This is a genomic window from Aliarcobacter vitoriensis (assembly GCF_003316695.1).
Taxonomy (GTDB): Bacteria; Campylobacterota; Campylobacteria; order Campylobacterales; family Arcobacteraceae; genus Aliarcobacter; species Aliarcobacter vitoriensis.
Map to the genome: position 1 here is coordinate 57,672 of NZ_PDKB01000001.1, position 115,343 is coordinate 173,014.

Here is a 115,343-nt window from a genome sequence, read left to right on the forward strand (position 1 = left end):
AAGATAATAAAACTTTACTTAGCTCAAAAATTGTAGCAGAAAATACACTTCAAACTTTGATAAAAGATTTTAGTGGTTTAGTTATTGATGTAAAGCAAGGAATTTAATAATGACGAGTATTTTAGAAAAAAAGTTTTTAGATATTTTAAATAATGATGAAATAAAAATTGTATCATTTGATATATTCGATACTCTTTTTTTTAGAAAGTGTTTATTACCTGAAAATATATTTGAGATTGTTGGTGAAAATACTTATGTAAAAAAGTATTTTGATACTCCTAGTGGTTTTAAAAAATATAGAATGTATGCAGAGAAAAATGCAAGACTTACAAATAAACACCTTCAAGATGTAACATTAAACTTGATATATAAAGAACTATCTATTCCTAAAAAAGCTAAAGAGAAAATAAAACAAATCGAGTTAGATATCGAAAAAGATTTTTTAGTTGTTAATTATGATTTAGAAAAATATATAGATTATTCAATAGAAAAAGGTAAAAAAGTTATATTAATATCAGATATGTACCTAAACCAAAATGAACTTAAATATGTTTGTTTAAATAAGCTAAAAAATATAGACAAAGTATCAAAAATATATGTTTCAAGTGAATATAAACTAACAAAAGCAAAAGGTAACTTATTTTTAAAAGTTTTAGAAGAGGAAAATATAAAACCAAATGAGTTATTTCATATTGGAGATAATAAAATATCTGATAATTTAATACCAAAAGATTTAAATATAAATACTTTATATTATGGATTTTCAAATATCCAAGAAATGGCATTTGAGTATGAAAAAGCTTATATAAATAAGGATATAAAACAAGGGAATAATGTTAGAAAATTAGCAATTTTAAGAAATCCTTATGAAGATGAGTTTGAAAATTTTTATTTTAATTTTGGTGCTTCTATTTTTGGACCTATTTTATTTGAATTTTCACATTGGTTAAATGATTTATCTAAAAAATATAAGATTGAACAATATAATTTTATTCTAAGAGAGGGTTTTTTATTTGATAAATATTTTAAAAAATTATTTCCAAATACAAAAACGAATTTAGTTTATGCTTCAAGAAATTCAACATTTCCAATAGTGATAGATTTAGATAATATGAGTTCGATTTTATTGGGAACACAAAGAGCTTTTACAATAAATGATTTATATAAGAGTTTAGAAATAAAAATAAAAAATAAAAAAATCCTACCATATAAAAATGAACTATTATCAAAAGCAAGTTTGATTAATATAGATAATATTACTTTATATGAAAAGATAAGAGAAGATTTAGTTTTTAGGAAAAGTGATATTTCAGAAAAAAACATAGAACAAAAAGCACTTATAAAAGAATATTTTACAAGTTTAGAGATTAGTAAAAAAAGTATTTTTATAGATTTTGGTTCAGGTGGAACTATTTTAAATCGAATTAAAGATATTTTACCAAAAAAACAAATTCCTAAAATAAATGCTTTATTTTGTATAAATGAGAGAGGTTATGAAATTCAGTCAAAAAATCAAACTTTATCATTTTTACCATATAATCAAGAGACTTTAAAATATATAGAAACAATTTCAAGAAGCCCAGAAGTATTTGAGATATTATTAAATTTAGATTTAAGTACAACATTAAACTACTCAAAAATAGACAATAATATTATTCCAAATGCTTTACTTTCTAATTGTAATAAAAATACTATATATAAGATGAAAGAGGCTTTTTTAAATGGAATTGATACCTTTTTTGAGACAGTAAAAATATATAAAATTAAGAAAAATCATTACAGTAGAGATTTTTTAGTAAAACTTTTAGCTAGAGTTATAAATCTTCCTACAAAATACGAAGTAAATTTCTTTGGAAATTTTGAATATGATGAAGGAAATGGAACAAATAATATATATAAAATAGTTGATAAAAATAAAATTGATTATGTAAACAACTTTATGATTGAAAAAATTTATTTTGAATATATAAGAAATAGAGCAAAATATAGACATGCTTTTCCTTGGATTGAAGCAGTTATTGCTACAATAAAGCCAGATTTTTTAATAAATATTTATAAAGAACCAAATAAAAATTCTTCAAATCTGCAAGTTATTTTGCAACTTTTAGAAAAAATAGATAGAAGTAATGAAAAAGAGTTTATGGTTTATGGAGCTGGTGATTTGTTTAAAGAGTTATTACCTTTTTTACAAGATAGAAATATCAAGATTATATCTTTAATAGATTCCAAAGCACAATTACAAGAGTTTGAAGTATTAAACTATAAAGTAATCACTTTAGAAAAGGCTTTTGAAAATATAAATCAATCAAATTTAATTATTGCTAGTGGAGTTTTTACTAAGAATATAAAAGAAAATATAGAGTATTTTGCAAAAGAGAATAATAAAAGAATTGAAATATTTTCCATTTAATTGATTATAAAACGGTATAAAAACTTTGATTTATTATACTTATTTTGTCTTTTGGAATACCATTTTTTATTAGTTCTTCAATAATACCTTTTTCTCTATTAATCAAGCTTATTAAGATAGTATCAAATTCATACTTATTAATTTTATCTAATGTAATTATTGGTAAAGGACTATATTTATCTACAAAAGATTTATCTATAATACAAGTTATTTTATTAGAATAGTGAGAATATAAAAGTTTTCCTAATGAACCATAACCATATAAAGCTACTTTATTGTATTTATTCATAGTTTTTTCTATATTTAAAAGCACTGAACTTAGAATCGTTGGAAATACGTTTAGACTTTTATTATTATATTCTTCAAAAGATTTAATAATAGATGAATTTTTGATTAAAAATTGAGTATCTGGATATTCCATAATTAATGAATTTAAAGCTTCCGAAGTATATTTAATCATATTAAAAGTATGAATTCCTCCTACTAAAAATTTTGCAATTTTTACATTTGGTAAATATTCAAACTTATATTTTTTAATATATAATTTAAAGAATAGGTCAAAATCTGAAGCTAACTTATAATCTCTACGAAATGGAAAATTTGATATTACATCTAGTTTAGTAAATGAACTTTGGTGTGTAAATGGCATTTTTGAAATAAAAAAATTTTCTAAATTTTCTGCTTTATATTCAGAAATTATGTCAAGATTTTTATTTATTATATAGGTATCTGAATATAAGACACTTGAGTTATAATTTTTATAAAAGATATCCTTTAAAATCATATTTGTAGAGAATAAATCTCCTGCATTCATAAAATTTATCCACTCTCCAGTTGCTATATCAATTCCTTTGTTCATAGCATCATAAATTCCACTATCAGCTTCACTTATCCAATAAGTTATATATTTCTCATATTGTTTAATTATATCAACTGTTTTATCGCTACTTGCGCCATCGATAACTATATACTCTATATTCGGATAATCTTGCGCTATCACACTTTTAATAGTTTGTTCTAAATATTGTTCTGCATTGTATGTTACTGTTACAACTGTTATTTTTGGAAGATTATTTTTCATTATTGTACCACTCATAAATTATTTTGATTCCATCTTGTAATTTAATTTTGTATTTCCATCCTAAAGTATTTAATTTACTTACATCGGTTCGTTTTAATATTGTTCCATCAGGTTTTTGAGTATTAAAATACAATTTACCTTTAAAACCTATAATATCCTTTATAAGATATGCCAACTCTTTGATTGATATATCTTTACCTGTTCCTATATTTATATGTGTATTTCTTATCTCTTTTGAGTCTTTTTTATAAGTATTTTGAAAATCTCTATTTTCTAGTAAGAATACACAAGCATCAGCCATATCTTCACTATAAAGAAACTCTCGTTTTGGATTTCCACTTCCCCATATTTCAACTTTTTCTTTTGAAATACCAAATTTAGACAAGTACATATTTGCCTCTTCAAAAGAATTGACATTTAAATCTTTGATTATTTCATCTATTTTATTTTCATCTAAAAATTTTGCCAAATGTATTTTTCGAACTAAAGCAGGTAATACATGAGAAGTTTCTAAATCAAAATTGTCATTTGGTCCATAAAGGTTTGTTGGCATTACAGATATAAAATTTGTACCATATTGTAAATTATACGATTCACACATTTTAATTCCTGCTATTTTAGCAATAGCATATGGTTCATTCGTATATTCAAGTTCACTTGTAAGTAAATAATCTTCACTCATAGGTTGTGGTGCATTTTTAGGGTATATACAAGTTGAACCAAGAAACAAAAGTTTTTCTACTTTATGTATATAACTTTGGTGAATGATATTATTTTGAATTTGTAAGTTTTCATAAATAAAATCTGCTCTATAAGTGTTATTTGCAACAATTCCACCAACTTTCGCAGCAGCAAGTATTACATATTCAGGTTTCTCTTTTTCAAAAAACTTTTCTACATCTTTTTGATCTATTAAATCTAACTCTTGATGGGTTCTTGTGATTAAATTTTTATAACCTTTTGATTGAAGATTTTTTACTATTGCACTTCCAACAAGTCCTATATGTCCTGCTACATATATTTTGCTATTTTTATTCATCTATTTTTTACTCAAAATAACTCATAATTTTATATCCACCATCTTTTAAGTAAACATCTTTTGTCATAAGTTTTAAATCATTTTTCATCATATCATTTACTAAGTCTTGTAAATTAAATTCTCTATTCCATCCTAGTTTTTTTTCTGCTTTACTTGGATCTCCTAAAAGTAAATCAACTTCTGTTGGTCTAAAGTATTTTGGATCTACACAAACAAGAGTTTGATTTAAGTTTAAATGAGAAATATCAATATTCGACTCTTTTGCTTTTTCTAAATCTAAAGAATCTATAATTCCAACTTCATCTACACCTACACCATCAAATCTAAGATTTATTCCAGCATATGCAAATGAGAACTTTACAAAATCTCTAACTGTTGTTGTTTGCCCAGTTGCTATTACCCAATCTTCTGGTTCATCTGCTTGAAGAATCATCCACATCATTCTTACATAATCTTTTGCATGACCCCAATCTCTTTTTGCATCAAGATTTCCAAGATATAATTTATCTTGAAGCCCAAGTGCTATCTTACTTGCAGCTCTTGTTATTTTTCTAGTTACAAATGTTTCACCTCGAACTGGTGATTCATGATTAAAAAGTATTCCATTACAAGCAAACATCCCATAAGCTTCTCTATAATTTACCGTTATCCAATAAGCATACATTTTAGCAACAGCATAAGGGCTTCTTGGATAAAAAGGTGTTGTTTCTTTTTGAGGAGTTTCTTGTACTTTTCCATAAAGTTCAGAAGTTGAAGCTTGATAAATTTTTGTTTTGTTAGTCAATCCTAAAAGCTTTATGGCTTCAAGTATTCTTAAAGTTCCAGTTCCATCAGCATTTGCTACATATTCAGGTGTTTCAAAAGATACATGAACATGGCTCATAGCCGCAAGATTATATATCTCATCAGGTTGAGTCTCTTGAATAATTCTAGTTAAATTCATACTATCTGTCATATCACCATAATGAAGATGCAACTTTACATCTTTTTCATGAATATCTTGATATAAATGGTCTATTCTATCTGTATTAAACAAAGAGCTTCTTCTTTTTATCCCATGAACTAAATATCCTTTTTTTAAAAGAAATTCTGCAAGATAACTTCCATCTTGACCCGTTATTCCTGTTATTAGTGCTACTTTTTTATTTTTCATCTATTCTCTTTTAAAATCATCTTCATATCGTATAATATCATCTTCACCAGTATAACTTCCTACTTGAATTTCTATTATAACTAAAGGTTTATTAGTGTTATTAGAGAGTCTGTGAATTTGTCCGGCTTTTATATAGGTACTTTCATTTTCATTTAATAAAAACTTTTTATTATCCACTTCAACTGTTGCAACTCCACTTATAACAACCCAATGTTCATTTCTAAATTTGTGTTTTTGTAAAGATAATCGTTTTTTTGGTTTTACTTCAATTCTTTTTATTTTATATCCATTTGATTCTTCTAAAACTGTGTATGTTCCCCAAGGACGATTACCTGTTAAATGAATATTATGAAGTTGTGAATTTGTTTCTTTGAGTTTTTCAACCACCTTTTTTACTTTTTGTGAACTTCCTTTTTTAGAAATCAATAAAGCATCACCACTATCGACAACTATTAAATTTTCTATATCAATAGTTGCTATTTTTCTATCTTTACCATAAATTAGATTATTTTTTGAATCTATTGAAATATGATTAAAATTTACAGTATTAAAATTTTCATCTTTTTCTAGTTCTTCAAAAAGTGAATCAAAACTTCCAACATCGCTCCAAGCAATATTTGAAGGGATTACTTTTACTATATTTGATTTTTCCATAACAGCATAATCTATACTATTCTCTGGAATACTTGCCATATCTTCATATTTTATTCTAATAATCTCACTTTTAGAAGCATTATTAAAAGCTTCAATTGATTGATTATAAATCTCAGGTGAATATTTTTTTAATTCACTCAAAAATACTCCTGCTTTAAAGCAAAACATTCCACTATTCCAATAATAGTTTTCAGCTTTTAAATATGAAGTGGCTGTTTGTAAGTTTGGTTTTTCATGAAAGGCTTTTACATCAAAATTATTTACAGATTCTATGTATCCAAATCCTGTTTCGGCAAAGGTTGGAGTTATCCCAAAAGTTACAAGTTTATCTTCATATGCAAATTCTTTTGCCTTTTCAATAACTTTTTTATATTCATCTTCATTTTTTATTAAATGATCACTTGGTGTTACTAAAACTATTTCATTTTCATCAAGTGATAAACATGCAAGTGCTATTGCTGGAGCAGTATTTTTAGCTATTGACTCAAGAAGATATTTATTGTTTTTTTTATTTAATTCTTCAAGTTGATCTAAAGCTAAGAAATATTGTTCAGCATTTGAAACTACAAGCTGAGAGTTACAAAGTTTAGAGTTTCTTTCAACTGTTAATTGGAAAAGTGATTTCTTTGAAAAAAGTTTTACAAACTGTTTCGGCATAAGTGTACGACTTATTGGCCATAATCTTGTTCCATTTCCTCCACACAATATGATATTTGTCATTTATTATATATCCAAAGTAATGATTTTATCTTTTTTAATACCTAAATCTTCAGTCAAATATTTTATAATAGCTTCTTCTCTACCTAAAACGCTAATTATAATTTTATCGTATTGCATATTTACAAGATTTTTAGGATGATTCTTTTGATCAGACATATCTACAAAACCTACTATTTTATCTGGTATTAAAACTTGTATAGTTTTACCAATAGTTCCATTACCATATATAATATATTTATTATTTGAGTTAAGAAATTCAACAATATTATTTATTAGTGAGATAAAATCTTTTGGAATATCATTAAAAGTTTTAGATTTTGGGATTTCAATACTATCCCAACATTGTCTTATAATTTTAAAATCATCAAAAATCTTTTCTAATCTATTTTTAAAATCATTAGATGTCCATTTTTGTAGTATCTTTTGTCCAGCTTTAATTTTATTTTCAACTTTATTTGGATTATTTAAAATATTTAGTAAAGATTTTACTAATGAATTTGGATTTTTCAAATCCAATAAAAAAGCTGCATTTTTAACTTGCTTTCTAAGTCCTTTTAAATCAGAATAACAAACAGGAATTCTATAATTAAAAGCTTCAAGAGGAGGTATATTTGTAGGACCAAAATATGTAGGCATTACTAAGGCTAAGGATTGTTTATATAGATTTGGTATTTCATTATCTTCTACAAATCCTAAATATTTTATTTGCTTATCAATATTCATATTTTTAGCTTGTTCTAAAATATATGATAAATTTCCATAATCTGCACCACTAAATAATGCAAAAATTTCTATATTAAATTTTTCTTTTAATATAGTTAAAGCTTTTAAAATATAAATATGGTTTTTATGAGACCAAAATTGTGCAGGATAATATATATATGGTTTATCAAGATTATACTTTTTATTTATATCTATATATACATATTTTGTATCTACTCTTGGTAAAAATTTTAAAACATGTACTCTATTTTTATCTACACTATATCTTTTAGTGATATTCTTTTTACCATATTTTGAATCTGAAATAATAGCAATGGCTTTTTTTACTCCTACCCCACTATAAAAAAGTTCTCTCTTATCAAATTCATAGTTATTTCTTACTTCTGGAAATTCATTAAAATCTCTATGACACAAATCCCAAATAGTTAGAATATAGTGTAAATTTATAAAAGAAAAATGAGCTGGATATAAAAAATATGCTAAGTCTATTTTATAATTATGAATCAAAACATATTCTAAACTTTTTTCAGATAACAATTTTACATTTACGTTATTTTTATTAAAATCATCTATAACACTATTATTTAATGTAAAAAAAATAAAATTATATTTATTTTTCATTTCTTGTAGTAATTGGCAAATTCTTAATTCATACTGAAAACCACCACCAACTCTTTGTGCAGAATTCACAAAAATTCCTATATTTAATTTTTTATTATCCATACTACATTCCAACTACTAAAATCAGGTTTTTTATAACTTAGCCATTCATATTTATTTAAAATCTTAAATCCAATACTTTCACAAATAAACTCTAACTCTGTATCAAAAAAATATCTCATTTTATGTAACTCTTTTTTTTCAATAACTTCTTTTGTTTCTTTATTTTCTATAAAAATATCATAATTTACATCTACTATGTTTTTTTGAGCATTCAAAATTGGTTCAGCCAGTCGTGTAACTTTTATATTACCATTTTCTAATCTTTTTATCTTATTTGTTGGTAAATCTGTAAGGACAGCTGGTCCATACCAAAAATCAAATATAAAAATTCCACCATCTTTTAAATGTTTTTTAGCTACTTCAAAAGCTTTAAATAATTCATTATTTGAGTTTTGGTAACTCATTACATGAAACAGTGAAACAACAGCATCAAATTTTTTATCAAGATTCAATATTTGAATATTTGAATGAGAAAAACTCAATTTATTCTCTTTTCCAATTCTTCTATTTTCTGCAATTTTAAGCATATCTTCACTTAAATCTATTCCATGAACAATATAACCTTTATTACAAAATAATTCAGCATGTTTTCCAGTACCACAACCCATATCAAGCAATGTGTTTACATTTTTATCATTAGCCTGTATCAAACTATTTATATAATCAACTTCTGCACTATAATCTTTATCGCTATAAAATAAATCATAATATTGTGAGTATAAATTTCCAAATTGGTTCATTGTAAAACCTCTCTTAAAGTTTTAGCTACTTCTTCTATTTGTTCTTTTGTAAGAGCTAAGCCACTAGGAATATAAAAACCTATTTCATATAATTTTTCACTATTTGGTAAATGTTCATTTACAAACAATCCCATATTATTAAAAACTGGTTGTTTATGCATAGGATAAAAAAATGGTCTAGTTCCAATTCCCTTTTTACTCAATTCTTGCATAATTTCTTTTACTGATTTTTTTACACTATCTTTTAGGGTAATTGCATATACCCAATATATATTTTCACAATATTGTGTTTGTGATATAGGAAGATTTATACTATCTATATCTTTGAGTAGTTTATTATACAAGTTTCCAATATATCTTTTTTTCTCTATTATTTCATCTATTTTTTCAAGTTGGGCTACACCTAAAGCTGCTTGTAAGTTTGTCATACGATAGTTCCAGCCTATTGATTCATGAATGAACCTTTTATTTGGATCTAGTGAAAAACATAAATTTCTTAAAGATTTTGATTTTTCATATATGATTTTATCATCCATAAGTACCATTCCACCCTCTCCAGTAGTAATTTGCTTATTAGGATAAAAACTAAAAATACTTACATCTCCAAAACTACCACATTTTTTACCTTTATACTCTTGTCCATGCATTTGAGCTGAATCTTCTATGATTTTTAAGTTATATTTCTTTGCAATCTCAATTACTATATCCATATCAACCGTTAGCCCATATAGATGTACAACCATAATTGCTTTCGTTTTTGGTGTAATTTTGGCTTCTATATCACTTGGATTTATGTTAAAAGTTGAAAAATCGCAATCAAGTAAAATAGGTGTCAAATCATTTGTAACCAAAGATTGAACACTTGATATAATAGTAAAAGAGGGAGCTATAACTTCATCACCTTTTTGTAAATTCAAGGCTCTTATGGCAATATCTAAAGCTGCACTTCCATTTGTACAAGCAACTCCATATTTTCGCCCAACATAATTTGCCATTTCTTCTTCAAATTTTTTTATAAAAGGTCCTTCGCTACTTATCCAACCAGTATCTATACACTCATTAAGATATTTTTTTTCATTTCCATCAAGCAATGGTTCATTTACTGGTATAAAGCTCATTATTTAATCTCCAATTTTTCTTTATTTATTGGTTCAAATCGGACTTTATCCATTTCTCCAGCATAAGGTCCTTGTTTTACTTCTATCATTTCACTCTCTTCTATCATTTCAAATCCATGTCCACCATAAGCAAGTAATATTACATCACCTTTTTCTAAAAGTGTACTTTGAAGATAGTTTCTATCATCATCATAAAAATCTACTCGTACTTTACCACTTTTTATATATAGGACTTCTTGAGTAAAATGAACTTCTCTTTGTACTGCATTATGTATATGAGGTGGAATAATATAATTTTTTGGTCGTTTCATATATGCTAGTTGTTGTGAAAAATCATCTGGAGTAAAAAACTCTATACCATCTTTTTCATAGTTTGCTCTTATGATTACTGATAATAGCTTTTCATTGTGGGTTATATTTTGTATCATCTTAAAGCTTTTCTATTTTCTTTGTATCTGTATTATAAACAGTAAATCCTTTTATCTCTTCATAGGCTTGTGATTTATTCAAGAAATTTAAATTACCATTCATATCTCTTGATTCTCTAAATTTTGATAAAATATATCCATCTTTTAATGATACTTCTTTAATTTTTGAATTCATTTTATCTTTTCTTATAAAATATGCATTATTCCCAGCTTTATTACAACCTATAAAAATAAATCCTTTTTTATATGCTAAAGAGTGCAAAGATTTAAGAGAAGCCCCAAAATATAAATTACTGTAATGAGCTTTTGTTCTATTAAAATCTTCTCTATAAGGTACTGAAATCTCTTTATCAATACCAAATAAGCTATTGTATTCTAAAATAAGTATATTTGGATTTAGACAATTAATTTCATCAAAAATATAGTAGTCATTTCCATCTAAATCGATATGAAGCAATCCAATATTGGGGTTTATATTTTGTTCTAATAATAAAGAATTTATATTGTCTTTTGTTATAAACACATCTTTTGCGTTTAGATTATATTTCCAAAAATAATCTTGTTTTTTAAGATTTTTTATATTATCACTTGAACCATCCATAACAAAACCACTCCAGTTATTATTAAACATAAGAAATTTTGTATTTGCTTCTTTATAATTTTCCACTCCAAATTCAACAAAAAATTCATTATCTATTTCTATATTATTTATAAGCCATTGTATTATCCCATCATCTCCAAATTGTGAAAATATTTTAAATTCAACATCTTTTAATGAAGATAACCCTTTACTTAATATTTGATTTACCAAAATTTTACCAAATAATACTTTTTCATCATTTGTCATAATTTTTCTCCTTAAAAGCTTGTATTATAACATTTTTAAAATATTTTCCGCTTCTTTAAATAGTGAAAATGAAGTGGCTCTTTTTGCTAATAAATTTATGTGTTTTTCATAAAGATTATATTTTTGTAAATCATTTTTAAATTTATTTATAATATATAAATACCCTTCAATATCTCTTTTATGATTTTTTGATATAGTTTCTCCTTGATGAAGTACATAAGTAAATAAAGGTTTTTCTATATGTATAAATTTACACTTCTTAGCAAGACTTATAGAAGTATCCCACTCTTGATAAGATGGAACATTTTCATCTAATAATCCAATTTCTAGTAAAGCTTCTTTTGATATAAGAAGTGTTGGAAATAGAGGAGCAGGTCTTTCTAAAAGTAATCTATAGCAGCTATCATTTGTTATAGGTACTTTCCACTCCCAAGTTTTATTATTAATTAAATCTAAACATATACAATTTGAATGTACAACAGTATTTTTATCAAAATTAATTCTTTCTAGCTCTTTAATTTGTATTTCTAGTTTATCTTTTTCCCAAATATCATCAGAATCATTAAAAGCTATCCAATTTCCTTTCGCTTCAATAATTCCTCTATTTCGTGCTATTTGTGCACCACTATTTTTTTCTAGTTTTATGAGTTTTATTCGATTATCTTGATAGGAAGATACTAAATCTACAGAATTATCAGTTGAAAAATCATCTACAACTATAATTTCAATATTTTTAAAAGTTTGTGTACAAACTGAATCTAAACAATATATAATAGTTTTTGATCTATTATACATTGGGATAACGATACTAATAAATAAATCATTCAAATTCTGCTCCTTAGTCATCTAAAATATTTAATGATATTAATCTTTAATACTCTATTCCAATAGAAATTAATTCATCAAAAATGGTTTCATTTAAAACTGAAATAATAATTCTTAAATTACTATTAAAAAGATTTTTTAAAATTCCTGCATAAGTAAGTAAATCTAAATTTACAAGACTATAGTTTTCATATTATTTTTACTAAACATTGTCTTCTTTCACTAAATCATAAAGATACTGTCCCGCTCTCCTGCTAATATTATGCCTTTCATTTATAACTACTTCTCAGATTCTTTATATTCCCATTTAATTGCTACCATAAAGAACTAGCTTTCATTTGAAAACAACATCGTAAATCTTTCATTATTTTTTGTCTTATTGTGTGGTATCTGAAAAATCCCAATAATAAATATTACCCCAATCTTTTGTTTCAATAATTTTATTTGGCTTAACTCCCTCATTCCATTCGATTAGTTGACTTAATTTTATACCAATTGGCTTCGTAAAAGATATTTTATCATTTGATTCAATAGGAATACAAAGAATTATATGTTTAGCAATTCTTTTTGCTTCCAAGAATGCTTCTTTTTGTTTTGGTTGAAGATGTTGAAAAACTCTAAGTGCGATAAAAACATCATATCTTTTATCTTCAATTGGCCATGGAATTATCTTGGCATTATGATTATAAGTAGGATTTTTGCCTGTAAAGTTCCACCCTTCACTAAAATCAATTGTGTGACTATTTTTAACCAATTGCATACCGACAGTTCCCATTTCAAGTATATCTTCTGGATGGTAAATATCTAAAGATTTTAATACCTCTATTGCTTGATGATGATAATACCATCTACCATTAAGATGTTGCCAGTGCTTTCCACCTATTTCTTTAGCAGTTTGAAAAAACTGTTCTTTTGTTAAAAACTGAATTTTATTATTTTGTTGTATCATTTTTTTCCTTTAAATTTTTACATATTTCATAAATTCTTTTAAAAACGATTTCTCTTTCTTCAGAATATGGATTTTTAATCACAATGGTAGGTAAATATTTATTTAAGATATGAAATTTGCTTCTTACATGCCATCTTTGCCGTTCTATATCTAAAGGTAATTCATCGTCTGAAATTAATTGATCTTTACTTGTCATATATCCTGAGTTTCTCCTCTCTCTTCTGTATCTTAAATTATCTTCTTGAGATACATCAAAATAAATTAATAATTTAAACTTTAGGTTTTTAAAATAATCATTAAGATTTTGACTAAAAACCATATTGTGCGGTAAATTTTCAGGGTGTCCATTGTGAATTATCCCCTCATCCCATATTACAATATAGTCATCTATATTTTTTGTAATAACAGCATGTTCCAGTGTAAGTCTATCATACCAAGATATATTTCCAATGGCTCTTTTTGTTTCAAGTGTATTGTTTTGTAAGAAATCACCCCAATAAGCTATTTTCTCTCTAATTAGTGGATAATAATATTCAAGATTTGTCATGGAGGAGTTTCTTTCTTTTGCTAATTCCCATGCATCATTTTGTGTCAAAAATAAATGTGGAAATTTTTGAGCTAAATCTTTTGCAAATGTTGTTTTTCCTGCTGCTTCTGGTCCGATTAATTCAATATGCATTCAAGCTCCAAAAAATTTATAAATAACATCGACTATATGTTTTATATCTTTATTTTCTAATCCATAATACATAGGCAATCTAATCAATCTTTCACTCTCCTTAGTTGTATAAATATCTTTTCCACTAAATCTACTAAATTTTAATCCAGCTTCAGCACTATGAAGTGGTACATAATGAAATACTGCATAAATATCATTTCCTTTCAAATATTCTAATAAAACTGACCTCTCTTCCAAATCTTTTACTTTTATGTAAAACATATGGGCATTTTGTACACATCCATCTGGGATTTTTGGAAGTTCTATAAAACCTCTATTTTCAAGCTCTTTTAGCCCATCATAATACTTTTGCCAACTATTTAATCTATTTTGATTTATCTCATTGGCTTTTTCTAAATTTCCCCAAAGATATGCTGCACTTACATCATTCATAAGATAGCTACTACCCAAATCTACCCAAGAGTATTTATCGACCATTCCCCTAAAAAATTGGCTTCTATTTGTCCCTTTTTCTCTTATGATTTCAGCTCTTTGTATAAAATTTTTGTCATTTATTATTAAAAGTCCACCCTCTCCTGCACTTGTATAATTTTTTGTTTCATGAAAACTAAAAGCCCCAAGATGTCCAATAGTACCTAAAGCTTTTCCTTTATAGCTACTCATCATACCTTGAGCTGCATCTTCAACTACAAAAAGATTATATTTTTTTGCTATATCCATAATAGTATCCATCGCACAAGCAACTCCTGCATAATGAACTGGAACTATAACTTTTGTTTTAGAAGTAATTGCTTCTTCTATTTTTGCCTCATCTATATTCATAGTATCAGGTCTTATATCTACAAAAACTATTTTTGCACCTCTTAGTACAAAAGCATTTGCAGTAGATACAAAAGTATATGAAGGTATAATTACTTCATCACCTTCTTTTATATCTAGTAAGATTGCAGCCATCTCAAGTGCATGTGTACAAGATGGAGTAAGAAAAGCTTTTTTACATTGTAGTTTTTCTTCAAACCATTTGTGACATTTTAAAGTAAATTCTCCCTCTCCTGAGATTTTACTACTTTTTATAGACTCTAAAATATATTTTTCTTCGTTACCTGTAAATGGTGGTTTATTAAATGATATTAACAAAGTTATTCCTTTAAATATTTTTTTAAACAAACTGTTTCAAAAGTAGAATATTTTTTTCTGTCTATACATTCAAACCAAATGTCTTCTTGTTCTTCAATATATTTAATTTTTTCTAAAAATTCTTTATTATGAAACTCTTTTGGTATTACTACAACTCCTGTATCATCACAAACAGCAATGGCATTATCATAAAAGTTTTTTCTTAATTGTATTTGCTTTAGTTGGTACTTGTTTTTTTGTATATTTTCATTTGAATAACCCACGGGACAGAAACCTTTACACCATATTTTCCAGTTTTCTTTGATGAGTCGAGGAGCATCTCTTAATAAGCCATTTGTTACTATTGCACCAGCTTGCTTATATAATAATAAATATTTTGAAACTAAATCTCCAAAAACTGCTTTATCTTCATTATCAATTATATCTATAAAGACAATATCATTATCTTGTATATTTTGTATTTGTTCATGAACATCCCAATTTGTACCATTACAAGCATGCACATAGAAAAGATTACCTACTGCAAAATGTCCTTTATTAACTGAATTTGTATTTAATATAGCACCAGATTTTTCTAAACAATCTGAAATTTCAGTAGTAGAAACTCTATTTCTTTTAATGAAATCTATAATATTTCTTTTCATTCTTAAACCTTGTAAAAATAGTATCTTCTTTTTCAAAACTTTGGTCTTTGAAAATAAAAACAGAAAACTCAAATGGCATATAATTATTTTTTAGTATAACATTTTTACTTAACTTATATGCCATATCCAAAATTCTTAATGGGTCACTATGAAATGTGTGTTCATATTGAAAATCTACTTTATTTGATAAAAAATCAAAAGCAATTCCATCTTTTGAAAGTTCAAAGGCTTTCTTCATAAAAGCTTCAATAAATTGGTAGTTGTTATAATCTAAAAGTTTAAAATTAAAAACACCAGATGCAACGATAATATCAAATGGTTTATTCAGTGATACTTTTAAAAAATCATCTAAAATGAAATTTATATTATTTTCATTTTTGTAAATTTTTTTAGCCTCATTTATTAAATCTTCTACAATATCTATTCCTAAATATTTATAATCCTTTGTTTTTTGGCTAATTAATTTATTTGCATCTCCAAAACCACATCCAATATCCAAAATTGATTTATTCTCTAAATTAAACTCTTCAAATAGAATATGGTATCTTAAGTCTTGTTTCCCTTTATCCCAACCTAAAGCTTTTGGTGAATATCCAAATTCTTTATATCTTTTAGAATATCTATCTACTACAATTTTTTTGTCAGTTTCTGGCATATTTAACATTTATTTAATCTCCAAAAACTTTTTATAATTTAATTTTTGAATTAATTCAGAATCATTTTTATTTAATGCTTTTTTTATAACTTCATCATAGCAAGATTTCATATATTTAATTCTAAATTCTGGGTAATCAGAACCAAACAAAATTCTATTTTCATTAAATTTAAAAAATTTAATGAAATCAACCCAAATAGAGGAGTCTTTTAAATATGCTAAAGAAAAAGAAAAATCATAATAAATATTCTTTAAATCTCTTGTATAAAGCATATATTCTAATACTTTATGTCCTCCACCATGAGCTAATAATACTTTTATATTACTAAACTTTTTTGCAATATATATTGATAACTCTAAATTAATATGATTTACTAAATTTGAACCATAATAAAAACAATCAATTATAATAAATGAAAATTTTAAACTTTGCATCTTATTGTATATATTTTTAAAATTATTAACTGTAATATTTGACAATCTTGGATGAAGCTTAATACCTAATTTTATATTTTTTGAAACCAGTAAATCAGTAATTTCAGAATCAAATAATTTATAATTTAAAGCAATGGCAGACAATGGATAATTTTCACTAAAATCATTCAAAAAAAATTTTAAAAATAACTGTTTTTCTTTATTTGTATTTAAAATAAGTATAAATCCCTCTAACTTACTAACTACTTCTTTAAAATCATTTATAATATCACTTACTTTCATATTAAAATGGATATGTGAATCAAAAATTTTACTCATATTCTAAATATACCTTTTCATCAACTTCTTTTATTAATTTTTGTAAATCTTTTTCTTTTTTATGATAGGCTATAAAGTACCCAATACGGCTTCTATCATCATTTGGAGAGTTTATTATATCTCCAACTTGAAATTCAAAATCAAAATCTATAATATTAGGATTATCTTTTAAAAAATCTATTCCATTAATTTTTTTTACTTTACCAATTTCAAAATCAAAAAACCTAAGAACAGCACAATTTTTATTTTTATTTAAATCAACACTTAAATTAGTCTCACCTAAAGCTGATTTAATAAGTAATTCATTAACATCAACGCCTGAAACAGTTGGGATGATATGTGAAGATATTTTAGTTCCACCACCTCTAATTGCAGCCTCTATCAGATAAAACTTATTATTCCAATATTTATATTCAACATGTGTAATTCCAAAAGCTAACTTTTCAAATAATTTATTATTAATTTTTTCAATTTCTTTTTGATTAAATTCTTCAAACTTAGTTTGATAAATTAATGACTTTGCAACATTAGGAAGATTTTTATAATGTTCTTTTTTTGAAATAGCTAATGTATAATGTTTTTTATTTGTTTTAAAACCTTCAACGGTAAGTTCAAATCCACCGATAAATTCTTCCACTAGTATAGTATTATCTACAGAATATTCCATTGTATAATTAAATCTTTCTTTTAATTCATTGATAGAAGTTATTTTATAAACACCTCGACTCGACTGATTTGATAATGGCTTAATAATAGCATCTGAGTCTAATGTTACAAAAAAACTTATAGCTTCATCAATTGTTTTACATTTTTTATATTTTGGATGAAAAAGATTTGCAATAATTAATTCTTTTCTCATTCTAGATTTATTTGTATAAAGATTAGCTACATCCATTCCTACACCATTTAAATCAAGTTTTTCTGATATATAAGCCACTGTATTAACAGCTATATCACTTTGATCAGTAATTACAGCATCAATTTTTTCATCTATTGCTATTTGCAAATTTTTTTCTCTATCTAATACATTTTCAACATATGATTTATCAGCATATTCAAAACCAATAGAATCTTTATAAAGATTTGAACAAATCGAATAATGTCCTAAATATTTTGTTTTTTGAATTACAGGGACTTGCCATTTACCTCCACCTATAATTAAGATCTTTTTCATTAATTTACCTAATATAAACATTTGTCATATCATACTGCCCACTTTTAAATTTTCTTATATTCCCAGGCTCTCTAAATTCTAAATAATTTTGACAAATTCTTACATCCCAACCTAATCGTTGCTTAACTAATTCTGAAGCCATATTTAACATGTCTCCTGAACTATTTATAAAATCTATTTGTTGCTTAAATGGTGCTAATGTGTACTTTATAACAATCATGGGTCTTGAAATATTAGTTTTATTTATACCAGCTCTATGCCATAATGATGCATCCACAACAAATGCTTCACCAGCTTTTCCATAAGTTGATACATAATGAGCTTGCATAAACTCTTCAGATGGCATTTTCTCAAATAAATGTGTAGAAGGCACATATTCTGTAGATCCATTTATATTTGAATAATCAACTAATGGTATCATTACTATTACACTTGTTCTTGTATCTTTAAAAAATGGTTGATCTCTATGAAACTGATATCCTATCATATCAGAATGAATTTCATGATTTATAATAGCATTATATGAATGAACTACTGCCTTATCATTCAATATAGAATTTATATAAGTGTTTAAAACTTTATTTTCTAATAATTCATAATATTTACCACCAAATCTTCCCAAATCTCTAATAACTTCATAATCAAATTTTAATAAATGTTCTTTGCCAAATTTTTCTATATCTTCCTGTTTTTTTCTCTCTAAATCACTTTTGTATTTAGATATTTCATCATCTGTTAAAAATTTGCCAAGTAATGTAACACCATAAATATTCATTTCTTCTATGGCTTTTTTGATATTCATATTTATTCCTCAACTTTATTCGTCATTACTGCTAAACCTATTCCACTTTTTCCGAAACCATTGCCGTTATACATCATATATCGTTTATTATCATAATCAAATACGTACCCATATTCTATCATTTCACTATCCCAGCCTTTACTAGATACATTAATTCCTACTTTTTTATCCATTCTAGACCATTCTAGACCATCATATGATTCTGCATAACCAATTTTATAATATTTTCCTCTATATGAATACCACATTTTATAAATACCATTTTCATAAATGACCATTGGCTTTGCAATAGTATATTCTTTTTCATCATTAAAATCGATAGCAATAATCCCTTCTCTCTTCCAATTTATTCCATCTAGGGATGTAGCATACTTAATATGGTAATAGTGTAAAGGTTTGTCATTTTCTTCCCATCTATCAAAAGAGGTATACCACATTTTCCAAAGTTTACCTTCTTTTATTACACAACAAGATCCACTACAAATTGGTTCAGTGTTTATTCTATCGATTATAGGTACATTTAATAATCTTTCAAATTTTTTTATTTCAATATTATATTTAGCTAATCCAATATGAGTCCAGAAACCACCTATACCACCTTGAGTCCATCCGACATAGTATAGTAATAGCTCATTTCCATTTCTTACAATCCAAGGATATGAAACTCCGTTTTCATCAAAATATCCTATTTTTCCAATATCAAATACTGGATCCTTTGAAATATGTAACACTTTTCTTAAATCTGATTTATCTAAAATGGCATATCCTATTCTAGAAATACCATTTTTATCTCTACCAACAAAATATAATTTAATTTCATCATTATAAATATCAACAAAAGTAGGTCCTCCATAGTGAGATAACCACCAAATACTTTCATCTGGTTTAATAATTAATCCTAGCTTTTCCCAATTCATGTAAGTTTCCTTTTTTCTTTGGATTTTATATTAAAATAATTTTTAAATTTTAAAAATTATTTCAAGTTGTGCTTTTAAATTAGATTCTGAATAATATTCCTTAATTTTTTGTATATTATTGTATATTACTTGTTCATCTAAAATTTCAAGGTTAATACTTGCTATATCAAAAACTTGTACATTAATATTTTTGAAATGTTCCCAAGATGTAATATCATTTTTTATATAAACTTTCTTACCTAAACCTAAAAGAGTAATTATATTTCCTATTGCTTGTTGCCTATTGTGGGCAAATATAGCTATATCTATGCTGTTTAAAAACTTATGATATTCTTCAATTAACATAAATTCTGTAAGAGGAATAAATTTATCTTTAAAAAGATTTTGACCTTTCATTATTATTTGATTAGCATATTTTTTATCCCCATAGGATAGTGGAGCAAATATCTTTATGTTTTCATTTTTAAATGGTAGAAGTTTCTTTAATACTTCATAATGATTATTTGTAGGATCTGCTGAATTCCCTAATTGTATATTTATAGTATTATGTTTTTTTATTTCTATATTGTAATTTTTATATAAATTACTCGGATAAGCATAACAATGTATATTATAACCTTTAGCTTTGTAATATTTTTTTATATAAAGGCTATCTCCCACAACACCAGTAATATAATTTCCTATATTTTTTATAATTTGATGCTGTATTTTACTTTTTGTTTCAGGAAAGTAAAAATCCCCTCCCCATGTAATCCAGTAACATTTTTTTAATAATTCTTGATTAAAATATAAAAGTACATTAACTTTATCTCTCCAAAGACCATGAAGAATTATCTTTTTTGCCATTTTCATATATTCTAACAAAGTTATAAATATATCATCATCTGTATGTAAAAATTCGACTTTATGCTCAGGAGTTAATCTGTAATCATATTTTTCACTTGTAATAAACACATAGTGGTGATTCTCTCTTCCAAAATGCTCATCTACAAAATCTATAAATGGAGCTAAAAATTTATCAAGAATCATCACATGTAGTATTTTGTGTTCACTCATTTTTGTACTTCTATAGATTTTTTTACTCTATTTATAACTTCTTTAAAATAATTATGATTTTTATGACCTAATTTTAAATGATAATAAATATAAGCTATTCTAGTAGATTCATCTAAATTAAAATCTATATCTATACTATATTTTTGACTAGCTGATTTAAAACTTATTGCATTAAAACTATTTCCATATTTATTTATATCATCTTTATTGAAACCAAGATATTCAAGATTATCTATTAGTTTTTGAAAGTATGTTTTGTTTTGGTTTTCAAATTCTCGCAAAGTAAGATTTTCATCTCTACTAAGCCCTAAAGTTAATATTAAAATATCATTTGATTTATATCTTAAAAGATTCATAATAGGCATTTCAAATATATCTTTAAATGTTTTTTCATAATTACTTAAATACACTTCTAAATTCTCAAAAATATCTTTTATATCTTTTAACTCAAGTAATTCTAAATTACTATTTTTAAACTTCTCTTTTATCTCTTTAATTGAATTTTTATCAAAATATAAAGCTTTAAAATCATACTCAGGAAAATCATTCATAATTTGATTTATGTATTCTACAAACTCCTCATCTTCCAAATTCTCCTTTGTTGCTAAAAATCCTATACTATTTGGCTTGTACATACTTTTTAGCTCTTCACTTATTGTCTCATTTAAACTATGCATAAATTTTGCTTCATTAAATTTTTCATGATTTTTATCTATCAAAGTATAAGGAGAGTTTAAAAGTTCATCTTGTGTATCATGATTTTTAAAAGATATTGTAGATTTTTGACCTATATATTTTGATGGTAAATTGTAATTAAAAGCTTGATTTTCTACATCATACATATCATCTATTTTTTCTATAGACTCATTTGCTATAATTGTATCTATTGGTTTATCATCTAAATAAACATCTATTTTTTGTGTTTCACTATTTCCTATTTTTTTTGCAAAACCAAAAAATGAAAAATAATCTTTATTATGAACTACACCATAAGTTTTACCAATTTGTATAGGGCTAGCCATTATTTTCCTTCTATAAACTTAGTATCCATTTTATCGAAAATCCAATTAAAAGCATTCAAAACTTCATAAATCTGTTTTTGTAAAATTTTATTTGCAATGTCTTGATTTTTTAAAATATTTTCATATGGTAAAATAAGTTTAAAAAATCTATCTAAAATATTACAAATCATAGAATTTGGATATTTCTCAAAAACTATTTTAAACTCTTGATGAAAGTTTCCTATTTTTATACTATTTAGTCTTTTTAGTATATTCTTTTCTTTTATTATCTCTTTTGTATCAATCTCTTCTAAAATTTTTTTACTTGATTTTTCAATATCTTGTAAAAATTTTCTTTTAAAATTTTCTTTATCTATCTTTTCTAAGTTAACTTTTAGTTCTTCTACTTTTAAAGGAATGCAGCCTTTAAAATATGCTCCAGAACCTAGATTATAAACCTTTAAATACTCTTTATGTCTAAATATAATATCTTCAGCACTCTCTATCATCTCTAAATATTCTCTAAAAGTAGGTACTATTTCTTCAAGATTTCCTTTTACATAAACTATATCGTCTCTAAAATCTCCACTATCTTTTTCATTTAGATTTAGTTTTTTACTTGATTTATGAGTTCCAATATGAGTTTTTCCATTTTTACTATCAACAGCTGCATCAATTCCCAAAAGATAAATCTCTTTTACTCCAAGTCTAGCTAATATATCAATTCCGATATCTCCAACTGTCACACCACTTAAAAATCCATAGTTTGAAAATAGCTCTAAAGCATTTTGCATAAAAAATATTTTTGTATCTTTTAATTTTTCAAAAAGTTTATAATCTAACTTTATTGAAGCTAAAACTATAGAGTTTTTATACATTTCCTCATCTACATTAAATTGCTCAATCATTGGCTCTTTTTGACCATCAACAGCTAGAATAATATCTGGAATAATCTCTAAAATTCTAAGGTGTTTTAAAACAGCACTTGAAGCTACTATTACAAATTTCTCTTGATTTAGATAGACCCACTCTAGATTTTTTGCCAAAGATACTCCAGCCCCTAAAAAAAGAACTCTTTTATTTTCAAATAAATTTTGATTTTGTGATAGATTTATAATACTTTTTTTCTTTTCAAAAAAGTAGTTATATCCTCTTTTTAGGCTAATTATGAAATCACTAAAAGGATAACGCATTTGAGAACTATGAATAAAAATATTTTGTAACTCTTTTACTAAGAAAGAGTAATTTTCACCTGATAATTCAAAATGAATTAGATGATTTAATTCATATTTATCTTCTAAGAACTTTTTTGTGATATTTTCTAAACTGAAACTATCTTCGCTTATAGCAAAAAAAAGTTTTGAATTTTTACTTAAAGATTCATAATCACACAAAAATAACGATAATCTAAAAATTTCAATATTTGGCTCGATTATTAAATAACTTTTTGCATTTAAACTATTATGAAAATCATTTAGATGGACTCCAAGTAAAGTTCCTATAAATATAAATTTATTGATTTTTATCTCTATATTTTCAAACTTTTTTATATATTCATTTAAATATATATAACTATTTATCTCACCTTCATAATGATTTTTCTTTTTTAATTCTTCCATTTTTATAAGAGTAAAAGCATTTGAAAGTGAAAAGTTATTTACTCTATCTAAAGAGTCGCTAAAAGGCTCTTTTTTATATAAATTTTGTTTTGTTTTTAAAACTAATAGTTTAAACTCATCATTTATAAACTCTAAAGAGTAATTTTGGATATTTTGTTTCTCAAAAAAAACTATTTTTTCATAAATATTTATATGATACTTCTTTAAAAAATCTATATTTTTAAGATATATTTGACTTAAAGTCTGTTTTAACCCTTCTAGCTGTTTTTGTTTATCCATTTTTTTCTTTCAAGTTTTTGTGTAAGATTTTAGCAATATTTGTATATATTATAAATAAAGTATGTGTTACAATACAATATAAAAAATGATTAATCTATTGTAGGAGAGTATATTTGCAAATACTTAATATATTGAAACTAATCGGCAGAACAAAAGAACTTTTCTATGAAGATATAAACAATCATGAAAAAGAACTCTCAAAAATAGTATCAAATTCAACTTTTTTAGTTATTGGAGGAGCTGGTTCAATAGGACAAGCCGTAACTAAAGAGATATTTAAAAGAAACCCTAAAAAACTTCATGTAGTAGATATTAGTGAAAATAATATGGTAGAGCTAGTTAGAGATATTAGAAGTAGTTTTGGATATATAGATGGGGATTTTCAAACTTTTGCACTTGATATAGGAAGTAGCGAATATGATGCTTTTATAAAAGCTGATGGAAAGTATGATTATGTTTTAAATCTATCTGCACTTAAACATGTAAGGAGTGAAAAGGATCCATTTACTCTTATGAGAATGATTGAAACAAATATTTTTAATACTGATAAAACTCTTCAACAATCAATAGAAAATGGGGTTAAAAAATATTTTTGTGTAAGTACAGATAAAGCTGCAAACCCAGTGAATATGATGGGGGCAAGTAAAAGAATCATGGAAATGTTTGTGAACAGACATTCAAAACAAATAGATGTTTCTATGGCAAGATTTGCAAATGTTGCTTTTTCTGATGGTTCACTTCTTCATGGATTTGATCAAAGAATAAAAAAATCTCAACCAATAGTTGCTCCAAATGATATAAAAAGATATTTTGTAACTCCACAAGAAAGTGGTGAACTTTGTCTTATGTCTTGTATATTTGGTGAAAATAGAGATATTTTTTTCCCAAAACTAAGTGAAAATTTACATCTTATAACATTTTGCGAAATAGCTGTAAGATATTTAAAAAATCTTGGATATGAGCCATATTTATGTAAAGATGAAGATGAAGCTAGAGAATTAGCAAAAACTTTACCACAAGAAGGAAAATATCCTTGCTTATTTACATCAAGTGATACAACAGGCGAAAAAGATTTTGAAGAATTTTTTACCCATAAAGAAGTTTTAGATATGGAAAAATTTGAAAATCTAGGTATTATTAAAAATGAAGCCATTTATGATGAAAAGCTTTTAAATGAGTTTGAAAATATAATCAAAACTTATAAACAAAATTTACAATGGAGCAAAGATGATATTGTAAAAGAGTTTTTTAAACTAATACCAGATTTTGGACATAAAGAGACTGGAAAATATTTAGATTCAAAGATGTAATATGAAAAATATAATAGATTTTATAAAACAAACTTTTAAAACTGAAGAGTTTATACCTCTTCATGAACCACGATTTATTGGAAATGAGAAAAAATATTTAAATGAGTGCATAGATAGTACATTTGTATCAAGTGTAGGAAAATATGTAGATAGATTTGAAAAAGATTTTGCATCATATGTTGGAGCTAAATATGCAATAGCAACTGTAAATGGTACAGCAGCACTTCATATATCTTTGATATTGTCAAATGTTCAAAGAGATGATGAAGTTATCACTCAACCTCTTACTTTTATCGCAACTTGCAATGCTATAAGCTATATTGGTGCAAAACCTGTATTTGTTGATGTGGATTTAGATACTTTAGGACTTAGTCCAAAATCACTAAAAAACTTTTTAGAAACAAATTGTGAGATAATAGAGAATATTTGTATAAATAAAATTACAAAAAGACAAATAAAAGCTTGTGTTCCTATGCATACTTTTGGACATCCGTGCAAAATAGATGAGATAAAAAATATTTGTGATAGGTGGAAAATTACTTTAGTTGAAGATGCAGCTGAAAGTTTAGGCTCGTTTTATAAAGATAAACATACTGGAACTTTTGGAAAAATTGGGGCATTTAGTTTTAATGGAAATAAGATAATCACAAGTGGTGGTGGTGGAGTTATCGTAACTGATGATGAAGGTTTGGCTAAAAGAGCAAAGCATATCACAACAACAGCAAAAATTCCTCATCCATATGAGTATGTACACGACGAAACAGCATATAACTATCGGCTTCCAAACTTAAATGCTGCACTTTTGGTAGCTCAAATGGAAAATTTAGATAAATTTTTAGCAAATAAAAGAGAGTTAGCAACTATTTATAAAGATTTTTTTGAAACTAAAAATGTAAAATTTGTAGAAGAACCTCAAAATTCAAACTCAAACTATTGGTTACAAGCTATAATTTTTGATGATGTTAAGCAAAGAGATGAATTTTTAGAGTTTTCAAATAAAAATAAAGTTATGACAAGACCTATTTGGAAACTTATGAATGAACTTGAAATGTACAAAAATTGCCAAAAAGATGATTTGAAAAATGCGAAATATCTTGAAGAAAGAGTTGTAAATATTCCTAGTTCGGTGATTTTGTAATGAAAGAAAAAATTGTTCTTGTTGGTGGTGGTGGGCATTGTCATAGTGTTATTGATGTTATTGAACAAGAGAACAAATACGAAATTATAGGAATAGTTGATATAAAAGAGAATATTGGAAAAAAAGTATTAGATTATGAAATAATTGCTTGTGATGATGATTTGGAAAAGCTTTTTAAAAATTGTGAAAATGCTATTATTACAATAGGACATATAAAATCGAATAGTTTAAGAGTAAAACTTTTTGAAAAGCTTAAAAATATAGGTTTTAATTTACCAACCATTATTTCTCCACTTGCTTATGTCTCAAAATATTCTAAAATAGATGAAGGAACAGTTATTATGCATAATGTACTTGTAAATGCAAATTCAAAAATAGGTAAAAACTGTATAATAAACACAAAAGCTTTAATAGAACATGATTGTATAGTAGAAGATAATTGTCATATTTCAACTGCAAGTGTAATAAATGGTGGAGTTATTGTAAAAGAGAATACATTTTTTGGAAGTAATGCTACATCAAAACAAGAAGCTATAATATATAGCTTTATAAAAGCAGGGAGTTTAGTAAAATGAAAAAAGTATTTATAATAGCAGAAGCTGGAGTAAATCATAATGGTTCAATTGAACTTGCTAAAAAATTAATAGATGTTGCAGTTGATAGTGGTGTAGATGCAGTAAAGTTTCAAACTTTTAAGTCTGAAAATCTTGTATCTAAAAATGCACAAAAAGCTGACTATCAAAAACAAACAACGGATAAAGAAGAATCACAATTTGAGATGATAAAGAAGCTTGAACTTGATGTAAATACTCATAAAGAACTTATATCTTACTGCAAAAATAAAAATATTATGTTTTTGTCAACTCCATTTGATCATGATAGCATAGACCTTTTGAGTGATTTAGGACTTGAAATATTTAAGATACCAAGTGGTGAGATAACAAATCTACCATATTTAAGACATCTTGGAAAGCTAAATAAAAAAGTTATACTTTCAACTGGTATGGCAGATATTGGAGAAATAGAAGATGCTATGGATATTTTGATAAATTCAGGAACAAAAAAAGAAAACATCATAGTTTTACATGCAAATACAGAATATCCGACACCTATGGAAGATGTAAATCTAAAAGCTATGTTTACTATTGGAAATACTTTTGATGTTCCTTTTGGATATAGTGACCATACTTTAGGAATAGAAGTTCCAACAGCAGCTGTTGCTTTGGGAGCAACTGTTATTGAAAAACATTTTACTTTAGATAAAACTATGGAAGGACCAGACCATAAAGCTTCTTTAGAACCAGATGAACTAAAAGCCATGGTAAAAGCTATACGAAATATAGAAAAGGCTTTAGGAAATAGTGTAAAAAAACCAAGTGCAAGTGAAACAAAAAACAAACCAATAGCTAGAAAATCAATAGTTGCAAAAACAGATATAAAAAAAGGTGAAATTTTAAGTGAAAATAATCTTGCAATAAAAAGACCAGGGAATGGCATAAATCCTATGCGATGGGATGAAATATTAGGAACGGTTGCAACTAAAGATTATAAAGAAGATGAATTGATATGAAAATTTGTGTAGTAACAGGAACAAGAGCTGAATATGGATTACTTTATTGGCTAGTGAAAGAAATTGAAGCCGATAAAGATTTAGAACTTCAACTTATAGTTACAGGTATGCATTTAAGCCCAGAGTTTGGATTAACTTATAAAGAAATAGAAAAAGAATTCAAAATAGATAAAAAAATAGAGATGCTTTTATCTTCTGATACTTCAGTTGGTGTTTCAAAATCTATGGGTTTAGCTCAAATATCTTTTGCAGAGGCTTATGATGAACTAAAGCCAGATATTGTAGTGGTTTTAGGCGATAGATATGAGATATTTAGTGCAACAAGTGCTGCTATGATTTCAAGAATACCAATAGCTCATTTACATGGTGGAGAGACAACAGAAGGTGCTTTTGATGAGTCTATAAGACATAGTATAACAAAGATGAGCCACTTGCACTTTGTAGCAACACAAGAGTATAAAAATAGAGTTATTCAACTTGGAGAAAATCCTTCTAGAGTTTTTAATGTAGGTGGAATGGGGATAGAAAATATAAAAAGATTAGAACTCTTGTGTAAAGATGAATTTGAGAAATCTATTGATTTTCAATTAAATAAAAAAAATATCTTAGTTACCTTTCATCCTGTAACTTTAGAAAATAGTACAGCAAAAGAACAATTTTCTGAATTATTAAATGCAATTGATGAATTAGAAGATACAAATATAATTTTTACAAAAGCAAATAGTGATACAGATGGAAGAATAATAAACCAAATGATTGATAAATATGTATCTAACAACTCTCATAAATCAGTTTGTTTTACTTCTTTGGGACAATTAAGATATTTAAGTGCTTTACAATATGTAGATGCTGTGCTTGGAAATAGTTCTAGTGGATTAGCAGAAGCACCAAGTTTTAAAATAGGTACAATAAATATTGGAGATAGACAAAAAGGAAGGATAAAAGCTTCTAGCATTGTTGATTGTGAACCAAATAAAAACTCTATTTTAGAAGCAGTTAAAAAACTTTATTCAAAAGAGTTTCAGGAAGGACTAAAAGATACAATAAATCCATATGGTGATGGATGTTCAAGTAAAAAGATAATAGAAGTGATTAAAAATGTAAATTTGAATCATATACTAAAAAAATCTTTTTATGATTTAAGAGATTAATATGAAAAATATAGAAAACATAAAATTAAGAGAAAATTCAACAATAAAAGAAGCTTTAGAAATAATTGATAAAGGTTCTATGCAAATAGCTTTGGTTGTAGATAAAGATGATAAATTAATAGGAACTTTAACTGATGGAGATATAAGAAGAGGTCTTTTAAAAGGTTTTGATTTAAATAGTTCTATTGAAGATATTATTTTTAAAAAACCTACTATTGCAACAATAAGTGATACAAAAGAAGATATTTTAAAACTTGCTTTGAGTAAAAAACTTCATCAAATTCCAATCATAGATGAAAATAATAGATTGGTAGGCATTAAAGAAATAGATGAACTTATAAAACCAAAAAATAAGACTAATAAAGTAGTTTTAATGGTAGGAGGACTTGGAACAAGACTTCGACCTCTTACAGAAACCACTCCAAAACCTATGTTAAAAGTAGGAAATAAACCAATACTTCAAACTATTGTAGAAAAATTTGCAGAGTATGGATATACAAATATTATAATGTGTGTAAACTATAAATCTCATATTATTCAAGATTATTTTGGAGATGGAAGTGATTTTGGAGTAAAAATAGAGTATGTTTTAGAAGATCAAAGAATGGGAACTGCAGGAGCTTTGAGTTTACTAACGCAGAAACCAATAGAGCCTTTTTTTGTTATGAATGGAGATCTACTTACAAATGTAAATTTTGAACATTTACATAACTATCATATTGCAACAAATTCTATTGGAACAATGTGTGTTCGAGAATATGATTTTCAAGTACCTTATGGAGTTGTAAATATAAAAGATAGCAAAATAGTATCTATTGAAGAAAAACCTATTCATAAGTTTTTTGTGAGTGCAGGTATATATATACTTTCACCTAAAGTTTTGGATTATATACCACAAAATCAGTTTTATGATATGCCAACATTGTTTGAGACAATTATACGTTTGAATGAAAATACGTTATCATTTCCACTCAGGGAATACTGGCTTGATATTGGAAGAATTGAAGAATATGAAAAAGCTAATAAAGAATATAGTGAAATCTTTGAACTTTAATTAATATATAACAAGGAGAATTAAATATGAGATATTGTACTAGATGTGTTATGCCTGATACAAGACCAGGTATTACTTTTGATGAAAATGGTATTTGTGCCGCTTGTCAATCATATGAAAATAGAAAAAATGTAGATTATGAAAAAAGGTGGCAGGAATTAGAAATACTTTGTAATAAATATAGAGGTATGAATGGACCAAATGGTTATGATTGTATGATAGCTGTATCAGGAGGTAAAGATAGTCATTTCCAAGTATATATTATGAAAGAAAAAATGGGTATGAATCCACTTCTTGTTTCAGTTGAAGATAATTTTTCTATGACAAATGCAGGAGTACATAATTTAAAAAATATATCTGAAGCTTTTGGTTGTGATCTAATATCTATGAAACCAAATATTCAAGCTCAAAAAAAGATTGGAAAATATACATTTGAGAAATATGGTAAACCTACATATTTTGTAGATAGATATATTTATACTTATCCTTTACATATGGCTATTAAATTTAATACACCACTTTTAGTTTATGGTGAAAATGTAGCTTATGAGTATGGTGGAGTGGGTGCTATTGAAACATATTCCTCAAAAGATCAAATAAATAATGGTGTAGGAAGTGGAATACCTACAAAAGAACTTTTAGATATTGGTATTGAAGAAAAAAATTTAAACTTCTTTGAGCCACCACATCAAAATGATATAGATAAACTAGATCCAATTTATCTTAGTTATTTCTTAGAATGGAGTAGTTTTGATAACTATGAAATCGCAAAAAAATATGGATTCCATGATTTAACTCATGAATGGACTAGAACACACCATGTAGAACAATTTGACCAAGTAGATACTCCTGCATATTTAGTTCACTCTTGGATGAAATACCCAAAATTTGGACATGCTTCAGCAACAGATTATAGTGCAAGAATGGTAAGATATGGAATGCTAACTAGAGATGAAGCTATAAAACTTGTAAAAAAACATGACCATGATTTAGATCCAAGAAGTGTAAGAGAATTTTGTCAATTCTTTGGATATAGTGAAAAAGAATTTTGGAAAATTATAGATAATCAATATAATCCAGAACTTTTTACTAAAAAAAGTAATGGTACTTGGGTTTTAAGAAATAGTTAATTTTAAAGTGAGTCTAAATAATTGAAAGTTTTACTTATAGGTTTTGGTTCTATTGGAAAAAGGCATTATGAAGTTTTATCTAAATTTTCTCAAATTCAGCAAATAGATTTAGTTACTAAACAAAATATTGAATACATTTGCTATGAGAATTTAGAAATTATAAAAAATATAAATCAATATGACTATTTTGTGATAGCATCCGAAACGAATAAACATTTTGAACAGTTAGAATTTTTAGAAAAAAATGTAAAAGACAAATTGATTTTTTGTGAAAAGCCTTTATTTGAATCAAAACAAGGTTTGGAAATAAAAAATAATAAAGTATTTATTGGATATGTTCTTAGATTTCATCCCTTAATAGAAAAATTAATAGAATCTATAAAAAATGAAAATATTATTTTAGTAAATGCTAAATGTGGACAATATCTACCATCGTGGAGACCAAATTCAGACTATAGAGATTGTTATAGTGCAAAAAAAGAGCAAGGCGGTGGAGTATTATTAGATTTAAGTCATGAGATTGATTATGTACAGTGGATTTGTGGAAATATAAATGAAATAAAAAGTTATCAAGTGAAAATTTCAGATTTAGAGATAGATTCTGATGATTTAACTATGCTAATAGGAAAAACTGATAAAAATATTTTTGTTAATATCTCAATAGACTATATAAGTAAAATTACTCATAGAAAATTATTAGTTGAGACTTTTGAGAATAGTTATGAATTAGATTTTATATCAAATAAACTAATTAAAAAAAATAAGGCTGGAATTGAAGAAATATATAGTTATTCAAATTTAGAAAGAAATTATATGTTTGAAAAGATGCATTTAGATATTTTTAATCAACAAAAAAGCGTATGTACTTTTAAAGAAGCATTAGAAGTTATGTATACTATATCAACTATACAGGAGCAAAACAGATGAGTAATGTCTTATGTACAATTTGTGCAAGAGGTGGTTCCAAAGGTGTTAAAAATAAAAACATCAAAGAGTTAAATGGTAAACCACTGATTGCTTATACAATTGAACAAGCAAAAGGTTCAGGCCTTTTTGAACATATAGTTATAAGTACAGATAGTGATGATATAGCAAATACAGCAAAAGAATATGGAGCAGAGGTATTTTTCAAAAGAAATGATGAAATGGCAAGTGATACAGCAGGTAAACTTGATGTTATAAAAGATGCTTTTAAAAGGAGTGAAGAGTATTATAATAAAGCTTTTGATTATTTGATAGATTTAGATGCAACTGCACCTCTTAGACTAACGCAAGATATAATAGACGCTTTTAATCAATTTATAGACGATAACAATGATAATCTAATAACAGCAATGCCAAGTAGAAGAAGCCCATATTTTAATCTAGTTGAACAAGATAAAGATGGTAAAGTTTATCTATCAAAAAAACTTGATAATGCAGTTATAAGAAGACAAGATGCCCCAAAATCTTATGATATGAATGCTTCAATATATATATGGAAAAGAGATATTATATTAAATGAAAATTCTATTTTCTTAGAAAAAACAGGGTTATATGTGATGCCAGAAGAAAGATCTATAGATATAGACAATGAACTTGACTTTAAATTTGTCGAGTTTTTGATGAAGGAAATAAATAATGCTCAAAGATAAAATTGTAGTAATAACTGGTGGAGCAGGTCTTATAGGAAAAGAGTTTGTAAAAGCTGTTGTTGATAATGCTGGAATAGCAGTAATAGCTGATATAAATGAAGAATTAGGTAAAAAAGTAAAAAAAAACTTATCAGAAGAGTTAAATACCCAAAATATAGATTTTATAAAACTTGATATTACTTCAAAAAATTCTTTAACTGAATGTATAGGATATTTGGATAATAAATATAAAAGAATAGATGCTTTAGTAAATAATGCTTATCCAAGAAATAAAAACTATGGAAGACATTTTTTTGAAGTTGAATATGAAGATTTTATTCAAAATTTAGGTTTAAATCTTGGTGGATATTTTACCACTTCTCAACAATTTGCTGAGTATTTTAAAAAACAAAAATATGGCAATATTATAAATATTAGTTCTATTTATGGTGTAGTTGCTCCAAAGTTTGAAGTATATGATAACACTGCTATGACAATGCCAGTTGAATATGCAGCTATAAAATCAGGACTTATTCATCTTACAAAATATATGGCAAAATATTTTAAAGGTATGAATATAAAAGTTAATGCTTTAAGCCCTGGTGGTATCTTTGATCATCAACCAGAAGCTTTTTTAGAAAAATATAAAGAAAAATGTTTAAATAAAGGAATGCTTAATAATAGTGATTTAAAAGGAACATTGGTTTATCTACTTAGTGATATGAGTAAATATGTAAATGGACAAAATATTTTAGTTGATGATGGGTTTAGTTTATAAACATTAATAATTATTTATACAAAAAAGGATAAAAATGGAAGAAGCACAAATAGAATTACAAAATGCACTTACAACTACATTTTTAGCAAATTTAGTATTCTTGAGTGAGTACGATAATGAGCTTTATCATAGAGTAGATGAACTATCGAGAATGATTGAAAATGGTAATTATAAAGAGAGATATGCATTAGAATTTAATATGCAAGATGGAGATTTTGATATTTACGATATTATAAATGATAAATATTTATATAATAATTCTCCAAAAAGATATAATAATGAACTAGTTAGAAAAATAGATTTTGATGAAAAAAGTTCTATTTTAAATGTTTCAAAGCATTTTTTATATGAGTTTCAAGAAGAAGTTGACAGAAAAGATAGATTTGAGTTTGAAAATTCAGAGCTGATATCCGCTATGACTTTTAATGATACTTGGGAATATTCAAAGATTACAAAGGATTTCTTAACAAATAGAAAAAGAAGGTTTAAAGATATAAAAAAGTTTATATTCATGGGAACACTTTTAGGAAGGCATATCCCTAGGATTGCACAAAAAATAGATGCAAAAATATATTTAGTATTAGAAAGAAATTTAGAAATATTTAGACTCTCTCTTTTTACCGTAGATTATACAATATTAGCACAAAATGATGGTGTTATTTTTTCAATTATGGATGATGTTGAGAAATTGGAACAAAAAATACTAAAATTTTTAAATATAGGAAACCTTGAAAACTATATATTAAAATTTTCAACAACAAATATAAATGTAGCTGAGTATATAGATACTATTTTAAGAACTCTCGCTACACTAGATCCTACAACTTATGATTATAATAGAAGGATGTATGTTCATTTGAATAGAGCTACTAAATATTTAAAAGGTGGTTATAAAAATTTACTTTTTAATAATATAAAGAATGATTTTAATACTTTTGAAAATATTCCAATATTATATTTGGCAGCAGGTCCGTCTTTGGATGAAAATATAGAGTGGATTAAAGAAAATCAAAATAAATTTTTTATAGTAACTATTGGTGCGGCATATAAAAAAATATTGTTAAATAATATTCGTATAGATATGATTACATCTTTGGATGAATCACATTTTTTAGCTACTATGCAGTTTGATGATGAAAGTGTTTCTAAGATAAACGAAAATACTATTATTTTATCTGGAAATATGACTCATGAAAATGTATTAAAGAAATTTAATCAAGAAGTTTTATTTTTATTTGAGTTATATAAATCTATTAATAAAGATAATATATATTTTAGTGGATACAGTATAGGAGAAGTTACCTTAGACATACTTCTTCATCTTAATGCTAAAAATATTTATCTTATAGGATTAGATTTAGCATTAAACCAAGAAACAGGAGAGAGTCATTCAAAAGGATCTGATTCGGTTACTTCTAGTTTAAATTTAGACGAAGAGCAAAGCAGGGATACTTTTAGCCAAGTAGATAGTTTAATACAAACAAAAGGAAATCATAGTGACTTTGTATTTACAACTCCATTATTCTTTTCATCAATACAAGCTACAAATGATAAATTATTTAAAAAAGAAAAAGATGTAAATGTGTATAATCTATCATATCATGGTGCATATTTTGAAAATACAATTCCAATAAAAAAAGAGAAAATAAATACTCAAGATTTTAAAGATATAAATTTTAATGACATTAACATTTTATCTCTTCTAAAAAAATACTCTATCAAAGAGTTATCAGAAGAATCAAAACAAGAAATAAAAGATGAGATAAATTTTTTAGAAGATAAAATTTTAAAACAATTAAAAGAGATTACAAAAAGAGATTATAAAAATTTTTCTTTTCTTTTTAAAGATATAATAGAGCTTACTTTAATAATTGATAATAGCTCATATAAAAGTTTTTTCCAAATAATAGTTGGCAAATTTCAGATAGTAATTCCATATTTATTCTATCATTTTAATGATATTAAAGTAAAAAATGAAGAAAAGAAAGTAAAAAAAATAAGAGATATTTTTGTTAAACAAATAAAAAACTTAGTAAATGATTATGTATTTTGCTTAAAGAGAATTTTATAACGATAATAAAACTGGAAATAACCCAGTTTTATTGTAAAAGCCTTAATACATTTTGAGATACTGCATTTGATTGGCTAATAGCATACGATCCAGCTTGAGAGATGATATTCAATTTATTGAAGTTTGCACTCTCTTCAGCATAATCAACATCTCTAATAATTGATTCAGCATTTTTTATATTTGTAGCTTGAGTCATAAGGTTTCTAACCGCACTTTCAACTTGATTTTGAGTAGAACCAATATCTCCTCTATAACTATTCAATCTTGTAATAGCACTATCCACATTACTCATATAAGCACTAGCCATTGTTCTTGTAAATCCATTAGTAGTTACTGTTTTACCATCACTAGAAATTGTAGCATTAGCACCAGCAGATGCATCTGTTTTTAAACTATTTAATGAATATCCATCAATATTTGCCTGAATAGATTTTGTAGAAATTATATCTGTATTACTTTCCCCAACTTGGAATGTTAAACCAGCAGAGCTCGCAATATCAGCTGATGCACTTCCCATACCAGCTTGTAGAAGGGCAGTACCATTATAGTTAGTTTGTTTTGCAATATTATTTAATTGATCAAGTAGTTTATTAACATCTTTTGCAATAGCAACTCTACCAATAGAAGAAGTAGTATCAGTATTAGCTTGAATTAGTTTTGCTTTTACTGTATCAAGAATTTTAGATTGTTCAGCCATAGATTTATCAGCAATTTGAAGTAAAGCAACAGCAGAGTTACCATTTGCAATACCTTGATTTAAAGATGTAACTTGAGTTCTAAGTTTATCAGCAATAGCAAGACCAGAGGCATCATCGCTAGCTTTGTTGATTTTTAAACCAGTAGAAAGTTTTTCTAAAGAACTAGATATACTTCTATTTGTATTTGTAGACGCTTCCTGTGCTGTTAATGAAGATACATTTGTGTTTATTTTCATAAATATTTCCTTAGTTTGGATTTAATCACTATGTGAATAAAACTTAAATTAGGTAATTATTACAAACTAATTCATAAAATTAGATTAAATGAAGATGAAAATAAATAAAAGTGGAGAAAATCCCCCACTTTTTAATAAAAGAGAAATGAAAATTACTTAACTATTGAAGTAGTCTAAGAACGTTTTGTTGAGTAGCATTTGACTGGCTGATCGCATACGATCCAGCTTGAGAGATGATATTCAATTTATTGAAGTTTGCACTCTCTTCAGCATAATCAACATCTCTGATAATAGACTCAGCTGCTTTGATATTTGTAGATTGAGTCATAAGGTTTCTAACCGCACTTTCAACTTGATTTTGAGTAGAACCGATATCTCCTCTATAGCTATTTAATTTTGTAATAGCATTATCTACAGCAGATTGAGCAGCAGATGCCATTGTTCTTGTAAATCCACCAGTAGTTACTGTTTTACCATCACTAGAAATTGTAGCATTAGCACCAGCAGATGCATCTGTTTTTAAACTAGTTAATGCATATCCAGAAACATTTGCTTGAATAGATTTTGTACTAATTATATCTGTATTACTTTCTCCAATTTGGAATGTTAAACCAGCAGAACTAGCAGTATCAGCTGATGCACTTCCCATACCAGCTTGTAAAAGGGCAGTACCATTATAGTTAGTTTGTTTTGCAATGTTATTTAATTGATCAAGTAGTTTATTAACATCTTTTGCAATAGCAACTCTACCAACAGATGAAGTAGTATCAGTATTAGCTTGAATTAATTTAGATTTAATAGTATCTAAAATTTTAGATTGTTCAGCCATAGATTTATCAGCAATTTGAAGTAAAGCAACAGCAGAGTTACCATTTGAGATACCTTGATTAATTGAAGTTACTTGAGTTCTAAGTTTATCTGCAATAGCAAGACCAGAAGCATCATCAGAAGCTTTATTGATTTTTAAACCAGTAGAAAGTTTTTCTAAAGAATTTTTGATATTGTTATTTGTATTTTGTGAAGCCTCTTGTGCTCCTAGAGAAGATATGTTTGTATTAATTCTCATTGTGTGTCCTTTTGAGTTTATAAAATAGTTTGCGAATATTTAAAATATCCTCAGCCTAAAACCTTCTTGTCTCTTAAAAAAGATCCAAGCATAGAGTTTGAAATTTCTTTCCACTCTTCGGATTAAATTCAACCCTAAAATTTATAAAAGAATTATTATATAACTTTTCTTAAATTTAGATTAAATATTATAACTTTTTCAAAAGAACTCCACTTTCTATATGCTCTGTAAATGCAAATTGGTCAAATAGGGCGAATTTCACTATTTTGTGTGTTTTTGTTAATTCTTCTAAATCTCTATGTAAAGTTTCTGGGTTACACGAAATATATATGATATTTTCAAAGTTTTTAGCTAAATTTCTAGTTGTATCATCTAATCCACTTCTTGGAGGATCCATAAAAATAGTTTCAAAATTATAACTATTTAAATCTATATTTTTAAGTCGATTAAAATCTCTAACTTTATTTAAAGCTTGTACAAAATCTTCTGCACTCATTCTTATAAATTCTATATTTGTTATATCATTTAAATTGCAGTTTCTGAGGGCTGATTTTATAGAAGTTTTTGATATTTCAGTTGCTAAAACTTTTCTAAATTTTGTTGAAAGGGGAATAGTAAAATTTCCACCACCACAATATAGTTCACATAAATCTTTTTGTGAAGTTGAAGTATTTTGTAAAACCCACTCAATCATCTGCACATTTACAGCTGTATTTGGTTGAGTGAAGCCATTTTCTTCATAGGCAAAGAAAAAATCTTTATTTTCTATATTTAAAGTTTCATTTATAAAATCATCACTTAAAACTATTTTTTGTTTTCTACTTCTTCCGATTATTTTTATATTTAGTTTTGTTTCGATTTTTTTTGCCAAATCAGCCCAATCTTGCTCCAATTTTTTGTGATAAATCAAAGATACAAGAATATCGTTTGTAGAACTACTCAAAAACTCGATAGCAAAAAGTCTAAAAGATAAAATCATATCACTTTGAAGTTCATTTAAAATCTTTGGCATAAGATTTGAAATAGTAGAACTTACCATTTGACATTCATCTACTTGTAAGATTTCTTTATTAAAATCATTCATAGCATAAAATAAAATATCTTTATCGTTTTTTTCATCTTTTTCCCACCAAATTCTAAATTCGGCACGATTTCTAAAGTTTTTCTCACTACTTTTGATTATGTCAAACTCTATATTTGTAAAGTTTTCAAATCGTGTTTTTTCTCTTTGAATTTTATAATTTAGTTGTTCATCATAAGTTTTGTCATACAGTGTACAGGAAGCACAAGTACTAAAATAGTTGCAATTCATAAAATCTAATCCTTTATTAAAAGTTGCATTATAAGAAAATATTGGTAAAAGTAGATATAATCTTTCAATTTTTAAAAAGATGAGATATGAAAGATAATTGGCAAGAACAACTACAAAATTTATTAAATTGTGATTTAAAAACACTTTATCCTCTAGCACGAAGTTTAAATAGAAAACTAGAATTTTATGTAGGACCAACTAATAGTGGAAAAACATACAATGCTATGCAAGATTTAAAAAAAGCAAATAGTGGATTATATCTAGCACCTTTACGGCTTTTGGCACTAGAAGGATATGAAGATTTAAAAGAGTCAAATATTGATGCTTCTTTGGTTACAGGAGAAGAGCAAATTTTAAATGAAGATGCTTCTCATATTTGTTCTACGATTGAAATGATAGATTTTGATTTAGATATTGATATTGCAGTTATTGATGAAGTTCAAATGCTTGAAGATAACGATAGAGGTTGGGCTTGGGTAAATGCAATCATAGGAGTTCCAGCAAAAAAAGTGATTATGACTGGAAGTGTAAATGCTCTTGAAGCTGTAAAAAAAATAGCTTCATATTTGAGTGAAGATTTACAAGTTATAAGACATAAAAGAAAAACTCCTTTAGTAGTATTGGATAAATTTACGAGTTTAGATAAGCTTGAAGATGGAACAGCTTTGATAGCTTTTTCAAGAAGTGATGTTTTAAAACTCAAACAAAAACTTCAAAAAAAATACTCTGTTTCAGTTATATATGGGAATTTGTCTCCAGAAGTAAGGCGAGATGAAGCAAGAAGATTTAGAGAGAAAAAAAGCCAAATTTTAATAGCAACAGATGCTATAAGTATGGGATTAAATCTTCCAATTAAAACAATTTTATTTACAACTGATACAAAATTTGACGGAGTTAGTAAAAGAAAAATAAGTGTAAATGAGATAGTGCAAATAGCAGGTCGTGCTGGAAGATTTGGGCTTTTTGAAGCTGGATATTTAGGAGCAACTAGAAGAGATGTTTTGAGTTATATTTCAAAAGAGTTTGAAAGTCCAATCAAAACTATAAAACCACCTTTTAAAGTAAAAATAAACAACAATCAATTAGAAGCTTTGTCAAGCCATATAGAAACAAAATCTTTGACAAAAATATTGAAATTTTTTGCTGAAAATATGGTCTTTCAAGGTCCTTTTATAGCTTCAAATATCTCTTCAATGCTAGAAGCTTCAAAAATAATTGATACAAAGATAAACCTTAGTTTAGAAGAAAAATATCTTTTAGCTCAAGCTCCTATTACTACAAAATCTACTATTATTTTACAAGCATTTGATAGTTATATTGCAACAATCATCAAAAAAAAGGTTAATCATTATAAACCTTCTATTACGCTACCTAAAAAAGCTATAACTCAAAAAGATTTACTTTTAGTGGAAGATGAAGTTAAAAAAATATCTCTTTATCTTTGGCTTTCATATAAATTTCCAGAACTTTTCCCAGACAATGAAAAAGCATATATTCTAAGGAACTATTTTAATAGCTTTATTGAAAAGTCATTAAAAGGTGTTTTAATAGATGAAAAAAGATTTGAAGATAAACCAAAGTTCAAAACTGAAAGAACAAAAAAACAAGATAGAACATCAGAGAAAATAAGAGATAGAAATCAAAAAAGTAATAAAAAAAGGTTTTAATAGTTTTTTAGTTAGAATAAAAGACTTTTAAGTATGTGAAAATATAATAAGGAAATTTAGTGTTAAGTTTTTTCAAAGCTGATGAAGATAGCTTTTTTAAAGAGTTGATGTCAAGTAAAATTGATGTAAATAAGCTTAAAAAATATATCGATAAGGGTGTAGATATAAATTTTACTGATGAGAAAGGAAGGACTGTTCTTTTTGAATTAGCTAACAAAAAAAAATTTGATGCAATAAAAATTCTATTAGCTTTGGGTATAGATATCTATAAAGAGGATACTTTAGGCAAAACTGTCTTAAGTGAAGCTTGTGAAAAATATGATTTTATGATGGTTAGATTTTTGCTTGAAAATGGTTTTGATATAAATAGAAAGAATTCTAAAGGAAGGACTATTTTACAAGATAATGTTCTTTTAGGAAATATAAAAGTCTTTCAAATACTTTTGAACTACAATGTAGATTTTGATATAAAAAGTGATGATGAAGAAACTGTTCTTTTTGATGCGGTTGAAAATGGTAATATTGATATTTTAAAAAAAGTTATAGATAGTATTAAAAATATAAATGTTGTTGATAAAAATGGACAAACTGCACTTTTTATAGCAATCTTAAAAGATGATTTAAGAATTGCTTTAACTTTAATCCAAAATGGAATAGATGTTAATATAGTAGACAAATATGGACAAAATGTTCTTTTTAATACTATCTTACAGGGTGAAAAAAATCAAATAGTTTTAAAGCATCTAATTCAGCGTAGAATAGATTTGAATATTGTGGACAAAAGAGATAAAACAATTGTTGATGAGATATTTTATATTATTACTTTACAAAAATATGATAAAGATTTGGAAGATAAAAGATATAGCTTGATTTCTCAAAAAGATGATTATTTATCTTTAGCTTTGCAGATTATCGATGGTGGATTTAAAGTTGATACTCCAGATAAATTTGGAAAAACAGTATTACAAAAAGAGATAGAAAAAAGAAATTTTATAACAGCAGAATTTTTAATAAATTGTGGTGCAAATATAAATATATTAGATGAATATGGAAGAAATTTAGTCCATACAGAGATTTTAAAAGGTTATTCTAACAATAAAATTATAGATTTTCTTATTTCAAAAGGAGCAAATTTAAATCAAAGAGATAATTTTTTTAAAAGTATAGTTGAAAATTTGATTGATTTAATTTTGATTTCAAAGGGTGAAAAACCAAGTAATTCAACTTTAAGTGAGTTTGTAAAAGAAGATGCAGGGTTTGATATATTACTAAAAAAAGTTTTATCTCAAGGTGCTAATTTGAATCATAAACAAGTAGATGGTAGAAATCTAGTATTTGATTTGATAAATTATGATAGCTTTGATATTTTAGATATTTTAGTTGAGTATGGAATAGAATTAAATTGTATAGATTATGATGGAAATACACCTTTGATGTGTATGATTGATGATGGATTGAAAGTTGAAGATAGAACACTTAAAGCTTATTTTGTAAAAAGATTACAAAATTTTTTAAAATATAGAGTAAATCTTAATATTCAAGATAAAGATGGAAAGACAGTAATTCACAAAGCTGTAATTGCTGATGATTTAGTTGTTGTTGAAAAATTAATGGTAAAAAAAGCAAATTTAAATCTACAAGATAATCATGGTAGAACAGCACTCCATCATACTCAATGGAAAGGAAATTATCAAATTGCAAGATGGTTGATTTCTGCTGGTGCTGATATGAATTTACCTGATAATAGTGGATTTAATATTTTAAATTATGCAGCTATTTTAGGACATACTAGACTTGTGATTACACTAATATCATCTGGTATTTTGATGTATAATAACAATGTTAAAAATAAAAAAGTTGCTCAATTTTTTAAAACAAAAGAAAAAGTTTTAGATAAGTTTTTAGTGGCTGAGAATATTTCTGACCCTAAAATGCAAAATGCTTTAGCAGAAGTTGTTACAAATTTTAAAAAAGAGATAAATGAAGCTTTAGCTTAAAAAAGGTTAAAAAATGAATAAAAAATCAATAATTATATTAGCTGCTGGTGCTGGGACAAGAATGAAATCTGAAACTCCAAAAGTTTTACACAAAATTTCTGGAAAACCAATGCTTTACTACTCTATAAAAGAGGCTTTAAAACTTAGTGATGATATTACAGTTGTTTTATATCATCAATTTGAAAAAGTAAAAACTGAAATAGAAAAATATTTTAAAAATATAAATTTTGTAATACAAGACCATAAAAACTTCCCTGGAACTGGTGGAGCAGTTATGGGAATAACTCCAAAATATGAAAAAGTTTTGGTTCTAAATGGAGATATGCCTTTAATTCAAGCAAGTGAACTTGAAAAGTTTGATATTTCTGCAACTATCGTTATGTCAGTTTTAAAGCTTGAAAGTGCTGATGGATATGGAAGAGTAATTATTGAAAATGGAAATGTTAAAAAAATCGTTGAACAAAAAGATGCTTCTAGTGAAGAGTTAAGTATAACAACTGCAAATGCAGGAATTTATCAGTTTTGTTCAAAATTTCTACTTGAAAATTTAGCAAAATTAGATAATAACAATGCCCAAAAAGAGTATTACATCACAGATTTAGTTGAAATGGCAATAAGCCAAGGAAAAGTATTAAAACCACTTATTGTAAATGAAGAAAATTTCAAAGGAGTTAATTCTAAAGTTGAATTAGCTGATGCTGAGGTTATTCACCAAAATAGAATAAAAAAAGAGTTTATGAAAGCTGGAGTAATTTTTAGATTGCCAGATACTATTTATATAGAAGAAGGTGTTGAAATAAAAGGTGAAAGTATCATTGAAAATGGTGTAAGTATTTTAGGAAATTCAAAAATAATAAACTCTCATATTAAAACAAATAGTGTTGTTGAGAACTCTATTGTTGAAAATAGTGATGTTGGACCAATGGCTAGAATTAGACCAGAAAGCAAGATAATTTCTACTCATATTGGAAATTTTGTAGAGACAAAAAAAGCTATTTTAACAGGAGTTAAAGCAGGGCATTTAAGTTATTTGGGTGATTGTGTTATTGATGAAGGAACAAATATTGGTTGTGGGACAATAACTTGTAATTATGATGGAGTAAATAAACATCAAACAATCATCGGGAAAAATGTTTTTGTGGGAAGTGATACACAGTTTGTTGCTCCTGTAACTATTGAAGATGATGTAATAATAGGTGCTGGAACAACTGTTACTGGAAATGTTAAAAAAGGTGATTTATATTTAACACGAGCAAAAACAAAAACTATTGATGGATATTTTTATAAACATTTTGCCAAAAAAACTAATGAGAAAAAGTAATGCTTTTAAAAGATAAAAAAATCTTGGTAGGTGTTACTGGTTCTATTGCAATTTATAAAGCTTTAGAGTTAATAAGACTTTATATAAAAGCTGGAGCAGTTGTAAGAGTAATTATGACTGAAAGTGCCAAAAAATTTATAAATCCTATTACTTTTGAAGCAATTTCTCAAAACAAAGTTTTAGATGAAATAAGTGAAAATTGGGATAAAAGTCAAGACTATAACCACATAGATATTGGAAAATGGGCTGATATTTTTGTAATAGCTCCTACTAGTGCAAATACAATAAATAAACTTGCTTGTGGCTTTGCAGATAATTTACTACTTCAAACAGCTTTAGCCTATACTAAAACCAAACTTATTTCACCAGCAGCAAATACAAATATGATAAATAATCCTATTACAAAAGAAAATCTTGGAAAGTTAAAAAATTATAATTATAAAATAATCTCTTCTTTGGTTAAAGAACTTGTTTGCAAAGATGTTGGTGATGGAGCTATGGCTGAACCAAAAGATATTTTTGATATTACTTGTAGAGAGCTACTTAAAAATCGATATTGGGAAAATAGAAAAGTAGTTTTAAGTGGTGGTGGTACATTAGAAAAAATAGATGATGTTAGATATATTTCAAATTTTTCAAGTGGAAAAATGGCTACAAGTTTGGCAACAGCCTTGTATTATTTTGGTGCTGATGTTAGTTTAGTAACTACTAGAGGATATGAAAATTTACCAAAAAACATAGATTTAAAAGTTGTTGATAGTTCGCAAAGTATGTTTTTAAATCTTGGTGAAATATTAGTACAAAAAACTCAAAAAAAATCATTTTTATTTATGGTTGCAGCTGTTAGTGATTATGTTCCAGAAAAAAGTTTTGAAGGAAAACTAAAAAAGGATAGTTTAGGAGAAGTATTTAATCTAAATTTAGTTCAAAATATTGATATTTTAAATAGTTTGAATAAAACAGATATTATTTCTATTGGATTTAAAGCTGAAATGGATAAAGAGAATGCCAAAACAAATGCACAAAATATGTTAAAAAATAAAAATCTTGATGCAGTTTGTTTGAATATTTTAGATGAAAATAATAGTTTTGGAAGCAATGATAATAAAATAGAACTCATTTTAAAAGATAAAAGCATATATTTTAAAGGAGAAAAGTTAGAAATTTCTTTTGATATTTTAGCTGATTTAGAAAAAGAGTTTAAAGAATGTTAGAACAGCAAAACCCACAACACATTGCTATTATTATGGATGGGAATGGAAGATGGGCAAATGAGCGTGGACTGAAAAGAACGGCTGGACACGAAGAGGGTGCCAAAGTTGTAAGAGAGATCACAACTTATTGTGCAAAAATAGGTATAAAATATCTTACTTTGTATGCATTTTCAACTGAGAACTGGAAAAGACCAAAACTTGAAGTTGAATATCTTATGAAACTTTTGGAGAAATATTTAAAAAATGAATTAGAAGTTTTTTTAGAGAATAATATTCGATTTAAAGCCATTGGGGATTTGAGTAAATTTTCAAATTCTTTGCAAAATACTATAAAAACAATTGAAGAAAAAACATCTATTTGTAGTGGACTTACTCAAATACTTGCATTAAATTATGGTTCTAAAGATGAAATATTAAGAGCAATAAAAAAACTAAATGAACAAAATTTGGAAATAAATGAACAAAATTTTGAATCTTGTCTTGATACAGCTGGATTTAGTAGTGTAGATTTACTTATTCGTACAAGTGGAGAATTAAGACTTTCAAACTATTTATTATGGCAAAATGCCTATGCCGAGCTGTTTTTTACTTCTACTTTATGGCCAGATTTTAATAGTTGTGAACTTGAAGATATAATAGAAGATTTTAAAAAAAGGCAAAGAAGATTTGGAGCATTATAGAAGTTTAAAAGTATTAATTTTAAGTCTTGCACTTTCAATATTACTATTTATTAAATTTGGTTTTGGTTTATTGTTTTTACAATATTCATTGTTTTTTTATATTTTAGTAGTGCTTTGTTCTTATGATTTAAAGTATAAAGCAGTTCCTGATTATCTACTTTTATTTGTATTTATAACATCATTTTTTCTAACATCATTTGAATTTTTTGAGAGTTTGCAAAATGCTTTATTTTTAAGTGGAGCAGTTTTTTTACTAAATTTTTTAGTTACATTTTATATACAAAATATAAAATCAAGAATTTTAAAAGATGAAAGCTTGAAAACAAAGACAGCTTTAGGTGAAGGTGATATTCCTTTGATCGCTTCTATTGGAGTGGTTTTAGGTTTACAAGAAGCCATTTTTACTATATTCTTAAGTGCAATTCTTGGTATAATACATACAATTTATGTAAAAGCAATAAAAAAAGAGAGCGAAATTCCATTTATTCCTTCTTTAGTTATTGCCTTTTTTTTGGAATTCTTTTTCCATATTTCTAACCACTTGAAGGATTTTTATTGAGATTAAATAACTATTTATATTCACAATTATCACTTACATTTTTTCCTATATTTTTGGGACTATTTTTTATAACGTCAGTTGTTTTTTTAGTAAGAATAGCATCTTTAACTTCTGTAATTACTATGGATTTTTTTGAATTATTCCAGCTTTATAGTTACACTATGCCCCAAATTATATTTTATACTATGCCAATTTGTTTTTTTATATCTTTGGCTATAACTTTATCAAAATTGTCAGGTGAATATGAGCTTACTGTTATTACATCTTTTGGATTAAATCCACTAAAAATTTTAAAAATATTTTTGCCTATTACGATTATCGTATCGCTTATACTATTAGTTATTTCTATTGGACTTATTCCAAAAACTAAGTATCTTACAAAACAGTTTACGGAAGTTAAGAAAAAAGAGGCAAATTTTAATATAAAAGAGAGTGAATTTGGGCAAAAATTTGGTGATTGGCTTATATATATTAGCTCTAAAAAAGATAAAAACTATCAAGAAGTTAAACTTTTTAAAACAGAAAAAGAGCAAGAGCATTTTATTATAAGTAAAGAGGCTATTTTAGACAATGATGAAGGAAATCTAAGTTTTAAATTAATAGATGGAAAAGTTTTTGTTATAAATGAAAAAGAAAAAGAGTTTAATCAAGTAAATTATAAGAATATGTACATAAATGATGCTATTGCAAGTGGTTCTATTGATGATTTTACAAATAGCTATAATTACTGGTTAGAAAATTTTAAAGATAAAAAAGATATTGATGATTTTATATTTTTTGTTTTAACTTCATTTTTCCCTTTAATATCTTTATTTTTAGTTATAACTTTTGGTTATTTTAATCCAAGATATGAAAAAAACAGAACTGTTGCTTACTCTATTGTTACAGTTGTTCTATATTTTATACTTGTAAAATATATTGGAGATAAATCTTTGCACTCTATTTATTTGATACCTATTTTTTGGTTAATTGCAAGTTATATTTTATATAGTAAAACTATAAAAACAGAGTATTAGTTTGAATTTAAAGTTTATTTGTTCTTATGATGGAAGTGTATATTTTGGAAGTCAAAAACAACCAAATCAAAATACAGTTGAAGATGAACTTTTAAGAGTTTTTAAAACTTTTGGTATTGATACAAAAATTATTTTTAGTGGTAGAACAGATAAAGATGTTCATGCTACTAAGCAAGTTTTTAATTGTCAAATCCCAGAGCATTTTAATGATTTTTTTAAGTTAAAAGATATTTTAAATAGACGACTTCCTATTTCAATAAAAATACTAAAAATATCAAAAGTAAATGATGATTTTCACTCAAGATTTGGTGCAAAAAGAAGAGTTTATAGATATTTGATAACTACAAAACCAACAAACCCTTTTAATTCAAAATATATAACTTATGTAAAATATATAGATGAAGAGCTTTTAAAAGATGCTATAAAAGAGTTTATAGGAGTTTATGATTTTAAATATTTTCATAAAACTGGAAGCGAAAAAGAGAATACAAAAAGAGAGATTTTTGATACAAATTTTTATAAATATAAAGATATTTATGTTTTTAAATTTACTGCAAATTCATATTTAAGAAGTCAAATAAGACTTATGGTAGGATTTTTACTTGCAATTAATGGTAAAAAATTAACTATACAAGATTTAAAAGAGCAGTTAAATTTAAAAAAACATATATTTAAAACCCCAGCAATTGCAAATGGTTTATATCTTGCTCAAATAAAATATTAAGGATAGAATATGAAAAGTTTAGTAAAAGTGGTATTTATCATAATTTTTTTAAATATATTTTTATTTGCAAATTCAGAAATTAGCATACAAAAAGATATTTCTCTTGTTGGTGGTGAACAAAATCATGAATTTACAATATCTTCAAAATTTCACAAACAAGAGTATGTAATACAAGTTTATCAACCAAAATCACAAGCGTTAGAAAATGGTTATCCAGTGGTATATATTTTAGATGGAAATGCTACTTTTCCTTATGCTTCGGTTATGGCACAAGCTATCGATAATATGTCTTACCGTACAAAAAAAGTTCCACCTTTGATAGTTTCTATTGGATATGCTTCAAAAGAACTTTTTGATATAGAAGCAAGAAGTTTTGATTATACTCCTCCATATGATGGTGAACTAAAAACTCCACAAAATCGTGGAAGTTCACAATTTACTCAAGGTGGAGCAGAAGAATTTTATAGTTTTATACAAAAGCAATTAAAACCAATTATTGAAAAAAATTATAAGATAGATAAACATAAACAGACTTTGTTTGGCCACTCTTATGGTGGACTTTTTACTCTTTATGCTTTTTTAAATCATCCAAATGATTTTCAGAATTTTATAGCTGCAAGTCCATCTATTTGGTGGAATGATTCTTTGATATTAAAAAATTTGAAAGATAATAATATAGAGTTTAAAAATCCTACAAATTTAATTTTGAGTGTAGGAGAAATTGAAAATAAAGGCAAAAATCCAACAGATATTGATATATTTGCTTCATATTTTAAAAATAGTGTAAATTTACAAACAAAGGTTTTAAATATACAAAATGCTTCTCATCTTGAAGCACTATTTCCAGCACTAAATCAAATTTTTAAAATAGAATAATAAAATGTTTTTAAGATTTCTAATCATTTTATTTTGTTGCCTAAATCTTTTTTCTTATGAGTTTAAATTAAACCCAAAAGATACAAATTTGATTAATAATTCAAAGCAGAAAACAGCAATTTTAAAAAGATTGGAAAAGTATAAAGAGTTTAAAATAAAAGCTAAAAGTCTTGATATAGATAAAAAGTTGGCACAAACAAATTTTTTTATAAATAGAACTTTACCAGAATATGATAGTCAAAGTGTAGGAATAGATGATTATTGGATGACACCAAAAGAGTTCTTTTTTAAAGGTTTTGGTGATTGTGAGGATTATGCTATATCTAAATATTTTACTCTTTTAGAATTAGGAATAAAGAAAGAACATTTGTATTTGGCTATTGTAAGTGTTAAAGGAAGTGCTGGAACGCATATGGTTTTACTTTATATAAAAGATAAAAACTCATCGCCTTTAGTGCTTGATAATCTTAGTTTTAAAGTTCTTCCTTTTACAAAAAGGGTAGATTTAACTCCTATTGTTGCTTTTAATGAGATAGATTCGTATCAATTTACAAAAGATAAATTTACACAAAAAGTAGTTATTGACTGGCAAAATGACAATAAATGGGAAAGAATCTTAAATAGAGTCTATAAATTGGGCGAATAAATAAAATTTTTATGTACTCTTGACAAACATTGACTCAATAAGCTATAATTCTTTAGCAGTTTATATATTAGAGTGCTAAATTTATAAAAGTGGTTATGTTTATGATAGATAAAAAAGAGTTTTTACTACAATCTATTATCAAAGCTTATATAGAGCATTTAGAACCAATAGGTTCAACACAACTAAAATCTATGTATGATTTATCATACTCTCCTGCAACTATTAGAGGTTATTTTAAGAAGCTTGGAGATGAAGGTTATTTAGTTCAAGAACATATAAGTAGTGGAAGAACTCCTACTAATGAAGCTTTGAAACAGTATTGGAGTGGAAGATTAGACTTTGATTTAAATGGTATAAATATAAAAGCTTTAGAGTATTTTAGTTCAAAAATTGGTTTAACAGTATTTCTGAAAAAAGAGAAAAAAGATATTTTAAAAAATATCATAAATGTTGAAAACAGATATATGATTTTGGAGTTTTCAACTTTTGCAGTTAGTATAAAATATAGTGATGCTTTGAGTAGATTTTTAAAAGATTTTATAAATTTTGATTTAAAAGATATTTTAAAAATTTCAAAAGATGTAGGAGCATATGAGTTATATAATAGTATAAATCAAAGTTTACAAAGCAATGATTTTGAGATTTTCAACTATAAAGAGTTTTTCTCTTTAGCACTGAATTTTGATTTTGATGAGTTTACAATAGATAGGTTTTTAAAAGGTTATATTATCGATGAGCTAAAAGATGGCTTGTATTTTGATAATTTTTTACCACAAAACTATATTGGTATTTGTAAATTCTGCAAAATCAATAATGAAGATGTAAAAATGTTGGTTATTGGTGAATTATCAAAAGATTATGGATATTTTTTTGAACAAATTAAACAATTTTAGGAGAATATAATGAGTGAAGAGACAAAAGAAGAAATTTTAAGCGAAGAGCAGACTAACAAAGAAGAGTGTTGTCAAGATAGTCAATGCTGTGAAAAACAAGAATCTGAAAATGCTGAAGTAAAAGAAGAGAGTTTAGAAGAAAAAGTAGCTAGGCTTGAAAATGAATTAAAAGAGAGTGAAGATAAATTTTTAAGGGTTCATGCTGATTTTGAAAATATCAAAAAAAGGCTTGAAAAAGAGAAATACCAAGCAATAGACTATGCAAGTGAAAAATTTGCAAAAGATTTATTAACTCCACTTGATACTTTGGAAATGGCATTGGCTTCTTCAAAAGCTGGAATTGATTCAAGTGAACTTTTACCAAAATTAAAAGAGGGGATAGAACTTACAATAAAAAGCTTTTTATCGACTTTTGAAAAACACAACATTATAAAAGTTGATACAGATGGAGAGTTTGATCCAAATGTACATAATGCAGTTATGCAAGTAGATAGTGCAAATCATGAAACTGGACAAATAGTTGCTGAGTTACAAAAAGGTTATTTGTTAAAAGATAGGTTACTTAGACCTTCTATGGTCTCTATTTCAAATTAATTTTTGAAAATAATGACCGCGATGTCAATAAACTATAAATAGAATTTAAAATTTAAAAATCTTAATAAAAGGAAAAAAAATGAGTAAAGTAATTGGAATAGATTTAGGAACAACAAACTCTTGTGTTGCTGTTTATGAAAATGGTGAAGCAAAAATTATCCCAAATAAAGAAGGGAAAAATACAACTCCATCAATTGTGGCTTATACAGATAAAGGTGAAGTTTTAGTAGGTGATCCAGCAAAAAGACAAGCTATTACAAATCCAGAAAAAACTATATATTCAATCAAAAGAATTATGGGTCTTATGATGAATGAGCCAAATGCAAAAGAAGCTCAATCAAAAGTTGGATATAAAATAGTTGATAGAAATGGAGCAGCAGCAGTTGAAATCGCTGGAAAAGTTTACACTCCACAAGAAATCAGTGCAAAAATTTTAGGAAAACTAAAAGCTGATGCTGAAGAGTATTTAGGAGCAAAAGTTACAGATGCAGTTATCACTGTACCTGCATATTTTAATGATGCACAAAGAAAAGCTACTCAAGAAGCTGGAACAATTGCAGGGCTTAATGTACTTAGAATTATCAATGAGCCAACAGCAGCATCTTTAGCTTATGGTTTGGATAAAAAAGGTGAAGAAAAAGTTTTAGTTTACGATTTAGGTGGAGGAACTTTTGACGTTACAGTTTTAGAAATTGGAGATGGAACATTTGAAGTACTTTCAACTGATGGAAATGCTTTCTTAGGTGGAGATGACTTTGATAATGCAATTATTGATTGGTTAGCAAAAGAGTTTAAAGATGAAAATGGCTTTGACATTAAAAATGACAAAATGGCATTACAAAGACTTAAAGATGCAGCTGAAAATGCTAAAAAAGAGTTAAGTAGTGCAGAATCAACAGAAATCAACTTACCATTTATTTCTATGGGAAATGCAGGACCAATTCACTTAGTTAAATCTTTAACTAGAGCAAAATTTGAGTCAATGACTGAAAATTTAATAAATGAAACACTATCTCATATCAAAACAGCATTAAAAGATGCTAGTTTGGATAAAGGTGAAATTGACGAGATTATTATGGTTGGAGGAAGTACAAGACTTCCTAAAGCAAATCAAGTTGTAAGAGAATTTTTTGGAAAAGACTTAAATAAAGGAGTAAATCCTGATGAGGTTGTAGCTGCTGGTGCAGCAGTTCAAGCTGGAGTTTTAAGAGGTGATGTTAAAGATGTTCTTTTACTTGATGTTACGCCATTAAGTTTAGGAATCGAAACTTTAGGTGGAGTTATGACAAAACTTATTGAAAAAGGAACTACAATTCCAGTTAAAAAATCACAAGTTTTCTCAACAGCTGATGATAATCAACCAGCAGTTTCAATTCATGTTTCTCAAGGTGAGAGAGAATTTGCAAGAGATAACAAATCTTTAGGTATGTTTGAACTTTCAGATATTCCAGCAGCTCCAAGAGGTGTTCCTCAAATTGAAGTAACATTTGATATTGATGCAAATGGTGTTTTAAATGTATCTGCAAAAGATAAAGGAACAGGAAAAGAAAATAAAATCACTATTTCTGGAAGTTCTGGATTAAGTGATGCTGAAATTGAAAAAATGGTAGCAGAAGCAGAAGCAAATAAAGAAACAGATGCTAAGAAAAAAGCAGTAATTGAAGTAAGAAATCAAGCAGATGCATTATTACACTCTACAAGAAAAACTTTAGAAGAAAATGAAAGTGCAATAAGTGAAGAAGAGAAAAAAGCTATTGTTGATGCAGCAGCTGAACTTGAAGAAGTTTTAAAAGATGAAAATGCTACAAAAGAGCAAATTGAAGAAAAATTAAAAAATTTAACTGAAAAATCTCATAAATTAGCAGAAGCTATGTATAAAAAAGATGGTGAGCAAAATGCTCAACCAAACCAAAAAGCAAAAAAAGATGACGATGATGTTATCGATGCGGAAGTAGAGTAATCTCTACTTCATGCAAAAAAATATAATATTACTAATCCTTACTACAATTTTATTTACTTCTTGTGCAACTAAAAAAAATGATATAAAGCCTTTAGAAGTTGTAGAAAAAGTAACTCAAAAAGAGCGAATGGAAAAAGTATCTTTTGCCCAAATTAAAGGCTTTTTTGAAGATGATTTAAACTATGCTTTGGAAGTTTTTAAAAAAGATTGTCAAAAATCTAAAAGATTTGAAGAGTTAAAAACTGTTTGTGAAAAAGCTCAATATACAACTGATGGAGCTATGTTTTTTGTATCAAACTTTATTCCTTATAAACTTTATGATAATAATTCAAATGATGAAGGTACGATAACTGGATATTATGAACCTTTATTGTATGGAAGTTTGAAAAAAACTTCAAGATATAAATATCCAGTTTATAAAATACCAAAGAATTTAATCACATCTGATAATGCAAGTTTAAAAGGATATAAATCTACTGGTAAGCTTGTAGGTAAAAATATAGTTCCTTATGATACAAGAAAAGATATAGAATTAAATCCAAACAATAAAAATTTTGAATCCATAGCTTATGTTGATGATAAAATAGATCTTTTTTTCTTACAAGTTCAAGGAAGTGGAAAAATCAAACTTGATACTGGTGAAATAATAAATGTAGGATATTCAGGACAGAATGGACGACCATATACAAGTATAGGAAGATATTTTATAGATAATGAAATAATCAAAAGAGAAGATATTTCAGTTCAAACTATAAAAGAGGCTTTACTTAAAAATCCTTCAAAAATAGATGATATTTTAAATTTAAATGAGAGTTATGTATTTTTTCAAGTTTCAAATCAAGGAGCAACAGGGGCTTTAAATACTGTTTTAACTCCAAAAAGAAATATTGCAGTGGATAGAAGTTATATACAACTTGGGACACCAGTATTTTTAAGTACTCAAAATCCTATAACAAAAGAGCCTATAAATCAAGTGATGGTTGCTGCTGATGTTGGTGGAGCAATAAAAGGCGAAATACGAGCTGATTTTTTCTGGGGATTTGGAGATGAAGCATATAATTATGCTGGAAGAATGAAAGAAAAAGGTAAAATGTATATTCTAAAACCTAAATATTGATAGAGATGAATTAAATTTATTTTTAATTCATTTTATTACTTAAATACTCTTTTTGTTACCAAAAGTAACTCAAGCTTACAAATTTGAAAATTCTTTCTGTAAATTTGTCCATTTTTTTCATTTAAATCGTCTTACTATATAGAGAAACAAATTCTCAAAATTAATACAAAGGATTTAAGATGAAAAGAAAGATTTTCATTTCAGTTTTAGCATCAATGATGTTAAGTGGAACAATGTTAAATGCAAAAGAGATAAGTTTGCAAGAAGCAGTAGAGAATATAGTAAAGAAATATAATATAACATATATTTCAAAATCAAAAGATTTAAAGAATAAGATAGTTGATTCAGAAAAGTTAGGTTTCGGGGGGGGGTACGGTATTAGATAGTTTAAATAGTATATTAAATCCAAATGATTTAAAAGCTATTCAAGAAGATGGTGTAATATATATAATAGAAAAACCAAAATATCAAAACTTTGGTAATACTACTGTTTTAGATGAAATATCTGTAAATAGTGGAAATTATCTAGGAAGTACAACAGAAAACTCAAATTCATACACAACTGGAAGTATGAGAACAGCTACAAAACTTGATTTATCTATCCGTGAAACTCCCCAATCAGTTAAAGTTTTAACACAAGAATACTTACAAGATGCAAATATCACTTCATTTCAAGAAATGCTTAGTAATGTTACAGGTGTATCTACAAATAGATCTGATGAGAGAATATCTCCAACAGCAAGAGGATTTAGTGTAAACTATTTTATGTATGATGGAGTTCCTAGTTTATATTGGTATCTTGATGCTAGTGATTCAGATTTAGTCATTTATGATAGAGTAGAAATTGTAAAAGGTGCAAATGGACTTATGACTGGAGCAGGAAATCCATCTATTGGTATTAATATGATAAGAAAACATGCAAATAGTAAAGTATTTAATGGAGATATAAATTTAAGTGCTGGTTCTTGGGATGATTATAGTGCTACTCTTGATGTCCAAACTCCATTAAATAATGATGGAAGTATCAGAGCAAGAATTGTAGCAAAACATCAAGATAGTAAATCATTTAAAGATTATTATAGAAAACAACAAGACAATTTTTATGGTGTAGTGGATATGGATTTAACAGATACTACACAACTATCTTTAGGTGCAAGTTATGATAAACTTGATAGAGATGGTGCGAGTTGGGGAGGAATGCCTCCATTTTACACAGATGGAACTAGAGTTAATTTTGATAGAAAAAAAACACTTACAAATGATTGGGTTCATTGGAATACTGAATTAAAAACAATCTATGCAAATGCTACTCAATATTTCTATGATGATGTATCTTTAAATGTAAATATTAAGCAGAAGAAATTTGATACTGATTCAGCTTTATATTATTTTTCTGGAACTGTTGATAAGGATACAGGAACAGGAGTAGGTTCAATATATGATAATGCATATAATGCAAAAATCAAAGATAATAATTTTGATGTATATGTTAATGCACCATTTTCTTTAGGTGGATTAGAACATGAAGTTGTTACAGGTTATATGTATACTAAAATGGAAATAAAATCTAATTCTAAGACGAATATTTATAATTCTTCATTATCAAACCCGTTGATAAACTTTTATGAAATAAATGTTCCAAATGCATATTTACAAGCAGATATTAGAGATAATCCAACTAATACAACTCAAACAGGTATATATCTTGCTGGTAAATTTTCTTTAATGGAAGATTTAAAACTTATTACTGGACTTAGAGTTTCAAACTGGAAATATGATAGTGGAGATGGTGTTGGAAATAGAGAGTTTAAAAATGAAATTACACCTTATGCGGGATTGGTTTATGATATAGATGAACATCATTCTGTTTATGCAAGTTATACTGATATCTTCCAACCACAAAGTAGTAAAGATAAAAATGACAAGTACTTAGACCCAATAGTTGGTAAAAATTATGAAACTGGTATCAAAGGTGAATATTTTGATAAAAGATTAAATACTTCACTATCTATCTTTAGAGTAGAGCAAGATGGAGTTGCTACAAAGGATGAAAGTGGATTAAATATTATTACTGGAGGTACTGCTTATAAATCAGCAAAAGGAGTAGTAAGTAAGGGTACTGAGTTTGAAATTGATGGAGAAATCACTGATAACTGGAATATTAGTTTTGGTATAGCAAACTTTGAAGCAAAAAATGCTAAGAATGAGAAATTTAATACAACTTCATCAAGAACAACAGCAAACTTATTTACAAAATATAAAATCAACAAAGATTTTGCTATTGGTGGTGGATTAAACTATAAAAGTAAAATATATACAGGAAGTGGAACTTCTAAAATGACACAAGATGCTTATATTTTAGCAAATGTTATGGCTTCATATAATGTAACAAAAGATTTAAAATTTCAATTAAATATTAATAACTTATTCGATAAAAAATATTATGAAGGAATTGGTAATTTCAATAATGTAAATTATGGAGAACCAAGAAGTTTCGCTGTAAATATGAGATATTCATTTTAAGATTTATAAAGAGAGTTTTTGCTCTCTTTATATTTATTTAAGGTTAAATTATTATAATTGCAATCTACTTTTTTAGAAAAGTAAAATGCGGGAGTAGCTCAGTTGGCTAGAGCTTCTGCCTTCCAAGCAGACTGTCGCGAGTTCGAGTCTCGTCTCCCGCTCCACTAAGCCTTATGTAAAAAGTAAATAACTCTTTACATAAGGCTTTTTTATTTCTTTTGTGCTTCCATAGCTCAGCTGGATAGAGCAACGCCCTTCTAAGGCGTAGGCCGTACGTTCGAATCGTACTGGGAGTACCACTTTAAATATTTAAAATACTAGAAAACTTTTCCACCCACACCTACACCAACATGACCACTACTGTTTACATGAGCAGAAACACAGCCACTTAAAGTAAATATTGTAAATAGAACTAATAGTATATTTCTTAATTTTTTCATATTGTCTCTTTTTGATTTATTTTAAATAATAGTTTAGTGAAGATTTGATTTGAAAGAAATTAGATAGAGAAAATCTCTATCTAAAAAAGTGAATTAAGCAATAACTGCTAGAGTTTGCCCTTCTTCAACAGATTTTGAAGGTTCAACTAAAATTTTTGAGATTGTTCCAGCAACTGGTGCAGTTATATCTATCTCCATTTTCATAGCTTCTAAGATCATTATTTGTTGATCTTTTTCTACTTTATCACCTTCTTTTACAAGTATTTTCCATACATTTCCATTTACTGCTGCTGGTACTTCTGTACCATTGTAAACTGGTTTTGCTGGTGCTTGTTGAACAGGTGCTGCTTGAACTGGAACTTGTTGTACAACTTGAGGTTGAACTACTGGTTGTGATACTTGAATATTATCTACTATCCCATCTGCTACTGTTACATTAAATCTTTGTCCGTCTACTATTACTGTGTAATTTCCATTTGCCATTTTCTTTTCTCCTTTGTTATTAGTACAATTTTTTGTTTCATTTTTTCTTACATTTAAAGGTGCTTCACCTTTTAAAAATGCAATACCTTTCTCATCACAAGCAGCAGCTATGAAGATATTCTCTTCAGTTGCTTCTATTCCTTCAATTTCTAATCTTTGTTTCCAAACATCAATTCTTTTCTTCGGATCAGCATCTGCTAAATCCAAAGGATTTTTTGTTGTTGGTTCAAGTTTTAGTTTTTCACTTGCTAATGCGATAATATCTTTATCAGCAGGAACTGGTGTTTTACCAAAATAACCTAAAACCATTCTACCATAACCTGGAGCTATTTGCTTCCATGGTCCAAACATAACATTCGCATAAGCTTGTTGCCAATAAAATTGAGAAACAGGTGTAACAGATGTTCCAAATCCACCTTTTACAACTACTTCTTGCATAGCTTTTATAACTTGAGGGAATTTGTCTAAAGTTCCATTGTCTCTCATCATTTGAGTATTTGCAGTTAAAGCACCACCAGGCATTGGAGAGAATGGTATAAGTGGTGATACTTGAGTAGCTTCTGGTGGAAGGAAGTAATCTTTCAAGCAATCAGCTAAAACTTCTTCATATTGAAGTATTTTATCTATTTGTAAACCACCTAAATCATAGTTCATACCTTTTGTAGCATGAAGCATAGTTAAAATATCTGGTTGAGAAGTTCCTCCACTAACAGGAGATGCAGCTAAATCTATACCATCCGCACCAGCATCTAAAGCTGCAAGATAACAAGCAACTGAAACACCAGCTGTTTCGTGAGTATGTAATCTAATATGAGTAGAGTCACCTAAAAGTTTTCTAGCCATTTTTATAGTTTCATAAACTTTATTTGGACTACTTGTACCACTAGCATCTTTAAAACAAATAGAATCAAATGGTAAGCCACTATCTAGAATACTTCTTAAAGTTTTTTCATAAAATGGTACATCATGAGCACCTGAACAATTTGGTGGTAAATCCATCAAAGTTACAACAGCTTCGTGTTTTAAGCCATGGTTTTTTATACATTGAGCTGAATATTCTAAATTTTGAACATCATTTAAAGCATCAAAATTTCTAATAGTTGTTGTTCCATGTTTTGCAAAAAGTTTTGCGTGAAGGTCAATTAGTTCTCTTGAACCAGTATCCAACATCACAGTATTTATACCTCTTGCTAATGTTTGTAAGTTAGCATCAGGACCTACAATAGATCTAAATTTATCCATCATATCAAAAGCATTTTCTTGTAAATAGAAGAATAAAGATTGAAATCTTGCTCCTCCACCAAATTCAAAGTGATTTATTCCTGCCTCTTTTGCAGCTTCAACAGCTGGAAAAAAGTCATTCATCAATACTCTTCCTCCAAAAACAGATTGAAATCCATCTCTAAAAGTTGTATCCATAATATCTATATATTTTTTAGCCATACTTCTATCCTTGAACTTTGTTGTGATGCTCTATTGCTGCCATTATAGCAGCTACTTTTCTTGCATCTACTGAACTATTTACAACACTTGGATTTGTAATAGTGTTATATATTATATTAGGAGCTGGTACTTCTAATTTTTCTTTTGTAGGAAAAAACTCAACAAAATTTACACCTTTTGCTTTGAGTAAAAACCCGACAATTAGCAAAATTGTAGAGACTAGACCCATTACTATAAAAAAGCTAGTAATAGCTTGAATTAAACCTTCCACTTCCATCCTTTTGTTTGTTAAGACGTAACAATTTATTAAAAGACTTATTCTATGCAAATTTTATAAATTCTTCTTCTTTTTAAGTGCTTTATAAATTGTTAGATATTGCTAATTTTAGTTAAGATTTGTTAAAATGATTTTATGAAAAAAGAGACTTTAGAAAAACGAACAAAAATTGCAAATGATATAATGTATTATATTTACACTCATATTGATACAAACATTGATATAGAAGAACTTAGTATAGATTTAAATGTTAGTAAATTTCATATGCACAGAATATTTAAAGAGATTTTTGGAAGAAATATATATGAAAGTATCAAATCAATAAGGCTTCAAAAAGCTTCAAATTTACTTCTAACAAATAAATACTCGACAATTTCAAATATTGTAAATTCTTGTGGTTATTCTTCTCAATCTTCATTTATTAAAATATTTAAAGAAAGATTTGGAATGAGTCCAAAAGAGTGGAAAAATGGTGGATATAAAGATTATTCAAATAGTATTATTAATACATCACGATTTGCAATGCAGTCAAAAGCGAATTTCAATAATATTATACCAACTATTGTTAAAATGGCATCTATTGAGAGTTATTATATAAGAAATCAAGGATATAATAGAAATATTGAAGCAACATGGCAAAAGCTTCAAACTTGGGTTTTGACAAATAATATAACTTCATATAAAAGGGCTGCACTTTTTCATGATAATCCAACTATTACTCCACTTAGTGATTGTCAATATATCGCTTGTATTATTGTAGATGATGATGAAAATGTACAAAGTGATAGATTACCAAAATTTAAAATAGCAGAAGGTGTTTATGCAAAATTTGATTTAAAAGGTAAATCAGAGGATTTATTGCCTTTTATACAGTGGGTTTATCACGAATGGCTACCACAAAGTGAATATGAAACAACTACAAAACCATCATATGCTATTTATGATAAACTCGATTTTAGTGATGGACATAATGAATTTGAGTTTAGTTTTTATGTATCAATAAATTTTTAAAGAATAGCTTTTAACCATTTATTTAAAAACTCTTCTCTTGAGTATAATTTTGCTCCTAAATCGAACTTATATTGCATATAAGGGTGTCCTAAATTCCAAAATTCAAAATTTTCATTTTGTAAATGTGTGTTTAATAAAACCATTTGCAATTTCCCCCAATCTTTGTATGCTTTATCTTTTGATGAAAATCCAGTAAGAGAAGTATATGTTTTTTTTATCTTATATCCTATTTCTCCAGCGATTAAATTGTTGTTTATATTATAAAGTTCTGCACAGAAAAGTTCAAAATCTTCACTTTTTTCATCTTTCAAATTTAAAAGTAATTTTTCATAATTTTCTTCAAGCCACGAATCATTATGATACTCTTTAATTTTTTTTAATACAGCTAGAAAATCATTGTTTATATAAAATTTGAATTCATTTTTATTTAATAGTTTTTTTACTTTTTTACTAATATGAATATCACAGAAGTCTAAAACTGCATATTCAAATTGAATTTCAGGAAGTAAATATATCTTATCTTGAATATTTATTGAAGTTGAAATAAATCCAAAAGTGCAAAGTTTGGTGTAAAAATCTTTTGAAAAATCATCACTTATATAGTAATTTGTAGTTGTATTTGGGTATATAATTTCAAAAAGATTTTGTGATGTTAAGTCATCTTTATTTATTAGATATAAAAATTCTTGGCTCATAGTTTTTTAAAATAGGAAATATCCTATTTTAAAATTTCTCCCATTCATCATCTTGATTTGTTGAAGGTTCTATATTTTTTTGTTTTGAAACTATTTTTTTATTCTCTACTTTTTTAGTTTCTATATTTTGTATTCTTGAAGATTTTTTATATGTATTTTCAACTTCTTCTTTTCCAATGAAATCTTGAGAAGATGATTCTTCAACAATTTTTTTAGCTATTTCGTCAGCTTTTATTGCTATATCTTTTGTATCTGCTGCAATACTTGCATTTTTTTGTGTTTGTTGATCAAGTCCTGTTACAGCATCATTAATTTGTGTAATTCCAGCTTCTTGTTCTTTTGAAGCTGTTGCTATTTCATTGATAGTTTGAGATTGTTTTTCTATATTTTCTAAAAGTTCAGTATATCCTTTAATCATTTCAAAACTTATCTCTTTACCTTCATTTGCTTTTAAAGTAGCACTTTCAACTATATCTTTGATTTGTTTAGCTGCTTCTGCACTTCTTGAAGCTAGATTTCTTACCTCTTGAGCAACGACTGCAAAGCCTTTACCTGCTTCACCTGCTGTTGCAGCTTCTACTGCTGCATTTAGTGATAAAATGTTTGTTTGGAAAGCAATATTATCAATAACTGAAATAGCTTCATTGATTAGGTTTACTTGGTTATTTATTTCATCCATTGCAGTTGTAGTTTCGTTTGCTAAGTTTTGCCCTTTTTTAGCAGAGTTACTAACTTCACTAGAGTATTTTGCCATAACAGATACATTATTTGCATTACTTACAACTGTTGAGGTAATTTCTTCTAAAGCAGCAGCAGTTTCTTCTAAACTAGCAGCTGCTGCATTTGAACTTTGATTTAAAGTATTTACATTTTCTAGTAGTTCATTTGAACTATTTTGAAGCATTAATCCTGTGCTATAAGATTGTTTTAAAAGTTCAGAAATAATATCTCCTAATTCATTCATAGCAATAGATACTTTAGCATAAGGATTTGGAAATCTATCCGTAAAGTCATGTTGTTTAAAACTATCAATAACTCTTAAAAGTACATTTATATCTCTTGCGATTGTATTTTCTAAATAATTTTGAAGATTTTGTAATAACTCTTTTAATGTTTTTAAATTAGCAGTATCTGGTTCTTTTTCAATTTTTGCTAACATATTACCGTTTGATAGTTCTCTTACAAATTTATCTACATTTGCTATAAAGTCATCATCTTTGATAATAGATATTTCAGTTCTTTTTATATTTTCATTTACTACTTTTGCTATCTCTCCAAATTCATCATTGCTATCTAGCTTAATTAAAGATGTAGATTTACTCTCTTCATTAATAAATGCAAAAAATTCAAGAACACCATCTTTTACTTTTTTCAAAGAGCCACTTATTAAATTTATAGTTAATAAAGTAAAGATAATACCTATTGTAGAAATAATGAGAAATATAACTGCAATTTCAATAACTGAAGATTGTGCTTTTTTAACTGTATTTTGAACCATATTCAAAGAAAAATTAAAAGTTCTATTTTTTTGTTCAGTCATAAGTTTCCCAAATTCATTTGATATAGGGATCATTACATTAACATTTTTTTCATACTCTTTGAATATTTCACTTTGATTATCTAAATTTGTATTTGATATAAGATTTGATATTAATCCATCAAGAGTTACATAAATTTTTCTCCAATCTTCGTAAGCCTTTTGGAGTGAAGCTGCAGCTTTTTTACCTGCTTCTGTATTTCTTGGAATATCTTGAAAAATTTTCCAATTTTTATCAATAATTTCCCAACTATTTTTTCTTTGTGATGCTATTTGTAATAGTCTATCTTTATTATTTTCAGAACTATTTAGTGTTAAAACATCAAGTGTTTGAGCTCTTATTGACATTCTTTCTGCATTTAAATCAGATAAACTAAGTAAAGCAGGAATTCTTTCATTCCCTATATTTTCTAAATCATTTGATACATTTTTTGCACTATTAAATGAAACTAACCCTATTACTATTAAACCGAAAATAAATACTAACGAGAGTATTTGTAATCTTCTTTTTACAGACATTTTTTTTCCTTTGTAGATAATTTTCAGTATTGTATCTAAAAAGTATTATAAGAAAAATTAATTTATGAAATATTTAAAGGGATAGTTATTTCACATTTTGCACCTTTTAATAATTTATCATTAAAAGATGTTTCAGTATTTGAAACTACAATATTCCCTTGTAAATGTTTCGTTACTATTTCTAAAGACATATATAGTCCAATTCCTGTTCCCTGACTTTTATGTTTTGTTGTAAAATAAGGTTCAAAAATTCTATCTAAAAATTCATCTTTTATTCCGCTACCATTATCATTTATTGTAATAATTAAATTATTATTTGAAACATAAGTAGTGATTTTAATAAATCTATTATTGATATCTTCTTCTTGTAAACTATCAATTGAATTTGAGATAATATTTAGAATAACTTGAATAAGTTCATTTTCATAGTTTAATACTTTTATATCTTCTATCTCTTTTATTATGGTTATGTTGTATTTATCTAAATTGATTTTTAAAAGGTTAATAGCTTTTTTAATAGTATTTGAGATAAAAAATTCATCTACTTCTTTTTCTTTTGAGAAAAAATTTCTAAAATCATCTATCGTTGCTGAAAGATGTTGAGAAGAGTTATTTATACTCTCTATAGACTCAAAAAAATCTTTGTCTTCTAAGATGTTCATATCTTTTTTTAGTTTCAATGATGTCGCTACTGTAGAAATAATAGATAGTGGTTGTCGCCACTGATGTGCGATATTTTCAAGCATTTCTCCCATAGCAGCCATTTTTGATTGATGATTTAAAAGATTTTCTTTTTGAATAATTTCTTTAGATTTTTTTTCAACCAAATCTTCAAGGTTAAGATTTATTTGATTAAGAGATTTTGTTTTTTCTTCCACCAAAAGTTTAAGAGATTTATTAATCTTTTTTAATTCATAATTTCTATATAAAAATCCAATAATTATTAATAAAATAGGAATAAAAATATAAGTGATAGTTTCATAATCGAACTTTGTTTCAAATTGAACATTTCCCCATCGACTTGTAATATTTGTAATTTCCTCAGTTGATATTGAATTTATAGCTTTATTTAAAATAGGAATTAATTGTATATAATCATCTCGTATCATAAATTTTAATTCAAAATTTATACCACTGTTCCCAGAGATTTTTAGGTCATTAAACCCATATTTGGCTATTGAGTAGCTAAGTGTTGGTTTTATATCTATAAAAGCGAATGCTTTATTCTTCGATACTAGTTCTAAACCATCTTTTATGCTATCTACTAAAATTAAATCTAAATTTGGATAGTTTTGTTTTAAAAGATTATGAGCTGTGAAGTTATTTCCAACAGCAATTTTTTTATTTATAATTTGTTCAATATTTTCAATAAAATTTTCATCTTTTTGTGTAACTATTGATATAGGAAAACTCAAATATTTATTTGAAAAAACTGCATATTCTTTTCTTGAAATAGTTTCTCCTACACTAAAAATAATATCACTTTCTTTATTTTTTAAACTCTCTAATTGCTTGTTAAAATTATTAAAAAAAATATTTTGTGTTTTTAAATCTAGTTTCTCAACTATTAGTTTCCAATATTCATAAGAGATACCTAGTGGTTGCTCTTTTTCTGTAAAACTAAATGGCTGCCAGTTTGTTGTGATTGATACTCTTAAATTAGTATTATTTATAAAGTTTTGTTCTTCTTTGGTTAATTCAATATTTTGTGAAAATAAATTTGTAAAAAGAAAAATAGTTATTATAAATTTTTTCATATTTTTCTCCTTATATTTAGAGGTAATCTGTATTATAACAAAAAGTCAATCTTTTTTATACTTTTACCAATTTTTTCTCTTTTATAGGTATATTTATTATCCCTGCAAATATTGCTAAAATAATATCTAAGTACCACATAAAAGTGAAATCACCATAATTATTTACAAATAAACCACCCAAATATGCACCGAAGAATCCACCAATTTGATGAGATAATAAAGTTAGACCAAATAAAGTTGCTAAATATTTTGTTCCAAAAAGTTTTCCTACAATTCCTGCTGTTGGAGGAACAGTTGCTAACCATGTAAAACCAATTGCAATAGAAAAAATATAAAAAGTTAGTTCTGTTTTAGGAGATAATAGGTAAATAATAATCATCAAAGCTCTACTCATATATATCCAAACTAAAATATATTTCATACGATATTTTGTACCTAAATAACCAGCATATAAACTTCCAAATATATTAAATAACCCAATTAAAGCTAAAGAGTAAGCTGATACATTTGCACTATGACCACAAAGAGCAACTTCATAAGGTAAATGAGTAACCAAAAAAGCCACATGAAAACCACAAGTAAAAAATCCTAAATGCAAATATATATAACTTTTATCTTTTAAAGCTATTATTAGCTGATTTTTGAGTTTTATATCATCTTCTTGTACTGTTTTTACTTGTTCTTTTTTCTCTTGGTTTGTTAAAATTCTTGCTAAAGGAATTGTTAAAAGTGTAGAAAAAGCAAGAGCCAACATAGAATAAATCCAACCAAAACCATTTATAATAGCTTGTGCAAGTGGAGCAAAAACAAACTGTCCAAAAGAACCTCCTGCATTTATAAATCCACCTGCAAAAGAACGTTTTTCATTTGGAAGATTTTTAGCTGTTGCTCCTATAAGTATAGAAAAACTTCCAGCACCAGCACCAGCAGCAACTAAAAGACCTAAAGTAAGAATTAGTGAAAATTCTGAAGATATAAAAGGAGTTAAAACTAAACCAAAAAACATTAGTAATGCACCAAAAACTAAAACTCCAAAAGAGCCTTTTTTATCTGCAACTGCTCCAAAAATTGGTTGAACAGCTCCCCAAATAAGTTGCCCAATAGCTAAAGCTAAACTAATTGATACAATATCAATAGTTGTTGAAGAGTTTATTGGAGCTACAAAAAGTCCTAAACTTTGTCGTACACCCATAGTAATTGCTAAAATAAGAGAAGAAGTGATGATTAAAAGCCATACTGTTTTATTTTGTTGATCAGTCATTGTAATTCTTTTTTTGGAATTATAAAATTAATATTCTTTTTTTAAACTAAAAAGTATTAAACATAGTTTAGATATAATCGCTTTAAAATTTCAAAAAAACACTCACTAATTAGGATAATCATGTCAAAACAACTATTACAAAAACAAGCAGATACAATAAGATTTTTAGCTGCTGATATGGTACAAAGAGCAAACTCTGGACACCCAGGTGCTCCAATGGGATTAGCAGATATTGCAACAGTCTTAAGTAAACATTTAAATATAAATCCAGCTGATGAAAAATGGCTAAATAGAGATAGACTGGTTTTTTCAGGTGGTCATGCAACAGGATTAGTTTACTCTTTACTTCATTTATGGGGCTTTGATGTATCTGTAAATGATATGAAAAACTTTAGACAAACTCATTCAAAAACTCCAGGACATCCAGAATATGGACATACTCACGGAATAGAAATCACAACTGGACCATTGGGACAAGGTATAGCAAATGCCGTTGGTTTTGCAGCAGCTGGAAAATATGCACAAAATTTACTTGGAAATGATGTAATAAATCATAAAGTTTATTGTCTTTGTGGAGATGGAGATTTACAAGAAGGGATTTCTTATGAATCAACTGCAACAGCAGGACATTTAAAACTTGATAATCTTGTAATTATTTATGATAGTAACTCAATTACAATTGAAGGAGATACAAGTATTGCTTGGAGCGAAAATGTTAAAAAAAGATTCCAAGCTATTGATTTTGAAGTAATAGAAATAGATGGACACAATTTTGAACAAATTGATAAAGCTTTAGTTCAAGCAAAAAATTCAACACAACCAGTTTTAATAATAGCAAAAACGGTTATTGCAAAAGGTGCAGTTACTCTTGAAGGAAGTCACCATTCACATGGAGCTCCACTAGGAGTTGATGAGATAAAACAAGCAAAAATAAAAGCTGGATTTGATCCAGAAGTTGATTTTTTTGTAAGTGCTGATGTAAAAGGTGCTTTTGATAAATTGATAGTTGGTTCAACTTTACAAAATGCTTGGAATGAAAGTTTGAGTTTGGAAACTAAAGAGAAAATAAAAGAGCTACAAAATCCAAATTTTGACTCTATTGTTTATCCAACTTTTGAAGCAGGAACTAGTGTTGCTACAAGAGATTCAAACCATAAAATATTAAATGCAATAGCTTCTTTCGTTCCAAGTTTTTTAGGTGGAAGTGCTGATTTAGCTCCATCAAACAAAACTGAATTAAAAGGTATGGGAGATTTCCCAAATGGTAGAAATATCCATTTTGGTATAAAAGAACACGCAATGGCTGCGATTACAAATGCTATGAATTTATATGGATTATTTAGAGTTTATAGTGCAACTTTTTTTGTATTTAGTGATTATTTAAAACCAAGTGCAAGAATAGCAGCACTTGCAGGTATTCCTCAACACTTTATTTGGACTCACGATAGTATTGGAGTTGGAGAAGATGGACCAACTCATCAACCAATTGAGCATTTAAGTCAATTTAGAGCATTACCAAATTTTTATACATTTAGACCAGCTGATGCTACTGAAAATGTGGATTCTTGGAAGATTGCACTTAAAATGTCTGCACCTACTGCTTTTGTTTGTTCAAGACAAGGTTTAAAAGTTTTAAAAGATGAAAAAGCTTTTGGAAGTGTTGCAAATGGTGGATATTTATTAAAACAAAGAGAGAATGCAACTATAACAATTATGGCAAGTGGAAGTGAAGTAAATTTGGCACTTCAAACAGCTTGTGACTTAGAAAAAGATGGAATATTTGCAAATATTGTTTCTGTTCCTTGTTTTGATTTACTTTTAGAGCAGGATGAAACTTATATAAATAAAATTATTGATAAAAATACAAAAGTTTATGCAGTTGAAGCAGCTAGAGGTTTGGAATACTATAAATTTGCTGATGTTGTTTTTGGAATGGAAACTTTTGGAGCAAGTGGAAAAGCCGAAGATTTATTTGATGAATTCGGATTTACAGTTGATAAATTAAAAGCAAAAATTTTAGCTGATTTAAAATAGAGATTAAAATTAAAAGGAATTAGTTTGTTAAAAGGATTTATCGCTTTGCTAGTTTTTCAATTTCTAGGAGAGTGTATATCAAAACTTTTTGATTTATTAGTTCCTGGTTCTGTAATTGGAATGTTACTTCTTTTGCTATTTTTATTTATAAGAAATGGTAGTTTTCAAAGTCTTGATAATGCTGTCTCTTTACATTTGAAATATTTACCTTTATTATTTATCCCTGCTGCTATGGGAATTATTACCCAAGTTGATATTATTACAAAAGAGTTTTGGGCTATATTTATAGCACTATTTTTTGGTACTTTGATTGCTCTTGTTTTTGCAGCTAAACTTATGGATTTTTTAACTTCAAAGGTGAAAAAAGATGAACTTTGAGGCATTGGCAAATTATATAAATTCAACTCCTCTAATATGGCTAATAGTAACTTTAGGTGCCTATAAAATTGGAATAATAGTATATGAAAATTTTAATAAACACACTTTACTTCAACCGATAATTATTGCATATATGATTATTTTACCTATTATTGTATTATTTAATATACCTTTCGAAGAGTATTTTAAAGGTGTGGAGATGATAAACTTTTTTTTAGGACCTGCAACTGTTGCTTTAGCACTTCCTTTATATAAAAACTTAAAATATATAAAAACTCTTTTTATTCCTATTGTTATAACTCTTATTGTTGCTGGAGTTGCTTCTATAATTGTAGCAGTAGCTCTTTTATATATGTTTGGAGCAGATTTACCAACAATTTTATCAATGACAACAAAATCAATAACTGCTCCAATAGCAATCATAACTTCAGAGCAAATTGGAGCAATTCCATCTTTGGCGGTTGGGTTTGTTTTAATAGCTGGAATTATAGGAGCTTTATTTGGAACTTTGGTATTTAAAATATTTAAAGTTAAATATGAAACTTCAAAAGGTTTTGCTCTTGGTTTAATATCACATGGAATTGGAACTGCAAGAGCAGTTGAAATTGGAGAAAAAGCTGGTGCTTTTGCTGCACTTGCTATGGGACTTTGTGGAGTAATTACCGCAATATTTTTACCAATTATAATAAATTTATTAAAGTAATAAAGGAATTTTTTGAAAGAGTCTCTTTTTGTATATGGAACACTTATGCCAAATTGCCCAAATGCCTATGTTTTAGAAAATATTGTAGGAAAATTTGTACCAGCAATTGTAAAAGGAAAACTAATAGATGCAGGTTGGAGCGCTAGTATGGGATATCCTGGAATTAGGCTTGAAATGGGAAATGATAATATTCATGGATTTTTATTTTATTCTGATAATTTGATAAACCATTGGGAAAAACTTGATATCTTTGAAGGTGAAGAGTTTGTAAGAACTCCTATAACTGTAGAAAGATTTGATGAAATAGAGGTTGAAACATATATTTATACATTAAAAGATGAGATAATTGAGATGTATGAAGACAAAATATGATTTTGCCTATTTCTATATTTGTATTAACACTTTTATTTGTGATAATTCAACCCAAAAATATTCAAATAGGAACAAGTGCAATTATAGGAGCAATTGTTGCTTTACTTTTTGGAGTTGTAGATTTTAGGGATGTTTTAGATGTAACTTCTATTGTTTGGGATGCAACTTTAGCCTTTATTGGAATTATAATTTTATCTATGGTTTTAGATGAGATTGGCTTTTTTGAGTGGGCTGCACTTAAGATGACAAAATTATCAAATGGAAGTGGAATAAAAATGTTTATTTATTCTATTTTATTAGGAAGTTTTGTTTCAGCTCTTTTTGCAAATGATGGAGCAGCTTTGATTTTAACACCAATCTTACTTGTAAAAATGAAAATTTTACAGCTAAATCATAAAACAATAATAGCTTTTTTACTCGCTGGTGGGTTTATAAGTGATAGTGCTTCGCTTCCTTTTGTATTTTCAAATCTTACAAATATTGTAACAGCAAACTATTTTGATATAGGATTTATAGAATATTTTTTAAATATGATTATTCCATTTATTGTAAGTGTTATTGCTTCAATATTTTTTTTATGGTTAATTTTAAGAAAAGATATTCCTAAAAGAGTTGAAATTAGACTTTTAAAAGAACCTAAAAGTGCTATAAAAAATATTAAATTATTCTATTTTTCTTGGATATTTTTAGCATTCCTGCTTATTGCTTATTTTATTTCTGATTCCTATAAACTTCCTATTTCAATTTTCGCTTTAGGTGGAGCAATTGTATTTTTAATAATTGCAAATTTTTCAAAAAGTGTAAAAGCATTAAAAATTATAAAAGATGCTCCTTGGCAAATAGTTTGGTTTAGTATAGGACTTTATATAGTTGTTTATGGACTTAAGAATGCTGGATTAACAGATGAAATAGCCAAAATTCTACACTTTTTAGCTTTACAAGGAGATACAATTGCTGTACTAGGAACAGGATTTATAAGTGCAATTTTAAGTGCCGTTATGAATAATTTACCAACTATTATGATTATGGATATAGCATTAAAAGATATAGGTAATAGTTCTATGATTTATGCAAATATTATAGGATGTAATCTTGGACCAAAAATGACACCTTTTGGTAGTTTAGCAACACTTCTTTGGCTTTATGTTTTAAGTAAAAAAGGTGTAAAAATAAGCTTTTGGGAATATAGTAAATTTGGTTTGATTGTTACTCCACCTGTTTTACTACTTGTGTTATTAAGTGTATGAGATTTTAATTAAGGATAAAGGTGAAATAAAATAGCTTAGTGTGTAAATACAAACTTGATTTAAACCAAATTTTTATTATAAAATAAACACTATTTTGATGATTAAGGATAAAAGATGAAAAATAAATGCTTGTCTACACTACTTCTTGGAAGTTTGCTTTTTTTTACTCAAGCAAATGCTGATACGGTAAAAGAAGAGATATTAAAAGATGAAACAAAAATCAGTATAAAACAACAAGAGTTAAATAAAGATATTGAAGAAGCTAAAGTAAAATATAGTAGTAAACCTTCTAAATTAGAGGAAAAAGAACTGAAATATAAAGAAAAACAAAAAGAGTTAGATTCCAAAAAGCAAGAGCTAAAATACAAAAAAGATAATATTGAGTTGTTAGAAAAGATTGAAGACAAACGATACCAAATTCATTTAGAAAAAATAAAATCTAAACCAGATATTGATAAAATTGAAAAATTAACTAAAGAAAGAAATTCTTTAGAAGAAGAATTTGATAAAAACAGACCATAAAAGAAATCGATGAGTTTTAGTAACTCATCGATCCAGCATTTAAAAGACCAATACTGATTGATAAAAATGCCATTAAAATTCCTACTGGAACTACACCTTTATTGATTTTTTCATTAAAAGAGAATTTTCCACTAATTCTTGTAACAACAAATGCAAAAACAAGCTGAATTACAATAGCAACAGCTCCCCAAAATGCAAAATCTAAATAAGAAACAGAATTCTCCAAAGCACTATAAAGTGGAATAGAAACCCCAATAATAGCCCCTCCAAAACCTAAAGCAGCAGCTATATTATTTTCTTCAAAAATAAGATTATAATCATCGTATGGAGTAACAATAGCATACAAATAAAGAAAAGCAACTACTAAAACGATTGCTGTAAAGAAAAATCCTAGAAAACTTAAAAACAGTCCGAAATCCATTTTTTATCCTTTTTTTATTTTATTCTATCAAATTTTCATAAAAATTATATAATTTAAGTAAGATTTAAACAACTATATATTACGATATTCATTATTGATATATAAGGAATACAAAATGTGTAACAATTTACTTTTAGGAAATAGGTTAAATCAAAAAAGTTCTTCAGAGATTTTTACAAATCTCATAGAAAGTAATAGTTGGGATATTCTTATAAAGATGTTCTCTTTAAATATTTTAGATATAAATAGTAGGGATTGCAAAGGTAGAAATGCTTTGTATTATGCAATCATTAAAAATAAATTAGAACTTATAAAAGCATTGGTTGATTTAAGAATTAGCTTATATGTAAGTCCAAATTTGTCAGCTATGAATTTTGCAGTTTATTTGGATAATGTTAAAGTTTTAAGATGTCTAAAAAACTGTGGTTTAAATATAGATATGATTGATGAGATTAACTCTACACCTCTTATTTATGCACTTTTATATAAAAAACAAAATAGTGTAAATTTCTTGATAAGTAATGGTGCAAATTTAGAACATGAAGATTTTATGGGAAATTGTGCAAAAAATTTAGTTTGATTTATTTGTTATAAAATTTTAAGAGCAAATTAAATCCAATATTTTTTCACTGTTTTTACAAAAATTACCATTTTTTTCTATTAGAAGTAAATCTTTTGCATATCCTTTTGAAGTAGTAAGCTTAGAGCTTTCTATTTCAATACCAAAATCATCAAAAACTTTTGCTATATAAGCAAATAAACCTTTTTGGTCTTTAGTATGTATTTTCATAGATGCTAAATATTCACTATGATTACAATCTATTTTAATATCTTTTCTTTTGATGATTGGTTTTTTAAGTTTTATATCTCTATTCATATCAAAAGAATCATTTATAATCTCTTCTATTAAATATAATTCTTCATCTAAAGCTTTTTTAGAAAAAGATATTTCAAAAATTTTCTTTTCATCATATAGTTTAAATATATTCATACCATTCATATCTAAATATTGAAGTTTGCCCAATAGATATCCTAAATTTAGAGGAATTTTTCTAGTGATTCTTATCTTTAGATAGTTTTCATTGATGATATCAAAACTATAAGTTGATACATCTTTTGCTTTTATTGCAATATCTAAGATATCTACACTTTTTAATCGTAAAAACATCTGGTTGGAAGATATTTGAGATATTTTTCTTTTTAATGTATTTGGTAAATCTTGATAATTTGGTAAAGTTTTTATACGATTTAGTTTTGAAACTCTTGTAATACTTGCACGAATTAACTCTGGGTCTTGAAAAGCTAAAATACTTTTTTTGTATAAAACTTTTAAAAGTTCTGCTGTTGAACTATTAAAAAGATATTTATTAACTGCACAAATATCACAATATGTGAGAACATATAAGATTTTTATCTCATTTATATTTTTGAAAAGACCTATAAAATTTAAAATAGTTTTTTGTGAGTAAATATCTTCATTCATAGAAATTCTTGACATTTGGTCGTGGTATCTTATGATATTTGCACCAGTTTTTATAAGTTCATCATCAAAACCAAAGTTTTTCATAGCTTTTTTGAAAATATTTTCTCCAATTATATGGTGGTCTTTTCTTCTTCCTTTACCAATATCATGATAAAGTGTAACAAGTCTTGTTAATATTTTTTCATCTTTAGTTAAGTTATCATAAATATCTTTTATAAAAGAATCGTCTATATTTGTAACAAGTTTTAAAGCTTGTAAAGAGTGAATATCAACAGGATGTCTGTGATAACCATCAAATTGAGATAGATGTAAGATTTTCTTAAAATTAGGAAGTAAGATTGATATGAGTTCACTATTATAAAAAAGTTTTAAAATAGGGTATAGATTTTCATTGCATAAAAGAGTTTTAATATCTTTTTTTATATTTTTACTTATTATTTTTGGTCTTTTTGTTTGACTTGCAAAATATACATAAGATCTATCAAACCCATTTATATTTTGTGGAAAACTTATCAACTCTTTTAATAAGCTTGAAAGTTTTACACTTTTTCGATTAAAAGAACAAAACAACCTATTTTCTATGATATATATACCTTTTTTGTATCTATATTCTTTTAAATTTTTCAAATTCTCTTTATCAAAAAATATTGATTTTACAAATTTAGAACTCATATTTGAGTGAAAATTATGAATTGTATGTAAAGAAGAAAAAACTTTTGACATACACTCAAATTCATTTTTAAACCCTAGCTTTTTACTTAACTCTGGTAATGTATCAAAAGATATTAAATCAACTTTCTTTTTATGAATTGTATGTAGAGTATTTCTTGTTTGAAATATAAAATCTAAAGCATTTGTAAATTTTTTGTAAGAATTTATATTTAATTTTGTTCCTACTAACTCTTTTGCTTTTTGAACATCATAAACAACATTTAAAATCCAAAAAAGCATATTTGCTTCTCTAATTCCTCCATAACCTTCTTTTAGATTTACTTGCATATCTAAAGGATGTTTTTTTAATCTTTGAGTGTGCATATAAAGTTGCTCTTCAATAAATTTTCTTTTTTCTATTTGTCTCAAATTTTTTACAAATATTTCAAAATTTTGGTAAATTCTTTTTGAACCAAAAATATGTCGAGATTCTAAAAGAGAAGTTTTTATTGTAACATCATCTTTTGCTAATCCATAAAGTTCATCAATCTCATCAAGTCTTACGACTCTTAAACCAAGTTTTAAACCACAATCCCAAGCAAAAGCTACAAATCTTTCTATAATTTTAGAAATATCGTAAGAATGACTATTTTTATATAAAATCATAATATCAATATCTGAGTGTAAACATAGTTCAACTCTTGCATAAGAACCTAAAGCTATAAAACTTATGAATCTATTGTTTTTAAAATTTGAACTTACATAAGAGAATATTTGAAATAAGAATTTATCAATATTTCTAGTATGTTTTTTGAAAAATATTTTACTGTTATTCGTATTTGCACTTTTTAAATAATCTAAATAAGTTTTTTTAAATATTTTTGAAGTATCGAAGCTATTTTCACTAAAGTTATTTAAGTGAAAATTCTTAATCATTTTTTTGAAATCCCTATATTAAACTCTAAAATCATATTTTCTGCTAATCTATCTAAATTTGATTTATCATTTTTATCTTGTACATCAAGTGATAAATTCAAAATATTTTTATGGTATCTTTCCAAAAAAGTTAGTATATTAGGTGATTTTTTATAAGGGTTATTTATAGAAGTTCCCAAATTTATAAGTTCTAATACTGTGTGCTTTTTACCCATAAATGCAGCATAATTTATAGGTTTAACACCAAAATAGTCAGCTTTATTTAAAATATCACCATTATAAGAAGAAATAAGTTTTATATAGTTTTCTTTATCTTTAAAGATTGTTGTGTGTATTATATTTCTTCCCTTCTCATCTACAAAAGTGCAATCAGCTCTTAGATTTAATAGAAGTTTTACAATATCTTCTTTATCGTTTAGTATTGCAAACTCTAAAGCTGTAAAACCTTTGTCATTTTTACTATTTATATCAACTCCAGCATTTATAAGATTTTTAATTGTCAATAATAACATTCTTCTATCTTCTGATTTTTTTGTTAAATCTTGTTCTAAAAGTCTAAAAATTATATTGTTCCCATTTATATCTGTTTCATTTAAATTAATATTTTTTGTTCTTAAGATTTTAAATATTGAAATATTAAAATTCAATAAAGTAGGAAAAAATAGTGGTTCATTTTTAGAGTTAAAATTATTTACATTAATATGATAGTTCTTGATAAGTAATTCTAATATATCTTTATATTGGGCATTTTGTACTATTTGATTTTTATAAATATCTTCTAAAAATATTTCATTTTCAATATTTAAAAGAATATCAATCAAAATTTCTATTATAGATTTTCCATACTTATTTTTATAATCTAATTTTGCACCTTTTTCAATATATAGTTTTATTAAATCATAATTTTCTATTCCACTAAAAACTAAAATATCTAGAACAGTTAAAGCTTCTATATTTTGTCTATTTAAGTTTAATTTTTCTAGATTATTTAATAAATAGTGAATTAAATCTCTATCTAAACTTCTTGTTATATTAAAAAATATAGTTTCATTTTGATTGTCTATTGCTTGAACATTTATATTAAGTTGAACTAACTCTTTTATTAGTTCTGCTTGAGAATCTCTTTTTGATGTTTTTGAAATTTGTAAGAAGTATTCTACAGCTTTCATCAATATATTTTTATTTTCACTATTTTTTATATTTAGATTAAATCCAAGTTCACTAGCTCTTTTTATAAAATTAATTCCTTTAATGCCTTTTGTAACAATATAAAATAGGTAACTTTGTTGATTAGCATTTATTATTGTTGGATCCGCACCTTGATTTAATAAATATAAAGCTAAATCGATATTTTTTAGAGAATTATCTAAATGTAAGATAGTATTTCCACTACTATTTTTATGGTTTATATCAATTTTTTTTAAAGATATTATTTTTTTTATAATATTTAAATTTCCATTTATAATTGCATCAAATAGTACATTGTTCCCATTGTTATCACAATTTGTAAAAAGAGTTGATTTTTGTATTAAAAATCTAATAAGTTTATTATTTGAATTGTGTATTGATTCTTGTAAAACTGTTCTATTTTGCTTATTTAAATGGTTTAAATCTGCACCAAAATCTATTAAAGTATCCAATAGTCTAGTGTCTTTTGAATAAATTGCATAAAATATTGCACTTTCTTTTAAATTATTTTCAAGTTCTATATCTATTTTATTTTCTAGCAACCACAAACAAGAATTATATAAATCTTTTTTACAACAAGATAATAATATGGGTTCATCATTAATATATAATGAGTTTAAATCAATTTTTGATTTTGTATAGATTTTATTTATGTTTTCGATATTAAATTCAGGATTTATCAACTCTTTTATTAAATCTTCATTTGAATATTTGTTGAAACTATTTAATAATCCTAACATTACTCTCCCATTTTTAAATAAATTAAATGATTATATAACAATATAAATAATTTTAATGTTAATAAAAATTAATAAACTATTTTATGTTTCGTTTTTACACATAAATATATACAAAAATATTAAATTTAACACTTTAAGCATAAAATAAGAATATTTTTAACTTTCTTTTATGTTTTTTAGGATAATATTTTACCGTCCAGCGCTGGAGACTTTAATCTCTAAAAGGACTACTTTATGGAAACAATGTCTGATATGTCATATATTATTGACACACTCTACGTACTGTTTGCAATGACTTTAGTTGTTTTTATGTATCCTGGCTTTGCTATGTTAGAAGCGGGAATTGTTAGAACAAAAAATGTTACTGCTGTCTTAGTTATAAATATTCTTATTTTTGCAATTGCATCATTAGGTTTTGTATTAATTGGTTACTCAGTCGCTTTTGGCGAAGGATTAAATGATGAATCTATTAATTATGCAACGGTTTTATTTCAAATGGCTTTCGTTGGAAAGGCTATGAACATTATGAGTGGTGGTATTAGTGAAAGAGTTAAAGTTGTACCAATAGCGATATTTACGCTAATTATGGCTACAATTTTATATCCATTGGTAGTTAATTTAACTTGGGGAGCAAACTTCTTAAAAGATACTATATTAGATATATCATCTATGCATGATCTAGCTGGATCAACAATTATTCATAGTACTGGTGGTTGGGCTTTACTAGCTGCTTTATTGATAATTGGAGCAAGAACAGGGAGATATACTAAAGATGGTGGAGTTAGAGTTATTCCAGCTTCAAATGTACCTTTAGTTACTCTTGGTGCTTTACTTTTATGGATTGGTTGGTATGGATTTAATGGTGGAAGTGTTGGGACAATGTCAACTAAAGCAGATGCTGATTTAGTAGCACTTGTAATCTTAAATACAAATACAGCTGGTTTTGCAGGAGCTATTACTGTAGCAATTATTATGTATGCAATGTACAAAAAATTTGATATTACTATGATTTTAAATGGTGGATTAGGTGGATTAGTATCAATTACAGCTGGAGCAGATGTAATGGATGTTTATACTCCTATTTTAGTAGGTGCAATTGGTGGAGCTGTTGTTGTTGCTAGTGTATTTATGTTTGATAAATTAAGAATAGATGATCCTGTTGGGGCTTTATCTGTGCATTTAACAAATGGAATTTGGGGAACATTAGCAGTTGGAATTTTTGTTAGTGATATCTCATTCTTAACTCAATTAAAAGGTGTTGTAGTTGTTGCAATATTTGCTTTTGTAAGTTCTTTTATCTTGTTATTTATATTAAATAAAATTATGCCTATAAGAACGAAAAAAGATGATGAATTACAAGGACTAGATGTTGGAGAATGCGGATTAGAAGCTTATCCAGAGTTTAAACGAGCATTCTAATATAATATTAGTTTAATAAACTTTTGTTAAAATAATTGAACTAAAGAAAGGATTGATCTTGAAAAAAATAGAAGCGATAGTAAAACCATTCAAATTTGAAGAAGTTAAAGAAGCATTAGTTCAAGCTGGAGTTGCTGGTATGACTGTATCTGATGTAAAAGGATATGGAAGACAACAAGGACACAGTGAACTTTATAGAGGTGCTGAATATGTTGTTGATTTTTTGCCAAAAATCAAAATAGAACTAATAGTTGCAGATGAAGACGTTGATTCTACTCTTGCAGTTATTATTGAAGCAGCTAAAACTGGAAAAATTGGAGATGGAAAAATATTTGTTTCTCCAATAGAAAAAGTTATAAGAATAAGAACTGGTGAACAAGATGAGGAGGCTATTTAATGGCAAAAACATTTACTATAAATGAACCACTAGATATGCACTTACATTTAAGAGATAACGACATGCTTCGGCTTGTCGCTCCTCTTACATCAAAAACTTTTAGTGGTGCTTTAGTTATGCCAAATTTAGTTCCTCCCGTTACTACTAAAGAGGCTTTATTATCTTATAAAAATAGAATACTTAGTGCATGTAATGGGGATAATTTTATTCCTTTTATGACTTTATTTTTTCAAAACAATTATAGTTATGAATTTTTAGAAGATATAAAAAATGAGATTATAGGAATAAAATTATATCCAGCAGGAATTACTACAAACTCTGAAACTGGAGTTTCATCCATGGATATTGAAGTTTTAAGACCAACTTTAGAGATTATGAGCCGCCTTGGAATACCTCTTTGTATTCATGGAGAAACAAATGGTTTTGTGATGGATAGAGAAAAAGAATTTATGCCAATTTATGAGAGTTTGGCTATTGCTTTTCCAGATTTAAAAATTATTATGGAGCATATTACTACAAAAGATGCAGTGGAACTTCTTGATAAATATCAAAATCTTTTTGCAACTGTAACTTTACATCACTTGCTTATAACTTTAGATGATTTAGCTGGTGGTATGTTAAAACCACATTTATTTTGTAAGCCAATAGCTAAAACTCCAATTGATAGAACAGCACTTTTAAATGCGGCATTAAAAGCTCATCCAAAACTTATGTTTGGAAGTGATAGTGCTCCTCATCCAAAACATAAAAAAGAGTGTTGTGGCTGTGCTGCAGGAGTTTTTACTTCACCTATTGCTTTACAAGTATTAGTCGAATTATTTGAAAAACATAATTCTTTAGATAATTTAAATGATTTTGTATCAAATAATGCTAAAAAAATATATAATCTGAATTTAAAATCAAAAACTATAAATCTGGTAAAAGAAGATTTTATAGTTCCAAATGTTTATGAATATAAAGAAGAGAAAGTTGTACCTATGTATTCAGGTGAAACTTTGTCTTGGAGTTTAGAAGACAATTAAAATAGGCTAATTTTTTAGCCTATTGGAATAGAACTTGCTTTTCTTTCGCTTAAAAGTTTTTTGATATTTTCAGCATTTTCTTTAGCCTTTTGATCTCTTTCTTCTCTCATAATTCTAAGTGATTCTAGTGTTTCTTGTTTTTCTTTATCAAGATTTGATTTTAGCTCTATTGCTTTTCTATTATTTGATATACCACAAACAGCAGAAAACTTCTCTTTTTTATTAACATAAACTATACTATCCGAAGATGCTGCATTTTTATTAAATACAATTACATCTCCTTCTTTTAGATTTAAAATTTCTAAGGCTGTCATTTCTGTTTCAGCCATAATAGGCTCTATTTTCATTCTTGCACCTGAAATTAGAGTTTTAATGTCTTGTTTACGACTAAGTTTTTTATTTTTACCTTCACTAAAAATCTTATCAACAATTTTATTTAAAAGTGGTTCTATATATGAAATAGGATAACAAATAGATAAAAATCCAGAATCTTCATCAATTGTTATTTCAAATACAACTAACAAAACTATATCGTGATCTGAAACAATTTGAATAGCATTTGCATTTGTATCACTTGATTCAATTTTGAAATTTAAACTAGATACATCACTCCAAGTTTTGTATAAAATTTTTATGAACATTCTATAAAAATGTTCAAGAACTTTTATCTCAATTTCAGTTAATTCTCTATCAAGATTATCCATAGTATTAACTGCACCACTTCCTAATAAATCAGCAATTACTTTGTGTGAAATTGTAGGGTTACATTCTATTACAATTTTTCCATCAAGTGGTTTCATAGAAAGAGTACTAAGTGAAGTTACTTGAGGAATAGATAATATAAATTCCCCATAAGTCATTTGTTCAATTGATGTAAGTTTTACATCAACAACTTTTCTAAGCATTGAAGATAAGTCATTTGTAAATTCTCTTAGCATTTTATCATGCATTGTTGTAAGAGCTTTTAATTGATCAAGTGTTACTCTATTAGGTTTTTTAAAATCATATATCGAGTAGTTTTTTTCTTTAGCTGTAAATTTATCAAGTGGATTAGTTCCATCAAAATCATCACCTTGTTCAGCAATATCTAAAAGAGCATCTATTTCATCTTGACTTAAAAATTCTGCCATATTATCCTCTTAACTCAATATCAACATCAATAGCACCCATCTCTTTTATCATTTTTATAGTGTCAATTATTTCTGTCATTGGTACTTTCATAACTTTCATTGAACGTACTAAATCTGATATTGTTGGGTCTTTTTTTGTATTTATCATTGCATTATTTATATCAATTACAGGTTTATTTGCAATTCTTACATCATCACCTATATCTTCACCTTTATTTACTGAAGGATTATTCCAATTTTCTTCAGATAAATCAGATTTATTAATTCTAATTGTAAATGAATCTCTTGCAATTGTAATTGGAGATATAACAACATCTCCACCAGTTATAATTGATTCTCTGTTTACATCTATAATTAATTTTTTTCTAAATGTCGAATCAAGTTCTATGTTTTCAACCTTAGATATAAAACTTACAATAGACATATTTGTAGGTTTGAGAACCTCAATAGTTCTTGTATCAAGTGCGGTTGCCAATCTTTGTCCAAAAGTTTCATTAATCTTTTTTTCTATCAAATCTGCATTTTTTGCAGAACTTTTTACTAAACTTAATTGAATAGATTTTTCATTTTGTAGTTCATACTCTAGTTCATTTTCAACAGTAGCACCCTCATATATAAAACCTGTTGTTTTATTATTTGTATTTGCAGTTACAGTTCCTTGTGCAACTGCATAAACATTTCCATCTACACCTTTTAATTGAGTTAGTAAAAGTTCTCCATAATCTATTGATGTTGAATCACCAATAGTTGAAACTGTAACTTTTATTTTATCACCTTGTCTTGAAAATGGTGGCAAATCAGCAGTTACCATAACAGCTGCAATATTTTTTGAATTTATAGAACCAGCTGGAATTTTTATATAAGAATTTGTAAGAAGATTTTGTAAACTTTGCATTGTAAATTTTGACTTATCTCCTGTTCCAGCAAGTCCTACAATCAGTCCATAACCAATTAGTTGATTATCTCTTATTCCTATGACATTTGATATATCTTTAATAGTTTGAGAAAATAAAGAAGATGTTAGTAGTAAAATAAAAATAAATATTTTCAAAAAAATCCTTCATAAACTTTTAATAATTATTTTATCAAAAATTTAATAAAAAAAGGTATAATCTAGGCAGTATTTTATTTTATTAGGGCAAATATTGAATATTTTTATCTATGGAAATCAAAGTTTTAAAAAAGATATACAAAAAATTTTACAAGATTCAAAAATAAATGAAGCATTAGAAGATTTAGATATAGTTGAAATAGATGATATTAAAAAATTAAAAGAAAATATAGCTTCAAATCCAAATAATGTATATTTAATTGATGATGATAAAATAATTAAAAATAAGAGTAAATTTAGTTTTTTGAAACATAAAGATGGTATTGAAGAAGAATTTTTACTTGAATGTGGAGTAGATGATTTATCTATCGATTCCTTAGAAGAAATCCCGAATTATATTATAAGAAAGTTTAATAGACAGACCTTACAACAAGAAGATAATCTTGCTATAAAAGATGAAAGCTTAGCATTAGATTTAGATAGTGAATTATCCAAACTTTTAGAAACTGGAAATCAAGAAGAAACAATAGTTGAAGATGATTTAAATATTGAAGAACCTATAGGATTGGATATAAAAGAACTCGATAATTTAATTGAATCTAAAAGCATATATGAAGATAATAAAAATGATAGTAATTTTAATCCACTAGAATCTTTTAGTGAAGATTTTGGATTAAATAATATATCTTATGACTATGACGATGACTCCATTTATAATGATAATACAAAAAGTGATGAAGATATTTTATCTGATATTTTAAATTCAACTAATTTAGATGAAGATGATTTTCAATCTGTTAGTGAAACTTTTGAAGATGTCAATTTTTTAGATCAAATTTTCCCAAATAAGTCTATTTTAGAAAAAGTTATTGAAGATAAAAAAAATGAAGATACTTATGATTATTTAGAGAATAACTTTGAAGAGTTGGAAAATATTGAACCTTCAAGATTATTTGAAAATATTGAATTAAAAGATGAAATTGATGCTACAATAAATCAAAATAACGATATAATTGAAGATTTAGAAGAACATAAACAAGAAATAATTTTAAATGATGCCGAAGAATATGATGAGGTACAAGGAGATGATATGAATGATGAATTTTTAGAGTTGGATGGTTTAAATGAACAAGATTTAATTTCTGCTTTAGAAGATATTCCTAATGCTATTATTGAAACAAAAAATGTTAATAGTGTAGAACTTGATAGTTCAAATGTTCAAGATATAGCTAGTTTGATTTCTAAATTATTAAATAATAAAACTTTAGAGATCACTATTAAAATAAAAGATTAAATATGGATTTACTAGCAATATCTCAAAATACAGTTAAGCTTATATTATTAATAGGACTTCCATCGCTGATTGTTAGTATGATTATAGGACTAGTAATTTCTATTTTTTCTGCTGTTACACAAGTAAATGATGCTTCATTATCTTTCGTTCCAAAGATGATAATTGTTTCAATCTTTATATTAATTACACTTCCTTGGGTTGGTGAACATATGCAATCTTTTACAACAGAACTTTGGAATATAATTTTAATTTTTGGAAGTTAATTTTGATTAATAAACTGTACAATCTAAAGAAAAATCAAACAGAACAGAAATTAATAGAAAAATCTACTTTAGAACAAGAAGTTTATAGAATAGATGAAGAGATGCAAACTGTTAAAAATAGAATAAATACTGCAACTGTTGAAAAATTTGGTTCAATTTCCGATTTTATGATACTAGCTATGCATAAAGATAGTTTAAGATTTTATATAAAAGAACTTTTAACAAAAAAAAATACTTTGATAAAAAAAATTGAAGAGCTTTTAAATGACATTATAGAACTTCAAAAAGAGAGTGAACAGTATAAATATATTTTAGATGAAGAGAAAAAAGAGAAGAATAAAATTCTTATGGATATGCAAGCTTTGGAATCTGAAGAGTTTATACAAAGTAAATATATAAGGGCTTAAATTGATTTATAGATTTTTAATTACACTTGTTTTTGCAATAACTTTAAATGCAAATGTAGAAACCAGTAGTTCTTTAACTAGACAAAAAATGGAAGTTTTAGAATTAAAAAATGAGTTAAATAATTTTTATACAGAAAAAGAGAAAGAATATCAAAATAATAAAAAAGAGATAGAAGGAATACTTACTAAAATAGAACAAGAAAAAGCTGAAATAAAAAGATTATATGAAAAAAATGAGGAAGTTTTAAAAGATATAAGAGCTGAGATTAAGAAAAAATCTATCAGAGTTTTTGAACAGATGAAAGCAAAAGTAGCGGCAGAAATTTTTGATCAAATGATACTCGAAGGTAAACTTGAAGATGTTTTTGATATAATCCTTAGACTAAAGGAATCAAATATTTCTAATATTATGAAGTTTTTAAGCTTGGAGAATGCTTCTATTTTAACACAAAAACTAGAGAGATATAATAAAGACAAAGACAGAAGGGACTAAAAAATGGCAGATGAAAATGAAATAGTAAAAAAACCATCAGATGGTAAGGGATTATTGATAGTTTTATTAGTTCTTGTAATTGTACTGATAATGGCTGTTGCTGGTGGGACATATTTTCTATTAGATAAAATTTCAAATACTAATTCAAGTAGTGAACAAACAAGTGAGATTCCAATAACGAATAATAACCAATCTTCTGGTGCTGAAGCTAAATTTAAAGCAGATGTTAATGAATTAGTTTTAAATCTTACAGATTCAAGAGGTAGAGAAAAGATTATGAAGTTATCTTTTTCTATTAGAAGTAGTGACCCTACAATTGAAAAAATAGTTCAAGATTATTTAGCTGAGATTACTGATGTGGTTATCACTCAAGTGAGTTCAAGAAGTTCTGAGGAGTTATTGACTGTTGGTGGGAAAAGTCAATTAAAAGATGAACTAATCAGTGAGATAAATAATATTTTAAACTATGTTACAAGGACAAATAGTAATGTAGTAAGTAATATTTTATTTACTACATTTGTAATAAAATAGATGATAGTAGCAATAAAGAAAAGAAAAAAAAGTAATAATATTTTAAAAATATTTTTTATTATCTCTCTATTTTTTGGGATAATATATTTGGCATATTTAAACCAAGAGAAGAATATTGCAAAATTAGACTTACAGAAAGCTCAAGAAGAAGAATTAAATCTTATAAAATTTGAAAATGAGAAAAGAGTAAAAGAGCAGCAAGATGCTCAACGAATTATTTTAATAGAAGCTGAAAAAGTTGTAGATTTGGTTGGTCAAGAATATATAGAAGATGTTAAGATTGTAAAAAATAAGATAGTGTATATTTTTAAACCAAATACAAATATTGAGGCTATTACAATTAGATACGGTGCTATGGCATTAGTAAAAAAAAGTTTTAATGATGTTGTAGTTGTAGTAGATATAGAACATATTTTAAAAAGTAGGTTAAAATAATGAAACAAACTATATTATTAACTATTATAACGATTGTTTTTACAGCTTGTGGTGCTTTATCTCAACCTGAGATTGATTTTTCAAAACCAGAACAACAAATTCCAAGAGAAATTCCAGTAGTAAAAAGCAAAAAAGGTTCTTTATATTCAGTTCAAGGAACATCATTATTTGCAGATAAAAAAGATTTACAAATTGGAGATATTATTCAAGTTGAAATTAATGAAGGTTTAACTCAAAAAAGTGACAATAAAAGAGAGTTAACAAGTGATAGACAAACAGACTATGGTGGAGGGATGTTTGCTGCTATGGGAGGAAATAATTTAAGTGGAGCTGTTGGAAATGCTACTGATAAGTTTAATGCAAATCTGGGAGTAAATTTTAATACACAAAGTAGTGATAGTGATAAAGGAAAAGTAAAAACAGAAGTAAAAGAAAATTTTGATACCAAAATTTCAGCTGTAATAGAAGAGACTTATCAAAATGGGAACTATTTTATAAAAGGTAATAAAGAAGTTATTTTAGATGGTCAGAAACAAGAAATCATAATAACTGGAGTTATTCGTCCTTATGATATATCATCTGATAATTCTATAAATTCATCACAAATTGCTAATTTAAAGTTATTGTATAAGAAAGATGGTGTTGAAGCAGATATATTACAAGCACCATGGGGAACAAGAATACTAAGAGCGATATGGCCATTTTAAACTAAAATTAAGAAATGTAATGTAATAATTTTAAAGATTATACAAAGGAGTTAATATGTTTTCCACTTTAAGTGTTGCACAAACTGGGCTACATGGTTCAAGATATGCAATAGACAATGTTGGTAATAATCAAGCTAATCAAAATACTCCTGGGTATAAAAAAAGAGTTGCTAACTTAAGCGAAATTGGTCAATATGGTGTTCATATAACTGGACGTGGACTTAGTTTTGATGGAGTTTCAAGAGTTACTTCTCAATATATGTATGATAAATTTATACAAGAAAGCACAAAAGCAAACTACTATGATAAATTAACCAATATGCTAGGTGGTGTTGAAACTATTTTTAAAGAGACTAATGATAGTGGTTTTTCTATAGATTTAAATAGATATTTTCAATCAGTTGAAAATTTAAGAACAAATCCTAGTTCTCAAGTATATAGAAGTGCTTTACAAAGTCAAGGTGCAGTTGTTGTTGAATCATTGCAAAATTTGTATACAAGTGTTCAAAAACAGCAATCAATAGAGAGAACAGAATTATCAACAGATATTAAGAAAGTGAACCAAATTTTAAAAGAGATTGCTGATACTAATGCAAAAATAGAAAAATATGATCCTTCAGTAAATGATTTATTAGATAAAAGAGATTTATTAGAACTTGAGTTATCAAAATATGTAGATGTTGATATAAATAGAGATCAAGGTTTTTATGAGATAAAAATTGGTAATGTTGTAGCTTTAAGCAATGATGTATTTTCAAGACAAATAGAAATAAATGATGTAAAAACTAGTCAGGTAGATAAATATAATCTCTTAAAAACAAATGCAGATGGTTCTACAACAGTATTTGACTCTTTAAAATATGAAGATGATGGATTATTTACACCAAAAGCACCTTATGATAATGATGATGTTATTACTTATAAACTAAACAATGAGTTTTCTGTTAGTGTAAGAATAGGTGAAAGCGTTACAGGTGATTGGCTTGGCGATGGTAATATAACTACGATGGTTGTTGATAATGATAATTTAACAAGAGCTATGATGGTAAAAATAAACAATGATCCTAATATGAGTAAAGTTGTAACAGCATATAATGGAGAATATGTAGAAGAAAATGGTAAAAAAGTTCCTATGTATCCAAATAGTGACAATTATCTTAGAATCGAGTCAAATATAGAAGGTAAAGAAAATGATTTTATAGGTAGTTTTAGTATAGAAAGAAAAACTGGAACAGATATAGATTCAAGAGAAAAGATATATAGAAATGAATCAGAAAGTAAAGATGCACAATCTGATACAGTTTTGAGAATTTTGGATCATGATTTGAATTTGAAATCAGGAACTATAAAAGCACAAGTAGAGAACTTATCTACTTCAAATTCAAATAATAAATTTCAATCTTATCTTGATATGTTAGATAATTTTGCTCAAACATTAGCAGATATTACATCTTCTTACATTAGAGTAGGGCAAGATGATTATGTATATGGTAGAAATGCTTCAGACGAACACAATACTTCACCATTTCCTCCAAATGGTGGAGATATTGTGGATTTAAATTTATTTAGTGGAGCTAGTGTAAAAACATTGAAATTCAATAAGAATGCAGTAAATGATTTAAAACAAGAAAACCTTGATTATTTAGCTTCAATACAATGGAAGAAAGATTTATCTTTCGAAGGTAAAGCACAAGATCCTGATTCTAAAAATGTTACATCATTAACTGAATATTTTAGAAATTTAAGAGTAGGTGTATCTTCTGATAGAGAAGATTCTAGGTATGCTTATGAAGTACAAGATTCAATATCTCAAAATTTAGGAACATCATACAATGATGTTGTTAGTGTAAAAAAAGATGATGAGTTGATTGATTTAATGAAATTTCAAGCAGCATTTAGTGCGAATGCACAAGTTATTACAGCAGTTGATGAAATGATACAAACTCTTCTTGGTATGAAGAGATAAATTTTATAAAAGGAGTAGCAAATGGCAAATGGAATTTTAGGTTTAGGTTCTGGACAAGCAGCATCACTAAATAGTGATATGTTAGAAAAATTAAAAGCAGTTGATAGAAAAGCTACGGTTGAACCTTTAGAAAAAAAACTTGAAAATTTTGCTTCTGAAAAAGAGGTAATTTCTAAAATTAGTACAAAAGTTGATGACCTTTTGAATGCAGTTAGTTTATTTAGTTTAAATCAATCTAGTGGTTCAAATGCTTTCAATCAAAAAAGTGCAAATGTTTCTGGTGATGGAGTAGTTTTTGATTCAGATGATTTAAGTGCTTTAAAAGTAGGTTCAGTAAGAGTAAAAGTTGAAGAATTAGCAAATAAAGATGTTTGGCAGACAAATCAATTTGATGGAACTACTACAACAAAAGACAGTAAAGTAAATCAAGGTGCTTTAACTATCAATGGAACAAACATAGATACAACAGATAAATCATATAGTGATTTAGTTAAAGAGATAAACAAAATTGATGGAGTACAAGCTTCAATAGTTGAAGATTCAACTGGAAAATTTAGAATATCTATAAAAAGTATGGAAACTGGAGAGGCAAATAAAATAAAATTTGAAGGTTCAGATGCAACTGCTTTAAATCACCTAGGTTTGAATGTTGAAGCTAATAATGTTCTAAAAGCTCAAGATATGAAAATGAAAGTTGATGGAGTTGATTACTCAAATAGTTCAAACACTATTACTGTAGATGGACTTAAGATAACTGCTACAAAAACTGGTGGAGAATCTACAATTAATATAGAAAATGATACCACAACTTTATCAAAACAGATGCAAGATTTTGCAAATGCTTATAATGATTTAAGAGCTGAAATAGAAAATGAAATTTATTCAAGTGAATCAACTGTTGAAGATAAAGGTGCTTTAAGAGATATGTTGTCACAAATTAAAAATAATCTTTTTGGTACAGGAAATAGTGATAAATCTTTATTTAGTTTCGGGTTTTCTCTTGATGATAAAAGTGGAGATTTAAATTTTAGTTCAAAAGATTTTGAAGCATCTATAAAAAATGGTACAAAAGATTTAGAAGATTTATTTGCTGGAGTTCCTGAACAAAAAGGAATAGCTACTTTACTTGATGAAACTATTAGTATTAGTGGAGTTAAAAAAGGTTTAATTGATTATGAGTTAAATATGCTTTCAAGAGAAGAAGCTATGAAAAAAGATAAAGAGCTTGCAGAAACAACACTTGAAAATAAATATACTCAAATGGCACAGCAATTTGCATCATATGGTGTTATAATAAATCAAATGGAGGCATCATTTTCTAGTTTAAAAATGATGATTCAACAATCAGTTGCTTCTAAATAACAAGGTGTTATAACACCTTGTGTTTAAGCAAAGATATTATATACTCGAAAAAATGCTAATCTGGAGTTAAATATTTATGGGGATTGAATTATATAATCAACAAAATGCAATATCAGATGATCCTTATGTTTTAGTTTTAAAACTTTATGAAGGGATAATTAAATATCTTTCATTTGTAAAAAATGCTATACAAGAAGGTGATGTTGAAAAAAAGTTTACATATATAAATAAATCAATTGCAATTTTTGATGAACTTAGAAATGTACTTGATTTTGATGGTGGTGAAGTGTCTTATTATTTAGATGGTTTATATTTATATCAAATTGAGACTCTTTTTAGTGCAGGAATTGATGATAATATAAACTCTATTAACCAAGTTATGAAAGTTACACAAGGATTGATTGACGCATGGAAAGAAGAGACAAATCTTTAAAAATTTTAAATGAGTTAAACTATATAGATTCATTAGATTCGTTTGACAAAGCTAATTCTTTAGTTATTTGGTACAATGATAATTTTACACATAATGCAATAGAAGATTTAGATTTAGAGCTTTCTGATTTACTAAGATTTGAAGAACTATTTTATAAAAATTTACAGTTCTTAAAACAACAACAAGAAGTAGCAAGAATTGAACTCAATAAAATAAAAAAGATGAAAAGTTTTTTAAAAAATTAAGCTTTTTAGCTCTATTCTTTTAATAAAAATGTATTCTCTTATATTTTTTGGAATTTTTTTTGTTCTACACTCTTCTTTGAATTCTTTTTTCATTGTAATATCAGTTTTTGGGGCAATATAGATAAATTCTTTTGTAATAGAAATATTTATTTCATCTGAAATAGTAATCTCTTTTTGTTTTAAAATTTCTTTTCTTTGTAAAAAACTAATCACTATTCCTCTTCTTTTTAAAGATTTATCTATTATTCTAATATTTAAGTTGTCATCATTTTGATTTTCAAATATTTCTAATTCTTCAATTTTTTTTATAGGATTTATGTTTATACTTAAAGAGTTTAAATCATTTTGAAGATATTTAAATGAATTTATAACGCCTTGTTTAAATTCATCTAAGAATTTATCTGAAAAATTGTGTCTAAAATAGTTTCTTTTATACTTCTCGTCAAAATTTGAATTATCTATAAAATACTTTATATTATTTTTTTGCAAAAAGACTTCTAATTCATATTTTGAAATACTTAAAAGTGGTTTGTAAATTTTGTAATTCTCTTTATGTTCAACGTTATTAAATCCAATTAGTTCAATAAGCCCAGCTCCTTTTGATAGTTGCATAAAAAACCACTCTAATTTATCATTTAATTGGTGAGCAGTTATTAAAATTTCATAAGAGTTTTCTTTTATAATTTCTTCAAAAAAATTGTATCTTATATCTCTAGCAATTTTTTCAAAATTTGATAAATCTTTAGTTTGAATATCTTTTATAAAGATTTGTTTATTATATTTTTTTGCTAGTTCTTTTGCATATAAAATTTCATCTTTGGATTGTTTCCTTATATTATAATTTACTATTGCAATATCAAAAGGAATATTCTTTTCCAAAAGTAAGAAAAATAGTGCAGTAGAATCAATACCAGCTGAAAAGGCTAAAAGATTTTTTGATTTTTCAACTACACTAAAATCTAAATTCATAACTTTATAACTGTTGCAAGTAGTTTATCTCCAGCAAGTTCTGTTACTTTTACAGTATAAACTTGCCCAAATTTCAACTCTTGTTCACTTTCATTGTCATTTATATAAATTTCTCCATCTATATTTGGAGCCCAAATAGTTTTTCTAGCACTTAATAAATATTCATGTTCATCACTTTCTCCATCAATGTAAACTTCAAAAGTTTTGCCAATTTCATTTTCTAGGGATATTTGAGTAGTTTGTGCAATTATTTCTCCTAAAATTTCTGCTCTTTCATCAATTAATTCTTGTGCTATTTTATCGGCTCTTAAAGTAGCAGTTGTACCTTCTTCATCTGAATATGAAAATACATTTGCTCTATCAAAATTGAACTCTTCTACATATTTACAAAGTTCTTCAAACTCTTCTTCTTTTTCACCTGGATGTCCAGCAATAAATGTAGTTCTTACAAAAGAGTTTGGTTTACTTTTCATATGGTTCATAAGCTCATTTAATTTCTCTACCCCTTTCCCTCTTTTCATAATTTTTAGCATATTTTGTGATATATGTTGTAAGGGCATATCAAAATAGTTTACAAATATTTTAGAATCAGCAATTTTATCTATTAAACTCACAGTTGTTGTTGATGGATAAAGATATAAAATTCTAGCTGTTTTTATGCCTTCTATTTTTTCAACTTCTTCAATTAAAAGTTCAAGACCATTTTTTTCTTCCATATCTCGTAAATATGAAGAAGAATCTTGCGATACAAATGAAAAATCAATAAATCCTTTAGAAACTAGATGTTTAACTTCTTTTACAAGGGATTGTAAAGTTCTTGAGTGAAGTTTTCCTTTAAATGAGGGAATTGCACAAAATGAACAGGCTTGATTACAGCCTTCACTTAATTTTACATAAGCGTGATATGAAGAACCTGTTATTACCCTTTCATTATTTTCACTTGCTAAAAATACTTCATTTGTAAATTTACTTCTTTTTTCATTTACAAGTAAATCTATTTTGTCATAATCTCCAACCCCTGTAAAAACATCGATTTCAGGAAGTTCACTTTGAAGTTCTTCTTTATATCTTTCACTTAAACACCCAGCCATTACTAAAACAGATTCTTTTTTTCTATCTTCGTGTAAATTTAAAATTGTATTAATACTTTCTTGTTTTGCACTATCTATAAATCCACATGTATTTACTATGATTACATCAGCATTTTGTGTATCATCTGTTAGTTCATAATCACTCAATCTTCCTAACATTACTTCACTATCAACTAAGTTTTTTGTACAGCCAAGACTTACCATATGTAGTTTTTTCTTTGGTTTTTGTGTTGAAAATTTCATTAATCTACTTTATATTTATAATTTTTTGTGAATTTTAGCATAATCGTTTATTTTTGTAAATTAATAGAAAATAAGATATTATCATCGTATATATTTTTAATTTACGGAGTATAGATATGATAAAAAAATCTTTTTTAAGTATATTATTCATTGCAGTTATTTCAACTTTATTTTTGACTTCTTGTAGTACAAAACAAAATGGATTAGAAAATATGAAAACTTTAAAAAATACAAAATGGAAAGCTTTAGTTTTAAACAATGTAGATGTTAAAAATGATAGAAAAGTTGCAAATATTAATTTTGAAGAAGATGGAAGAGTATTTGGTAATTTAGGATGCAATAATTTCTTCTCTAGTTTTAAAGAGGATAATGGTAAATTAACTTTAGCACAAGCTGGAAGTACAATGATGATGTGTCCTGATATGACAACTGAGCATAACTTTTCGAGTGTATTAAGTAATGTAAAAAGTTATGAAATAAATGGTAAGAATTTACGATTTTTTGATCAAAATAATAAAGAAATAGCAAAATTTATAAAAGAGTAATTAGAAAATACTCTTTTATAACCAAATATTATCAAGTAATCTTACATTTCCAAATCTTACAACAACTAAAATTATTGTATTTGATGGTTCTATAATATTAATTTCATTGAAATTTTTATCTACAATGGTAACATATTCTATATCTAAAGAGTTCATAATTTTATATATTTTATCTTTTACCGCTTTGATATTTCTTTCTCCACTTGCAATTAACGAACCAGCCATGTAAAGTGATTTTGATATAAGCAAAGCATTCTCTCTTTGAGTTTTATCCAAATAAACATTTCTTGAACTAAGAGCTAAACCATCAACTTCTCTTACAATATCACAAGGAATAATATTGATTGGTAAAAATAGATTTTTTACCATTTGCTGAATAAGCACCAACTGTTGAGCATCTTTTTTCCCAAAATAGGCATTTGTAGGCTGTGTTAAGTTAAATAATTTTAGTACAACTTGTAAAACTCCATCAAAATGACCTGGTCTTGTGAAACCTTCTAAAACATAGCTATTTTGAGGAGCTTTTATTAAAACTTCTTCATTTGTGTGCATTGTAGAAACTTCTGGCATAAAAAGATAATCCACTTTGCACATTTGACAAATTTTTATGTCAGCTTCATCCTTTCTAGGATATTTGCTTAAATCTTCATTTGGTAAAAATTGTGTTGGATTTACAAAAATAGATACAATTACAATCTCATTTTCTTCTTTTGCCTTTTTTATCAAAGATATATGTCCATTATGTAAAGCACCCATTGTTGGTACAAAACCAACACTTTTCGTTATATTTTTTCTAATATTTTGTAACTCTTCTATTGTTTTTATAACTTCCAATTTTTTTCCTTATTCAAATTTATTTCTCTTCATAATTTGGATTTAATTTTAGTAAAACTAAATCAGCAAACATATTTCCTATTAATGTTAAAAATGCTCCAATTATCAGTATTCCCATAATGACTGGATAATCATGACTTAAAGCACTTTGATAAAATAGCAATCCCATACCATCTATTGAAAATATCGTTTCAAGTATTACACTTCCACCAATAATTCCTGGTAGAGAAAGTCCTAAAAGTGTGATAACTGGCGGATATAAATTTGGTAAAATATAGTATCTTAAAATCGTTTTTTGGCTTAGTCCTCTTGCACGTGCAAAAAATATATAATCACTTTTTAATATTTCTATTGTCAAAGCTCGTATATACAAAATCAAACTTCCAATCCCGCCAAAAACTATTATAAATATTGGCAAAAATAAATGCCAAGCAAAATCTAAATAGTAAGTAAAACTTCCATCATTTGCTACACTATGAAGTCCAGCTATTGGGAATAGTTCAAATTTTATAGAAAAAATCAATACTAAAACAAGAGCCAAATAAAAAGATGGCATTGAAAAACTTAAAAGTGAAAGTTGATTTGTAAATTTATCAAAAAAACTATTTTTTTTCGTAGCTGATTTTATACCAAAATATAGTGAAATAATAAAAATAAGTAACATAGAGATAATATTTATAGTTAAAGTTATAGGAATTCTACTTAAAATTTCTTCTTTTACTTTTTCTCCACTTGCAAATGATATACCAAAATCAAGCTGTAAAATATTTGCGATCCATGAAAAAAACTGTATATATAAAGGTTTGTCAAGTCCATATATAGCTTTTAGTTGTTCTATTGCTTCAGGAGTAATATTTGGATTTAACTCTCCACTTGCAAAAAATGAGTTTGGAGCTAAATTTATAGCAATAAAAGATATTAAGCTAATAATAAATAGCATAACAATAATGTATAATAGTTTTTTTACAAAGATATTCATAGGTAAAATTATACAAAAGATAGGATTAAATGATAGGTATAGATATAGTAAGTATAGATAGAATAAAAAAGATGTATGATAAGTTTGGTGAGAAGTTTTATGATAGATTTTTGAATAAAGATGAACAAGAGTTTGTAAAATCATATCAAACAGCTGCTGGATTTTGGGCAGCAAAAGAAGCTGCTAGTAAAGCAATAGGAACTGGAATTGGAGAGATTTGTTCTTTTGATGATATAAAAATAAAAAAAGACAAAAACAATGCTCCAAAGATAAAATATAGCAAAAATTTAAGAAAAAAATTTAAAATTAAAAAATCACATCTAAGTATTACTCACGATGGTGGATTTGCAATAGCCGTTGTTGTAAATAGTCTAAAAAAAGTTAAAATTTGATATAAGTCAAATGATATTAAAAAAATATTTATTAGAATTACACAATCTATTTAAGAACTTTTCAAGATGGATACCCCAAATGTCTCCTAACATATCCATCTTGAATATTATTTATTTTTAGTTAAAAATCTATCTAATATAATTTTTGCGGCTATTGAGTCTATTCTTCCATCTCTTTTATATTTTATTTCGCCTTTTATTAAATCTTCAGCCTCAATAGAACTCATATTTTCTTCACAAAATTCATAAGGAATTTTTAGTTCAAGTAAATTCACAAAGTGTTTTATTCTATTTTGCATATCTTCACTTGAAGTAGGAAATCCAACTATAAGTTTTTCTATTTCCCACTCTTTTAAAAAGGCATTGACATCAGCAGCAGCTTGGTTTCTATTTTTTCTTAAAATTGCATTTTGAGGTGTTACTATATTACTAGTCAAACAAATAGCAACCCCAATCCTTTTTAATCCAACATCAATACTAGCTAATTTCAAGATAAAAGTTCATTTGCTAAGTTAAAATTATTGTTTGAAGTCATAAGATGAATTTTTGGATGAATTTTGTTTATATCATTGAATAAATCTCGGCTTAATTTCATTCCGATTTTATACTCTTCATCTTCTCCTATATTATGAGCCTTTTCTAACTCATCAATCCAAAATTGTGGCACATGAATACCTGGAACTTGTGCAGATAAAAATAGTGCTGTTCTAAGTTTTGTGATAGGGAAAAGTCCAAAAATAAGTTGTGCTTTTTTCTTTTCACCTTCCACACCTTCTTTTGCTATATCAAAACTCTCTAGCAATTTTTTTGCATTTTCTATATCAAAAACTGGTTGTGTGATAACACCTACTGCTCCATTTTGTATTTTTAAAAACATCTTTTTCTCTAAAGAACCAAAGCTTTTAGCATAAGAGTTTACAACTCCAAAAGGGAATATTTGTTTTGGTTCTATTTTAAAAGGTCGTCCAGCAAAATCCATACCATAATTAAAAGATTTTATCATCTTTAAAAGCATTAGTGAGTTTGCTTCAAATACTCCTTTACTATTTGGTTGGTCACTCATTTTGGCAGGATCTCCTGTTAGTGCTAAAATTGCTCTTATGTCAAAATCATTTGCCCCTAATAAATCAGATTGCAAAGCTATTTTATTTCTATCTCTCATTGTCATTGTTGCAATAGCTGGTTTATTAAACTCTTGTTGAAGTTTAACTGCTGCAAATAAAGAGTTATATTTTAATTTTGCTAAAGGACTATCTGTACAAGTAAATCCATCTACTTTTTCATTAATTTTGAATTTCTTAATCTTTTCAATAATATTGTGCATAGATGGTTCATGTTGAGGTGTTGTTTCAAGTGTTAAATACTTGTCTTCTTGAAGTTTTTTGATGAGTGTTTCAAACATTTTAAAATATCTTCCTTTTAAACTATTTAGTTAAATTTAGATATTATTATATCTTTTAAAGACTAAAATTAGGGATAATTTATGAAATTAGCAGTTTTTGATTTTGACTCAACACTTATGGATGGAGAAACTATAGATTTTCTTGCAGATGCCTATAATGTTGGGGAAGAAGTAAAAAAAATAACTGAAGAAGCTATGAGTGGAAGACTTGATTTTTTTGAATCACTTACTACTAGAGTATCTTTATTAAAAGGTATGCCTTATGATAAAGTTGTACAAATTTGTAATAACTTACCTTTGATGAATGGCTCATATGAGTTAATAACTGAATTAAAAAGAATGAACTATAAAGTAGTTTGTTTTAGCGGTGGTTTTAGATTAGGAACAACTCCTGCTAAAGTAAAATTAGGGCTTGATGCAGATTTTTCAAATATTTTACATGAAAAAGATGGCTTTTTAACAGGACTTGTTGGTGGAGATATGATGTTCTCATACTCAAAAGGAGATATGATAGAAAGATTACAATCTCTTTTACAAATAAGTAAAGCAGATACTTTAGTTTGTGGAGATGGTGCAAATGATTTGAGTATGTTTGCAAAAGCTGATACAAGAGTGGCTTTTTGTGCAAAAGAGATACTTAAGAAAGAGGCAAATATTGTAGTTGATACAAAAGATTTGACAAAAATTTTAGATTATATAAAGGCTTGATTTATGGGATTAAAAGAAGATATAAACTATTCACTTTGGTGTGATTTTATTGAGAGAGATTTTTTAGAAAATAGATTTCAAGAGATAATAAAAGATGGAATTATCCACGGAGCAACTTCAAATCCAGCAATTTTTGAATCATCAATTACTAGTTCTGTTGCTTACAAACAACAACTTGATATGCTTCAAGCAAATAATGAAAAAACAATCTATGAAGAGTTAGCTTTAACAGATATCAAAAGAGCAGCTTTTTTATTGGACAATCTAAATAAAAAAAATAGTGATGATGGTTTCATCTCTATTGAAGTTGATCCACTTTTGTGTGATGATGCTTCAGCAACTATTGATGAGGGTATAAGATTATACCAATCAATCAATGCTGATAATGTAATGATAAAAGTTCCAGCAACACAAGCTGGATATATTGCTATGAGAGAGTTAAGTTCAAGAGGAATACATGTGAATGCAACTTTGATTTTTTCTCCAGAACAAGCAATTAACTGTGCAAAAGCTTTAGATGAAGGAATAAAAGATTCAAACAAAGATACAAAAGCTGTAATTTCAGTATTTGTTTCAAGATTTGATAGATTAATGGATAAAGAGTTAAGCCAAAAAGGTTTACAAACTTCAAAACTTGGTATTATGAATGCCATAAAATGCTATCACGAAGTAAATAAGTTTGAAAATTCAAATATTAGAACACTTTTTGCAAGTACAGGTGTAAAAGGTAATGAATTAAATCCAAGTTATTATATAGATAACTTAATTTATCCAAACTCTGTAAATACTGCACCTCTAGCAACTATTGAAGATTGGGTAAAAGATGGTAAAAAAGAAGCATCACCAAGTGTAAGTGAAGTAGAATGTGATAAATATTTTGAAACCTTAAAGAAAGAAAATATTGATATGAAAAAAGTCTATGAAAAACTTTTGGAAGATGGTTTAGAAGCATTCAAAATCTCTTTTAGAGATTTGTTGTCAAAACTTAAACACTAATTAAGTTACAGTGGATAAAATTTATCCATTAGATAAGATATAAAGGTAAAAAAATGAAAAATTGGACACCAAATAGTTGGCGAGATTTCCCTATAAAACAACAACCAACTTATAATGATTTAGAAGCTTTAAAACAAGTAGAAAAAGAGATAGCTTCATATCCTCCATTGATTTTTGCAGGTGAAGCTCTAAACTTGAAAAAACAACTAGCAAAAGTTGTAAATGGTGAAGCTTTTTTACTTCAAGGTGGAGATTGTGCAGAAAGTTTCAATGCTTTTAATGCTACAAATATAAAAGATTTATTTAAAGTTATTATGCAAATGGCAGTTGTTCTTACTTTCTCAGGTGGTTGTCCTGTTGTAAAAGTTGGACGAGTTGCTGGGCAATTTGCAAAACCTAGAAGTTCTGATTTTGAAGATATAAATGGTATAAGTCTTCCATCTTATAGAGGAGATATTATAAATGATATCGATTTTACAAGTAGTGCAAGAGAACCTGATGCTCAAAAACTTATAAAAGCATATAACCAAAGTGCAGCAACTATGAACCTTTTAAGAGCATTTGCAAGAGGTGGAATGGCTGATTTAAATCAAGTGCATTTATGGAATTTAGATTTCGTAAAAGATAATACTTTAGGTTCAAAATATGAAGAACTTGCAGATAAAATATCTCAAAGTTTGGCATTTATGAAAGCCTGTGGAATAACAAGTGAAAATACTCCACAATTAAATCAAACTACACTGTTTACATCTCATGAAGCACTTTTGCTAAACTATGAAGAATCACTTACTAGAAGAGATTCTATAACAAAAGATTGGTTTAACTGTTCGGCACATATGCTTTGGATTGGAGATAGAACAAGAGAGCTTGATGGAGCTCATTTAGAGTATTTTAGAGGTATAAAAAATCCTATTGGTTGTAAAGTTGGTCCATCTATGAAAGAAGATGAATTAATAAGATTAATAGATGCATTAAATCCTGAAAATGAAGCTGGAAGATTGAATTTAATTGTAAGAATGGGAGCAGAAAAAATAGCTGATCATTTCCCAAAACTACTAAAAAAAGTTGAAGATGAAGGTAAAAAAGTTCTTTGGTCAAGTGATCCAATGCATGGAAATACAATAAAGGCAGAGAATGGTTATAAAACTAGAGATTTTGAATCAATATTGAGTGAAGTAAAACAATTTTTCCAAATTCATAAGGCTCAAGGTTCTTATGCTGGAGGTATTCATCTTGAGATGACAGGACAAAATGTTACAGAGTGTACAGGAAGTAAATCAGCTGCTATTACTCAAGCAGGTTTAGCTGATAGATACCATACTCAATGTGACCCAAGATTAAATGCTGACCAAGCTTTGGAATTAGCATTTATGATAGCTGATACTTTAAAAGAGGCTAGAAAATAATTAGTAAAAGGATAGTTTTCCTTTTATACAACATAAATATTTGTAAACTTTATTATTAAAAAATAATTTAAGGAATAAATATGACATTATTGGTTCTTTTTATAGTTTTGTGTATTTTTATAGTTATAATATTTTATCTTTTAAGTTTAGATAAGCTAGTAAAATTAATAAGAGATGAAAATAATGGTATCACTATTATTCATCGAGCTTGGGTTTGGACACAACTCATTCCAATTTGGTCTGTGGTAGCTATAATCGTATATCATATTAAGATGCTAGAAGCTACAAAAGTTTTAGAGTTAGAGTTGAATTTACCAAAAAATACTATAAAATACCCAGAAATTATAGGTTGGGTTTTTGCCTTAGCATTTTTGTATAGTTGGATACCAGTTATTGGTGCAATTGTTGGATGTTCTGTATGGATTATTTATTGGGTAAGAATAATTTTAACATCAAAACAAATATATAATTTGAAAAATTAAAACACATAAAAACTAGAAAGATTTTTCTTTCTAGTTTTTATAAAAAAATCTTTTTATACTCTTCTTCATCCCAAGCAACTATAAGCTTATCACCATATTCAATAACTGGTCTTTTAAAAATCATAGGTTCTTTACAAAGCCATTCATATTTTCTATTTTCATCTAAATTTAACTCTTTTAAATTTAGAGTTTTATATTTTGTACCTTTACTATTAAAAAGGATATTTATATCAACTTTTTTTATCCAATTTTTTATTTGAGAAGTTGTTGGTGATTTTTGTTTAAAATCAAAAAATTCAACTTCGATATTGTTATCTTTAAAGAATTTTAAAGCATTTCTTACACTTCCACAAGTTTTTATACCATAAACTGTAATCACAATAATTTTCCTATTCAATAATTTTTGGAACTATAAAATACCCATTTTCACTTTTTGGAGCATGATTCAAAATATGATTTGATAGTTCTAAATTTTGAGATGAAATATCTTCTCTTAAAGGTGTTCCCCCACTTACTGTACTGAATGTTGCTTCAATGTTTGATACATCAATATCATTTAAGTTTTCAACAAAATCTAGCATTTGAGAGATATCATTTTTCATTTTATCTTTTTTTGATTCATCAAGTTTTAGGCTTGAAAGTTTTTCTAATTTTGCTATTAGTTTATCATCAACTATTGTCATCTTCAAATTTCCTTCAAATTTTAGTTTTTTATTTTATCAAAAAAGAGATTATTTACTTCTTTTAGTATAAAACTCTTTTTTAAACTCTTCCCAATTATCTATTAATATAGCTTCTCTTGCTTTTCTCATAAGATCTAAATAGTAGTGAATATTATGAATAGAAGCTAATCTAAAATATGTTATTTCACCAGCTCTTAAAAGGTGGTTTAGATATGCTCTAGTAAAATTTTTACAAGTGTAACATTCACAACATGCGTCTATTGGTTTATCATCTTCTTTAAATTGGGCTTTTTTGATATTTAGTTTTCCAAAAGTTGTAAATAATGTACCATTTCTTGCATTTCTTGTGGGCATAACACAATCAAACATATCAACACCTCGTTCGATATTTTCTATCAAATCTTCAGGTGTTCCAACGCCCATTAAATATCTAGGTTTCTCTTTTGGCATAAATTGAGTAGTCCACTCAACCGTGTCATACATATCTTGGTTTGGTTCGCCAACACTAAGTCCACCAATAGCAAAACCATCAAAATCACTCATATCACAAAGTTGTTGGGCACTTAGTTTTCTAAACTCTTTACTAGTTCCACCTTGGATAATTGCAAAGATATTTTGATGTGTTCCAATACCTTTTGATTTTTGTTCCATATGATAATCTATTGCTTCTTTTGCCCATTTTGTAGTTCGTTCAATAGATTTTTTGATTCTTTCATCTGTATTTGGAAGGGCAACTAAATCATCTAAAATCATCATAATATCGCTATTTAATTCATATTGAGTATCCAAAACACTTTTAGGTGTAAAGTAGTGTTTACTTCCATCAATATGAGATTTAAACATTATCCCATTTTCATCTGGCTTTGAGTTATCACTTAAAGAAAATGCTTGAAATCCACCACTATCTGTTAAAAATGAGTTTGGAAATTTTGAAAAACCGTGAAGCCCACCAAACTTTTTTATAAGTTTGCTTGTTGGTCTTAAATACAAGTGATAAGTATTTCCTAAAATGATTTTTGCTCCGAGTTCTAACATATCATTTGCATCAAGTGCTTTTACTGTTCCTTGAGTTCCAACAGGCATAAAAACAGGAGTTAAAATAGTACTATGAGCTGTTTTTATCGTACAAGCTCTTGCCCCTTGTGAAGTTGCGTCAATTTGAAATTCCATAAATTAAATAAACCTTTTTTTTAAATAAGATTGTAGTTTATCTAAAATCTACTATTAAACTTTTTAAGATATAATTTTGCCTATGAAAAAAATATTAATTATACTTGATGGAATTATTGCAAAGAAGTTATTACAGAGAATTGTTGAAGCAAATACGGGTGATAATAGCTACGATGTAGTTTATATGAATGATATTATTTTACCATCACAAAAGCCTTCAAATTTCACATTTTATAAGTTTGATCCAACTTCAAATTCAAAACTTTCAATGGTTTTAGAAAAAAATATTCACATAGAAGTTTTGATGGCACTTAACTCAAAAGATGAGATGTTAAGTGTGATAAAGAATCTTAGAGATTATAAAAAAAATCTTCAAATAACAGTTTTAGATTATTGGGGAATAAAAATAGATGACCCATATTTGAATATATATAGAGGAATCGAAGTTTTAGCAAATGGAATGGTTGAAAGATTGCCAAATGTTCCAGTTTTAGCCCAAAATATTGGGCTTAAACAAGGTGAAATAATGGAAATAAAAATTCCATTTGGAAGCTCTTATGCTTATCGTTCTATTGATTCAATAGAGCAAAAACAGTGGAAAATCTTTGGAGTTTATAGAAATCAAAAAATGATAGAGATAAAACCATTTTTGATTTTAAAACCAAATGATTTAATCTTAGTTATTGGAAAACCTAGTATTTTGATGAATATTTATAATGCCATAGGGAAAACAACAGGACAATTTCCTATGCCATTTGGAAGCAAAATTTATCTATATTTAGATTTATATTTAGAAAATGAAAAGAGTGTAAAAAAGGCTATTGATGAAGCTAAGTTTATGAATAATAGACTCAAAAACTCTTTACTTATTATAAAAGTTACACGCCCAACTACTGTTAAAATAATGGAAACAATAAAAGAAGAAGTAAAATATTTTCCTACAATTATTTTAGAAATTGATTACTCAAATAAAGGTTTTATTCAAATCATTAAAGAGGATAGAAGAAAATACAATATTGGTCTGTTAATGCTTACTATGGCTATGTTTAAAAATAAAGAAAATATTAGGTTTTTACTTGATTTAAAAATACCTATTTTTAAATTTGGAAAAGAGAGTTTAAAAGCTGTAAAAAGTGTAGTTGTAGTTTTAAACGAAAGTGGCTCTTATGAACAAATTTCTCCTGTTGTTTTTGATGTTGCAACACAACTAAAGATAAAAACAAAAATTTTAGATTTTGATCCAATTGGTGAAAAAGATGCTCAATCAAATCTTATAAATCACTTTGAGAGTCTTGCAAAAATTTTTAATGAGAAACTAGAAATTATAAGAGGTTCTGAAAATCCAATAAGAGAATTGAAAAAACAAAAAGATATTTTGCAGATTTTACCTTTAAAACAAAAGATGTTTAGAAATCGCTCTTTTATTAAATTTTTCTATACAAATAGTGATTTAGTAGCATTTGATATGAATAAATTTAATCAAATTTTAGTTCCAGTATCTGAAGATTAAAAAAAGGAATTTTATGACAAATGAAGAGCTTTTTCAAGCTAGAACAAATCCAGATTTTTTAAAATATTTGGAAGAAGCAAGACTTAACTCTATAAAATCAAAAAATATAGCTTTGATGTATGAAACACTTGATTCTATGTTAGTTTTAGATTTAGATGAGGACAAAGTAAATGAACTTTATCAAACTATTTTAAAAACAGCTTTTGACAATGTTGAAAAAATCATAGAAAAAAAAGTTAAGTTAAGTTTAGAAGAAGATAACTTTTTTTATACAAGAGCTTTATATGAACATGCAATTGAAAAATGGACGAACGAAAATTTAAAAGGTGCAAAAGATTTATTTTTCGTGATTTCTAATATTACTGATGATGAGATTTTACAAAAATCTTTAAATGTTCTATTGATTTTTTTATCAAAAGATACAGATTTTGACACTTTTTATGATAAATATGTTTTTAGTGATTCAACAATAGAAGATGAAAAATATGGTTATTTTATTACAAGTTTTAATTTTGATAAAGATGATTTTTTAAAGCAAAATAGTGAAATTCTAGAACAAGAGTATAAAAATTTACAATATCTAATAATGGAGAAAAAATAGTGAGAGTTCATTTTATAGGAATAGGTGGAATAGGGCTTTCAGCACTAGCAAGATTTTTAAATTTTGATGGACACAATGTAAGTGGGAGTGATATGAAAAGTTCAGCTATCACAAAAGATTTAGAAAAAGAGGGAATAAAAGTATCTTGCCCTCAAGATGCTACAAATATTAGTGAAGATTTAGATTTAGTTATATATTCGGCTGCTGTTACAGATGAAAATCCAGAATTAATAGAAGCTAGACTTAAACAAATAAGAACTTTATCGAGAAAAGAAGCACTTCCTATAATTTTAGGAGATAAGAAAAACTATTGCGTTGCAGGAGCTCATGGTAAATCTACAACAACAGCTATTTTAGCAACTATCTTACAAAGTAGTGCATTAATAGGAGCAATTTCAAAAGAGTTTGGTTCAAACTTTAGATATGTAGATAAAGTTGTAGCTTTTGAAGCAGATGAAAGTGATGCTTCTTTTTTACTTTCAAATCCATATTGTGCGATAGTTACAAATGCAGAACCTGAACATATGGAGTACTATCACTATGATTATGAAAAATTTTATGAGTCTTATGAAACATTTTTAAGTTTGGCAAAAAAAAGAGTTGTAAATGCCGAAGATAAAGATATACAAAAACTAAAAATTGAAGATGCAATATATCTGTATCCATCAAAAGATATAAAAAACCTTTGTTACACTATAAAAGATGGGCAACCTTGCACAAAATTTACTCTAAAAGATTATGGAGAGTTTGAAGTTTGGGGATTTGGTTTTCATATAGCTTTAAATGCCTCTTTAGCAATACTTGCTGCACTTAATGAGCTTGATATTGAAACAATTAGAGAAAATCTTTTAAATTATAAAGGAATCAAAAAGAGATTTGATATTGTTCAATCAAATGATAAATTTGTAGTAATAGATGACTATGCACATCATCCAACAGAGATAGAAGCGACTATGAAATCAATAGAATTGTATGATAATCTTACAAACTTTAATAATAGAATAGTTCTTTGGCAACCACATAAATATTCAAGAACTTCTGATAATTTAGAAGGATTTAAAAAGTGTTTTAGAAGATGTGATGAACTTATCATTTTACCACTTTGGACAGTTGCAGGAGAGAAAAAAATAGATATAGATTTTGAAAAAGAGTTCGCAGCTTATAATCCTATATTTGCTGATAGAGTTGTAGCTTATGAAGGAAAAATAGAACTTATAAAAGATGATAAAATCATCAAAACTTATTATGAAGGAATCTTTTTAGGAGTAGGTGCAGGAGATATAACTTATCAGTTGAGGTATTAATATAAATAAAAGTGGCAGTAAAATTTATTTTACTACTACTTTTCCATCTTTTATCTCAATTTTTCCTAATAATTCATATTCAAAAACTTTATCACTATACTTAAAAACAGCTTCATTGTATGCAGGATTTGTTTTACAATAATCTAAAAAATCATCTTTTACTTCATCTTTTTGAATAGACCCAAATTGTGATACAAAAGCATCAATATCATAAATAGCTTTTGCTTTACCTTTTGCTAAAAGTTGATTTGTCCCTTCACTTTCTCCAATTCTATGAGGAAGAACATAAATATCCTTATTCATTTTTATTGCATATTCAATACTTCTCATACTTCCTGATTTTAAATCAGCATATGCAACTATTAAAATATCAGATAATGCAACTATAATTTCATTTCTTATAGCAAAATTTCTTGGTAATGAAGGAGTGTTTTGCCTAAATTGACTTAAAACCAATCCTTGCTGTTCAATATCATAAATCATTTTTTTATTTATAGCTGGATAGCGAATATCAAGCCCTGTTCCACTTACCATAATAGTATTATTAAATCCAGCAGATTTATGAGCAATAGTATCTATTCCTATTGCTCCACCACTTACGATTACATTTCCAGATTGAGATAATAAACTTACAATTTTTTGTGTCATATTTGCAGAATATTGGCTTGGATTCCTACTTCCTATTACACCAATTTTTTTTCTTTTTAGTAGTTCTAAATTTCCTATATAAAATAAATCTTTTGGATATTTACTCATTATCTTGAGTTCTGGAATTGGAACTTCAATATGATTTATCATAAAAAAACTCAAAGATAAGGAAGTTGATTTACATAGATTAATTCAACTTCATTTAATAGATTTTTAGACTCTTTTAAAACTTTAAGTGTAATATCATAAGGATGTCCAATTGCTATTGCATAACCATTCTTTTTAGCTATATTTATGGCTGATTTTAGTTGTTTTTTAACAGATACAAAATCTCTATCATTATCCAAAAAAACATCTCTTACGATATAAGGCATTTTATATTTAATTGATAACTCTTTTGCAGTAGAATTTGGAGAAGTCTTACTATCTACAAATATAAAATTATATTTTTTTAAAGCACGAAATAGTTTATCCATAGCTTCGTAATTTTGGGTAAATACTGAACCTGTGTGGTTATTTGTATAAATTGCATTTGGATACCACTCTCTCAATTTTTTTACTCTTTTTTCTATTGTTTCGTAAGAGTCAGTTATATTTAATGTATTTTCCTCAAAATTTTTAAATCCGCTTGAGGCTTGTAGTGGAAAATGTATCATATAAAAGGGTAAATTTTTTGCAATTTTAGCAGATTCAGGATGCCCTTTTGTTGGAGGTAAAAAAGCCATTGTTACGGGATAACCTAAATTTATGATTTTATCTTTTTGGGTTTTTGTTACCACATCATCTATTACTATTGCTAATTTTGGTTTAGATTTTGAATCATATTTAAATGAATCTTTTTTTGTTATAAGTGATTTTTTATCTTCTTTTTTTTGTTTTGGATCTTCAATAATTTCGTCTTTTATTTCAGAAACTGGTTCTTCTTTGATTTCAATATTTTTATTATCTTCTTGTGTGATTTTTTTAGGTTCTTCTTTTTCTATCTCTTCAACTTTCTTAAATACATCATCTTTTATATCTTTTTTTAGATTTTCTTCATAAGCTTCTTTTTCATCTAATTTTTTTATAGTATCTATTAAAATATCTTTTTTAGAAGAGTTTATATTTGATAAAACTTCTTCCATCACTTCTTCATTTGTATATAATTTTTTTTCTTTTAAAATATTGTCACTTTTTTCAATTTTTATATTTTTGATATCTTTATCAAAAAGGAAGTAAGTAACTGCTAAAAATGATAAAATGATTAGTAGTACAATGATAATATTTTTAGCTAAGTTTTTTTTTCTTAAAGCTTTTTTTACTGGGGATATTTTTCGTTTTTTTCTAGTTTTTTTAGTCATAAATAAAAAAGATATTTCAAGAGCAAAAGCTCTTAAAATAATTAGTTAGTTTCTTGATTAACTATTTTTTTAGATGCAATCCAAGGCATCATATTTCTTAATTTAACACCAGTTTGCTCTAATAATGAAGCTCTTGTATATGCTCTTTCAGCATTCATTCTTGGATAACCTGATTGACCTTCTAAAATGAAATCTTTAGCAAATACACCATTTTGAATCTCTTTTAAGATTTGTCTCATAGCTTTTTTAGACTCATCATTGATAACTCTAGGACCACTTACATAATCCCCATATTCAGCAGTATTTGAAATAGAGTATCTCATATCTGCAATTCCACCTTCATACATTAAATCAACGATTAATTTCAATTCATGTAAACACTCAAAATATGCCATTTCTGGTTCATATCCAGCTTCTGTTAATACTTCAAATCCAGCTTGAACAAGTGCTGTTGCTCCACCACAAAGAACAGCTTGTTCTCCAAAAAGGTCAGTTTCTGTTTCATCTTTGAAAGTTGTTTCGATAATTCCTGTTCTTCCACCACCAATTGCACTTGCATATGCTAAAGCAACAGCTTTTGTATCACCACTTGCATCTTGATGAACAGCAATTAAATCTGGAATTCCTCCACCTTTTGTAAATTCACTTCTTACAGTATGTCCTGGAGCTTTTGGAGCAATCATCATAACATTTGTTTTTGAGCAAGGAATAATTCTTTTATAATGAATGTTAAACCCATGACCAAATGCTAAATAAGCACCATCTTTTAAATTTGGTTTGATTTCATTTGCATAAATGTCAGCTTGATTTTCATCTGGTAAAAGAATCATAACTACATCAGCAATTTTTGTAGCCTCAGCTACTGTTAAAACTTTGAAACCTTTAGCTTCAGCTTTTTTCCAAGAGCTTCCATCTTTTCTTAAACCAACAACAACTTCAACACCACTATCTCTTAAATTTTCAGCGTGAGCGTGTCCTTGTGAACCAAAACCTATCATTGCAACTTTTTTTGATTTGATTAACTCGATATTACAATCTTTGTCATAGAATACATTTATTGCCATTTTTTATCCTCTGTTTTTAAAAAAATTTAGTAATATTATACAAAAAGCTAACTAAATATAAGATTTAAACCACTACAATATAGTTAAATATAAAAAGGATATAAAATTGTTAAAAGAGTTATTTATAAAAATTCAAAAAAATATAAAAGATTTTTCAAATAGTGAAAAAAAAGAGTTAGAAAAATTTATAAAAGATGAAATTGTAATACAAATAGATGAAAATTATGAGATAAATTCAAAATACAAAATAGCAACTTTAAAAATAGAAAAAAACTTTGCTATATTGGAAGATTTGCTAACACCACTTAAAAATATAAAAATTGAATTAGATGAATTAAATGGAGCATTTAATAATGATTTAGTTTTAGCAAAAAGAGTTTTTAATCCAAGAAGTAAAACAAAAGCAAAAATTATAAAGGTAATTGATGGAAAAAAAGCTGAACTTTTGGTATATATTAATGATAAAAAGTTTTATACACTAAAAGAACATATAGAGTTAAAAAGTAATAAATCTACAAAATACCAAGAAAATGATGTTTTGATTATTGACAATAAAGATTTTGAAGAGATTAAATTTATTGGAAATTTAAATGAACCAAAAATAGATGAATTTATATCTTTATACTTAAATGGTGAAACTTATAGAGATGAGATAAAAATTGAACCAGAATCTTCAATGAATGATGAAAAACAAAGAGTTGATTTAAGAAATTTACCATTTTGTACTATTGATCCAAATAGTGCAAAAGATCATGATGATGCAATATATTATGATGAAAAAAGCCAAATATTATATGTAGCAATAGCAGATGTTTCATTTTTTGTAAAAGAGAATAGTGAACTTGACAACTTGGCATATAAAAAATCGTCAACTATATATTTGCCTTCAAGAACTTTACCTATGCTTCCTGCTATTTTAAGCGAAAATCTTTGTTCATTAAAAGAGCAAGAAGAACGATATGCTTTTGTATTTAAACTGGAATTAGATTTAAAAACTTTGAGTGTTAAAAAATCTGAACTTTTTGAAGCTGTTATCAAATCACATAGGAATTTTTCTTATGGTAGAATAGACAGAGTTATTGATGGGTATTTTGATACTTATACAAGCTTAGAAAAAGATATTTTTGATTATTTACTTCCTCTTTATGAAGTTACAAAAAAACTTAGAGCAAAAAGACTAAAAAAAGGTTTTGATTTTAGAACTCAAGAAAATAGACTTAAACTTAAAAATCATCTTTTACAGAGTATAGAAGTTGAAACTTCAACTGCTTCTCATCAGTTAGTAGAAGAGTGTATGTTATTGGCAAATATTGAAGCTAGTAAGAAAGTTGGAAATATTGGAATTTTTAGAATTCATGAAGAACCATCTTTTAAAAATATTTCAAAATTAATTGATGATGTAAATATTTTGGGAGTTAAAGCAAAATTACAAGATAGTGTAAATAGTACAATTACACATATCCAAGAAGAGGCAAAAAAAGCACTTTTAAGTAGTGAAATAGATGAACTGATAATTCAAAGCTTAACTCAAGCAAAATATAGTTCAAAAAATTTAGGGCATTTTGGTTTAGGATTTTCTTCATATTCTCATTTCACAAGTCCTATAAGAAGATACTCTGATTTGGTTTTACATCGTATGTTAAAAACAAAACAAATACCAAAAGATATAGATGATATTTGTTTACATATATCAAATCAAGAAAGAAAAATAGATACTATTGTATGGGATTTTGAAGATAGAAAATATGCAAGATGGGCGAAAAATAATATTGGAACGGAGTTAAAAGTAAAAGTTGTTGATATTCAAAGAGCTAAAGCTGTTTGTTATGATAAAATGGTTGGATTAAAAGTTGTTTTGGAAAATTATAAAGCACAAAAACTATTCTCAAAAGTAAAAGTAAGAATAGTTTCTGTAAATATAGCAACTAAAATTATAGTTGCTACAATATTATAAATGTACGCATTTATTTAAAGAAGCTAAATATGGTTCAACTTGTTCGCTTGTAACATATTGACCAATTAGTTTTTCTTTTTCATTTACGAAAATTGGAGCAACCAAGTTTATAATTGAATGCTCTACAGGATCTTGAGAAACAACTATAAAATAAGTTTCGAAATCATCTTTTGAACTGATTTTTAATTTTTCTAAACTAGATTTATCTATAACAAAATCAAATGATACTTTATTTAATGCTTTGATATTTATAACAGATATTTTAGTATCTTTATCTAATTTTAAAAATGAGAAAAACTCATCAACTTTTTCGATTTCTAAACTTGAATTATTTTCAAAACCTAGTATAGGAAGAACTATTTTGTACATTAAAAACCCCTTAATTAAAAAATAATAAAATTATAATAAAAGAAAACTTAGGATAATATTTTACTTATGTATAAAAATGAATTCGATAAATATTTACAACAAAATAAAAAGTTTAATGCTTATATGTTTTATGGGCAATCTACGTTTTTAATAGAACAATACTCTTCTTTAATTGCAAAAATAGTTGCTTGTGATGATGAGATAGAAAAATTGTATTTTGAAGAGTACAATTTTAAGTATGCTAAAGATAGGCTTTTACAATCATCACTATTTGCTCCAAATAATGTAATGTTAATAAAAGTTGAGAAGAAAATACCTAAAAAAGAGTTAGATACTTTGATTGAAGCTTGTAACATAAATAAAGATAGTACTTTGATACTTGCTTGCATGGGTGATACAGATTTTAAATCTATGGAAACAAGTTTTAGTTTAAAAAATAATGCTTGTGCTGTTAGATTTTTTTCTTTGAATAATAATGAAGCAATAGGTTTTTTGCAAAATGAAGCAAAAAGATTGAAAATTGATTATGAAGATAGTGCTTTAAGTCATTTATATTTTATGCACAGGCAAGATTTGAGTTTGGCTTCAAATGATTTGAATAAGCTTGCTATTTTAAATGAAAAAATAAGTATTAAAACTATTGATTTACACTGTTTTGGTGTTGGAACTGTAAATTTTGATGATTTTTTACAAAATCTACTTAATTTTAAGGATATAAGTGAAGATATAAAAAGTTTGTTGGAAGAGGGGATGAATGAGATTTTCATATTAAATCAAATTGCATCTTTTATTCAACAACTATTTATGATTAGTTCTCATGCAAGAATTTATGCTGTCGCAAATCCTATTGAAATTTTAGGATACAATCCACCAAAACATATTTGGGAAAGTAAATCAAAATTAGCAATAAATATAAAACCGAAACAATTTTTAAAGATGTTAGAGTTTATTTTAAATCTTGAATTAGAGATGAAAACATCAAAAATAGATAATATAAATCTATATCTACAAGCGAGTTTAAGAAAATTTATAGTTTTGTTTAGATAAAATCACAAACTTTACAAAAAAATTAATCCTTGCTGATAGACTAGGAAATGTAAAGAAAATCGGCACAATCTATAAGGAGAACAAATGTCAAAATTAAAACATTATGAAACAATGTTTATTTTAAAGCCTACATTAACTGAAGAAGAGACTGTAGCACAACTTGAAGGTATTAAAGCACTATTTGAAAAAAATGGAGCGGAAATTGTTGCAACTGAAAATATTGGAATTAAAGAGTTAGCATACGAAATTGAAAAATGTAAAAGAGGTTACTATTTTGTAGCTTATTTTAAAGCACCAGCTGCTTCACTTGCTGAAATTGAAAGAAATTATAGAAATAATGAGCAATTAATAAGATTTATTTTTATAAAATATGAGTCTAAAAAAGAAGTTACTTCTTGGACAAAAATGAGTGAAGAAGCTATAAAAAGAGCTGCTAAGTAATACTTAGAAAGGACCTTATATGTATAATAAAGTAATTATGGTTGGAAATTTAACTAGAGATATAGAATTAAGATATTTACCATCTGGTTCTGCTTTAGCTAAAAGTGCTATTGCAACATCTTTTAGATTTAAGTCACAAACTGGTGAACAAAAAGAAGAAGTTTGTTTTTTAGATTTTAATATGTTTGGAAGAGCAGCTGAAGTTGCTAATCAGTACTTAAAAAAAGGTTCTAAAGTTTTACTAGAAGGAAGACTTGTATTTGAACAATGGACTGCACAAGATGGAACTACTAGAAGTAGACATTCATTAAGAGTTGATGAAATGAAAATGTTAGATTCAAAAGGCTCATCAGAACAAGGTGGGTATAATCAAAACTATAATCAACCTATGCAGAACAACCAATATAATGAACCTTCTAATTCGTATAATAATGATTACAATGGTGCAGGAAGAGAACAGCAAAAACCAAGAGTTGAGCAAAATATTCCTGAAATTGATATAGACGACGAAATACCGTTTTAGAAAAAAGGAGTTAATTATGGCTGAAAGAAGAAAATACGGAAAAAAATCTTGTAAATATACAGAGATGAAAGTTGATTTTATTGACTACAAAAATATAGATTTATTAAAAATTTCAATGAGTGAAAGAGGTAAAATTATGCCTAGAAGACTTACTGGAAATTCTAAAAATGCTCAAGAAATGGTAGAAAAAGCTATTAAAAGAGCAAGACATATGGCATTAGTTCCATATATTGTTGATACAAAAAATATCACAGATACAGCTTACGCAAAAACATTTTTATAATATATAATTTATAAAAATATAAAAGGAAGGAGATTTTATCTTCTTCCTTTTTTTATTTATAAAATAGGACTGATGTTGAAAAATAAACTAAAAATAGCTTTAAAACTTCGTTTTGAGTACTATAATTTATATGAAAATAAAGAGCTAGAGTGGCATAGAAAGTATAAAAATCATAATTTATATAGTATTGTAGTAGAAAGTTTTAAGTATGATTTTAAAGAAATTAGTGAAAAGATGCCTAAACTTTTAGAAGAGTTTGAAGAAAAACTATAGTTTTTCCCAAACAGTTCCATTTGTTGTATCCATAAGTGAAATGTTCATTGATGATAATTCATCTCTTATTTTATCAGCAGTTTGGAAATCTTTCATTTTTTTAGCTTCATCTCTTTGTTTTATTAAATCTTCAATCTTTTGTTTTGTCATATCATCAATTCCAAATTGAAAATATGAGTAAGCATCATTTCCTCCAACACCAATAGAATTTTCTAAAAACTCTATATTTGAAATAATTTCTTTTTTTAAACTTTTGTCTTTAGGATTTGAATCTAGTTTATCATTTGCAATATTTATCATTTCATCAATAATTGAAAGAGCTATTGAAGTATTTATATCATCATTTAAAGCATTTAAAATATCTTCTTTAAATTTACCATTTACATTTAAAGATTCAACTCCATAAACTCTTTTTTTAAGTCTATAAAGCTTATCAAGTCGTTTTTTAGAAGCTATTAAATCTTCTTCGTTAAAACTTAAATCAGCTCTATAATGAGTGCTCATAAGATAAAATCTTATAACTTCACCACTGTAAGATTTTAAAACATCTTTTAAGAAAAATGAATTACCTAATGATTTACTCATTTTTTCACCATTGATATTTACAAAACCATTATGCATCCAATATTTAGCTAAGTGTTGATTTGTTGCACACCTTGTTTGACTAGCTTCATTTTCGTGGTGTGGAAAAAGCAAATCTGCTCCTCCAGCATGAATATCTATTTGAAATTCTTCATTCTTATAAGCTAAATGTTTATCAATCATTGCACTACACTCTATATGCCATCCAGGACGACCTTTTCCAAAAGTTGCACCAAAACTAATATCATTTTCTTTTTCAAATTTCCATAAAGCAAAATCAGCATTATTTCTTTTTTCTTTATTTATCTCAACTCTTGAAATAGTATTTTCATCATTTATTTTTTTTGATAAAGTCCCATAATTTGGATCTTTTGAAACATCAAAATAGATACTATCACTTGTCTTATATGCTATATCTTTTAAAAGCAGATTTTCAATCATATTTTTCATAGCTTCTAGATTTTCAGTTGCTTTTGGTTCTATGGAATTTGCTAAGATATTTAAAGAGTTCATATCATTTTTATATGCTTTTATATAAAAATTTGTGATTTCTTCTAAAGTTTTACCACTCTCATTCATTTTTTTGATGATTTTATCATCAATATCAGTAAAATTCTTTGTCATAATTACTTCATAAGCATTTTCTTTTAAAACTCTATGAAGTAAATCAAAAGCAATAGCACTCCTTGCATGACCCAAATGTGAATCATCGTAAACTGTCGGTCCACAAACATAGATTTTTGCAATATTGGGTTTTATTGAGCTAAATTCTACTTTCTCTTTTTTTGAAGAGTCATAAATGTAAAGCTTCTTCATTTTATTTAAATAGTGCTTCTAATGATGAAGTATCATTAATTTTTACTTCATTTTCTGTATTACTTGTAGCTGAAATATCTTTATTAGATTCAATTTCTACCAATTCAATATCATATTTTGTAAGCATCGAAGCAAGTCTGATATTTAGCCCAGCTTTTCCTATAGCTTTTGATTTTTGATCACTAAATATTGTAACAATAGCTTTACCTTTTTCATTTCCATTTGGAGTTGATTCAACTTTTACACTATTTACTATAGCAGGAGATAAAGATCTTGCAATAAACATCTCAGGAATAGCTGAATACTCTATACAATCAATACTTTCATTATGCAGTTGACTTGAAACAGAGTTTATTCTTACACCTTTTACACCAACAATAGCACCAATTGCATCT

General features: G+C 26.6%; 118 protein-coding genes and 2 tRNA genes (2 of these 120 cut by a window edge). 68 read left to right on the top strand and 52 right to left on the bottom strand.

The window, feature by feature from the left end; translation table 11 throughout:
• Together ispD and CRU91_RS00275 are read left to right on the top strand one after the other, a co-directional pair.
• Positions 1 to 107: the final stretch of a 2-C-methyl-D-erythritol 4-phosphate cytidylyltransferase gene (gene ispD, locus CRU91_RS00270; RefSeq protein WP_113892232.1), read on the top strand. 1,258 nt of this gene lie to the left of the window's left edge; the window shows 107 of its 1,365 coding nt (coding positions 1,259–1,365); the start codon falls outside the window, past its left edge; it ends in the stop codon at positions 105 to 107.
• Positions 108 to 109: 2 nt separating this feature from the next.
• Positions 110 to 2,410 carry a hypothetical protein gene (locus tag CRU91_RS00275; protein ID WP_113892234.1) on the top strand — a complete coding sequence of 767 codons (2,301 nt, stop codon included), beginning with the start codon at positions 110 to 112 and terminating at the stop codon, positions 2,408 to 2,410.
• A gap of 4 nt (positions 2,411 to 2,414) precedes the next feature.
• Here CRU91_RS00275 and CRU91_RS00280 read toward each other — a convergent pair whose 3' ends face one another.
• The 22 genes from CRU91_RS00280 to CRU91_RS00385 all read right to left on the bottom strand — a co-directional run bounded on the left by CRU91_RS00280 (position 2,415) and on the right by CRU91_RS00385 (position 24,126).
• Positions 2,415 to 3,506 (bottom strand): glycosyltransferase family 2 protein, encoded by a 1,092-nt coding sequence (locus CRU91_RS00280; RefSeq protein ID WP_113892236.1) that lies wholly within the window; start codon positions 3,504 to 3,506, stop codon positions 2,415 to 2,417.
• Positions 3,481 to 4,530: a GDP-L-fucose synthase family protein gene (locus tag CRU91_RS00285; RefSeq protein ID WP_113892238.1), complete on the bottom strand. Its 1,050-nt coding sequence runs from the start codon at positions 4,528 to 4,530 to the stop codon at positions 3,481 to 3,483. The genes CRU91_RS00280 and CRU91_RS00285 overlap by 26 nt, the downstream gene beginning before the upstream one ends.
• A 7-nt stretch (positions 4,531 to 4,537) precedes the next feature.
• Positions 4,538 to 5,683: a GDP-mannose 4,6-dehydratase gene (gmd, locus tag CRU91_RS00290; protein WP_113892240.1), complete on the bottom strand. Its 1,146-nt coding sequence runs from the start codon at positions 5,681 to 5,683 to the stop codon at positions 4,538 to 4,540.
• Positions 5,684 to 7,057: a mannose-1-phosphate guanylyltransferase/mannose-6-phosphate isomerase gene (locus CRU91_RS00295; RefSeq protein WP_113892241.1), complete on the bottom strand. Its 1,374-nt coding sequence runs from the start codon at positions 7,055 to 7,057 to the stop codon at positions 5,684 to 5,686.
• Between the two features lie 3 nt (positions 7,058 to 7,060).
• Positions 7,061 to 8,503 (bottom strand): glycosyltransferase family 4 protein, encoded by a 1,443-nt coding sequence (locus CRU91_RS00300; RefSeq protein ID WP_113892243.1) that lies wholly within the window; start codon positions 8,501 to 8,503, stop codon positions 7,061 to 7,063.
• Positions 8,485 to 9,243 (bottom strand): class I SAM-dependent DNA methyltransferase, encoded by a 759-nt coding sequence (locus CRU91_RS00305; RefSeq protein WP_113892245.1) that lies wholly within the window; start codon positions 9,241 to 9,243, stop codon positions 8,485 to 8,487. Before CRU91_RS00305 ends, CRU91_RS00300 begins: the two co-directional genes overlap by 19 nt.
• Positions 9,240 to 10,361, bottom strand: a complete 1,122-nt coding sequence (locus CRU91_RS00310; RefSeq protein WP_222718356.1) for a DegT/DnrJ/EryC1/StrS family aminotransferase — start codon at positions 10,359 to 10,361, stop codon at positions 9,240 to 9,242. The genes CRU91_RS00305 and CRU91_RS00310 overlap by 4 nt, the downstream gene beginning before the upstream one ends.
• Positions 10,361 to 10,789 (bottom strand): cupin domain-containing protein, encoded by a 429-nt coding sequence (locus CRU91_RS00315; RefSeq protein WP_113892249.1) that lies wholly within the window; start codon positions 10,787 to 10,789, stop codon positions 10,361 to 10,363. Before CRU91_RS00315 ends, CRU91_RS00310 begins: the two co-directional genes overlap by 1 nt.
• Position 10,790: 1 nt before the next feature.
• Positions 10,791 to 11,636 carry a hypothetical protein gene (locus CRU91_RS00320; protein ID WP_113892251.1) on the bottom strand — a complete coding sequence of 282 codons (846 nt, stop codon included), beginning with the start codon at positions 11,634 to 11,636 and terminating at the stop codon, positions 10,791 to 10,793.
• A 24-nt stretch (positions 11,637 to 11,660) separates the two neighbouring features.
• Positions 11,661 to 12,464, bottom strand: a complete 804-nt coding sequence (locus CRU91_RS00325) for a glycosyltransferase family 2 protein (protein WP_222718357.1) — start codon at positions 12,462 to 12,464, stop codon at positions 11,661 to 11,663.
• A gap of 373 nt (positions 12,465 to 12,837) precedes the next feature.
• A complete protein-coding gene (locus CRU91_RS00330) occupies positions 12,838 to 13,410 on the bottom strand; it encodes a hypothetical protein (RefSeq protein ID WP_113892255.1) in 573 nt (190 codons plus the stop codon).
• Entirely contained in the window at positions 13,394 to 14,089 is a 696-nt protein-coding gene (locus CRU91_RS00335) for a nucleoside/nucleotide kinase family protein (RefSeq protein WP_113892257.1), read from the bottom strand. The genes CRU91_RS00330 and CRU91_RS00335 overlap by 17 nt, the downstream gene beginning before the upstream one ends.
• Positions 14,090 to 15,226, bottom strand: a complete 1,137-nt coding sequence (gene rffA / locus CRU91_RS00340; protein ID WP_113892259.1) for a dTDP-4-amino-4,6-dideoxygalactose transaminase — start codon at positions 15,224 to 15,226, stop codon at positions 14,090 to 14,092.
• A gap of 2 nt (positions 15,227 to 15,228) precedes the next feature.
• On the bottom strand, positions 15,229 to 15,870 hold the full coding sequence (locus tag CRU91_RS00345; protein WP_113892261.1) for an RraA family protein: 642 nt from the start codon (positions 15,868 to 15,870) through the stop codon (positions 15,229 to 15,231).
• On the bottom strand, positions 15,842 to 16,534 hold the full coding sequence (locus CRU91_RS00350; protein WP_113892263.1) for a class I SAM-dependent methyltransferase: 693 nt from the start codon (positions 16,532 to 16,534) through the stop codon (positions 15,842 to 15,844). The genes CRU91_RS00345 and CRU91_RS00350 overlap by 29 nt, the downstream gene beginning before the upstream one ends.
• Complete coding sequence (locus CRU91_RS00355; RefSeq protein ID WP_113892265.1) at positions 16,535 to 17,278, bottom strand: amidohydrolase family protein; 744 nt, start codon at positions 17,276 to 17,278, stop codon at positions 16,535 to 16,537. It abuts the gene before it with no gap.
• Positions 17,271 to 18,452 carry an ATP-grasp domain-containing protein gene (locus CRU91_RS00360; protein WP_222718358.1) on the bottom strand — a complete coding sequence of 394 codons (1,182 nt, stop codon included), beginning with the start codon at positions 18,450 to 18,452 and terminating at the stop codon, positions 17,271 to 17,273. Before CRU91_RS00360 ends, CRU91_RS00355 begins: the two co-directional genes overlap by 8 nt.
• Positions 18,453 to 18,456: 4 nt before the next feature.
• On the bottom strand, positions 18,457 to 19,254 hold the full coding sequence (locus CRU91_RS00365; protein ID WP_113892270.1) for a phytanoyl-CoA dioxygenase family protein: 798 nt from the start codon (positions 19,252 to 19,254) through the stop codon (positions 18,457 to 18,459).
• 2 nt (positions 19,255 to 19,256) lie between these two features.
• Positions 19,257 to 20,171 (bottom strand): glycoside hydrolase family protein, encoded by a 915-nt coding sequence (locus CRU91_RS00370; protein WP_113892272.1) that lies wholly within the window; start codon positions 20,169 to 20,171, stop codon positions 19,257 to 19,259.
• Between the two features lie 42 nt (positions 20,172 to 20,213).
• Complete coding sequence (locus CRU91_RS00375; protein WP_113892274.1) at positions 20,214 to 21,227, bottom strand: TDP-N-acetylfucosamine:lipid II N-acetylfucosaminyltransferase; 1,014 nt, start codon at positions 21,225 to 21,227, stop codon at positions 20,214 to 20,216.
• Positions 21,224 to 22,249: a hypothetical protein gene (locus CRU91_RS00380; protein ID WP_113892276.1), complete on the bottom strand. Its 1,026-nt coding sequence runs from the start codon at positions 22,247 to 22,249 to the stop codon at positions 21,224 to 21,226. Before CRU91_RS00380 ends, CRU91_RS00375 begins: the two co-directional genes overlap by 4 nt.
• Positions 22,249 to 24,126: a 6-hydroxymethylpterin diphosphokinase MptE-like protein gene (locus CRU91_RS00385; protein ID WP_113892278.1), complete on the bottom strand. Its 1,878-nt coding sequence runs from the start codon at positions 24,124 to 24,126 to the stop codon at positions 22,249 to 22,251. Before CRU91_RS00385 ends, CRU91_RS00380 begins: the two co-directional genes overlap by 1 nt.
• Positions 24,127 to 24,245: 119 nt before the next feature.
• Between CRU91_RS00385 and CRU91_RS00390 the strand changes: the two genes are divergently transcribed.
• From CRU91_RS00390 to CRU91_RS00440, 11 genes are read left to right on the top strand one after another with little or no spacing between them, the layout of a single operon-like run.
• A complete protein-coding gene (locus CRU91_RS00390; RefSeq protein WP_113892496.1) occupies positions 24,246 to 25,436 on the top strand; it encodes a UDP-N-acetylglucosamine 4,6-dehydratase in 1,191 nt (396 codons plus the stop codon).
• Position 25,437: 1 nt separating this feature from the next.
• Positions 25,438 to 26,574 (top strand): LegC family aminotransferase, encoded by a 1,137-nt coding sequence (locus CRU91_RS00395; RefSeq protein WP_113892280.1) that lies wholly within the window; start codon positions 25,438 to 25,440, stop codon positions 26,572 to 26,574.
• The gene (locus CRU91_RS00400) at positions 26,574 to 27,149 is read left to right on the top strand and encodes an acetyltransferase (RefSeq protein WP_113892282.1); all 576 of its coding nucleotides are present in this window, start codon (positions 26,574 to 26,576) and stop codon (positions 27,147 to 27,149) included. The genes CRU91_RS00395 and CRU91_RS00400 overlap by 1 nt, the downstream gene beginning before the upstream one ends.
• Positions 27,146 to 28,144, top strand: a complete 999-nt coding sequence (gene neuB / locus CRU91_RS00405) for an N-acetylneuraminate synthase (RefSeq protein ID WP_113892284.1) — start codon at positions 27,146 to 27,148, stop codon at positions 28,142 to 28,144. Before CRU91_RS00400 ends, neuB begins: the two co-directional genes overlap by 4 nt.
• The gene (gene neuC, locus CRU91_RS00410) at positions 28,141 to 29,295 is read left to right on the top strand and encodes a UDP-N-acetylglucosamine 2-epimerase (protein ID WP_113892286.1); all 1,155 of its coding nucleotides are present in this window, start codon (positions 28,141 to 28,143) and stop codon (positions 29,293 to 29,295) included. The genes neuB and neuC overlap by 4 nt, the downstream gene beginning before the upstream one ends.
• Position 29,296: 1 nt before the next feature.
• Positions 29,297 to 30,349, top strand: a complete 1,053-nt coding sequence (locus CRU91_RS00415) for a nucleotidyltransferase family protein (RefSeq protein WP_113892288.1) — start codon at positions 29,297 to 29,299, stop codon at positions 30,347 to 30,349.
• A 26-nt stretch (positions 30,350 to 30,375) separates the two neighbouring features.
• Complete coding sequence (locus CRU91_RS00420) at positions 30,376 to 31,479, top strand: N-acetyl sugar amidotransferase (protein WP_113892290.1); 1,104 nt, start codon at positions 30,376 to 30,378, stop codon at positions 31,477 to 31,479.
• 21 nt (positions 31,480 to 31,500) lie between these two features.
• On the top strand, positions 31,501 to 32,406 hold the full coding sequence (locus CRU91_RS00425; RefSeq protein WP_113892292.1) for a Gfo/Idh/MocA family protein: 906 nt from the start codon (positions 31,501 to 31,503) through the stop codon (positions 32,404 to 32,406).
• On the top strand, positions 32,403 to 33,113 hold the full coding sequence (locus CRU91_RS00430) for an acylneuraminate cytidylyltransferase family protein (RefSeq protein WP_113892295.1): 711 nt from the start codon (positions 32,403 to 32,405) through the stop codon (positions 33,111 to 33,113). Before CRU91_RS00425 ends, CRU91_RS00430 begins: the two co-directional genes overlap by 4 nt.
• Positions 33,100 to 33,870: an oxidoreductase gene (locus CRU91_RS00435; RefSeq protein ID WP_113892297.1), complete on the top strand. Its 771-nt coding sequence runs from the start codon at positions 33,100 to 33,102 to the stop codon at positions 33,868 to 33,870. The genes CRU91_RS00430 and CRU91_RS00435 overlap by 14 nt, the downstream gene beginning before the upstream one ends.
• A 34-nt stretch (positions 33,871 to 33,904) precedes the next feature.
• Positions 33,905 to 35,941 (top strand): motility associated factor glycosyltransferase family protein, encoded by a 2,037-nt coding sequence (locus tag CRU91_RS00440; RefSeq protein ID WP_113892299.1) that lies wholly within the window; start codon positions 33,905 to 33,907, stop codon positions 35,939 to 35,941.
• A 28-nt stretch (positions 35,942 to 35,969) separates the two neighbouring features.
• On the opposite strand, the gene CRU91_RS00445 is transcribed toward CRU91_RS00440, so the two are convergent.
• The 3 genes from CRU91_RS00445 to trmA form a co-directional block, all read right to left on the bottom strand.
• The gene (locus CRU91_RS00445) at positions 35,970 to 36,875 is read right to left on the bottom strand and encodes a flagellin (RefSeq protein ID WP_113892301.1); all 906 of its coding nucleotides are present in this window, start codon (positions 36,873 to 36,875) and stop codon (positions 35,970 to 35,972) included.
• A 160-nt stretch (positions 36,876 to 37,035) separates the two neighbouring features.
• The gene (locus tag CRU91_RS00450; protein ID WP_113892303.1) at positions 37,036 to 37,941 is read right to left on the bottom strand and encodes a flagellin; all 906 of its coding nucleotides are present in this window, start codon (positions 37,939 to 37,941) and stop codon (positions 37,036 to 37,038) included.
• A gap of 187 nt (positions 37,942 to 38,128) precedes the next feature.
• Positions 38,129 to 39,253 (bottom strand): tRNA (uridine(54)-C5)-methyltransferase TrmA, encoded by a 1,125-nt coding sequence (trmA, locus tag CRU91_RS00455; protein ID WP_113892498.1) that lies wholly within the window; start codon positions 39,251 to 39,253, stop codon positions 38,129 to 38,131.
• A gap of 86 nt (positions 39,254 to 39,339) precedes the next feature.
• Between trmA and CRU91_RS00460 the strand changes: the two genes are divergently transcribed.
• From CRU91_RS00460 to CRU91_RS00540, 18 genes are all read left to right on the top strand, one after another.
• Positions 39,340 to 40,920, top strand: coding sequence for a helicase-related protein (locus CRU91_RS00460; protein ID WP_113892305.1), 1,581 nt, complete (start codon positions 39,340 to 39,342; stop codon positions 40,918 to 40,920).
• Positions 40,921 to 40,979: 59 nt separating this feature from the next.
• The gene (locus CRU91_RS00465; protein ID WP_113892307.1) at positions 40,980 to 42,917 is read left to right on the top strand and encodes an ankyrin repeat domain-containing protein; all 1,938 of its coding nucleotides are present in this window, start codon (positions 40,980 to 40,982) and stop codon (positions 42,915 to 42,917) included.
• Between the two features lie 13 nt (positions 42,918 to 42,930).
• Complete coding sequence (glmU, locus tag CRU91_RS00470; RefSeq protein WP_113892309.1) at positions 42,931 to 44,238, top strand: bifunctional UDP-N-acetylglucosamine diphosphorylase/glucosamine-1-phosphate N-acetyltransferase GlmU; 1,308 nt, start codon at positions 42,931 to 42,933, stop codon at positions 44,236 to 44,238.
• A complete protein-coding gene (gene coaBC, locus CRU91_RS00475; RefSeq protein WP_113892311.1) occupies positions 44,238 to 45,452 on the top strand; it encodes a bifunctional phosphopantothenoylcysteine decarboxylase/phosphopantothenate--cysteine ligase CoaBC in 1,215 nt (404 codons plus the stop codon). Before glmU ends, coaBC begins: the two co-directional genes overlap by 1 nt.
• Positions 45,446 to 46,132: a di-trans,poly-cis-decaprenylcistransferase gene (locus CRU91_RS00480; RefSeq protein WP_113892313.1), complete on the top strand. Its 687-nt coding sequence runs from the start codon at positions 45,446 to 45,448 to the stop codon at positions 46,130 to 46,132. The genes coaBC and CRU91_RS00480 overlap by 7 nt, the downstream gene beginning before the upstream one ends.
• A complete protein-coding gene (locus tag CRU91_RS00485) occupies positions 46,119 to 46,691 on the top strand; it encodes a prepilin peptidase (RefSeq protein ID WP_222718359.1) in 573 nt (190 codons plus the stop codon). The genes CRU91_RS00480 and CRU91_RS00485 overlap by 14 nt, the downstream gene beginning before the upstream one ends.
• Entirely contained in the window at positions 46,688 to 47,707 is a 1,020-nt protein-coding gene (locus tag CRU91_RS00490) for an LptF/LptG family permease (protein WP_113892317.1), read from the top strand. The genes CRU91_RS00485 and CRU91_RS00490 overlap by 4 nt, the downstream gene beginning before the upstream one ends.
• A gap of 1 nt (position 47,708) precedes the next feature.
• Positions 47,709 to 48,431 carry a tRNA pseudouridine(38-40) synthase TruA gene (gene truA / locus CRU91_RS00495; protein ID WP_113892319.1) on the top strand — a complete coding sequence of 241 codons (723 nt, stop codon included), beginning with the start codon at positions 47,709 to 47,711 and terminating at the stop codon, positions 48,429 to 48,431.
• 9 nt (positions 48,432 to 48,440) lie between these two features.
• Entirely contained in the window at positions 48,441 to 49,307 is an 867-nt protein-coding gene (locus tag CRU91_RS00500; RefSeq protein WP_113892321.1) for an alpha/beta hydrolase, read from the top strand.
• Between the two features lie 4 nt (positions 49,308 to 49,311).
• Complete coding sequence (locus CRU91_RS00505; protein ID WP_113892323.1) at positions 49,312 to 49,953, top strand: transglutaminase-like cysteine peptidase; 642 nt, start codon at positions 49,312 to 49,314, stop codon at positions 49,951 to 49,953.
• 101 nt (positions 49,954 to 50,054) lie between these two features.
• Positions 50,055 to 50,846: a heat-shock protein gene (locus CRU91_RS00510; RefSeq protein WP_113892325.1), complete on the top strand. Its 792-nt coding sequence runs from the start codon at positions 50,055 to 50,057 to the stop codon at positions 50,844 to 50,846.
• A 9-nt stretch (positions 50,847 to 50,855) separates the two neighbouring features.
• A complete protein-coding gene (gene grpE, locus CRU91_RS00515; RefSeq protein WP_113892327.1) occupies positions 50,856 to 51,440 on the top strand; it encodes a nucleotide exchange factor GrpE in 585 nt (194 codons plus the stop codon).
• Positions 51,441 to 51,519: 79 nt separating this feature from the next.
• Entirely contained in the window at positions 51,520 to 53,400 is a 1,881-nt protein-coding gene (gene dnaK, locus CRU91_RS00520; protein ID WP_113892329.1) for a molecular chaperone DnaK, read from the top strand.
• Between the two features lie 10 nt (positions 53,401 to 53,410).
• Positions 53,411 to 54,517: a murein transglycosylase A gene (gene mltA, locus CRU91_RS00525; RefSeq protein WP_113892331.1), complete on the top strand. Its 1,107-nt coding sequence runs from the start codon at positions 53,411 to 53,413 to the stop codon at positions 54,515 to 54,517.
• Between the two features lie 179 nt (positions 54,518 to 54,696).
• Positions 54,697 to 54,903: a hypothetical protein gene (locus CRU91_RS12170; protein ID WP_222718360.1), complete on the top strand. Its 207-nt coding sequence runs from the start codon at positions 54,697 to 54,699 to the stop codon at positions 54,901 to 54,903.
• Positions 54,904 to 55,087: 184 nt separating this feature from the next.
• Positions 55,088 to 57,040, top strand: a complete 1,953-nt coding sequence (locus CRU91_RS00530) for a TonB-dependent siderophore receptor (protein WP_222718361.1) — start codon at positions 55,088 to 55,090, stop codon at positions 57,038 to 57,040.
• 87 nt (positions 57,041 to 57,127) lie between these two features.
• A tRNA-Gly gene (locus tag CRU91_RS00535) sits at positions 57,128 to 57,204 on the top strand.
• A 58-nt stretch (positions 57,205 to 57,262) separates the two neighbouring features.
• Positions 57,263 to 57,339, top strand: a tRNA-Arg gene (locus tag CRU91_RS00540).
• Between the two features lie 18 nt (positions 57,340 to 57,357).
• Here the strand turns inward: CRU91_RS00540 and CRU91_RS12440 are convergent.
• The 3 genes from CRU91_RS12440 to CRU91_RS00550 all read right to left on the bottom strand — a co-directional run bounded on the left by CRU91_RS12440 (position 57,358) and on the right by CRU91_RS00550 (position 59,677).
• Positions 57,358 to 57,480, bottom strand: coding sequence for a lipoprotein (locus tag CRU91_RS12440; RefSeq protein ID WP_257118563.1), 123 nt, complete (start codon positions 57,478 to 57,480; stop codon positions 57,358 to 57,360).
• 93 nt (positions 57,481 to 57,573) lie between these two features.
• Complete coding sequence (locus CRU91_RS00545; RefSeq protein WP_113892333.1) at positions 57,574 to 59,406, bottom strand: biotin/lipoyl-containing protein; 1,833 nt, start codon at positions 59,404 to 59,406, stop codon at positions 57,574 to 57,576.
• A gap of 4 nt (positions 59,407 to 59,410) precedes the next feature.
• The gene (locus CRU91_RS00550) at positions 59,411 to 59,677 is read right to left on the bottom strand and encodes an OadG family protein (RefSeq protein WP_113892335.1); all 267 of its coding nucleotides are present in this window, start codon (positions 59,675 to 59,677) and stop codon (positions 59,411 to 59,413) included.
• Positions 59,678 to 59,818: 141 nt separating this feature from the next.
• Here CRU91_RS00550 and CRU91_RS00555 point away from each other — a divergent pair, with 141 nt between their 5' ends.
• Positions 59,819 to 60,694 (top strand): AraC family transcriptional regulator, encoded by an 876-nt coding sequence (locus CRU91_RS00555; RefSeq protein WP_113892337.1) that lies wholly within the window; start codon positions 59,819 to 59,821, stop codon positions 60,692 to 60,694.
• Here the strand turns inward: CRU91_RS00555 and CRU91_RS00560 are convergent.
• From CRU91_RS00560 to CRU91_RS00575, 4 genes are all read right to left on the bottom strand, one after another.
• Positions 60,691 to 61,389 (bottom strand): hypothetical protein, encoded by a 699-nt coding sequence (locus tag CRU91_RS00560; RefSeq protein ID WP_113892339.1) that lies wholly within the window; start codon positions 61,387 to 61,389, stop codon positions 60,691 to 60,693. The two genes, CRU91_RS00555 and CRU91_RS00560, sit on opposite strands and share 4 nt — an antisense overlap.
• Positions 61,390 to 61,417: 28 nt before the next feature.
• Complete coding sequence (locus tag CRU91_RS00565; RefSeq protein WP_113892341.1) at positions 61,418 to 63,445, bottom strand: HAMP domain-containing methyl-accepting chemotaxis protein; 2,028 nt, start codon at positions 63,443 to 63,445, stop codon at positions 61,418 to 61,420.
• A gap of 62 nt (positions 63,446 to 63,507) precedes the next feature.
• On the bottom strand, positions 63,508 to 65,202 hold the full coding sequence (locus CRU91_RS00570; RefSeq protein WP_113892343.1) for an ATP-binding protein: 1,695 nt from the start codon (positions 65,200 to 65,202) through the stop codon (positions 63,508 to 63,510).
• Positions 65,203 to 65,257: 55 nt separating this feature from the next.
• Positions 65,258 to 66,463, bottom strand: coding sequence for an MFS transporter (locus CRU91_RS00575; protein ID WP_113892345.1), 1,206 nt, complete (start codon positions 66,461 to 66,463; stop codon positions 65,258 to 65,260).
• 120 nt (positions 66,464 to 66,583) lie between these two features.
• Between CRU91_RS00575 and tkt the strand changes: the two genes are divergently transcribed.
• The 6 genes from tkt to CRU91_RS00605 all read left to right on the top strand — a co-directional run bounded on the left by tkt (position 66,584) and on the right by CRU91_RS00605 (position 71,719).
• Positions 66,584 to 68,497 carry a transketolase gene (gene tkt, locus CRU91_RS00580; RefSeq protein WP_113892347.1) on the top strand — a complete coding sequence of 638 codons (1,914 nt, stop codon included), beginning with the start codon at positions 66,584 to 66,586 and terminating at the stop codon, positions 68,495 to 68,497.
• 24 nt (positions 68,498 to 68,521) lie between these two features.
• Complete coding sequence (locus tag CRU91_RS00585) at positions 68,522 to 68,875, top strand: CidA/LrgA family protein (protein ID WP_113892349.1); 354 nt, start codon at positions 68,522 to 68,524, stop codon at positions 68,873 to 68,875.
• Positions 68,865 to 69,578, top strand: coding sequence for an LrgB family protein (locus CRU91_RS00590; RefSeq protein WP_113892351.1), 714 nt, complete (start codon positions 68,865 to 68,867; stop codon positions 69,576 to 69,578). Before CRU91_RS00585 ends, CRU91_RS00590 begins: the two co-directional genes overlap by 11 nt.
• Before the next feature lie 12 nt (positions 69,579 to 69,590).
• The gene (locus CRU91_RS00595; RefSeq protein WP_113892352.1) at positions 69,591 to 69,950 is read left to right on the top strand and encodes a gamma-glutamylcyclotransferase family protein; all 360 of its coding nucleotides are present in this window, start codon (positions 69,591 to 69,593) and stop codon (positions 69,948 to 69,950) included.
• Positions 69,947 to 71,197: an arsenic transporter gene (locus tag CRU91_RS00600; RefSeq protein ID WP_113892355.1), complete on the top strand. Its 1,251-nt coding sequence runs from the start codon at positions 69,947 to 69,949 to the stop codon at positions 71,195 to 71,197. The genes CRU91_RS00595 and CRU91_RS00600 overlap by 4 nt, the downstream gene beginning before the upstream one ends.
• Before the next feature lie 114 nt (positions 71,198 to 71,311).
• On the top strand, positions 71,312 to 71,719 hold the full coding sequence (locus CRU91_RS00605; RefSeq protein ID WP_113892356.1) for a hypothetical protein: 408 nt from the start codon (positions 71,312 to 71,314) through the stop codon (positions 71,717 to 71,719).
• Positions 71,720 to 71,735: 16 nt separating this feature from the next.
• Here the strand turns inward: CRU91_RS00605 and CRU91_RS00610 are convergent, their stop codons facing one another.
• Positions 71,736 to 72,140: a DUF350 domain-containing protein gene (locus tag CRU91_RS00610; protein ID WP_113892358.1), complete on the bottom strand. Its 405-nt coding sequence runs from the start codon at positions 72,138 to 72,140 to the stop codon at positions 71,736 to 71,738.
• Positions 72,141 to 72,255: 115 nt separating this feature from the next.
• Between CRU91_RS00610 and CRU91_RS00615 the strand changes: the two genes are divergently transcribed.
• Positions 72,256 to 72,720: an ankyrin repeat domain-containing protein gene (locus CRU91_RS00615; RefSeq protein WP_113892360.1), complete on the top strand. Its 465-nt coding sequence runs from the start codon at positions 72,256 to 72,258 to the stop codon at positions 72,718 to 72,720.
• An 18-nt stretch (positions 72,721 to 72,738) separates the two neighbouring features.
• Here the strand turns inward: CRU91_RS00615 and CRU91_RS00620 are convergent, their stop codons facing one another.
• Positions 72,739 to 75,210 carry a [protein-PII] uridylyltransferase family protein gene (locus tag CRU91_RS00620; protein ID WP_113892362.1) on the bottom strand — a complete coding sequence of 824 codons (2,472 nt, stop codon included), beginning with the start codon at positions 75,208 to 75,210 and terminating at the stop codon, positions 72,739 to 72,741.
• Positions 75,207 to 77,138, bottom strand: a complete 1,932-nt coding sequence (locus tag CRU91_RS00625) for an ankyrin repeat domain-containing protein (RefSeq protein WP_113892364.1) — start codon at positions 77,136 to 77,138, stop codon at positions 75,207 to 75,209. Before CRU91_RS00625 ends, CRU91_RS00620 begins: the two co-directional genes overlap by 4 nt.
• A 234-nt stretch (positions 77,139 to 77,372) precedes the next feature.
• On the opposite strand from CRU91_RS00625, the gene CRU91_RS00630 reads away from it, so the two are divergent.
• Genes CRU91_RS00630 through pyrC form a run of 3 tightly spaced genes read left to right on the top strand, consistent with a single transcriptional unit; the run spans position 77,373 to position 79,976 of the window.
• Positions 77,373 to 78,557, top strand: coding sequence for an ammonium transporter (locus CRU91_RS00630; protein WP_113892366.1), 1,185 nt, complete (start codon positions 77,373 to 77,375; stop codon positions 78,555 to 78,557).
• Between the two features lie 58 nt (positions 78,558 to 78,615).
• The gene (locus tag CRU91_RS00635; RefSeq protein ID WP_113892368.1) at positions 78,616 to 78,954 is read left to right on the top strand and encodes a P-II family nitrogen regulator; all 339 of its coding nucleotides are present in this window, start codon (positions 78,616 to 78,618) and stop codon (positions 78,952 to 78,954) included.
• Positions 78,954 to 79,976, top strand: coding sequence for a dihydroorotase (pyrC, locus tag CRU91_RS00640; RefSeq protein WP_113892370.1), 1,023 nt, complete (start codon positions 78,954 to 78,956; stop codon positions 79,974 to 79,976). Before CRU91_RS00635 ends, pyrC begins: the two co-directional genes overlap by 1 nt.
• A gap of 14 nt (positions 79,977 to 79,990) precedes the next feature.
• Here the strand turns inward: pyrC and fliM are convergent, their stop codons facing one another.
• Together fliM and CRU91_RS00650 are read right to left on the bottom strand one after the other, a co-directional pair.
• Positions 79,991 to 81,106: a flagellar motor switch protein FliM gene (fliM, locus tag CRU91_RS00645; protein WP_113892372.1), complete on the bottom strand. Its 1,116-nt coding sequence runs from the start codon at positions 81,104 to 81,106 to the stop codon at positions 79,991 to 79,993.
• A gap of 1 nt (position 81,107) precedes the next feature.
• A complete protein-coding gene (locus tag CRU91_RS00650; RefSeq protein WP_113892374.1) occupies positions 81,108 to 82,157 on the bottom strand; it encodes a flagellar basal body P-ring protein FlgI in 1,050 nt (349 codons plus the stop codon).
• Positions 82,158 to 82,251: 94 nt separating this feature from the next.
• On the opposite strand from CRU91_RS00650, the gene CRU91_RS00655 reads away from it, so the two are divergent.
• The 11 genes from CRU91_RS00655 (at position 82,252) to CRU91_RS00705 (ending at position 90,293) form a co-directional block, all read left to right on the top strand.
• Entirely contained in the window at positions 82,252 to 83,451 is a 1,200-nt protein-coding gene (locus CRU91_RS00655) for a hypothetical protein (protein ID WP_113892376.1), read from the top strand.
• A 2-nt stretch (positions 83,452 to 83,453) separates the two neighbouring features.
• A complete protein-coding gene (locus CRU91_RS00660; protein ID WP_113892378.1) occupies positions 83,454 to 83,714 on the top strand; it encodes a flagellar biosynthetic protein FliQ in 261 nt (86 codons plus the stop codon).
• Positions 83,715 to 83,716: 2 nt separating this feature from the next.
• Positions 83,717 to 84,121: a hypothetical protein gene (locus CRU91_RS00665; RefSeq protein WP_113892380.1), complete on the top strand. Its 405-nt coding sequence runs from the start codon at positions 83,717 to 83,719 to the stop codon at positions 84,119 to 84,121.
• A 1-nt stretch (position 84,122) separates the two neighbouring features.
• Entirely contained in the window at positions 84,123 to 84,614 is a 492-nt protein-coding gene (locus CRU91_RS00670; protein ID WP_113892382.1) for a MotE family protein, read from the top strand.
• A 3-nt stretch (positions 84,615 to 84,617) separates the two neighbouring features.
• The gene (locus CRU91_RS00675; protein ID WP_113892384.1) at positions 84,618 to 85,145 is read left to right on the top strand and encodes a flagellar basal body-associated FliL family protein; all 528 of its coding nucleotides are present in this window, start codon (positions 84,618 to 84,620) and stop codon (positions 85,143 to 85,145) included.
• An 87-nt stretch (positions 85,146 to 85,232) separates the two neighbouring features.
• Positions 85,233 to 85,580, top strand: a complete 348-nt coding sequence (locus tag CRU91_RS00680; protein WP_222718362.1) for a hypothetical protein — start codon at positions 85,233 to 85,235, stop codon at positions 85,578 to 85,580.
• The gene (locus CRU91_RS00685) at positions 85,580 to 86,287 is read left to right on the top strand and encodes a flagellar basal body L-ring protein FlgH (protein ID WP_113892388.1); all 708 of its coding nucleotides are present in this window, start codon (positions 85,580 to 85,582) and stop codon (positions 86,285 to 86,287) included. Before CRU91_RS00680 ends, CRU91_RS00685 begins: the two co-directional genes overlap by 1 nt.
• A 55-nt stretch (positions 86,288 to 86,342) precedes the next feature.
• Positions 86,343 to 88,253 (top strand): flagellar hook-associated protein FlgK, encoded by a 1,911-nt coding sequence (locus CRU91_RS00690; protein WP_113892390.1) that lies wholly within the window; start codon positions 86,343 to 86,345, stop codon positions 88,251 to 88,253.
• Positions 88,254 to 88,274: 21 nt separating this feature from the next.
• Entirely contained in the window at positions 88,275 to 89,615 is a 1,341-nt protein-coding gene (gene fliD, locus CRU91_RS00695) for a flagellar filament capping protein FliD (protein ID WP_113892392.1), read from the top strand.
• 76 nt (positions 89,616 to 89,691) lie between these two features.
• Complete coding sequence (gene fliS / locus CRU91_RS00700) at positions 89,692 to 90,048, top strand: flagellar export chaperone FliS (RefSeq protein WP_113892394.1); 357 nt, start codon at positions 89,692 to 89,694, stop codon at positions 90,046 to 90,048.
• Positions 90,024 to 90,293: a hypothetical protein gene (locus CRU91_RS00705; protein ID WP_113892396.1), complete on the top strand. Its 270-nt coding sequence runs from the start codon at positions 90,024 to 90,026 to the stop codon at positions 90,291 to 90,293. Before fliS ends, CRU91_RS00705 begins: the two co-directional genes overlap by 25 nt.
• On the opposite strand, the gene tilS is transcribed toward CRU91_RS00705, so the two are convergent.
• Both tilS and rimO read right to left on the bottom strand, forming a co-directional pair.
• Positions 90,282 to 91,262, bottom strand: coding sequence for a tRNA lysidine(34) synthetase TilS (tilS, locus tag CRU91_RS00710; protein WP_113892398.1), 981 nt, complete (start codon positions 91,260 to 91,262; stop codon positions 90,282 to 90,284). The two genes, CRU91_RS00705 and tilS, sit on opposite strands and share 12 nt — an antisense overlap.
• Positions 91,259 to 92,596, bottom strand: coding sequence for a 30S ribosomal protein S12 methylthiotransferase RimO (rimO, locus tag CRU91_RS00715; protein ID WP_113892401.1), 1,338 nt, complete (start codon positions 92,594 to 92,596; stop codon positions 91,259 to 91,261). Before rimO ends, tilS begins: the two co-directional genes overlap by 4 nt.
• A gap of 116 nt (positions 92,597 to 92,712) precedes the next feature.
• On the opposite strand from rimO, the gene CRU91_RS00720 reads away from it, so the two are divergent.
• Positions 92,713 to 93,141 carry an META domain-containing protein gene (locus CRU91_RS00720; protein WP_113892403.1) on the top strand — a complete coding sequence of 143 codons (429 nt, stop codon included), beginning with the start codon at positions 92,713 to 92,715 and terminating at the stop codon, positions 93,139 to 93,141.
• Positions 93,142 to 93,156: 15 nt separating this feature from the next.
• On the opposite strand, the gene panC is transcribed toward CRU91_RS00720, so the two are convergent.
• Complete coding sequence (panC, locus tag CRU91_RS00725) at positions 93,157 to 93,975, bottom strand: pantoate--beta-alanine ligase (protein WP_113892404.1); 819 nt, start codon at positions 93,973 to 93,975, stop codon at positions 93,157 to 93,159.
• Positions 93,976 to 93,994: 19 nt separating this feature from the next.
• Positions 93,995 to 94,954: an ABC transporter permease gene (locus tag CRU91_RS00730; protein WP_113892406.1), complete on the bottom strand. Its 960-nt coding sequence runs from the start codon at positions 94,952 to 94,954 to the stop codon at positions 93,995 to 93,997.
• 29 nt (positions 94,955 to 94,983) lie between these two features.
• On the opposite strand from CRU91_RS00730, the gene acpS reads away from it, so the two are divergent.
• A complete protein-coding gene (acpS, locus tag CRU91_RS00735) occupies positions 94,984 to 95,346 on the top strand; it encodes a holo-ACP synthase (RefSeq protein ID WP_113892407.1) in 363 nt (120 codons plus the stop codon).
• Between the two features lie 107 nt (positions 95,347 to 95,453).
• Here acpS and ruvX read toward each other — a convergent pair whose 3' ends face one another.
• The gene (gene ruvX / locus CRU91_RS00740; RefSeq protein WP_113892409.1) at positions 95,454 to 95,837 is read right to left on the bottom strand and encodes a Holliday junction resolvase RuvX; all 384 of its coding nucleotides are present in this window, start codon (positions 95,835 to 95,837) and stop codon (positions 95,454 to 95,456) included.
• Complete coding sequence (locus CRU91_RS00745) at positions 95,834 to 96,748, bottom strand: methylenetetrahydrofolate reductase (RefSeq protein ID WP_113892411.1); 915 nt, start codon at positions 96,746 to 96,748, stop codon at positions 95,834 to 95,836. Before CRU91_RS00745 ends, ruvX begins: the two co-directional genes overlap by 4 nt.
• A gap of 81 nt (positions 96,749 to 96,829) precedes the next feature.
• Between CRU91_RS00745 and serB the strand changes: the two genes are divergently transcribed.
• From serB to CRU91_RS00765, 4 genes are all read left to right on the top strand, one after another.
• Complete coding sequence (serB, locus tag CRU91_RS00750; protein WP_113892413.1) at positions 96,830 to 97,456, top strand: phosphoserine phosphatase SerB; 627 nt, start codon at positions 96,830 to 96,832, stop codon at positions 97,454 to 97,456.
• A 3-nt stretch (positions 97,457 to 97,459) separates the two neighbouring features.
• Positions 97,460 to 98,452, top strand: coding sequence for a transaldolase (locus CRU91_RS00755; protein WP_113892415.1), 993 nt, complete (start codon positions 97,460 to 97,462; stop codon positions 98,450 to 98,452).
• Positions 98,453 to 98,505: 53 nt separating this feature from the next.
• Positions 98,506 to 99,858: a class II 3-deoxy-7-phosphoheptulonate synthase gene (locus CRU91_RS00760; RefSeq protein WP_113892418.1), complete on the top strand. Its 1,353-nt coding sequence runs from the start codon at positions 98,506 to 98,508 to the stop codon at positions 99,856 to 99,858.
• A gap of 80 nt (positions 99,859 to 99,938) precedes the next feature.
• Complete coding sequence (locus tag CRU91_RS00765; RefSeq protein ID WP_113892420.1) at positions 99,939 to 100,340, top strand: hypothetical protein; 402 nt, start codon at positions 99,939 to 99,941, stop codon at positions 100,338 to 100,340.
• 37 nt (positions 100,341 to 100,377) lie between these two features.
• Here the strand turns inward: CRU91_RS00765 and CRU91_RS00770 are convergent, their stop codons facing one another.
• Genes CRU91_RS00770 through tgt form a run of 3 tightly spaced genes read right to left on the bottom strand, consistent with a single transcriptional unit; the run spans position 100,378 to position 102,193 of the window.
• The gene (locus CRU91_RS00770) at positions 100,378 to 100,719 is read right to left on the bottom strand and encodes an arsenate reductase family protein (protein WP_113892422.1); all 342 of its coding nucleotides are present in this window, start codon (positions 100,717 to 100,719) and stop codon (positions 100,378 to 100,380) included.
• 10 nt (positions 100,720 to 100,729) lie between these two features.
• On the bottom strand, positions 100,730 to 101,023 hold the full coding sequence (gene gatC, locus CRU91_RS00775) for an Asp-tRNA(Asn)/Glu-tRNA(Gln) amidotransferase subunit GatC (protein WP_113892424.1): 294 nt from the start codon (positions 101,021 to 101,023) through the stop codon (positions 100,730 to 100,732).
• A gap of 48 nt (positions 101,024 to 101,071) precedes the next feature.
• Positions 101,072 to 102,193: a tRNA guanosine(34) transglycosylase Tgt gene (gene tgt / locus CRU91_RS00780; RefSeq protein WP_113892426.1), complete on the bottom strand. Its 1,122-nt coding sequence runs from the start codon at positions 102,191 to 102,193 to the stop codon at positions 101,072 to 101,074.
• A gap of 82 nt (positions 102,194 to 102,275) precedes the next feature.
• Between tgt and CRU91_RS00785 the strand changes: the two genes are divergently transcribed.
• From CRU91_RS00785 to murC, 3 genes are read left to right on the top strand one after another with little or no spacing between them, the layout of a single operon-like run.
• The gene (locus CRU91_RS00785) at positions 102,276 to 103,703 is read left to right on the top strand and encodes a COG3400 family protein (protein WP_235826913.1); all 1,428 of its coding nucleotides are present in this window, start codon (positions 102,276 to 102,278) and stop codon (positions 103,701 to 103,703) included.
• Positions 103,704 to 103,716: 13 nt separating this feature from the next.
• Positions 103,717 to 104,304, top strand: a complete 588-nt coding sequence (locus tag CRU91_RS00790; RefSeq protein WP_113892430.1) for a hypothetical protein — start codon at positions 103,717 to 103,719, stop codon at positions 104,302 to 104,304.
• The gene (murC, locus tag CRU91_RS00795) at positions 104,304 to 105,608 is read left to right on the top strand and encodes a UDP-N-acetylmuramate--L-alanine ligase (protein ID WP_113892432.1); all 1,305 of its coding nucleotides are present in this window, start codon (positions 104,304 to 104,306) and stop codon (positions 105,606 to 105,608) included. Before CRU91_RS00790 ends, murC begins: the two co-directional genes overlap by 1 nt.
• Before the next feature lie 24 nt (positions 105,609 to 105,632).
• On the opposite strand, the gene CRU91_RS00800 is transcribed toward murC, so the two are convergent.
• Genes CRU91_RS00800 through ilvC form a run of 3 tightly spaced genes read right to left on the bottom strand, consistent with a single transcriptional unit; the run spans position 105,633 to position 108,660 of the window.
• Positions 105,633 to 106,406, bottom strand: coding sequence for a DNA-processing protein DprA (locus CRU91_RS00800; protein WP_113892434.1), 774 nt, complete (start codon positions 106,404 to 106,406; stop codon positions 105,633 to 105,635).
• A gap of 8 nt (positions 106,407 to 106,414) precedes the next feature.
• Positions 106,415 to 107,596: a divergent polysaccharide deacetylase family protein gene (locus tag CRU91_RS00805; protein WP_113892436.1), complete on the bottom strand. Its 1,182-nt coding sequence runs from the start codon at positions 107,594 to 107,596 to the stop codon at positions 106,415 to 106,417.
• Between the two features lie 41 nt (positions 107,597 to 107,637).
• Entirely contained in the window at positions 107,638 to 108,660 is a 1,023-nt protein-coding gene (ilvC, locus tag CRU91_RS00810) for a ketol-acid reductoisomerase (RefSeq protein ID WP_113892438.1), read from the bottom strand.
• 106 nt (positions 108,661 to 108,766) lie between these two features.
• Between ilvC and CRU91_RS00815 the strand changes: the two genes are divergently transcribed.
• Positions 108,767 to 110,614 carry an RNB domain-containing ribonuclease gene (locus tag CRU91_RS00815; protein WP_113892440.1) on the top strand — a complete coding sequence of 616 codons (1,848 nt, stop codon included), beginning with the start codon at positions 108,767 to 108,769 and terminating at the stop codon, positions 110,612 to 110,614.
• Here CRU91_RS00815 and fliW read toward each other — a convergent pair.
• A complete protein-coding gene (fliW, locus tag CRU91_RS00820; RefSeq protein WP_113892442.1) occupies positions 110,609 to 110,983 on the bottom strand; it encodes a flagellar assembly protein FliW in 375 nt (124 codons plus the stop codon). The two genes, CRU91_RS00815 and fliW, sit on opposite strands and share 6 nt — an antisense overlap.
• 66 nt (positions 110,984 to 111,049) lie before the next feature.
• Here fliW and holA point away from each other — a divergent pair, with 66 nt between their 5' ends.
• The 5 genes from holA (at position 111,050) to CRU91_RS00845 (ending at position 113,550) form a co-directional block, all read left to right on the top strand.
• Positions 111,050 to 112,030: a DNA polymerase III subunit delta gene (gene holA / locus CRU91_RS00825; RefSeq protein ID WP_113892444.1), complete on the top strand. Its 981-nt coding sequence runs from the start codon at positions 111,050 to 111,052 to the stop codon at positions 112,028 to 112,030.
• A gap of 84 nt (positions 112,031 to 112,114) precedes the next feature.
• Positions 112,115 to 112,471, top strand: a complete 357-nt coding sequence (rpsF, locus tag CRU91_RS00830) for a 30S ribosomal protein S6 (protein WP_113892446.1) — start codon at positions 112,115 to 112,117, stop codon at positions 112,469 to 112,471.
• A 19-nt stretch (positions 112,472 to 112,490) separates the two neighbouring features.
• Positions 112,491 to 112,994, top strand: a complete 504-nt coding sequence (locus CRU91_RS00835; protein WP_113892448.1) for a single-stranded DNA-binding protein — start codon at positions 112,491 to 112,493, stop codon at positions 112,992 to 112,994.
• Positions 112,995 to 113,010: 16 nt separating this feature from the next.
• Positions 113,011 to 113,277: a 30S ribosomal protein S18 gene (rpsR, locus tag CRU91_RS00840; protein ID WP_113892450.1), complete on the top strand. Its 267-nt coding sequence runs from the start codon at positions 113,011 to 113,013 to the stop codon at positions 113,275 to 113,277.
• A gap of 72 nt (positions 113,278 to 113,349) precedes the next feature.
• Positions 113,350 to 113,550, top strand: a complete 201-nt coding sequence (locus CRU91_RS00845; protein WP_113892452.1) for a hypothetical protein — start codon at positions 113,350 to 113,352, stop codon at positions 113,548 to 113,550.
• Here CRU91_RS00845 and cysS read toward each other — a convergent pair.
• Entirely contained in the window at positions 113,545 to 114,948 is a 1,404-nt protein-coding gene (gene cysS, locus CRU91_RS00850; RefSeq protein ID WP_113892454.1) for a cysteine--tRNA ligase, read from the bottom strand. The two genes, CRU91_RS00845 and cysS, sit on opposite strands and share 6 nt — an antisense overlap.
• Position 114,949: 1 nt before the next feature.
• Positions 114,950 to 115,343 carry the end of a transcription termination factor NusA gene (gene nusA / locus CRU91_RS00855; protein WP_113892456.1) on the bottom strand. Its footprint extends 779 nt past the window's final position, so the window shows 394 of its 1,173 coding nt (coding positions 780–1,173); its start codon lies off the right edge, out of view; its stop codon occupies positions 114,950 to 114,952.

What these genes read in the sequence shown, in the direction of transcription:
- CRU91_RS00275 (WP_113892234.1), top strand. Translation starts at nt 110, where the DNA reads ATGACGAGTATTTTAGAAAAAAAGTTTTTAGATATTTTAAATAATGAT.
- CRU91_RS00280 (WP_113892236.1), bottom strand. Translation starts at nt 3,506, where the DNA reads ATGAGTGGTACAATAATGAAAAATAATCTTCCAAAAATAACAGTTGTA.
- CRU91_RS00285 (WP_113892238.1), bottom strand. Translation starts at nt 4,530, where the DNA reads ATGAATAAAAATAGCAAAATATATGTAGCAGGACATATAGGACTTGTT.
- gmd (WP_113892240.1), bottom strand. Translation starts at nt 5,683, where the DNA reads ATGAAAAATAAAAAAGTAGCACTAATAACAGGAATAACGGGTCAAGAT.
- CRU91_RS00295 (WP_113892241.1), bottom strand. Translation starts at nt 7,057, where the DNA reads ATGACAAATATCATATTGTGTGGAGGAAATGGAACAAGATTATGGCCA.
- CRU91_RS00300 (WP_113892243.1), bottom strand. Translation starts at nt 8,503, where the DNA reads ATGGATAATAAAAAATTAAATATAGGAATTTTTGTGAATTCTGCACAA.
- CRU91_RS00305 (WP_113892245.1), bottom strand. Translation starts at nt 9,243, where the DNA reads ATGAACCAATTTGGAAATTTATACTCACAATATTATGATTTATTTTAT.
- CRU91_RS00310 (WP_222718356.1), bottom strand. Translation starts at nt 10,361, where the DNA reads ATGAGCTTTATACCAGTAAATGAACCATTGCTTGATGGAAATGAAAAA.
- CRU91_RS00315 (WP_113892249.1), bottom strand. Translation starts at nt 10,789, where the DNA reads ATGATACAAAATATAACCCACAATGAAAAGCTATTATCAGTAATCATA.
- CRU91_RS00320 (WP_113892251.1), bottom strand. Translation starts at nt 11,636, where the DNA reads ATGACAAATGATGAAAAAGTATTATTTGGTAAAATTTTGGTAAATCAA.
- CRU91_RS00330 (WP_113892255.1), bottom strand. Translation starts at nt 13,410, where the DNA reads ATGATACAACAAAATAATAAAATTCAGTTTTTAACAAAAGAACAGTTT.
- CRU91_RS00335 (WP_113892257.1), bottom strand. Translation starts at nt 14,089, where the DNA reads ATGCATATTGAATTAATCGGACCAGAAGCAGCAGGAAAAACAACATTT.
- CRU91_RS00345 (WP_113892261.1), bottom strand. Translation starts at nt 15,870, where the DNA reads ATGAAAAGAAATATTATAGATTTCATTAAAAGAAATAGAGTTTCTACT.
- CRU91_RS00350 (WP_113892263.1), bottom strand. Translation starts at nt 16,534, where the DNA reads ATGTTAAATATGCCAGAAACTGACAAAAAAATTGTAGTAGATAGATAT.
- CRU91_RS00355 (WP_113892265.1), bottom strand. Translation starts at nt 17,278, where the DNA reads ATGAGTAAAATTTTTGATTCACATATCCATTTTAATATGAAAGTAAGT.
- CRU91_RS00360 (WP_222718358.1), bottom strand. Translation starts at nt 18,452, where the DNA reads ATGAAAAAGATCTTAATTATAGGTGGAGGTAAATGGCAAGTCCCTGTA.
- CRU91_RS00365 (WP_113892270.1), bottom strand. Translation starts at nt 19,254, where the DNA reads ATGAATATCAAAAAAGCCATAGAAGAAATGAATATTTATGGTGTTACA.
- CRU91_RS00370 (WP_113892272.1), bottom strand. Translation starts at nt 20,171, where the DNA reads ATGAATTGGGAAAAGCTAGGATTAATTATTAAACCAGATGAAAGTATT.
- CRU91_RS00375 (WP_113892274.1), bottom strand. Translation starts at nt 21,227, where the DNA reads ATGAGTGAACACAAAATACTACATGTGATGATTCTTGATAAATTTTTA.
- CRU91_RS00380 (WP_113892276.1), bottom strand. Translation starts at nt 22,249, where the DNA reads ATGGCTAGCCCTATACAAATTGGTAAAACTTATGGTGTAGTTCATAAT.
- CRU91_RS00385 (WP_113892278.1), bottom strand. Translation starts at nt 24,126, where the DNA reads ATGGATAAACAAAAACAGCTAGAAGGGTTAAAACAGACTTTAAGTCAA.
- CRU91_RS00395 (WP_113892280.1), top strand. Translation starts at nt 25,438, where the DNA reads ATGAAAAATATAATAGATTTTATAAAACAAACTTTTAAAACTGAAGAG.
- CRU91_RS00400 (WP_113892282.1), top strand. Translation starts at nt 26,574, where the DNA reads ATGAAAGAAAAAATTGTTCTTGTTGGTGGTGGTGGGCATTGTCATAGT.
- neuB (WP_113892284.1), top strand. Translation starts at nt 27,146, where the DNA reads ATGAAAAAAGTATTTATAATAGCAGAAGCTGGAGTAAATCATAATGGT.
- neuC (WP_113892286.1), top strand. Translation starts at nt 28,141, where the DNA reads ATGAAAATTTGTGTAGTAACAGGAACAAGAGCTGAATATGGATTACTT.
- CRU91_RS00415 (WP_113892288.1), top strand. Translation starts at nt 29,297, where the DNA reads ATGAAAAATATAGAAAACATAAAATTAAGAGAAAATTCAACAATAAAA.
- CRU91_RS00420 (WP_113892290.1), top strand. Translation starts at nt 30,376, where the DNA reads ATGAGATATTGTACTAGATGTGTTATGCCTGATACAAGACCAGGTATT.
- CRU91_RS00430 (WP_113892295.1), top strand. Translation starts at nt 32,403, where the DNA reads ATGAGTAATGTCTTATGTACAATTTGTGCAAGAGGTGGTTCCAAAGGT.
- CRU91_RS00435 (WP_113892297.1), top strand. Translation starts at nt 33,100, where the DNA reads ATGCTCAAAGATAAAATTGTAGTAATAACTGGTGGAGCAGGTCTTATA.
- CRU91_RS00440 (WP_113892299.1), top strand. Translation starts at nt 33,905, where the DNA reads ATGGAAGAAGCACAAATAGAATTACAAAATGCACTTACAACTACATTT.
- CRU91_RS00445 (WP_113892301.1), bottom strand. Translation starts at nt 36,875, where the DNA reads ATGAAAATAAACACAAATGTATCTTCATTAACAGCACAGGAAGCGTCT.
- CRU91_RS00450 (WP_113892303.1), bottom strand. Translation starts at nt 37,941, where the DNA reads ATGAGAATTAATACAAACATATCTTCTCTAGGAGCACAAGAGGCTTCA.
- trmA (WP_113892498.1), bottom strand. Translation starts at nt 39,253, where the DNA reads ATGAATTGCAACTATTTTAGTACTTGTGCTTCCTGTACACTGTATGAC.
- CRU91_RS00460 (WP_113892305.1), top strand. Translation starts at nt 39,340, where the DNA reads ATGAAAGATAATTGGCAAGAACAACTACAAAATTTATTAAATTGTGAT.
- glmU (WP_113892309.1), top strand. Translation starts at nt 42,931, where the DNA reads ATGAATAAAAAATCAATAATTATATTAGCTGCTGGTGCTGGGACAAGA.
- coaBC (WP_113892311.1), top strand. Translation starts at nt 44,238, where the DNA reads ATGCTTTTAAAAGATAAAAAAATCTTGGTAGGTGTTACTGGTTCTATT.
- CRU91_RS00480 (WP_113892313.1), top strand. Translation starts at nt 45,446, where the DNA reads ATGTTAGAACAGCAAAACCCACAACACATTGCTATTATTATGGATGGG.
- CRU91_RS00500 (WP_113892321.1), top strand. Translation starts at nt 48,441, where the DNA reads ATGAAAAGTTTAGTAAAAGTGGTATTTATCATAATTTTTTTAAATATA.
- CRU91_RS00505 (WP_113892323.1), top strand. Translation starts at nt 49,312, where the DNA reads ATGTTTTTAAGATTTCTAATCATTTTATTTTGTTGCCTAAATCTTTTT.
- CRU91_RS00510 (WP_113892325.1), top strand. Translation starts at nt 50,055, where the DNA reads ATGATAGATAAAAAAGAGTTTTTACTACAATCTATTATCAAAGCTTAT.
- grpE (WP_113892327.1), top strand. Translation starts at nt 50,856, where the DNA reads ATGAGTGAAGAGACAAAAGAAGAAATTTTAAGCGAAGAGCAGACTAAC.
- dnaK (WP_113892329.1), top strand. Translation starts at nt 51,520, where the DNA reads ATGAGTAAAGTAATTGGAATAGATTTAGGAACAACAAACTCTTGTGTT.
- mltA (WP_113892331.1), top strand. Translation starts at nt 53,411, where the DNA reads ATGCAAAAAAATATAATATTACTAATCCTTACTACAATTTTATTTACT.
- CRU91_RS12170 (WP_222718360.1), top strand. Translation starts at nt 54,697, where the DNA reads ATGAAAAGAAAGATTTTCATTTCAGTTTTAGCATCAATGATGTTAAGT.
- CRU91_RS00530 (WP_222718361.1), top strand. Translation starts at nt 55,088, where the DNA reads ATGAGAACAGCTACAAAACTTGATTTATCTATCCGTGAAACTCCCCAA.
- CRU91_RS12440 (WP_257118563.1), bottom strand. Translation starts at nt 57,480, where the DNA reads ATGAAAAAATTAAGAAATATACTATTAGTTCTATTTACAATATTTACT.
- CRU91_RS00545 (WP_113892333.1), bottom strand. Translation starts at nt 59,406, where the DNA reads ATGGCTAAAAAATATATAGATATTATGGATACAACTTTTAGAGATGGA.
- CRU91_RS00555 (WP_113892337.1), top strand. Translation starts at nt 59,819, where the DNA reads ATGAAAAAAGAGACTTTAGAAAAACGAACAAAAATTGCAAATGATATA.
- CRU91_RS00560 (WP_113892339.1), bottom strand. Translation starts at nt 61,389, where the DNA reads ATGAGCCAAGAATTTTTATATCTAATAAATAAAGATGACTTAACATCA.
- CRU91_RS00565 (WP_113892341.1), bottom strand. Translation starts at nt 63,445, where the DNA reads ATGTCTGTAAAAAGAAGATTACAAATACTCTCGTTAGTATTTATTTTC.
- CRU91_RS00570 (WP_113892343.1), bottom strand. Translation starts at nt 65,202, where the DNA reads ATGAAAAAATTTATAATAACTATTTTTCTTTTTACAAATTTATTTTCA.
- CRU91_RS00575 (WP_113892345.1), bottom strand. Translation starts at nt 66,463, where the DNA reads ATGACTGATCAACAAAATAAAACAGTATGGCTTTTAATCATCACTTCT.
- tkt (WP_113892347.1), top strand. Translation starts at nt 66,584, where the DNA reads ATGTCAAAACAACTATTACAAAAACAAGCAGATACAATAAGATTTTTA.
- CRU91_RS00590 (WP_113892351.1), top strand. Translation starts at nt 68,865, where the DNA reads ATGAACTTTGAGGCATTGGCAAATTATATAAATTCAACTCCTCTAATA.
- CRU91_RS00600 (WP_113892355.1), top strand. Translation starts at nt 69,947, where the DNA reads ATGATTTTGCCTATTTCTATATTTGTATTAACACTTTTATTTGTGATA.
- CRU91_RS00605 (WP_113892356.1), top strand. Translation starts at nt 71,312, where the DNA reads ATGAAAAATAAATGCTTGTCTACACTACTTCTTGGAAGTTTGCTTTTT.
- CRU91_RS00610 (WP_113892358.1), bottom strand. Translation starts at nt 72,140, where the DNA reads ATGGATTTCGGACTGTTTTTAAGTTTTCTAGGATTTTTCTTTACAGCA.
- CRU91_RS00615 (WP_113892360.1), top strand. Translation starts at nt 72,256, where the DNA reads ATGTGTAACAATTTACTTTTAGGAAATAGGTTAAATCAAAAAAGTTCT.
- CRU91_RS00620 (WP_113892362.1), bottom strand. Translation starts at nt 75,210, where the DNA reads ATGATTAAGAATTTTCACTTAAATAACTTTAGTGAAAATAGCTTCGAT.
- CRU91_RS00625 (WP_113892364.1), bottom strand. Translation starts at nt 77,138, where the DNA reads ATGTTAGGATTATTAAATAGTTTCAACAAATATTCAAATGAAGATTTA.
- CRU91_RS00630 (WP_113892366.1), top strand. Translation starts at nt 77,373, where the DNA reads ATGGAAACAATGTCTGATATGTCATATATTATTGACACACTCTACGTA.
- pyrC (WP_113892370.1), top strand. Translation starts at nt 78,954, where the DNA reads ATGGCAAAAACATTTACTATAAATGAACCACTAGATATGCACTTACAT.
- fliM (WP_113892372.1), bottom strand. Translation starts at nt 81,106, where the DNA reads ATGGCAGAATTTTTAAGTCAAGATGAAATAGATGCTCTTTTAGATATT.
- CRU91_RS00660 (WP_113892378.1), top strand. Translation starts at nt 83,454, where the DNA reads ATGGATTTACTAGCAATATCTCAAAATACAGTTAAGCTTATATTATTA.
- CRU91_RS00675 (WP_113892384.1), top strand. Translation starts at nt 84,618, where the DNA reads ATGGCAGATGAAAATGAAATAGTAAAAAAACCATCAGATGGTAAGGGA.
- CRU91_RS00685 (WP_113892388.1), top strand. Translation starts at nt 85,580, where the DNA reads ATGAAACAAACTATATTATTAACTATTATAACGATTGTTTTTACAGCT.
- CRU91_RS00690 (WP_113892390.1), top strand. Translation starts at nt 86,343, where the DNA reads ATGTTTTCCACTTTAAGTGTTGCACAAACTGGGCTACATGGTTCAAGA.
- fliD (WP_113892392.1), top strand. Translation starts at nt 88,275, where the DNA reads ATGGCAAATGGAATTTTAGGTTTAGGTTCTGGACAAGCAGCATCACTA.
- fliS (WP_113892394.1), top strand. Translation starts at nt 89,692, where the DNA reads ATGGGGATTGAATTATATAATCAACAAAATGCAATATCAGATGATCCT.
- CRU91_RS00705 (WP_113892396.1), top strand. Translation starts at nt 90,024, where the DNA reads ATGGAAAGAAGAGACAAATCTTTAAAAATTTTAAATGAGTTAAACTAT.
- tilS (WP_113892398.1), bottom strand. Translation starts at nt 91,262, where the DNA reads ATGAATTTAGATTTTAGTGTAGTTGAAAAATCAAAAAATCTTTTAGCC.
- rimO (WP_113892401.1), bottom strand. Translation starts at nt 92,596, where the DNA reads ATGAAATTTTCAACACAAAAACCAAAGAAAAAACTACATATGGTAAGT.
- CRU91_RS00720 (WP_113892403.1), top strand. Translation starts at nt 92,713, where the DNA reads ATGATAAAAAAATCTTTTTTAAGTATATTATTCATTGCAGTTATTTCA.
- CRU91_RS00730 (WP_113892406.1), bottom strand. Translation starts at nt 94,954, where the DNA reads ATGAATATCTTTGTAAAAAAACTATTATACATTATTGTTATGCTATTT.
- acpS (WP_113892407.1), top strand. Translation starts at nt 94,984, where the DNA reads ATGATAGGTATAGATATAGTAAGTATAGATAGAATAAAAAAGATGTAT.
- CRU91_RS00745 (WP_113892411.1), bottom strand. Translation starts at nt 96,748, where the DNA reads ATGTTTGAAACACTCATCAAAAAACTTCAAGAAGACAAGTATTTAACA.
- serB (WP_113892413.1), top strand. Translation starts at nt 96,830, where the DNA reads ATGAAATTAGCAGTTTTTGATTTTGACTCAACACTTATGGATGGAGAA.
- CRU91_RS00755 (WP_113892415.1), top strand. Translation starts at nt 97,460, where the DNA reads ATGGGATTAAAAGAAGATATAAACTATTCACTTTGGTGTGATTTTATT.
- CRU91_RS00760 (WP_113892418.1), top strand. Translation starts at nt 98,506, where the DNA reads ATGAAAAATTGGACACCAAATAGTTGGCGAGATTTCCCTATAAAACAA.
- CRU91_RS00765 (WP_113892420.1), top strand. Translation starts at nt 99,939, where the DNA reads ATGACATTATTGGTTCTTTTTATAGTTTTGTGTATTTTTATAGTTATA.
- gatC (WP_113892424.1), bottom strand. Translation starts at nt 101,023, where the DNA reads ATGACAATAGTTGATGATAAACTAATAGCAAAATTAGAAAAACTTTCA.
- tgt (WP_113892426.1), bottom strand. Translation starts at nt 102,193, where the DNA reads ATGGAATTTCAAATTGACGCAACTTCACAAGGGGCAAGAGCTTGTACG.
- CRU91_RS00785 (WP_235826913.1), top strand. Translation starts at nt 102,276, where the DNA reads ATGAAAAAAATATTAATTATACTTGATGGAATTATTGCAAAGAAGTTA.
- CRU91_RS00790 (WP_113892430.1), top strand. Translation starts at nt 103,717, where the DNA reads ATGACAAATGAAGAGCTTTTTCAAGCTAGAACAAATCCAGATTTTTTA.
- CRU91_RS00800 (WP_113892434.1), bottom strand. Translation starts at nt 106,406, where the DNA reads ATGATAAATCATATTGAAGTTCCAATTCCAGAACTCAAGATAATGAGT.
- CRU91_RS00805 (WP_113892436.1), bottom strand. Translation starts at nt 107,596, where the DNA reads ATGACTAAAAAAACTAGAAAAAAACGAAAAATATCCCCAGTAAAAAAA.
- ilvC (WP_113892438.1), bottom strand. Translation starts at nt 108,660, where the DNA reads ATGGCAATAAATGTATTCTATGACAAAGATTGTAATATCGAGTTAATC.
- fliW (WP_113892442.1), bottom strand. Translation starts at nt 110,983, where the DNA reads ATGTACAAAATAGTTCTTCCTATACTAGGTTTTGAAAATAATTCAAGT.
- holA (WP_113892444.1), top strand. Translation starts at nt 111,050, where the DNA reads ATGTATAAAAATGAATTCGATAAATATTTACAACAAAATAAAAAGTTT.
- rpsF (WP_113892446.1), top strand. Translation starts at nt 112,115, where the DNA reads ATGTCAAAATTAAAACATTATGAAACAATGTTTATTTTAAAGCCTACA.
- CRU91_RS00835 (WP_113892448.1), top strand. Translation starts at nt 112,491, where the DNA reads ATGTATAATAAAGTAATTATGGTTGGAAATTTAACTAGAGATATAGAA.
- rpsR (WP_113892450.1), top strand. Translation starts at nt 113,011, where the DNA reads ATGGCTGAAAGAAGAAAATACGGAAAAAAATCTTGTAAATATACAGAG.
- CRU91_RS00845 (WP_113892452.1), top strand. Translation starts at nt 113,350, where the DNA reads ATGTTGAAAAATAAACTAAAAATAGCTTTAAAACTTCGTTTTGAGTAC.
- cysS (WP_113892454.1), bottom strand. Translation starts at nt 114,948, where the DNA reads ATGAAGAAGCTTTACATTTATGACTCTTCAAAAAAAGAGAAAGTAGAA.